We start from the raw sequence: 115,343 nt of genomic DNA, 5'->3' as shown, positions 1-115,343 counted from the left end.
GAAGGCGTCCTGTGCCTCGTCGAGCGCATCATGGGCGGTATCCAGTGGCCCTGCGGCATTCTCCTGCTGCTCGCTGAGAGCCGATTGGGCGGAGGTGTACTCAGATTGCGCGGCGGCGCGGAAGGCCTGCACGGTGACCGACCCGACGATCAGGACCGCGGCGAGTGCGGCGAGGGAGACGAGAACGCGACGCTGACGCAGCGGACGGCGACCGGCGGGGCGACGTTCGGCGCGCGTCGACCGCGCGGGATCCGTCGTGGGCTCTGGCATCGTCTCTCCGTGTGCCGGTCAGCGGGGTTCTCGGCTGTGACCAGTGTGCAGCACCGGTGGAGCGAATTGAAGCGGGCATCCGTTTGCCGGCATCAACGGTGCTGACCGCGCAATCAGGGCAGGGGATTGCCGCGACCGCGAATCCACAACAGATGGGCGCGCACCGACATGAAGCCGCCGACGAGCAGCGCGACGATCGCGATCGGGAGCAGGACCGCAAGGTAACGGTTCTGTGTGAGCGCATTGACGACGAGCAGCAGAACGGCCAGTGAACTGCCGGCGAAGCCGGAGAGGGCGAACGTGTTGAAAGACCAGTGCTTCACGGAGCGTGTTCCAATCGGTGTCAGTTCAGGGTAGCCGCTGGCGCAGTGGCTTTCACCCGCTGGCATTAGTCGGTGGCATTAGTCGCTGGCACTATCGCTGGCGCTCGTTCGGTGGTCGACGGGCACGATCGTCTTCACAACTGCTGCATTTTTCGCTTGAGGGGCACCATTCGGCCCCGATTCAGGGCCGAATGGTGAAAATCGCAGCGGTTGTGTACCGCCCGAGTTGGCGAAGCTGCGGCACGCAGAGGTCGAAACGCTAGTCTCAGTTGGACGAGGCTCGACCGAGAATGGAGCACCGCTGTGACGGATTCGAACGCGACTGAACTGAATGGCGCTGTGACGGTGGCCGAGAGCCAGGCCTCGTTCGACGGCTGGTTCTCAGACGCGAACACGATGGCGATCCTCCGCGGCTACACCCCTGAGCGCACTGTCGAGTTGGCGGAGCGTGCGTGGGAGATGGGCTTTGCGTTGGTGGAGGTTCCGGTTCAGGATGACCGATCGCTGGCCTCGTTGCGCGCGACTGTCGAGGCCGGTGCGGCCCAGGGTCGCCCCGTCGGCGCAGGCACGGTCATCTCGGCGGAGCTGGCCGCGACGGTGGCGGATGCCGGCGCGGCGTTCACCGTCGCACCGGGCTGGGACCCACTGGTTGCGACAGCCAGTCTCGAGCGGGGGATGCCGCACCTGCCCGGAGTGATGACGGCATCCGATGTGCAGCAGGCGAGTGCGTTCGGGCTGAACTGGCTGAAGCTCTTTCCGGCGTCGATCGTTGGCTCGGACATGTTCCCTGCGCTGCACGGGCCGTTCCCGAAGGCTCGGTTCGTGGCCACGGGAGGCATCGACGAGACCAACGCTGAGGAGTTCCTCGCCAAAGGTGCTGCCGTCGTTTCGCTCGGCTCTGCGATCGAGCGCGTGACCGACGAGCACGTGCGCATGTGGGGTCGTCACCTCTCCGCGTAGCCGGCCGTGTGCCGCCTGATTGCGCGTCGGTTCGAAGTACGGTGGGACAGACGTACAGCACGCCGCCACCGACCGAAAGCAGAGCCTCATGAACGACGAGAACGACGAGAAGATGGCCCTTGCGGCGCTGCTCGAGCAGGAACGCGAGATCCAGTTCGATTCGTTCGCCCACGGTGACGCCTGGGTGGTCGGCACCCATCTGGTGCAACTGGCCAGCGAGCGCGCGCTTCCGGTTGCGATCGCGATCATGCTCGGCGACCAGCGGGCGTTCCACGCTGGCTTGCCCGGCGCATCCGCTGACAACGACGACTGGCTGGAGCGCAAGTTCCGCGTCGTCAGGCGGTTCGGGCATTCATCGCTGGCGATCGGCACGAGGTTCCGGTCCACCGGTGGTGACTTCGACACCGATTCCCGACTCAGCGTCAGCGACTACGCGGCGCACGGGGGAGCGTTTCCCATCCTGGTGCGCGACTCGATCGTGGGCATCGCCGGCGTCTCCGGACTGCCGCAGCGCGACGACCATGCCTTGGTCGTCGAGGCGCTGGCCGCGCACCGCGACCGACGCGCGGCATCCGTCACCGCCTGAGTTATGCGCGGTTCGCGCCGGTGACAGGGAACAAGCTGGCGCGGACCGTCGTCATACGGCGAAAACGGACGCTGCGGAACAGCAACGGGCGGAGAATGGTTATAGCCGTGGGCAGCGGTGATCCCGCGAGGCCCAGGCAGCAACGAAAGGCAGTTCGTGTCACCAGTCGCCACCGATATCTCAGCCCGTACCACAGCCCGTACCTCCGCCGAGACCCTCTCCGAAGAAGACGTCGCACTCCTCCGGCAGGATTTCCCCGCGCTCGCAGAGATCGTCAACGGCGAACCGCTCGCCTATCTCGACTCCGGCGCCACAGCGCAGCGCCCGCGCCAGGTGCTGGGCGCCGAACGCGACTTCCTCATCCACAGCAATGCGGCCGTGCACCGCGGCGCCCACACCCTCGCTGGCCTCGCCACCGAGGCCTACGAAGACGCCCGCGCCACCGTCGCGGACTTCGTCGGAGCGCAAGCGGACGAGATCGTCTGGACCTCCAACGCCACCGACGCTCTGAATCTCGTGGCCTACGGCATCGCCAACGCCAGCCACGGCCGCGGCGGCGAACCCGCCCGCCGGTTCGCCCTCGTTGCAGGCGACGAGATCGTCGTCACCGAGGCCGAGCACCACGCGAATCTCGTCCCCTGGCAGGAGCTTGCTGCCGTCACCGGCGCAACCCTTCGCTACATTCCGGTCGACGACAATGGCGTGTGGGATGCCGCTGCCGCAGCATCCGTCATCACCTCGCGCACGCGCGTCGTCGCGTTCGCGCACGTCTCCAACGTCACCGGATTCGTTGCACCCGTCGCCGAGGTTGTCGCGGTGGCGCACGCCAACGGCGCGCTCGTGGTGCTCGACGCCTGCCAGTCCGCCCCGCATCGCAGCCTGAACCTCGCGGAACTCGACGTTGATTTCGCCGCCTTCTCCGGTCACAAGATGCTCGGTCCGACCGGCATCGGCGTGCTGTACGGCCGCGCAGAACTCCTGAACGCGCTGCCGCCGTTCCGCACCGGCGGCTCGATGATCACGACCGTCACCATGGAGGGCGCAGACTACCTGCCCGCCCCTCAGCGCTTCGAGGCAGGAACCCAGCCGGTGTCGCAGGCGGTCGCGCTCGCCGAAGCGGTGCGCTACCTGCAACGCGTCGGCCTGGATCGCATCGAGGCGAGAGAAGAAGAACTCGCCGAACGGATGCTGATGGGCCTGGCCGGGATCGACGGCATCCGGGTGGTGGGCCAGCCGCTCGGTTCTCCGCGAGCCGGCCTCGTGAGTTTCGACGTTGCCGGGGTGCACGCCCACGACGTGGGCCAGTTCCTCGACGCGCAGGGCATTGCCGTGCGGGTCGGCCACCACTGTGCCCAGCCGCTGCACCGCCGGCTCGGTCTGACCGCGACCACCAGGGCAAGCGCCTACCTATACACAACAACGGGCGAAGTCGACCGGTTCATCGCCGCGGTCGCCGGCGTGCGCCCGTACTTCGGGGTGGCCTGATGAGCGATGCCCTTGCCGGCCTGTACCAGCAGGTCATTCTCGACCATTCGAAGCAGCGCACCGGGTTCGGTGAACTGGAGCACGCGGATGCCCAGCGATTCGAGCGCAACCCGACCTGCGGCGACGAGATCACCCTGCAGATCGATATGGAGCCCGGCACCGACCGCATCGCGTCGCTCGCCTGGCACGGGTCTGGCTGCAGTATCTCGCAGGCGTCAGCATCCGTTTTGGCAGGTCTCGCACCCGGCCTGACGACGGTGGAGCTGCACACGACGATCGACGAATTTCGCACAATGATGCGCTCGCGCGGTGTCGGCGAACCAGACGAAGACCTGCTCGGCGACGCGGTCGTCTTCCAGGGCGTCTCGAAGTACGTGATGCGCGTCAAGTGCGCGATGCTCTCGTGGGTCGCGCTGGAGGGCTGCCTGGCCGACGTGGCCTGAGCCGTCTCGATAAACGGGTGGGAGTTCGATCGGCGAGCCGGCGGATGGGACGAGCGTACGCGTGCGCCCCAAGTGTCGCCTCAAGCGCTCCGGAGGCGACACTATGGGCGCACGCGCGGCGCGGCCACGCGGGCGCCGCTACGCGGGCGTCACCGAGGCGATCACGCTGCCCTGCGGTACCTCCGCCTCCTCGGCGACCAAGAGTGTGATGGTGCCAGCGATCTCCGGATACACCTCCGCGTCGACCTTGTCGACCGCCACCTCCGCGATCAGCGTGCTCGGTGTCACCTCGTCGCCGGAGTCAACGAACCAGGAGACCACGATGCCGGTGGCATCGTCTGCCTCCGACATCCGCGGAAAGACGACGTCACTCACTTCGCCACCGCCTCCCGAACCGCCGCCTCGATGCGCGTTGCCGTCGGCAGGACCGCATACTCGAGCTGACTCGCATACGGCACCGGCACATCCGGCATGCACACCCGCGACACGTGGCTGAGCAGTTGCGGCTGACGCTCGGCGACCGAGGCGATCACCTCTCCTGAGAGCCCGAACGACTGGTAGTCCTCGTCGACGACGATCAGTCGACCGGTCTTCGAAACGGATGCGACGATCGCGTCGCGGTCAAGCGGCACGAGACTGCGCAGGTCGAGCACTTCCACGCTGATGCCCTCCGGTTCGAGTTTCTCGGCCACGTCCAGCGCGTGGTGCACAGAAAGCGACAGCGTCACGACCGTGACATCCGTGCCCTCTCGAACCACCCGTGCCTTGCCGATCGGAACCTCATACGATTCCTCGGGAACCGCGCCGATCGAGCGCTTGTTCTTCTTCATCCAGCCGAGGCCCATGACGCCCTTGTGGAACATGAACACGACCGGGTCGTTCGACCTGATGGCCGCCGTCATCAGCCCCTTCGCGTCGTAGGGGTTCGACGGCACGACGACCTTCATCCCTGGCAGGTGCGCGAAGGTGCCCCACAACGCCTGCGAGTGCTGTGCGCCGTCGGAGTAGCCGCCGCCGACCGCCGTCATCAGCACCATCGGAACCTGCACATTGCCGCCGGATTCGAAGTGGATCTTCGCCATGTGGTTGTAAATCTGGTCCATGCAGACCCCGAAGAAGTCCACGAACATCAGCTCGACGATGGGGCGCATGCCCTCAACAGCTGCACCGATGCCGGCTCCGATGAATGCCGACTCCGAGATCGGCGTATCGAGGATGCGGTCGGCGCCGAACTCGTCGATCAGCCCCGTCGTCGAGGAGAAGATGCCGCCGTACGGGCCAACATCCTCGCCCATCACGAACACCGAATCGTCGGCGCGCATCTCCTGGGCGATGGCCTCCTGGATGGCTTTCGCCGTCGACAGTTTGCGCTTGCCCGGCTCGGGCTCGATTACCGTGGCCGAGCTGCCGGGGGCGCGACCGGTGCCGGTGTCGATGGCGTCGCCGCCAGCGGTGGTTTCCGCATCCGTTGCCGTGCTGACACCCGCGCCGGTGACGGGCGCACCGGTGGATGCCGCGCTGGCCGGTGCGTTGCCTGCGGACTCCTGACGGGCCGGATCGATGTTGGTGCTCATGAGCGTGCTCCTTCCGAGAAGACGTAGTCGAGGGCATCGGCTGGGTCCGGCGTCGGTGATGCCTTCGCGAAGTCGATGGCGTCTTCGACCCGTTCGGAGGCGGACGCCGTCATCACGTTATAGTCCTCCTCCGTAATGGCGCCACTGTCCACGAGCGCCTGCTTGTAGGTCGGCAGCGGATCCCTTCCAGGCACCCCCTCGAGGTCGGTGCGGTACCCCTGCGCATCGCCCTCGAAATGCCCCCAGAGCCGCAACGTGTGCACTTCGACGAGGGAAGGTCCGTTGCCCGCTCGCGCGCGGGCAACGGCCTCGCCGCATGCTTCGTAGACTCCTTCGACGGAGTTCTCCTCGACCCGCACGCCCGGGATTCCATAGGCCGCTCCTCGATCGGCATTGGATGTGACCGATGTCGACTGCGCGCGGGGTACCGAGATTCCCCAGTCGTTGTCTTCGATGACGAAAACGACGGGAAGCTTCCACAGCGCGGCCAGGTTCAGCGATTCGTGGAAAGCGCCCGCGTTGGCGGCGCCTTCTCCGGCGACCGCCACGGCGATGCGATCCCCGCCGCCACGCCGGAAGGCCATGGCCTGCCCGAGGGCCGGGGGCAGCCCCTCGGCCACGATGCCCGAGCACGAGAAGTGGGTCTCCGGGTCGAAGAGGTGCATGTGCCCGCCGCGGCCGCGGCCGAGACCCGTCTCGCGGCCGAAGATCTCCGCCGTCATCTCGCGAAGGCGAACGCCCTTGGCGATGGCGACGTGATGCGGCCGGTGGGTGGCCGTCATCGCATCGTCCTTGGTGAGGTGGGCGCCGAGCCCGGCGGCAACGGGTTCCTGTCCGGCCGCCAGGTGCATCTCGCCCGGGATCAGGCCCGCGCCGATGTCGAAGCCCGGGCTCTTGTCTGCGTGGTACTCGCGAAGGATGGCTTCTTCGTAGGTGCGGATCAGCACCATTGAGTTCAACAACTCCCGGCGTTTCTCGTCGGTGAGTTCGGGGTAGAGCGTCATTGCATCTCCTCGGATCGTACGGATCGACGCGTGGCGATGTCCGCCACGTGTGACTTCACCGTACGGGTGCCACGCGAGGGCCGGGAGGGGCAAAGTTTCAGATGGTGAACTGCCCGTACCGGTCGGCTCCGAGCTGGAGCGACAGCTTGCCGGCGGCGGTCTGCATGCGCCGCACGATCGCATCCGTTTCGACGGCTTTGCGGTCTGACGGCAACGACACGGCGAGCGAAGCGATGACGCCGGGCGCCCGCACCGGCACGGCGATGCAGGTGAAGCCGATGGCGTACTCCTGCTCGTCGATGGCGGCGTCTGGGAACCGATCGAGCTGCTCAAGAAGCGTGCGGCGGTCGCTGATTGTGTGCTGCGTGAGCTGGGCGAGCGGATGCCGGGAGAGGTAGTCGAGGCGGCCCTCCGAATCCAGCTCGGTGAGAATCTGTTTGCCGAGTGCGGTGGCATGGGCGCTGTTGTCGATGCCAACCCACAGCTCGACACGCGGGCTCGGTGCCGCATCGACGATGTCGACGATGTGCACCTCACCGTCGCTGAACCGGGAGAGGTAGGCGGTGGCGCCCAGCTCATCCGTCACCCTGCGGAGCGTGCTTCGCACCCTGGCGAGGAAGACGCCCTCCTCACCCTCGACGCGGAGGCTGGGGAAGCGGCTCCCCAGCACGAGACCGTCGGGCTCGCTGCGGAGGTAGCCCTCGTGCATGAGGGTGCGAATGAGGTTGTAGGTCGTTCCGAGGCTGAGACCGGCCGCCTGCGCGAGAGCCTTAGCGGGCAGCGGACGAGGCGCATTGGCCACCATGTCGACCAGTTGAACGGCTCGCTGAACGGAGGCAATGAGGGTTTGATCGCGTCGTGTTGTCATCATTGACTCCGCCATCAGGATAGTCGTTTATCCGGCGCGGTGGCCGGGTGGGGCAAGCCCTTGCGCAATCCGCAGACCCGCAGCACCATGGGAGCAGTTTCAACTACCAGGTGACCCTGCGGAAAGGCGACGATGACCGCTTTCGGATTCCACGCCTCACACGAGCAGCTTCACCCCAGCGCACTGATCGCGGCCGTGCAGCACGCAGAGCAGGCCGGCTTCGACGTGGCGATGTGCTCAGATCACCTGGTTCCGTGGAGCGAGCGGCAGGGCCAGTCGTCGTACACCTGGTCGTGGCTCGGTGCCGCGCTGCAGGCCACAAATCTCGGGTTCGGCACCGTCAGCGCCCCCGGCCAGCGTTACCACCCGGTCATCCTCGCGCAGGCGATCGCTACCATTTCGGCCATGTTCCCCGGCCGTCTGTGGGTGGCGCTCGGCACCGGTGAGGCGGCGAACGAACACGTGACAGGGCAGGCCTGGCCGCGGAAAGACGTGCGCACCGCCAGGCTCAGGGAGTGCGTCGAGATCATCCGTGCGCTCCTGGCCGGCGACGAGGTCAGCCACGACGGCCTCGTCACCGTCGATCGGGCACGGCTCTGGACGCTGCCAGACAAACTGCCGCCGCTGTTCTCCCCGGCCGTCAGCGTGGAGACCGCGGCCTCAGCCGCCGAGTGGGCAGACGGGCTGGTCACGATCGGCCAGCCGGTCGAGGTGCTGCAGCGGATGATCGACGCGTACCGGGGCAACGGCGGCCGTGGCGAGCTCGCCCTGCAGGTGCACGTGAGTCACGCCGAAACGGATGCCGAGGCGCTGGCCATCGCTCACGACCAGTGGCGAACGAACGTGTTCTCACCGCCGCTCTGCTGGGATCTCGACTCCGTCGACGCGTTCGATGAGGCAGCCAAGCATGTGACGCCGGAGGATATGCGAACCTCGGTGTTCGTCTCGGCAGACCCCGATGCCTACGCCCGGATGTTGCGCGGCTACAGCGAGCTCGGATTCGACCGCATCTACCTGCACCACGTTGGAAAGGAGCAGTCCCGGTTCATCGACATGGTCGGCGAACGGGTGCTCCCGCAGCTCAGGAAGGGCTGATCCATGCGGAAGCACGCGCAGAATCACACGCAGAAATGCGCGGAGAACATCCCGGAGCGCATCATCTCGCAGCACATCAGGGAGAACACCGCATGAGCATCGTCGACACTGGAGACCTGTGGTGGAAGTCCGCCGTCGTCTATTGCCTCGATGTGGAGACGTTCCTCGACTGGAACGGCGACGGTGTCGGCGATTTCGCCGGCCTTGCGCACCGGATCGACTACCTGGCGGAGCTCGGCGTGACCTGCCTCTGGCTGATGCCGTTCTATGCAACGGCCGGCCGCGACGACGGCTACGACATCGTCGACTTCTACGCGGTCGATTCCCGCTTCGGGCATTTCGGCGACCTCGTCGAGCTGATGCGCCTCGCCCGCTCGAGGGGACTACGGGTGATTGTCGACCTGGTGATCAATCACACGTCTGACAAGCATCCGTGGTTCACAGCGTCTCGCTCCAGTCGCGAATCGCCCTACCGCGACTACTACGTCTGGCGAGACACGCCACCGAAGAAGCAGCCGAAGCCGGTGTTTCCAGACCAAGAGAAGAGCAACTGGGAGCTCGACAAGAAGACCGGGCAGTACTACCAGCACATGTTCTACAAGGCCCAGCCCGACCTGAACGTTGCCAACCCAGCGGTTCGCGACGAGATCGCGAAGATCATGGGCTTCTGGGCGGAGCTCGGTGTGAACGGCTTTCGGGTGGATGCTGTTCCGTTCCTTCTTGAGACGGCCGCCATCATCGGCGGTGATGGTGCCCTGCCAGACCCGCACGAATACCTGCAGGCGCTCCGATCGTTCCTCAGCCGCAGGGTGGGTGACGCGGTGCTGCTCGGCGAAGTGAACCTGCCGCGCGAAGACCAGCTGCTCTTCTTCGGCGGTCCGGACGGCGACGAACTCAACATGCAGTTCGACTTCATCACGATGCAGAAGATGTACCTGTCGTTGGCCAGGAGCGACGCAGGGCCGCTCGTAGAAGCGTTGCAGTCTCGGCCGGTGTGCTCGCACGACGTGCAGTGGGCGAACTTCGCCCGCAACCACGACGAGCTGACGCTCGACAAGCTCACTGACGAGGAACGGGCAGAAGTGTTCGCCGCCTTCGGCCCTGAGAAGCGCATGCAGGTGTACGGCCGGGGGATCGTGCGCCGGCTGCCGCCGATGCTGCATGGTGACCAGCGTCGCATCCGCATGGTCTACAGCCTGCTGTTCTCGATGCCGGGCACGCCGGTGCTGTTCTACGGCGAGGAGATCGGGATGGGGGAGAACCTTGCCAGGGAGGGGCGGATGGCTGTGCGCACCCCGATGCAGTGGAACGCCGGGCGCAACGGCGGTTTTTCGAATGCGAAGAAGTCGCCGCTCATCGATGCCATCGTCGACGGCGTCTTCGGCCCAGACCGGGTCAACGTCGAAGACCAGCTGCGCGACCCAGACTCGCAACTCGGCTTCATCAAGAGACTGATCGAGCATTACCGGGCCTCTCCCGAGCTCGGCTGGGGCACCTTTGAAGTGTTGAAACAGAAGCATCCGGCGGTGCTCGCGCACACGCTGACCTGGGACGGAGGCCGCGTCGTGCTGCTGCACAACTTCGCCGACGAGCCGGTCGACGTGCACCTCAGGGTGCCGGACGGCGACGAGAGCACCACTCTCAGCGACCTCTTCACGGACGAGACCGTCCAGCTCACGGGCGCGGGCGCGGTGGACATTTCGCTGGAGGGCTACGGGTTTCGGTGGCTGCGACTGGTCAGCGAGACGGATGTTCGCCGGTACTGAAAGGCTCGCCACGACGGAGAATTCGCACGAGCGAGAAAGTTCCAGCGGTTCGGATCCGGTATCCGTTTGGGCATTCTGGCCCACAGAGGTGCCCCGGAACCGGCTCGACATCGCGACGCTTGCTGGCCGCACCGGGGTATATCTGAGCGAAAGTCAGTATTGGGCTAGACGTGACGAGACCACCGGAGCACAATAGGCGCAGGCCGTCGCTCGCCTCCCGACGGTGCGCCAGCCGAAGGCTGAGGCGTATTCTGCACCCCGGGTTCCGTGGAGCACGTCATGACCAGGATTCTCACATTCGTCGCTGTCCGTAAATTGCCGGTCGAGCTCTCGCCCCCACCGACGTTGGCCGACTCGAGCGACTTCCAGGCGAAATTGAGCAATACCGCCGAGGGGCTCAATCCCGCTGAGAAGATGATCGCCGCGGCGCGGGACTTCGTCGGCGCCGGAGACGTCGTCGACACCGCTGTCCGGGTGCATCGGGGCCCGGAGTTCATCGACCTCTTTGACCTCCTCAGCACTGAACGGCGCCACACGCTCGACGACATCGACTCCGCGGCGCGCCGCGCCGCAGGCGATCTCCAACCAGCCGATTGGGCGGAAGATCTGAGGCGGGCAAAAGACACAGTGCTCGCGGCGTACATCATCGGCACCGGCGGCCCGAACCCGACGACGGCCATGAAACTCGTGCGCGCGCAGACCCTCGCCGAGGCGGTCCTGGCCGGCGGAGTGAGTCTCGGTCAGGTCGATGCTCTGCTTCGGGCGCCGCTCGTGCTGCCCGAGTTCCTGCTCGGTCGGGGTAACGCGGCACCCGCTGCACCCGGCCACAGCCAGGAACACGGCCATGATGACGAGCCGCAGCCGCCGGATGCCGCAGTCGACGCTCTGCTTCACGAATTCACGGCAGCGCGCGACCAGCACGCCCGCCTCAGCCAGGCCCTCATCGAGGTGGCCAGCCACGATGAAGATGAACTTGTGCTCAGCGAACTCGACGAACAGCGGCCCCTCGCCGAGCTGTACCGCACCCGACCGGCGCGAATCCGGGAACCCGCCGGTCAGAAGGAGCATAAACCTGCAGCGGATGAAACACCGGCCAGCAGCTCCCCGCTGCGGCGCGCGGCGCTGCGTTCCAACGTGATCCTCTCGGACACCGCCGTGCGGCTGCTTTCTGAACCCGCGACCGGGGCGATGCGCGACGCGGGCCTTGATCCGGCCGCGTCGTCGGTGCGTGACATCCAGACAAAACTGGCGGCCGACCACGAACAGGCCGGACAGACCCTCCGCACCTTGTCGATCAAACTCGGCGGTTACGTCGGCCAGGTGAACAATGACAAGCGCGAGATCATCAGCGACGCGATCGGAAAGTGGGCCGTCGATCCGGTCGACGACCCGACTGCCTCCGAACCCGTCGCATCCGCTCCTCCCGGCACGTCCACGGCGGTGAAGCCGCTTGGCGTGGCCGACCTCTGCCTGGTCAGGACGCACATCAGTCGTTATGAGCGCGGCGAAGTGGCCAGCCTGGAAAATGTGCTGCCGGGCGAGAAGCTCACCCACACCATGCGACAGCTCGACGAGTCGGAGTCCACCGGCACCACCGAGACGGAACAGACCAGCCTGCAGTCGCTCGCCCAGACCGTTGCGGAGCAGGATTCGGGCAAGACGACCGCCCAGGCGATCGGCAGCGGCCGTGGCCCGCTCACCAGCGACGGCCCGGAGACATTTTCGAAGTCTGTGACGGATGCCGTTTCGTCGACGTCCACGAACCGCTCACGGACGGCCTCGGTGCTGCGGCAGTTGCGCCGGACCGAAGACGCGCTGGAGCATGTCTTCGACAACAGCTCCGAGGCCGGACCGCGCTTCGGCGTCTACCAGTGGCTCGACCGGATCTACCAGGCGCAGGTCTTCAACTACGGCTCACGGCTGCTCTACGATCTCATCGTCCCCGAGCCGGCCGCGCTGTTCCGGGAGGCGCTGGCCCGCCCCCGCGGCCAGGGTGCGCTTCCGCCCAAACCCGCCAAGTTCACGGTGCCGGTCGACAAGCTCAGCCTGGAGAACTGGTCCTACTACGCCACCGGTCATCAGGCCACCGCCGTCGAGGCGCCACCGCAGGCGCATGTCATCGTCACCGAGAACTTCGGCGGCAAGGCCACGGACCCGTTCGGCGATACGATGACTGCCAACACCCTTGAGCTCGGCGAAAGCCGCAGCACCCGGGTGCCGAAGGGGTTCAAGGCCACCCAGTACCGGGTCGTCGCACTCGCCAGCGGATGGACGGCGACCACGTTAAGCGTCGTGGTCGGATCCAAGCGGATCGCCATCGGTGGCGACTGGAGCGGGAAGGTGTTCACCGGCAAGCTCGATGGCGAGGTCGAGAGCCTGCCGGTCGGGCTCATCGTCGACGGGGACGGGATCAACCCGGGAATTGCCACGCTGGCTGTTGCCATCGAAATCATCTGCGAGCCCACAGCCGAGGCGATTTCGGCGTGGCAGACCAAGACGCACGGGCTGATCGTGGCCGGCAACCAGAAGCGGTTCGCTGACTACGAGGAACGCGTGGCCAACCGGGACGCCACAGCCCGCCTCCAGTTGCAAGCACTGGCGTCGGATCGCAAGCGCGCCATTATCCGGGACGAGTTGAAGCGCACCACCCTGGCTGTGCTGACCAACCAGAACTTCAGCACCTTCAACGCCACCAGGGCCGACGCGCTCGGCTTCCCCTACCCGGATGCCGCGGCCAGCGAGGCGCTCTCGGCATACATCCGCTTCTTCGAGCTGGCGGTGGAATGGGAACACGTCGAGTGCGCGTTCTTCCCCTATTTCTGGGGATCACGTGCGTCCTGGGTAAGCAAGCTGCTCGGAGCAGAACCCGACCCGCAGTTCGCGGCGTTCCTCGCCGCCGGGGCAGCGCGGGTGGTGCTGCCGATCCGGCCGGGATACGAGGTGGCCTTCGAGAAGTTCCTGAACAGCGGCGCCACGCCCACGACCGCGAAACTCCTCGACGTGGGCGGCCCGCTGTGGGCACCGCTGGTGGCCGAACTCCGGGCCCAGGGTGCCCAAGACGATTCCGAAACGGCAGTCGGCGATTCGTGGGAGTTTCGCCTGGCCTCCGACCTGGTGCGCGCGCGTCGCGACGACAAACTGCCGCGTTGGAGCCTGACGGCGGGCGAGTGGGTCGAAAATCCCGACACCGATTCCTGAAGCCCGGCACGGCGAACCCATGCAACCCTTCGACGGTCCCGTGAACGGGGCCAGCGGCGCGCAGGTCGAATTCGATACGCGTCGGCTGCGCTATCTCGAGTGCCTGCCGAAGCGGGCATTCCTGAACTCGGTCCGGTACGCGAGTTGGAAGGAAGGCAAGGACGAGGTCACCCTGTGTGACGCCATAGCGGCACTGGGGTTGGAGAAGCTCGATCCCGGCCTCGAAGCAATCACCGACGCACTCGAGCGGATGCCAGACGACCAGCGGAACGACAAGCAACGAGAGTGGCTGCTGAGCGACAAGCGGGAGACCGCCCTGGCCAGGGCGCTGCTGGTGCGCGCCCAGCCGGAGCGCCAGGACGAACTGTTCGGATGGGAACGCAGCGGCGTGTCTCCCGAGGAGTACTGGGCGAAACTGCAGGTGCCCACGGTGCACATGCGCTACCTCCTCGAAACGGCGGACTTCGGCGCCCATGAGGTGCTTCGACTGGTCTACCTGCTCGACGAAACCCCGGAGCATCTGCGGGACGCCGCGCTGCTCTGGCGCGACGCGGGCGCACTCGCGCGCGACCCGAACCTGCCGGAGAGCGTCTCCACCGCCATCCGCTCGTCGTACACGAATTTCAAGTACTGGTTCGATGACCCGTTCCGCTGCACCGAGTTCACCGGGGAGGCCTTGAAAACCAGGTCGTCGAAGGCGCTCAATGGGCACGAAGACATGACGCCCGGCCAGGACATGACCTACTGGTCTGAGAACCACCGGATTCTGTTCGCTGCCGCGGAGTACCTCGCTGGCCAGTTCTGGCCGGCCGAGCAGTTCGTCTCCCAGCGCGCCAACCGCAAGGAAGGCCCGAACGGCCCGCTCCGCCCCGGTGATCTCACGGGCGCTCAGCATCTCGCCCACGCCCGGCGGCGCGTGCTGCGCTGGCTGAACGAGCGCCTCCGCCTCGGCTTCGCCGAATGGAACGCCCCCGGCTATTACGTGGAAGACCTGCTCGCCCTGCTGAACCTGGCCGATTTGGCCGTTGACCCGGAGGTCCGCACCCGGTCTGCCATGGTCCTCGACCTGATGGTGTTCGACCTCGCCGTGAACTCGCCGACCGGCGCATTCGCCGGCTCGGCCGGACGGGTCTACTTCGAGCACAAGAACTGCGTCTGGGAGCAGACGATTCGCGACTCCAGCGAACTGTTGTTCGGCCTGCTCGGGCACTTCTCCGGGTCCAGCAACGCCGCAGGGTTCTTCGCCACCTCGCCGGGTTACCGTCCGCCCGACGCGCTCATCATCCTGGCGCGGCACGGGCCGGTGCAGCTGACCACGAAGGGCCGGGTGTCGATCGACTTCGACGAGGCTGCCGACTACGGCGTCGGCACCAGCACCGACGATGACATGGAGTTCTGGTGGAGCCGGGCGGCCTACGCGACCAAGGAGACGATCATCGGTTCCCGCGAGGTCGCCACCAGGAACGGCCTGCTTGAGACCGAGCCGTTCAAGGGCATCCTGCCGATGATCAAGAAGGTGGCAGACGCGATCGACACCACGGAGGATGTCGGCGCCGGCATTCTCGGTGGCATCGGCGGCGCGGTCGCCGGGTTCGCGATTGCCGGTCCGGTTGGGGCGGTCGCCGGGGGGATCGCGGGCGCGGCCGTCGGGGCATCCGCTCCTGACTTCAACGAGGTTGACGCGGCCGACATGTTCTCGGTGCTCACCGAGGGGTCGGTGCTCAGCCGCGCCAACCTCTACAGCCATCGATCCGGCGGGGCAACCCTCGCCAGCGTGCAGAATTTCCGGCGCGGGCAACTGAATTTCCAGGGGATGCCGTGCGTCGCAGCCCTCGAGAACGGCGCCATGGTGTGGACGAGCTATCCGTCTGCTGGCACCCGCGTCACCGGCAGCTTCCTCTTCGGCGTGATCAAGGTCGACGAGGAACTGTTCCCGGCCGGGCACGACGGCCCGAACTGGTGGACCGGCAGTGCCGTGCAGCCGAGGGTCGTGCAGCAGGGCGGTGCGGCTATCACCGCCTACAAGGCGCAATCCATTCAGGAGATGCTCTTCGGCGAACGAACCCACGCCTGGTTCCCGAAGAACCAGTTCGACGAAGTGCGGGGGCCGGACAGTGCCAGGTGCAACCATGACTCGGCGCGCTGGTTCTTCGGACGGAGCGGGGACAGTTACGTGGCGTTGTTCTGCGCACTCGAAACGACATGGACGGACGATGGGCCGTGGAAGGACAAGGAGATCCGCGTCGGCGGAGACACGAACATCTTCATCACCCAAATCGGCTGCGCTGCCGAGTTCGGCAGCTTCGAGCGATTCATGGCAAAAGTGAGCACCGCGCGGGTGCATGTCTCCGGACTACACACCGGTGCCGAACTCCAATGCAGTTATGACGTTCCGTTCGGAGAGCGCCTCGAACTGCATTACGACCACGGCTCGCGCTACGGCGGCGAACTGCTGGCGGAGGATGACTATCCCCGCCATCGCAGCCAGGTGGCGCGCATTGCGTGGCAGCAGGCCCGATACGCCATTGAGCAGGGCAAGCGATCCCTGGTGCACGACGTCGTGAAGGGAACCCGCACAGTCGGTGGTGCGTTGCGCCGGCTCGAGCACGACACCCCTCTCACTTTCTACGCTCAGAACATGGGTCTGCTGCCGTGGCCGCTGTACAAGGGAATCGACCGGGACGCCGCCCTCGGCGCGGTGATTTCCCGCCTCAGGGAACGGATGCCGGACGTCGTGGGCCTCAGCGAGATGTGGACGGCGGGCGATCGGAACCGGGTGAAGAACGAACTCCGGGATCTCTACCCGTACGTGATCGACGGCCCCCACGAGCCGATCGAACTTGTCGTCACCGACGTCGAGCTGATGGGCGGCGGCCTGCTCCTGCTCAGCCGGCACCGTATCGTCGAAGGCGCTGGCACGGTCTACCGGCACTGCTCGGGCGACGACTGCCTCAGCAACAAGGGTGCATTGCACGCGCGCATCCAGCGCACGGGGAGCCCGTGCGCGGTCGATGTCTTTCTCACCCACACCCAGGCAGCGGCCCCGACCGTCGCCGGCACGGTCGCCGGGGCACGCACAGCCGTGCGCGCTCAGGTCCGCCACCTGGCCGCGTTCATTCGGGCCAGACGCGACGTCGTGGCACCGGCGATCCTGTTCGGCGACTTCAACATCGATTCATTCGTGCACGCCGACCTGTACGACTATCTGGTGCAATCGCTCGGGTATCCGGCGGACCTGGTCCCGGTGACGGATGCGCGCGGCGCACAGCATCCGTCTGGCACGAGTGAGAGCGACGACGGCACCATCTCGTCCTTCCATCCCGCTCACCCCGGCCGCCCCGTCGACGACCCCGCCCGGTTCGGTGACACCGTGGAGCGGCTGGACTATCTGTTCGACTTCCCCGGTGCTCTTTTCACCCAGCATGTGGAGCGGGCGGATGTCGTGATTGAGCAATGGTCGCCTGGGCGGGACATGTCAGACCACTACGGAATCCAGGCCTCGATCGACACCACCACGCAGCTGTTCCCAGGCGACAGCGACCTGTCTGGGATTCGCGTGACGCTGCGCCGGTTCACCTGCCTGCAGACGACGAGCGGGCCGGGGGATGACGAGGTGACGTTCACGGTGACAGCGAAGTTGGCCCGCGGCGCGGTGTTCAGCATCGCGGCGCCGGAGGTGGAGGACGTCTCAGCCGGTACCCGGCACGAATACGACCTCGCGCCGATGCGGCTGCCCGAGGCGGGCGACGAACTCTCCCTCAGCGTGAGCGGCAACGAAATCGACGACCTCTCGGCGGAAGACTCGCTCGGCCGCACCAGGTTGGTCTTCGACCGCCAGGAACTGCAGGCGCTGCGGGACGCCGGCAGCGCGGGCTTGGCGTTTCCGGTGCTACGCGGCGACGGCGCGGAGTACGTCGTCGAGATCGATCTCGAGTTTGCGCCTTGACAGGCATGCCCGGGGGAGGGGGCAAAGTCAGTCATGCTTTCATCTTGTGCGGTGACGGCGGAGGATGCGAGCAGCTCAGGCGGCGACGGCGGAGGCGGCCGGCCAGCCATTGACCACCGAGCCACGCCCCGCAACCTGGAAGGCGAGGATGGCGGCGCCGATGCGCCCGGCGTCGGTTCCGACCGTCGACAGAAGCACCTCAGGCGCATCTCGCCAGGCGAGACCCTCTGCCAGGGCCGCCCTGACCGGACTGAGCAGCACATCGCCGGCCTGCGCGAACCCCCCACCGATGACGATCACTGCGGGGTCAAGCAGCAGCGTCATGATGGCCAGCCCCTGCGCGAGCACCCGCACCGCGTCTGCCCAGACCTCATCGGCGACAGGGTCGCTGCCCACGAGCTCCACGATCTCGCTCGACGACAGTGCAGGCCCACCGAGCCCAGCGTCACCGAGGGCAGCGTACCGCCTGGCCAGGCCGGCCCCTGAGACGTAGACCTCCAGACATCCGAGCTGTCCGCAGGTGCACAGCTCTCCACCGGGAACGACCGGAATGTGGCCGAATTCGCCCGCAGCACCGGATGCCCCGGTGACGGTGTCGCCGCGTGTCACCAGGGCAGCGGCGACGCCGGTTCCGATCGGCACCAGCACAAATTCGTCTGAACCCCGTGCCGCACCGAGCAACCGCTCAGCCAGCCCGGCGGCACGCACATCATGCCCGACAGTGATCGGAAACTCGAACCGAACTCCGAGCAGCTCGAGCAGCGGCACGTCGCGCCAGTTGAGGTTGGACGCGTAACGCACGATCCCAGACGACTCCTCCACGATCCCCGGCGTCACCACCGCGGCCGCGATCACGGTGTGCCCGAGCTCCAACGCCGTGGCCTCCAGCTCGAGAAGCAGCTCGATGAGCGCCGCGACGATTCCGGTGGCCGGCGTCGGCCGCCGCTCCGCCGCAACGGTCTCGCCGTGCTCGGTGACCACCGCGCCCTTCATGCTCGAACCGCCGAGATCGACCGCCAGCACGACGGATTCCCCGCTCACGAGCGCTCGCCGCGCGAGACCGCAGGAACCTCAGACAATGCGGCCAGCATCTCGTCGATGCGGTCGCCGGAGGTCACCATTCGCGTCCCAGGGTCGTAGGCGCTTGCGCGCAGGCTCGCGCTCGGCACCGGCGCGCCCGCCCGAAAATGCACCTCGCTCACCCCGGTGCCGACAACGGTCGACGCCGCATTGTGCGCCCGCAGGCCTCCGCCGGCCAGAATGCCGATCCGCCCGTCCGCCTGGGCGACGAGTGCGGAGAGCGCGTCGACATTGTCGACGACGCTGCCCGGACCGCCCGATGTGAGTACGCGCGCGACGTCGAGATCGACCAGGGTCTCCAGTGACTCGGCGGGCGACGGCGTCTGGTCGAAGGCCTTGTGAAAGGTGACGGATGCTGTGCCACAGGCCCGCAGCATCCGTGACGTTGTGTCTGTGTCGATTCGGCCGTCCGGTAGCAGTGCACCGATGACAAACCCGACCTCGACTCCCGCTGGCGCAGTCAAGGCCCGGACGGCTTCGATGTCGGCGCACATGGCCTGCACCTCGACTTCGGAGTAGACGAAGTCGCCGCCCCGCTGTCTGATGAGCACGTTCACGCCGATGCGGCTGACGCTGCCGAGCACGGCCCGGACGGTTCCGATGCTCGGGGTCGTGCCGCCGTCGGCCAGGTCGGCGCATAATTCAATGCGGTCTGCGCCGCGTTGCTCGGCCGTTGCTGCGCCGCCGATGTCGTCGAGGCAGACTTCCAGGAGCGTCACGCGATGCCGCCGTTCGTGTCAGAAGCGGCCACACCGAAAGAGGCCGCGCTGAAAGCACTGAGCGCTTCCTCGAGGTCGCGACCGGCGACGATTTCGCCGACCCTCACCCCACCGCCGAGCACGGGCAGAACGGTGAGCGAATCGGCGCCGCTGACGTCGGTGCCGAGCGCTTCGAGCACCCGCAGGGCGATGAGCGTCGTGGCGCGCGGGCTGCCGTCGATAATCTTCATCGAGACCGCCGAACCGTCCGGGCCGGCCACCCCGATGACCCCCTCCGCGCCGCCCTTCGACAGCGCGCCGGGCACCGTCTCCATCAGCAGGCTATTGGCGTGCCCGCTGCCACCGACATAGAACGGGTGTGCCCGCATCGCTGCAGCGACCAGCCCGGCCGGTTCGTCTGCGGGTGCAAGCACGAGACCCCGAAACGCCGTCGCGACGCCGCGAACGGTGGTTCCGAACAGGGGCGCGCCGCATCCGTCGATCGCCGTGATGGTGACCGGCACGCCGGTGGCCTCGGCGCAGACGTTCAGAATGTGCTGCTGCAACGGATGCGCTGGGCCCAGGTAGTCAGCCGTCGACCAGCCGTTCACGGCGCAGGCCAGGAGCATCGCCGCGTGCTTCCCAGAGCAGTTCATCCGGATCGGGGAGCGGGCCTCGCCAGACCGCAGCATGGCCTCGAAGGTCGCTTCGTCTTCAGGGCGATCGGCCGGGCAGCCGAGGGCGGACTCATCGAGTCCGGCGCGGGAAAGGATGCTGCGCACAACACGCACATGCTCGTCTTCCCCGGTGTGGCTGCCGGCGGCGATGGCGAGCTCCGGCCCGGCCAGGGGTGCACCGGCGGTCAGGCAGGCGAGCGCCTGCAGAGGCTTCACCGTCGAACGAGGCAGGATCACAGCATCCGTCTCACCCAGTTCGATCACCGGAGTTCCGGCGGCGTCCAGGGCAACCAGCGAGCCGAAGTGACGGCTCTCGACCAGGCCGGAGCGCACCACCACCGCCAGCTCGGCGAGGCCGGGAACAGTGGGGGAAGAGGCTGCGGGGAAATCAGGCACGAGGTGGTTCTTTCTTGACTGGCTGTTCATTGACTGAGCGTTCTGTGACGGATTTTTCGGTCGTCGTGAGGGCGGCAGCCAGCGAGGGCACGGCGGCAGCAAGAGTCTGATTGGCAACCGGCGTTCGACGGCGCCCAGGCCTCTGCAACCGGGAGGCCAGGGCAGAGAGGCTTCCGTTGAAGACCAGGTAGATCAGGGTGACAACCAGGAAGGTCTGGATCAGCAGGTGGTTGAACGCCGAGAGCACCTGGCCGCGGTAGAGCAGTTCCGTGTACGCCACGATGTAGCCGAGCGAGGTGTCTTTGAGCAGGCTGACCAGCTGGCTGACGAGCGACGGGGTGACGTTTCGCAGCGCCTGCGGCAGCACGACAAGGCGCATGGCCTGGCCTTGGCGCATGCCGAGGCTGAGTGCCGCCTCTGACTGCCCACGCGGCAGGCTCAGGATCCCGGCGCGCACGATCTCGGCGAACACGGCGGCATTGGCGATCGCCAGGGGAATGACGAGCTTCCAGAGCGTCGGGAAGTTGATGCCGAGCTGCGGGAGGCCGAACAGCATCAGGTAGATCAGCAGCAGCACCGGGATGGTGCGGGCGACCTCGATGTACCCGGTGGAGAGCCAGCGGATGAGGCGGACCTTGCTCAGGCGTCCGAGGGCAAGCACAATCCCGAACACGGCGCCGAGGACGGCAACGATCGCTGCAGCGGCCAGGGTGCCTCCGAGGCCGACAAAGAGATACTGCCAGATCGCCCACTCGGTGAACGGCGTCCATTTGTCGACGTCGAGCTGCCCGTGGGAGCCGAACTGCCAGAGCCCAAGGCCGAGGATGCCGGCGAGGACAACCGCGCTGATGACCGAGCCGATCATGATCCGGCGACGGCCGCGCGGGCCCGGCTGCTCATAGAGGAAGCTGGCGGCGTAGTGCTGTGACCGGCTCATCGTACGATCGCCACATTTCGTTCGACCCAGCCGGTGGCGAGTCCGATCGCGAGGGCGATGGCCATGTAGACCAGGCCGGCCGCCGTGAAGATTTCGATGGGCTGTGCGTACACCAGGTTCACCTTGTTGACCCTGGAGGTCAGCTCGACCACGCCGACCACTGCTGCCAGCGCGGTGTTCATTGCCAGAGCGATCATCACGTTGCCGAGCGGCTGCACGACTGCACGGAGCGACTGGGGGATGACCACCAGGCGCAGGGACTGTCCGAGGGAGAGACCGAGGGCACGCGCGGCCTCGATCTGCCCCACTCCGACGGTGTTGACGCCGCTGCGCACCGCTTCGGCGACGTACGCCGCCTCGTAGAAGGTGAGGACGATGATCGCGGTCGGCAGCAACGGCAGGATGAGGCCGGCATCCGGCAGCGCGAAGACGGCCAGAAGCAGCAGCGCCAGGAGCGGAACGTTGATGAAGAACTGCACATAGCCGAAGGCGGCCGCCCGGAGGATCGGAATCGGGCTCACTCGCGCGACCGTCACCAGCACCCCGAGGATCAGAGAGCCGATTCCGGCCACGACGGCCATCAGGAGCGTCGTGCCGAGTGCCTCGAGGAGAAGCCCGAAGTTCTCCATCAGAATATTCATCGTTTACCGTTCGCTGGCGCTGCTGCGCCCATTGGAGACTGACGGATCAGGAACCGGGGACGGAACCAATGGCAGGCGGAGTCGGGATCTCGGAGTCTACGACCGTGCCGAGGGTGGTCTTCCAGGCCTCGCCCCACTGGCCGCCTTCCTGGATCTCGAGCAGCCAGTTGTTGATGAACTCCTTGAAGTCGGCGTCGTCGTGCTTCAGGCCGATTCCGTATGGCTCGCTTGTGAACGGCTGCCCGACGACCTTCAGCTTGTCGTTGGCGGCTGCATCGCTGGCGAGCAGCGTGTAGTCCTGCACGTAGGCGTCGCCGCGGCCCTGGAGCAGTGCCTGCACGGCCTGCGGGTCCGTGGCGAAGTCGACGAGTTCTGCGGTGGGCTGTTCCTCCGGAACGGCGATCACCGCAGGGGTGTTCGCACCGACGATGACCGTCTTGCCGCCGAGGTCTTCGATGCCCTTGATGTCGGTGTTGTCCGACTTCACGGCGACAGCCAGGCCCGAGCTGAAGTACGGGCCGGCGAAGGAGATCTGCGTGGCCCGCTCCTCGGTGATCGTGTAGGTGTTGAAGACCACGTCGACAGTGCCGTTGGCGAGCAGCGCCTCGCGGGTCTCGGATGCCGGTGGCACGATCTCGACGTTCGGCTCGCCGAGGATGTAGATGGCGAGCAGCTTCGCCAGGTCGGCGTCGAAGCCGGAGACGTCGTCGGGGTTCGCCGGGTCCTGCTGGGAGAGCAGGGGTGCGTCGAGGGCCTCGCCGACGATGAGCTTTCCGCGCTCCTTGATCTTCGCCATGGTCGAGTCGGGGATGATGAGTTCGTCGGCGGCGACCGGTGCGTTCTCGAAAACGGATGACGTTGCATCCGTCTGCTCTGAGCCGGACGTCTCGCCTGGGACGCTACCTGAGCCGCTGGAACAGGCCGTGAGGGTCAGGGCGAATGCGGCCAGGATGGCGCCCGCGACGGGCAGCTTCCTGCGCAGGGGGGAGGTGACTGACATGGATCTTCCTATCTTCTCTGATCGAACTTCTGGTGTGGGGAGTGCTGGGCGGTGCGATGGGGTCAGTGCGACAGCACGGATTCCAGGAAGGAGCGCGCGCGATCGGTCTGCGCGTTGTCGAAGAATGCGGCCGGGGTGTTCTGCTCGACGATCTGACCGGCGTCCATGAAGACGACACGATCGGCCGCTCGCCTGGCGAAGCCCATTTCATGGGTGACGACGATCATCGTCATGCCTTCGCGGGCGAGGGACACCATGACCTCGAGCACCTCGCCGACCATCTCAGGGTCGAGTGCGGAGGTCGGCTCGTCGAACAGCATGACCTTCGGGTGCATGGCGAGGGCGCGGGCGATGGCGGCGCGTTGCTGCTGGCCGCCAGAGAGCTGCGCGGGAAGGTGGTGCGCCTTCTCCGCGATGCCGACGCGTTCGAGCAGTTCCATCGCTTCGGCTTCAGCAACGGCGCGTTTGGTCTTCCGAACCTTGATCGGGGCGAGCGCGACGTTGTCGAGCACGGTGCGGTGAGCGAAGAGGTTGAACGACTGGAAGACCATCCCGACGTCCGCGCGAAGCTTCGCCAGCTCGGCGCCCTCGGTCGGAAGCGAGTGCCCGTCGATGCGGATGTCGCCAGAGTCGATCGGCTCCAGTCGGTTGATCGCCCGGCACAGGGTCGACTTGCCTGAGCCGGACGGGCCGACCACCACAACAACCTCGCGCGGCTGCACGCTCAGGGTGATGTCCTTGAGCACGTGCAGGTCACCGAAGTGCTTGTTCACGGACTCCAGGCTCACCATCGCCGCGGCGCGATTGGTGTTGCTCTCAGCGGCCATTCTTCCCTCGCATCGTCGTCGATTCCACAATGAACGCCATAGTACTAAGTTGCGGAGCTTATGTGCAATAGTTGAATGATTTAGTCCGATATCGGACTAAGTTGATGCAGTACAGTCAGACAACCGCTTCTCGTGGATGGGCTCAACGACGATGACTTCACTCTCCGCCTCTGCGCACATCGACCCGTCGCCCGGGGGCATCCTGAACCTGGTTCGAAGCGGTGCCTCGGCTTCTCGTGCCGACATCGCGAGGGCTGCCGGACTCGCCCCGTCTACCGTCACGGCGCGGGTGGAAGCGCTGATCAGCAACGGATATCTCCGTGAGGCGGGTCCCGGAACGTCCAGCGGTGGCCGGCGACCGAAGCACCTCGAGGTGGATCCGGATGCCGGCGTTGCGCTCGGCGTGGACCTCGGCGCCCACCACGCCTCCTTCGGACTGTTCGACATGGGCGGAACCCTGCTGGCCGAGCGCCACCTCGACATGGACATCGCAGACGGCCCGCAGAAGATCCTCGCCTGGATAGCCGCGGAGGCCGATGCCATGGTGCGGGAGTCGGCCGGGAACGGCCAGCAGCTGCGTGGCATCGGTCTCGGCCTCCCTGGTCCAGTCGAATCGCCCGGCGGGCGACTCGTCTCTCCATCACGGATGCCCGGCTGGAACGGGGTCGACGCCGCGGCAATGCTCAGCGTGTTGGCCGGAGTGCCCGCGCTCGCCGAGAACGATGCGAACTTGATGGCTCTCGGCGAGCAGGTGAGCCTGGCGGAAGACGTTGATCACCTGGTGTTCGTCAAGGCGGGGTCGAGCATCGGCTGCGGCATCATCGCCTCCGGCAGGCTGTTCCACGGGCATCGCGGCATGGCGGGAGACATCAGCCACGTCTCGGTGCCGAATGCGCCGCAAACGCTGTGTTCCTGCGGACGGATCGGTTGCCTGGATGCGGTTGCAGGGGGAGCGGCCATCGTCGCCAGCCTTCGCCGCGCCGGCGTCGACGTCGCAGACACCGGTGAGGTGCTGCGCCTGGCAGAAGACGGTCATCCGCTTGCCACCCAGACGCTGCGGGACGCCGGCACCCGCACCGGGGGAGTGCTCGCGACGATCGTCAACTTCTTCAATCCGCAGCGACTGGTGCTCGGCGGCAACCTGAGCGAAGCCGACGCCTTCGTCGCCGGAGTCCGCTCGGCGATCTACACGGAGTGCCTGCCTCTGGCCACCGACCATCTCGAGATCGCCGTTACCCGTGCCAAGGCACTCGGTGGCACGATCGGGGCAGCGCAGCTGATGCTCGACCACCTGTTCGATACCAGGGTGATCAACGAGAGCCTGGCCTGAGATGCACTCGATCGCCATCATCGGCCAGGGGCGCATGGGCCGCACCCACGCAGAGGCCTGGTCGGATCTCGGCCTGGCCGACAACATCCGTTACGTCTGCACTCCAAGGCCGGGAGCGCCGCTTGACCACGCGCCGAGTGCCCGATTTGTGACGGAGCTCGATGACGTGCTCGCCGACGATGAGGTCGACATCCTCTCGGTGTGCACGCCGACGCCGACGCATGCCTCGATCGCCATCCGTGCGCTGGAGGCGGGGAAGAACGTGCTGCTTGAGAAGCCCATCGCACTGGGGGTTGACGAGGCTCACGCCATCGCTGAAGCGGCGGCGAACAGCACGGCGACGCTCATGGTGGCGCACGTCGTGCGGTTCTTCCGCGGCTATCAGGAGCTGCGCGAGACGGCGGATGCAGGTGGGCTGGGCCCTGTGAGGTCGGTCGATGCCAGTCGGTTGTCTGCGCTCTCGCGGGGGCAGTCATGGCTCGACGACGAGTCGCTTTCAGGTGGGGTGCTGGTGGACTTCGCCATCCACGATTTCGATCAGCTGAATCTCTTCCTCGGTACGCCGGCTCAGATCACGGCGGTGCAGCGAGGGGATCACGGGCGGACCCTGACCACAGTCGAATACGTCGGAGGCGGCGTCGGACGCGTGGAGACCTGTTCCCGGATGCCGCCCGGTCACGCATTCGAGAGCTCGCTCCGTATCGAGGGAGCGAACGGCTCCGAGTCGTTCCGCTACGTTGACGAAGCCAGTGACGACCGGCCATACCGGCGGCAGGCCGCCTACTTCCTGCACTGCATCGAGCACGGCGTACCCCCTGTTCTTTGTCCAACCGATGCGGCCGTACTGGCCTTGCGTGTTTCGTTGGCGGCACACGAATCCTTGCGACGCAACAGAACGGTGATGCTCCCATGAATGCGCTCGACAAATTCTCCCTGGCCGGCAAGATCGCGCTGGTGACGGGCGGCAACCAGGGCTTGGGCCGCGCGATGGCCGAGGCACTCGGCGACGCAGGGGCGGCTGTTGCGGTCACGTCGAGAACGCTGGAGTCTGCGCAGCGCACGGCGGCGGAGCTGGAGGAGCGGGGCATCCGTTCGTATGGGCTGCGCCTCGAGGTGACGGATGTCGACGACGTCGAGCACGCTGTCGACGAGGTGAGCCGGGAGTTCGGTGACATCGACATTCTGCTCAACAACGCGGGGATCGGCATCGGCGGAGCGGCATTCGAGGCTCCAGACGAAGACTGGCACGAGGTGTTCGCCACCAACGTCGATGGGGTCTGGTACTGCAGCAGGGCGGTTGGCCGGCGTATGAAGGAGCGCGGTGGCGGCACGATCGTGAACGTCGGGTCGATGTCGGCCGAGATCGTGAACCGGCCCCGCTGGCAGGCGTCGTACCTGGCGTCGAAGGCAGCTGTGCACCAACTCACGAAGGCGCTGGCAGCGGAGTGGGCGCCGTACGGGATTCGGGTGAACGCGATGGCCCCAGGGTACTTTCTCACCGAGATGGCGCCGGTCGACCAGCCGGAGTACCAGGAGTGGTGCGTTGAGCCGGCCGCGATGAAGCGTTACGGGATGCCGGCTGAGCTCGGCCCGGCGGCGATCTTCCTCGCCAGCGACGCGTCGAGCTTCATGACCGGGTCGATCGTCACCATCGACGGCGGTTTCACCCTGTTCTGAGCCGTTCGCGCCCGTTGCGCGCGCACGCTTGTCTTTCGCCAGCGCGCGCCAGTTGCGCGCGGATGCACCACGCGCGCATGGCGCATCCGCGCGTATCTGGAGCGCAGCGGCCTCGATGCCTGGACGGCCGGCCGCAGCGCGGTCAGGCGCTCGCCGCTGGGGAAGTCCCCGCAGCGACACTCCCCGTGCCAGGTGCCGCCGAGATCCCGGCCGTCGTGACCGCGGTTCCGCTCATCCACAGCGCCACCGGGCTCCGCCACACCGCGACCGCCAGCGCGACGAACGACGCGAGGTACAACAGCCCGGAGACCAGGGTTGCCCACTCCGTGAAGTTCGTGCCGACGAACTCGACCAGGAGGAACGCCCACAGGGTGTACGGCACCCACCGCGGTCCTGCTTTGGCGCGCAGCAGTCCGATGCCGAGCAGCAACAGCCCCAGCACGGTGCCGATCGTGCCGGCCATCATCAGGATCATCAGCGGCCAGGGCAACCCACCGCCCAGCAGACCGGCGTAGACGGCGTGGTTGGCTTCATCCGCTGCCATGCCCAGCTGAACAAGCTGCGCCCCGCCGAACACCGCGTGACCGAAGCCGCCGATCACGGCGATCGTGCCACCGATGTTCGCGAGGATCGGCGACCGGTCGGCTATAAGGTGCGCAATTCCGAGAACCGCGATGATGAAGGCCAGCTGCGACACCACAAACGCGAAAGCCGAGATCGTCGCCCTGGCACCGGCATCCGCCATCGCACCCAGCTGATCGGTCGGCGACTCGGCCATCACCGGCTCGAGTGCAATCCACACGACGCTGAGGGATGCAGCCAACACGAGGCTGATCGCCACTCCCATGCGCCGGAACTTCGCTGTCTGAACCATGATTCTCCCTTTCACCACCTGTGTCGGCTTCACCGCCTGTATCGGCACTGTGGCCTGCTTGCGAAGGTATGGGTCGCCGCCGTCGCTCGTCATCGGCCGGGGGTTGACAGAACTGTCAACTTCAGGAGACTTCGCAAATGCGCAGCGCTGGCTAGGCTGGGGCCGTGAACCGACGGATGCTTCACCGCGTGCTCGACGCAGCATTCGCAGCCCTTTTGGCCGCGATCGCCATCGTCGAGATCTGGCTGCCGCTGGACTCGGCCGAGGGCGACGGCTCCCCGGTGCTCAGCACGGTCGTCGCGGTGATCCTCTGTGCAGCTCTGGCGTTCAGGCGGGTGTGGCCGCTGCCGGTGGCCCTCATCGTGCTCCTCACCTGGCCGATAGTGTTTGCAATCCACCCGATCCTGATCCTGTTCTGGGGCCAGTTGGTTCCGATCGTGGTCGCCACTTATTCGGTCGCGCGTTATGCCAGGCCCCTCGGCTCGTACGTCGGCGGTCTGGCTGCTGTCGCCTGCCTGCTGTTCTTCGACTTCAACGTCGAGGAGCTGCAGGATCCGGGCGAGATCTTCTTCCACTGGCTTGTGGTGCCCCTGTCGTGGGTCATCGGCAAGGTCGTGCACACCTCGGAGCGGCGGGCGACTGAATCCCGGCAGCTGGCCATCGAGATTGAGACGGAGAGTCGAACACGCGTGCTGTCGGCCATCTCCGACGAGCGCGCGCGCATCGCTCGTGAGCTGCACGATGTCGTGGCCCATGCGGTCAGCGTCATGGTGGTGCAGGCCGGCGCGGCAGAGCAGGTCGTCACCGACGATCCGGAATATGCGCGCAAGGCGCTCGCCACGATTCGCACGACGGGGGCGGATGCCCTCACTGAGATGCGCAGGCTGGTCGCCATGGTGCGAGACGACGATGACCCGGGCGACCTGCGCCCGCAGCCGGGAATGGGCGGGCTCGAAGCACTGGTCGACGATGCCAGGTCAGGCGGACTGGACGTGAGTTTCAGCGCCGAAGGCGACGTGCGCGCTCTGCCCACTGGCCTTGACCTCGCTGCCTACCGAATTGTTCAGGAGGCGCTCTCGAACGTGCGCAGGCACGCATCCGCTTCCCGTGTCGAGGTGATCGTGCGGTATGCGCCCGATTCTGTGGTGCTCGAAGTGCGTGACGATGGCACCGGCGGCCACGGTGATGTCACGCATGGGCACGGGCTGATCGGGATGCGTGAGCGGGCCGCCCTGTATGGCGGCAGCCTTGAGGCGGTGGCGTCAGACGGACGCGGGTTCACCGTGCGCGCGGTTCTGCCGATGGTGGCGCAGTGAACGACGGCGTAGTGAACGACGATGTGACCAGTGGCGACGCCGTGAACAGGGGCGCCGAGAAGGGGGATGCTGTGAGTGCGGATGCCGTGAGTGCGGATGCCCGAGGTGGGATCGCTGCGATCCGGGTTGTGGTGGTCGATGACCAGGAGCTGGTGCGCGGCGGGTTCCGGCTGATCCTGGAGCGGGCGGGAATGGAGGTCGTCGGCGAGGCGGGGGACGGTGTCGAAGCAGTGCGACTGGTTCGTGAGCTTGACCCAGACGTGGTGCTGATGGACATCCGGATGCCGTTGATGGACGGCGTGGAAGCAACCGGAATGATCATGGCTGGCCCTGAACCGCGGCCGCGCGTGCTCGCGCTGACCACATTCGACCTGGACGAGTATGTGTACCGGGCGGTCAAGGCCGGGGCCAGTGGTTTTCTGCTCAAGGACGTGTCGCCAGACGATCTGGTGCACGCCGTGAAGATGATCGCCCGCGGCGACACCCTGCTGGCGTCGGCGGTGACGCGGCGCCTGCTCGAGCAGTTCTCGCGCCGTCCGCTAGAGGGTGAGTTGCCTGCCCGGGTTGCGGCTTTGGGCGAGCGAGAGGTCGAAGTGGTGCGGCTGGTGGCACGCGGGCTCGGCAACGCCGAGATCGGACGGGAATTGTTCCTCAGTGAGGCGACAGTGAAGACGTATGTCTCCCGGTTGCTGGCGAAGCTTGAGTTGCGCGACCGGGTGCAGATCGCCGTGCTCGCGTACGAGTCCGGATTGGTGCAGGCTGGCGGAGCAGTGCACTCCGAGCGGTCCGATTCCCTCGGTTGAGGTATGCGCCACGCGCGCATGGCGCATTGGCGCGCAGATGGCGCATGGCGACCGCGGCGGCGACGCGCCGATCAGGGCGCAGGGCACAAAAAAGGGAAGGAGTGCACGCACTTCCTTCCACTCCTAATTTATAGCGCACAGGGGGGCTTGCGGCAAGGCCCCCTCCGTGCCGCAGACTGTTCCACCGAGGCCGGAGCCTCGCGGAAATGGGAGTTGTGAAACGCGTGTGTTGTTCTCGAGAAAGACCGCCGACCAGTGTGATCCGAAGGAGTGCCGGGACCCGAAAGTGTGCCCCGACCCGAAAATGTGCCCGACCCGAAAGAGTGCGAAAGCCACGAATCCCGGATCGGAGCCGCCGAAGTGGAGGCCTCTGACGTGCAACCGCTGACCACGAGCGCATTCAACCTGCCAGACCGCCTCGCCGCGAAGGCAGACCCTGCGCTGATCATCGGCGACGAGCGGCACTTTGCGGCCATCGCCGAAAGCCTTGAGCAGTCGATCGCCGAACTGTCTGACCGGCTCGATGTCGTGCGGATGGCACCCGGTGGAATCGGCCAGGAGGCGATGGACCGCGACCTGGAGATTCACCGGCTGACCGCGCGCCTGCGCACTCTGCGGCGCTTCGGGCTGGACCTCTGCCTCGGACACATCGTGAGCGAAGACCAGCAAGAGCCCGTGTACATCGGACGACTCGGCCTCGTGGACAACGAGGGACGTCGGTTGTTGCTCGACTGGCGTTCCCCCGCGGCTGAGCCGTTCTTCGGAGCGACCCACGCGAACCCGATGGGGCTGAGAAGTCGACGCCGGTATCGCTGGACCCGTGGACGGATCAGCGACTACTGGGATGAAGTGTTCGCCTCCGACGGTCTGGAAGGGCGTGCAGCGCTCGACGACCAGTCCGCCTTCATTGCCAGTCTCGGCAGCAGCCGTTCGCCGCGGATGCGGGACGTACTCAGCACCATCCAGGGCGACCAGGACGCGATCATCCGGGCGGGTTCGCGCAGCGCGCTTGTGGTCGACGGTGGCCCTGGCACCGGCAAGACGGTCGTCGCTCTACACCGCGCGGCCTACCTCCTCTATTCAGACCCTCGGCTCGCGCCCGGCGGCGGTGGCGTGCTGTTTGTCGGCCCCAGCCCGGAATATCTCGCCTATGTCGACGACGTCCTCCCTAGCCTCGGAGAGGAGAGCGTGCAGATCTGCACGCTGCGTGACCTCGTCGCTGAGGGGTCCACTGCGGCAATCGAGGCCGACCCGGCTGTTGCTCGCCTGAAATCGTCGGCAGGCCTGGTGGCGGCGGTCGAGACGGCTGTCCGTTTCTATGAGCAGCCCCCGTCGCGGGCCCTGCTGGTCGAGACCCCGTGGGCCGACATCTCGCTCAGCGCCACAGAATGGGCGGATGCATTTGATGCAGCGGATGCGGGCACACCGCATAACGAGGCGCGTGACCAGGTCTGGGAGGCGCTCCTCGACCTCCTGATCGATCAGTTCGACGGCGCTCAGTTCGACGGCCCTGGGTTCGACGGCGCTGCGGAGGTTCCCCCGCACCTGCTGCGCCGAGCTCTGGTGCAAAACGAGGATCTGACCCGCACGTTCAACCGGGCGTGGCCGCTGCTCGACCCGGTCGGCGTCGTCGGGGACCTGTGGTCTGTGCCGGCCTATCTTCAGAAGTGTGCGCCCTCGCTCACGGCAGAGGAGGCGCGGGTGCTGCGGCGTACTGATGCCGGGGCCTGGACGGTCTCCGATCTGCCCTTCCTCGACGCTGCGCGGCAGCGGATCGGTGACCCGGACGCCTCGCGTCGCCGGCGTCGCCGAGAGGCGGCCGTCGCCGCAGAGCGCGAGCGCATGGACGTCGTCGTCACCGACCTGATCGCGGCCGACGACTCCGAGATGCGCGTGATGACGATGCTGGGCGGGCAGGACTTTCAGAACACCCTGGTCGACGAGGCCGGTCTTCCCAGCACAGATCCTGACCGGCTCGCAGGCCCGTTCGCGCACATCATCGTCGACGAGGCCCAGGAGCTCACGGATGCCCAGTGGCAGATGCTGCTGCGCCGCTGCCCGTCTAGGAGTTTCACCATCGTCGGAGACCGCGCTCAGGCCAGGCACGGGTTCACCCAGTCGTGGCAGGAACGACTCGAGCGGGCCGGGCTGGTGAACGTCACCGTGTCGTCGCTGAGTATCAACTACCGCACGCCGGAAGAGGTCATGGCCGAAGCGGAACCGGTGATCAGGGCCGTGCTGCCTGACGCCAACGTGCCGACGTCCATCCGCAGCAGCGGCGTCCCCGTGGTGCACGCATCCGTTTCGGATCTTGGCTCGATCCTCGACACCTGGCTCGCCGCGCACGTGGAAGGAACCGCCTGCGTCCTCGGCACCAGCGTCCTCGGCACCGGCGACGTCGAAGCGGGCGTCATCGAAACCGACACGACCAGGGCGTCGCCGCGCGTTCGGTCGCTGACCCCTGAGCAGTCGAAGGGCCTCGAGTTCGACCTGGTCGTCCTGATCGATCCAGAGTCGTTCGGCACGGGCATCGAAGGCGGGGTCGACCGCTACGTCGCGATGACGCGCGCGACGCAGCAACTCGTGATCCTGACGAGCAGCTGAGTTCGGCCGGGCTCACGCGCCACACACGCGCCACTTACGCGCGCATGCGCCACGCGCGCATGGCGCATACGCGCGCAGGTGGCGCGCGGTCGCGGGCCCGGCGTTACGGGCAGCCGCAGGACTGCCGCACGATGAGCGTGCCCGCCAGCAACTGTTCATCTTCCGGCGGCTGCTCACGATGGAGCAGCTGAGCCACCGCCTTCGCCGCAAGGTCTTGTACCGGCTGTCGCACGGTGGTGAGCGCCGGCCACGAGTACTCCGACTCCGGCGACCCGTCGAACGACGCGATCGCGATCTCGCCTGGCACCGCCAGGTCAGCCTCGTGCAACGCACGCAGCACGGCGCTGGCGAGCATGTCCGAACTCACAAAGACGGCGTCCACCGAGTCATGAGAAGCGGCAAGCGCCTGGCCAGCTGCGTACCCGCCCTCGCGGGTGAACTTCGCGTCGAAAAGCGGCCCAGGTGCCAGCCCCGCTTCGGTGAGCGTCGATAGCCAGCCGCCATAGCGGGCATCCGCCATCTCACCGATGAACGCAATGCGGGTGTATCCATGCCAAATCAGGTGAGCAGTCGCATCCCGTGCACCGGCCGCTAGATCGACACCCACTCCGAGCGCGCCGTCGATCGTCGTCGACTGGTTGAGCATCGCCCAGCGCACACCCGTCGCGTTGAAGCGGTCGACATCCAGTGCATCGATCTCGCCGGTCAGCAGCACCCCGTCCACCTGCCGCGACGCCAGGGTCTGCAGATACTCGAGACGTATTGCCTTGCTGTCATTCGCGTTCAGCACGAGAACCGCGAACCCTTTGCTGCGCGCCACCGTCTCCACCCAGCGGCACAGCTCAGCCCAGAACGGGTTCGTGCTGTCTGGCACGATGACCCCGATCATGTGCGACGACCCGAGCTTGAGCGCCCTGGCAGAGGCGTTCGGCGTGTAGCCGAGCAGCCGCACGGCCTCGCGCACCCGTTCGGCGGTGGCCGGAGCTACCGGGGCACCGCCGTTGAGCGTGTAGCTGACGACGGCATCGCTGACCCCGGCGTAGCGCGCCACATCCTTGCGCGTCACCTTGCGGTTGCCGGGGATCGCCGTCATGGTCCTGTTCCGTCGGGTGAAAGTGGGCACAAACGTCGGTCATCGCCACCAATGATCGCCGCTTTCCAGAATGATAGCCGTCAGTTTCTGCCCGGCGTCTACACCGTGCCGGTCGTCGACATGCTGTCGCCGGTTGAAACGGATGCCGCTTCCGGCGCGTCCCCGAAGTCGGGTACCGTCAGGCGTTCCCCGCCCTGCAACGCTGACCGGTGCGCGATGATGCCAGGCAAAGTGAATCGTGCCGCGACCCAGGCGTTGACCGGCGGCAGAGTGCGGCCGTTCACGGCTGTGACAAAGTCATCGACGAGGAAGTGGTGGCTCCCCTCGTGGCCGTTGTGTGCTCCGACGAACTCCTCTGGGAGTCGCTCGACGTCGTGCACCCTTGAGTGCCCAGACACGAACGAATCCCTCAGGGCTGGGTCGACGTGAGCGAGGAGCGGATCGTCGGCATCCGTCGTCGCATCTGTTGCCAGCAGCTCAGAGACGTCTTCGACACCCTTCTTGTCTTGCCAGAACGAGACCGTGGCGAGCTGCTCGAAGCTGCCCTCTGTGCCGAAGTAGCGGAAGCGGCTTTCGCGCAGATGTGACGGGTATCCGACACGGCGCATCTCGTTGATGCGCATCGACCCGCCGCCGGAGAGCTCGAACAGGGCAGTGGCGTTGGAGAAGTCGTTGTCGAACATGCTGATGTCGCGGTCGAACACTCCGTCATCGCGTTCGTCGCGCACGCCGATGCAGCTGACGCTGATGGCGTGGCCCGGGATGGCGCCGAGCACGCCGCCGATCGAGTGTGTGGGGTAGAGCATCGGCGGGTAGCTGGCGGTGCGTTTCCACTCGGCGCCCCCGCTGTACTTGTATGCCTCGTAGAAGCCGAGGTCCATGTCGTGCACGTAGTCGCCCTCTGCATAGAAGATGCGCCCGAACTTGCCGGCCGCCAGCTGTTTGCGGGCGAAGATCGTCGCCGGGTTGTAGTAGCTGGTCTCGCCCATCATGTAGGTGAGGCCGGTCTCCCGCACGGCTTCGATGATGGCCGCGATCTCCTCTTCGGCGATGGCCATCGGCACGGCGGAGTAGACGTGCTTTCCGGCACGAAGCGCCTTCACGACGAGCGGCCCGTGCGTCCAGCGCTGGGTGAAGATCGCGACGGCGTCGATGCTGTCGTCTGCCAGCAGGGCATCGAAGTCCGCTGCAGTGCCATCGAGGTCGAGGCTGGCGTCCAGTGCGGTGGCGCGCTCGGGCAGAACGTCGGTGACGACGACGCGCGAGACGCCCGGATGCAGCTGAAACAGTGCGGCGAACTGGCCGGAGAACTGGCCGGCGCCGACGATTCCCAAGGAAAACGGCATGGGTGAGACCTTTCTGAAAACGGTGTGCGTTGAGTGTGACATCGAATATTACTCGAGTCAATAGAACTGAAGAATTTCGCTCGTACTGGTTGCGCTGCAGAGTTTACTCGCGTAAATTGCTCCGCAGGCACCTCCCGAATGGGCGTCAGCCTGACTCCCGTGCACCGCAGCAACCATCCAACGAAGGAAAATGACAATGAAGTCTCGCGTGCTTCTTCTCGCCGCCGCCTCTGTCGCCGCCGCCGCACTGCTCGTCTCGGCATCCGGCTGTAGCGCCGGGTCCGGTTCCGACTCCGGATCCATCGAATTCCAGACGTTCGCCTCCGTCGATTCCAAGCTGATGTCGACGATCGAGGAGGTGACCGCCCGCTTCGAGGAGGAGAACCCCGACATCGATTTGAAGCTGGTCGCCTCGAGCAACAACTACGAGGCCGACATCAAGGTACGGCTGGCCTCTGGCAACATTCCAGACATCTTCGGAACGCACGGCTGGTCGCTGCAGCGTTACAGCGAGTTCCTCGAGCCGCTGCAAGACGAACCGTGGGCGAAGAACTTCAACCCGGTTCTCGACTCCGCAATGAAGAACGACACGGGCGAGTTCTTCGCGTTTCCGGTCGACACCGACGTGGCGGGCATCATCTACAACGGCGATGTGCTCGACGCTGCCGGGGTGGATCCGGCCGAGATCACCACCTGGGAGGCGTTCGAGAAGGCAGCGGATGCCGTGAAGGCGAACGGAATCACCCCCATTTCGGTCTCTGGCAAGGCCGGTGGCCCGTCTGGCAACATTGCAGACTGGCTGGCTGCCGGTGCCTATGACGAATCCCAGCTGGCCGAGCTCGAGGCTGGCACCTTCGTCGACGAGCCGTACAGCGAGGTGCTCACCAAGATCGCCGACTGGCGCGAAGCCGAGTACTTCAACCCCGACTACTCCTCGGCGACCAGCGACGACATGACACGCGCTCTCTCCGACGGCCAGGCGGCATTTGAGTTCAGCCAGAATTCGCGGGTCAATGACGCACTGCAGTACAACCCCGATGCGAACATCGGCTTCATGCCGGTTCCATCGATGACCACGGATGCCCCATACCTCATCGGCGGGGAGATGAACGCTTACGGCATCTCGAAGACCAGCAAGCACCTCGAAGACGCGAAGACCTTCATCGCCTTCCTCGCTGAGCCGGAGAACGCCACAGCGCTCGCCGAAGCCGCCGGCAACCTGCCGGGGATGACCAACGCCACGGCAGACCTCGGCCCGCTGCAGGAGAGCTTCGACACCTACGTCGGCTCAGGCGAATACCCGCTGATGCCGTACTTCGACAGGGTCTATCTGCCGAACGGCATGTGGAACACCATGGTCACCACCGCCGACTCGGTGATCACCGGGCAGTCGGATGTCGACCAGGCCGTCGGCCAGATGGCCAGCGACTTCAAGAGCCTCGCTGCCCAGGACAAGTAGCCGGCCGATGGCAACGCTCATCGCCCCGACCCTGCCGAAACGGAACCGGCCAAAACGGAACCGGCCAAACGGCGCGCTGAAACCTGCCCGCGGCATCCGTTCACCGCTTGGTGGCCCGGGGATCAACCTGCTCTACGTGCCGGCGCTGCTGCTGTTCGCCGTGTTCACGATCTACCCGCTGCTCAACGGCATCGCGCTCTCGTTCACGAACTGGAACGGGTACAGCCTCGAACGGGCAGGGGTGGGTTTCGACAACTACGTTCGGCTGTTCCAGGACGACACGTTCCGCCTGGTGCTGGTGAACACGTTCATCTACGGCATCGGCAGCACGATCATCCAGCAGATTCTGGGGCTCGGACTGGCGCTGGCCCTCGATCGCAGGATGCGCGGCCTGAACGCGGCGCGCGCCATCATCTACCTGCCGGTGCTGGTGTCGCCGGTGGTGATGGGCACCATGTATTACCTGCTGTTCCAGTACAACAACGGGGCGTTCAACGACATCGTGACCGGGCTCGGTGGTGAGAAGGTGGCGTGGCTGGCCAACGCGGATGCCTCGATCGCCATCATCGTGGCCGTGAACTCCCTGCAGTTCGTCGGCATCTCGATGATCATCTACCTGGCCGGGCTGCAGTCGATTCCGCAGATGTACTACGAGGCATCCACGGTTGACGGCGCCAGTCCGGTGCAGCAGTTCCGGTACATCTCGCTGCCGCTTTTGCAGCCCGCGTTCGCCACCAGCATCGTGCTGAACCTGATCGGCGGGCTCAAGCTGTTCGACGTGATCCAGGTGCTCACCGGGGGAGGGCCGGGCTATGCCACGAACTCGGTGTCGACGCTGATCGGTGTCGCCTACTTCGACAACCAGAGCGCCGGATATGCGTCCGGCATGGGGGTCGTGCTGTTTCTCATCATCGTGGTGTTCACGCTGGCGTTGAACACCCTTCTGAACCGTCGTCGTTTGGAGCAACAATGACTGTCATCGCGCCGCGTCCGCCTGTCGTCGCCGGGTCAGAGGGTGATAATTCGAGGCATGGTGAAACGGATGCGCCGGGCCGCGCCGGCCGTGGGCCGTCGCGTTGGCTGATCGGAGCCGGCCTCCTCGTCATCGTGTTCCTGCAGCTGTTGCCGTTCTACGTGGCGCTGACGACCGCGCTCAAGGAGCGAACCGACCTGTCGTCGCAGTGGGTGTTCCCGATTGCCGACATCTTCTTCGGCAACTTCGCCACGGCGATCGAGAGCGGCAACATCCTGCGCGCGATCGGCAACAGCGTGATCGTGACGGTGGTGTCTACGGTGCTGGTGTGTGTGCTGGGGGCGCTCGCCGGGTATCCGTTGGCCCGTCGTCGGTCGGTGCTGAACACCGGTGTCAGCCTGCTCAACATCGGGCTGATCATGATTCCGCCGCTCAGCATCCTGGTGCCGCTGTACACGCTGCTGAACCAGATGGGGGCGGTGAACACGTATTGGGGAGTGATCCTGGTCATGGTGACGGCGCAGTTGCCACTCGCGATCTTCCTTTACACGGCGTTCATGCGGTCGCTGCCGATCTCGGTGGAGGAGGCGGCGACGATGGACGGGGCGAGTCGGCTGCAGATTCTGTTCCGGGTGGTGTTTCCGATGTTGAAGCCGGTGACGGCGACGGTCGTGATTCTCACCGGTGTGGCGGTGTGGAACGAGTTCGCGCTGTCTGGTTACATCCTCACGGCGCCGGAGATGCAGACGATTGCGCCGGCGATCGCGTCGTTCTTCTCGGTGCAGAGCAACAACCTTCCAGCGGCCGCCGCAGCGTCGTTGATGGCGGTGCTGCCGGTGCTGGTGGCGTACCTGTTCCTGCAGAAGTTCTTCATCAAGGGACTGGTGACCGGGGCGGAGAAGTAGCGCACTGTTCCCCGCGCGAGTTCCCCACCCTGTCCCCGGATTCGGATACATGAGGCGTGGGGCGGCGTGTCGTGCCTCTTGCGACGGTGTGTCGCCCGATTAACCGGATCGGGGGACAGAGGTACAGGGTGAGGGGACGCAAAACGCTCTGAATCGGACCCCCGCTACGCCGCCAGCCGGGGATCGACGATGCGCAGGTAGTCGAAGCGTCGAAAGTCGCGGTCCAGGGTGACGACGGGGCAGGAATGCGCCCGCGCAACGGCGGCGATGTATGCGTCAGGGATGAGGTTGTCGCGGGCCTGGCCTGCAGTGGCGGTCTCTTTGAAGATGTCGAGTCCATCCGTCAGCCCGGGCACTGACCTATATGAGGGCGAGGTGACGACCGCCTCCGTGAAGGCAAAGGCTTCTTCCACGGTGGACGGTACCTCGAAGATGTGGGTGCTGGTGACGAGCCTCAGGAACCCGACCCAGACGAAGTCCGGAACTGCGATTCCGTCACCAGTGGTGAACACCTGATCGGACCAGGGCCGCACCTGTGGATGATGAGGATGGTCGGCGCGGAATGCCGCCAGGAGCACGTTGACATCGAGAACGATCACGAGAGGTCGCCGCTCGTGCGAATCAGCCGGATTACATCGAGAGCAGCCGAGCGCCGTTCTCCACCAATATGCGAGTGCAATCGGACGCACCGATTCGGGTGACGAGTCTTGGGACAAAACGCAGGGGAAGGTAGCTGAGGCCTGGCATACCGCCGTATGAAAGGTACCTCGACGCCCTCGCGACATCTCCGCCAAGTACGATCCGGGAGCCGGCGCCGCCGTCGACGCACGCAACGAGGCAGTCGATGATCGCGGAATCGGGTGCCTCGCGGTGCCTGGCCATACCGTCGTAGCCGAGATAGGCGCCTCGTTCTGCGAGCGAGATGTGTAGACCGGCATCCAGGTTTCGATCGACGTGCGCCAGCACTACGCGGGTCGAATCGACACCGAATCCAGCAAGAATGTCGAGCACTTCGTGGCTGGCTGACCCGTAGTCGAGGTGCACCATTATGGGTGCACCGGTCGACAGGTGTGCGCTGGCGGCCGCCTCGAGAACGCGCTGCTCGAACGGACCGATGTGCCAATAGCGGATGCCCGCCTTGAGAATGCCCGCTCGGATCGGATCACCATCCGGGGTCCGTGCCGGGCTGCCGTCGGTCAGACGTAATCCTCGTTCGACATCCGACGTGAACAATTGAACCAGCCTGTCGACCGAGGATCCGCGCAGCGGATCATCATCCGAATAGTGACCGCTGTGATGCGCGCCGGTGGCGTGGACAACTGCGAGGCCAGTGGATGCGCTGATGCGAGCGACTGCTTCGACATTGCGTCCCAACGACGTGGGTGTCGCCTCGATCATCGCCGTGACTCCGTCGCGAAACAGGAGCTCTGCTTCTTGGCCGGATGCGGCCTCGTTATCCAATTCGTCGCCTGGAAGAAGCGGAGAGACCTGAAAGAGATGCTCGTGGTAGTCGAGCACACCCAGCTGAGAAGGCTCGATGTCCCCGAGTACGGTGCGGACGATGGTCATCGGTCAGTACTCCGGACCCTCACTATGCGCGTCTTGCGGCCACAGACTCGAACCAGCCCTCGAGCCGCTGATACGCATCGATGAATTCCTCATACTCTCGTCCATAGCGCGTGTGCCTGGCGACATCCGGCTCACGTCGTTCTGTGCGAGTAGAGAGGGTGGCGGCAATGTCAAAGCTGTCGAAGATTCCGACTCCGATTCCACCGACGACTGCCGCTCCGATCGCGTTCGCCTCGTCGACCAGGTTTCGGGCGGTGACGGGAACACCCCACACGTCGGCAAAGATATCGAGGAGGGTCCCCGCGTGTGCTGCTCCGCCGATTGCATCGATCGATGACACCGAGATCCCATTGTCGCTGAACGCCTTCAGTCCTGTATAGAGATTGAAGGCAACGCCTTCGAGGACGGCCCGCGTGAGATTGCCGCGATTATGGTGCATCAGCAGCCCGCCGAAGGCGGCGCGAGCCTTGGGGTTCCAATATGGCGACCGTTCGCCGAGGAGGTGCGGCAGGAAGAACAGGCCGTCCTCCGAAGCGGCCGTATCTCTGGCACCACCGAGAAGGTCCGCATACCGGTCTTCCTGTCCTGGGGAGAGCACCTCAGTGATCCATTGGAGCGAGGCGCCGCCTGTTTGCATGGTGGCAGTCGGGACGAAGCGATCCGGAATCACATGGTTGAAAGTCATTGACCTCATGAGCGGATCGTGCAACGGCCGCGTCGCGCTTACCGACACCCAGGACGAAGAGCCCAGATAGGCGTACGCACCCGACGACGCGTCAACGATCCCGGCGCCCAGTGCCGCCATTGGACCGTCGCCCCCGCCGATGACAACCGGAGTGCCCTCGGCGAGACCGGTCGCGGAAGCAGCCTCCCTGGTCACAGCGCCGATGACCGTCGTCGAATCCACGATCTCAGGGAAGAGTCCAGGGTCCAGCTGAGCCGCTTCGATCAGTTCGGCAGACCAGGATTTCGCCGACTGGTCGTATGCGTTGGTGCTGGATGCATCGGACGGGTCAGTTGCCCTCACTCCGGTCAATCGGTAGGCAACGTAGTCTTTGGCTTGAAGCATCGTGTCGACGCGTGCAAAGACCTCGGGTTCCGTGTCGCGTATCCACATCATTTTCGACAGCGAGTACGTGGGGTTCAGCCGATGTCCGGTGATCTGATATCCGCGTTCCATTCCGACACGTTCGACCAGTTGCTGGCATTGCACGGTTGAGCGGGTGTCTGCCCAGATGATGGCCGGTCGCACCGGTTCCCCTGCACCGTCGATCGCAACAACCCCCATCATCTGCCCCGAAAATGACACCGCATCAATTTGGGACGAGTCAACGTCCCCCTTTTCAAGCAGCATGCGGCTCGCCCGTGCCAGTGCGTTCCACCAATCCTCGGGGCTCTGTTCCGCGCGGCCGCCCGAGCCGAAATCGGCACCGTATGACACCGAGACTGCGGCGACCATGGTTCCGTCATTGTCTACGAGAGTTGCCTTGTTCCCGGTTGTGCCGAGATCGTGGGAGATGATCACGTCTGTTCCTTCTGTTCGAGGTTCTGCTATTCGCTCCTGCCTCAGCGCAGCGAATAGCCGCCGTCCATGAGGAGCTCAGAGCCGGTGAAGTACGAGGCGTCGTCGCTCAGAAGAAAGGAGACTGCGCCCGCGACTTCCGCCGGAGCGGCGAAGCGCGCGAGCACGATGTCTCGTTTCCAGACATCGTGCATGTCGGCCTTGAGATGGTTCAGCGGAGTGTCGACGTACCCGGGAGACAGCGAGTTGAGTCGAACTCCGCGGGGACCCCATTCCACGGCAAGCGATCTTGTCAGCGCGGTGACCGCGGCCTTCGAGGTGTTGTATGCGCTCTGGCGCTGCGGGAAGTTCACAACCGCGTTCCCGGACATCGACGCAATATTGACGATTGCGCCGCCCTCGCGCGCCAGCAGTTCCCGGCCGAACGCCTGACAGGTAAGAAACACGCCGCGGAGGTTCACTCCGAGGACCGCGTCGAACTGGGCGATTGGCATATCTTCCGCCGCGACATTGTCTTCGACGATGCCAGCACTGTTGACGAGGTCGATCGGCCGGTCATCTGTGGCATAGAGGTCCGCTACCACTCGGGCGACGGATTCGGGCGAGGCGAGATCCATCTCGATCCCTTGAACGGTCGAGGGAAGGGTCTCAAGGCCTCGAAGGTCTAGACCGTAGACTTCTGCGCCGTCCTCAAGCAACCGTGCGACGATTGCCTGTCCGATACCGCCGGCCGCGCCGGTGACGGCAATGCGTCGTCCATTCAGTCGTGATTCTGTGTTTACCATGAGGGATCTCTTTCTCGATCGAGTTATTAGAGTTGGGGAACCATGACGGATTTGATTTGGGCGGAGTCCTTCAGATTGTCCAGCGCCTGGCCGAAATCGGCGAGACCGAGTTCACTGGTGATCATGCCCTGCGTCGAGACGACACCAGACTGCAGCGCAAAAAGTGCCCGGCCGATGCAGTTGGCCTGCGCAAACGAACCCTTGATTGTGAGTTCTCGGCTGAAAACCTCGTATGGCCTGATCGCCGCCGTCGCGTTCTCGCCTGCGAGCCCGTAGACGAGGAGAGTCCCGCCTGTACGCGTCAGCGATACCGCGGATTCGAGTACGGCCGTCGATCCGGTCGCTTCGACGACAGCATCGAAGCCCTCGGGAGCGATGGTTCGGAGCCGGTCGAGGGCGGCCCGCGGATTGCTCCGGTCCATCTGCACCGTATGAGCTGCGCCGTGTTGAGCAGCGAGGGCGAGCTTCGACGCGGTAGGGGCGGCGACGGTCACTCGTGCTGCTCCGGCCATTCTGAGAAGCTGAGCAAGGATGAGTCCGGTTGGCCCTGCACCAAAGATGAGAACATCGGATGCCGGGGACAGCCCGAGCACGTCGACTCCATGCATTGCGCAGGCCGTGGGCTCGGTGAAGACAGCGATATCGGGATCGAGGTCGCCGATCGGATAGAGCTTGCTTGCGCGTACGACCACTTGTTCTGCAAAACCGCCTGGGGCATTGCAGCCGAGCGAGATGAATTTCTCGCAGTACAGCTGTGTGCCGCGTCGGCAGGCGGAGCACTCTCCGCAGAAAACGGTGTTGTCGACGACGACCCGGGTGCCGATTGCGGGCCACGTCACGCCATCACCGTGTGCGGCGACTTCAGCGACCATTTCATGGCCGGGAACCAGTGGGAACGTGGCAATGAACCCGCCGTGAAGGAGGTGTTCGTCCGTGCCGCACACCCCGGTCTTGACGATGGTCAGCAACGCCTCACCCGGTCCGGGTGTCGGTGTTTGCACATCCTCGACCTTCCATTGCGAACCCTCGCGGAAGACAACTGCCCTCATGCGGAGAACCCGCGGAAGCTTCCGATGCAGCGGGCGCTCCACGCCAGTGTGCCTGATCTCATCTGAATCTCCTTCGACTCGGGTTGCTTACCACCAACAATTAGTAAAACTACAACCAACCCGAAAGTTTAGCCCAAGTGTACCCAAATTGTGGCAAATATTGGCAACTTATGGGCCACCGCCGTGTGCGCGTTGTAGTATGACTACATTCACCTCGCTCAAGGAGGAGTGCATGACGCATCCTGATCAGTCCATCGACCAACCGACCCTGCTGGAGATCTTCGCCAACGGAGAACTCAGCGGTCATTCCCGTCACTACGAGAAGTACGCGGGTGACATGGCCGGCGTCTATCTGGATTCCGCCGACTGGGAACGCCAGGTCGCCCATGGAGGCGCTGACCGGCTGGTGTATTCAGTGAACGAGCAGAAGTACCAGGAAGGGCCTGGCGCCCTCACCATTGGCACCAGCACCGTGCATCCCGGCATCTACGGCGACGAATACGCTGTCACTCGCGGACACCTGCACGCCGTCTCCGACCGGGCGGAGCTCTACTACTGCTTGAGTGGCAACGGCGTCATGCTGCTCGACACCGTTGACGGACAAACGAACGCCATCGAACTGGCGCCTGGCAAAGCGGTCAATGTTCCTGGGCAATGGGTGCACCGCAGCGTCAATGTCGGCACGGAACCGTTTGTCACGTTGTTCTGCTACGCAGCCGACGCTGGCCAAGACTACGGCCTCATCGCGGCAGCAGGGGGCATGAAGACGATGATCGTGCGCGACGGAGACGGCTGGACGACGATTCCGAATCCCCGCCACATCGGATATGCCAGGAGCAGCGCCGCATGAGTGATTCCGTGATTGAACGGCTCGCTTCGGCGCGCATCGTTCCCGTGGTCGAGATTCTTGACGCCAATCGCGGTGTCGAGCTGGCCAGGACTCTCGCCGATGCGGGACTTCCGCTGATGGAAGTGACCCTCCGAACCCCAGCCGCGTTGAACGCAATCCGCGCAATTGCCAGTGAGGTGCCCGGGTTCCTGGTCGGGGCCGGCACTCTCTTGGATCCAGGGAGCGTGGCTGCGGCGATAACTGCCGGAGCGCATTTCGGTGTGTCTCCCGGGTTCACGCCGTCGCTCTCTCGTGCCGCCGGGGACGGCGGACTTCCATTCATTCCCGGCGCCGTGACCGCTTCGGAGATCCTCTCGGCGACCGAGAGTGGCCACAGGCACGTCAAGTTCTTTCCCGCGGAACAGTCGGGTGGTGCTTCAGCAATTGCATCGTTGAGCGCGCCGTTCGCCGCACTCGGCATCCGTTTTATGCCGACCGGTGGCATCCGCCCGGCCAACCTGAATGCATATCTCGCCTTGTCGAGCGTATTCGCTGTCGGCGGCACCTGGATTGCGACGCGCGATCAAATCGACCAAGGCCGGTTCGACGATATTGGTGCCGCTGCACGACTGGCCGTCGCCACCGTCGCGGCCGGCCGGGATGCGTAACAGCGAACCAGATAGGGGAAACACAGGCATGTCACGCACGTTCCAGTACAACAACCTCGAGTCGGCGACAAGGCCGACCTTCTATTTCATCGGGGTCACAACAGGTAGTTCTTCGATCCGATCCGTTTTCCCCCGGTGGGCGACCGCGCTCGGAATGGATGACGTGGAGCTGGTCGGGATCGATCTCAGCCTCCATGCACCCGCTGAGCACTATCGAGCTGTCGTCGAGTTCATCAAAGGGGACTCGCTGAGCCTCGGTGCACTGGTGACCACGCACAAACTCGATCTCTATCGAGCGGCACGAGACCTGTTTGACGAGATTGATCACCTTGCGTTATTGATGGACGAGGTCAGTTGCCTGTCGAAACGAGACGGCCGACTCCGAGCGCACGCCAAAGACCCCATCTCTTCCGGCCACGCACTCGACGCATTTCTGCCCGCGGGCTACTTCTCGTCTGAACCAACCGACCTCGTCATCTTCGGAGCCGGTGGTTCAGCCATCGCGATCGACTGGTACCTAAGTCGGCCAGAACGCGGCACGGACCGGCCGAAACAGGTGATGGTGACCAATCGCAGTGCCAGTCGACTTGAAACTCTTCGTGCGGTTCATGACGCAACGGGAACCGGCATTTCGCTTGGCACCCACGTCGCCCCGTCTCGGGAAGACAATGATCGCGTGTTGACCACGGCTCGACCGCGTTCAGTCGTGATCAATGCAACGGGCCTGGGGAAGGACGCGCCTGGATCACCTCTCTCGGATCTCGCCGTATTTCCCGAGAGTGCGGTGGTCTGGGACCTCAACTACCGGGGTGACCTGCTCTTTCTCGACCAGGCGAATGCCCAGGCCGATGAGCGGTCCCTCCGGGTCGAAGACGGCTGGATCTACTTCATTCACGGATGGACGCAGGTCATCGCCGAGGTGTTCGACATCACCATCCCGACCAGCGGTGCCCGATTCGACGAACTGGCAGCCATCGCGGCCGCCACGAGGTCGTGAGCTCCAGTGTCCAGGGAGACAAGCCCCATCCGAATCCTGGTGACGCCGCGGTCAATGACCGCAGCCGGACTGGATACCGTTCGTGAACTCGACCCGCTGCGCGAGCGCGGTTATGAGCTGATTTCAGGCCCTGCTGGGCGGATGCCGACCGAAGACGAGCTGGCTGAACTGTGCCAGGGCGTGGCTGGCTGGCTGGCTGGCGTTGAGCGCATCTCAGGCCGGGTGCTCGATCAGGCGCATGATCTGCGCGTGATCAGCCGGAATGGTGTCGGGGCGGATGCCGTGGATCTCGACGCTGCCAGTGCGCTTGGGATTGAAGTCGCGCTTGCTCGCGGGGCGAATTCACGTGGCGTCGCCGAACTCGCGCTGACTCTTATTCTTGCCGCGTTGCGCGACGTCCCGCGGTCGAACTCCACTTTGCACGCCGGTGGGTGGCAGCGAACTCTCGGGCGCGAGATGCCAGACGTGACGGTCGGGGTTGTTGGGTTTGGGGCAATCGGCAGGTTGGTTGGCCACTTTGCGTACAATCTCGGGTCACGGGTTCTCGCTTATGACCCGTTCTCCCCCGTCGATGCGGCATCCGGAGCGCAGGCAGCGAGCCTCGACGAACTATTCTCCGACGCAGACGTGATCACGCTGCATAGCCCACCGCCCGCGGACGGGCGGCCATTGATCAACGGTGCATTGCTCTCTCGAATACGCCCTGGAACGATTCTCGTCAACACGGCCAGGTCATCCCTCGTTGAGGACGACGCGGTGCTGGCAGCGCTGCTGTCCGGGCGCTTGGGCGCGTACGCGGTGGATGCATTCGATACGGAGCCGCCTCAGCTGAATGAGCTACTGCGGCACGAGCGGACCATACTGACTCCGCATCTGGGCGGATACACCGCAGCAAGTACCCGGCGAGCGACGGAACTCTCTGTGGCGAATCTTCTCGCTACGCTGGAGCCTCAGGCCTAGGTGTCTGGCTACCTATCGAGAGAAGACAGCATGCCGCACTCCACTAACGCCCCGCTTCTCGAACACCTCAATGAAGTGATGGGCTCGATGCGCAATTCTGAGCGCAAGGTCGCCCAGCTGGTCGCCAATAACCCGACCTTTGTGATGAATTCCACGATGGCCGCAGTCGCCGATGCGGCAGGCGTGAGCGAGCCGACAGTGATGCGGTTTTGCACGAGTCTCGGCTTCGGCGGTTTCCAACAGTTCAAGATGTCGCTGGCCCAGACGCTCGCCCTGGGGATTCCGGCAACCCTCTCGACGATCGGTCGGGATGACTCTCTCGAAGTACTGACCACCAAGATCTTCGACCACACGATCAGCAGCCTCGACCGGGCGCGCCGGTTTCTCGATGTGGAGCAAATCGAGCGTGCTGTGCAGGCGATCCTGGACGGGACCTCGCTCACACTCGCCGGACTTGGTGCCTCTGCAATCATCGCGCTGGATGCCGAGCAGAAGACCGCACTATTCGGCATCCCCTGCTCTGCACCCATCGACCCTCACCAACAGTTTATGGCCGCCTCGATGGCTGGTCCTGGCTCTGTCGTCATCGCAATCTCAAACACGGGGCGCACGCAGTCGATCGTACAGATCGCGCAGGTTTCACAAACGAACGGTGCGACCGTGATCGGCGTCTCTGGAGAGGCGGGCCCGCTGCTGGATCACTGCAATATTCCCCTTATCGTGAAAACGATCGAAGACACGGATATCTATACGCCGACGGTGAGCCGGTTGGCTGGACTTGTGATCGTCGACATCCTGGCAACCGCGGTGGCGCTGCGACGGGGTCCGAAGCACATGGAACGACTCATGGACATGAAAGAGGGACTGGCACTTTTCCGTCAGCACGACGCGTAGCTAGATCACCGGCCCTATCTGAATGAGCGGCGAAGCACACTACAGTGCTGCCCGAAGCCGTCCCGCCGAGCGATGAAATGTAGCCAGACTACGAATTTCTGGAACTTTAGGCCTTTTGAGTTGTGACGATTCCCGACTTGACCTACTATGACGTAGTACTACTACATACTTCCTGAATCTGTACGCGAAGGAGCGACCATGCAGAACGCGCATAATGAGGCGGTCGGTCAGCAGGAACCTGGCCACCCTCAGGAGTCATACGCGTCGGCACGGCACGCATGATGCCCGACTTCCCAAGCGCTACACAGGCCATGGCCGCCGGCCAGGTGGCCTTCGAGGTGCGTGACGTTTCGCGGGAATACCCAGGCGTCCGCGCACTCGACGGCGTCACGCTGACTGGATACGCCGGAGAAGTCCTGGCGATCTGCGGGGCCAACGGTGCCGGCAAGTCGACGCTCGCCAGGTTACTGGCCGGCCAGGAAGCGCCTACGAGCGGCGTGATCGAAATCAGTGGGTATTCCGGTCACGTTGATGGTCCTGCGGATGCAGCGGATGCCGGCATCCTGCTCATGCACCAGGAGCCGGTGATCATCGACAGTTTCACGGTGGCAGAGAACGTCTGGCTGAAGAACCTCAGTTCCGCTGGCTCCGTCAGGCCGTGGGGAATCGTCGACCGCAAGCGGTCAGAAACGACCGTGGCAGCGCTGAAGGCAGTCGGGCTCGAAGGAGTTTCACCGGATCGCCTCGGGCGTGAACTCGGCCCTGGACTGCGGCAGATGCTGGCGCTCAGTCGCACACAGGTCAATCCGCACCGGGTGCTACTGCTCGACGAGACGACGGCATCAACGACGGAGGAGCACTTCAAAGACGTCGAAGCGTTGGTGGAACGCGAACGTGCAGATGGAGTGTCCGTTGTCTTCGTGTCTCACCGGATGCCCGAGGTGTTCGCAATGGCGGATCGCATCGCCGTACTTCGAAACGGCAAGCTCGTCGGTGTTGTGCGCACTTCGGAAACCACACCGGCCGAAGTGATGACCATGATGATCGGAGAGGCCGTCAGCGCTCTCAAATCACCAACGCCCCTCGAGGGGCAGGAAGCGCCGATCCTCGAAGTCAGCAACCTCACCTCCGGATCTGCAACCGATGTCAGCTTTTCCGTTCGGCCTGGCGAAGTTGTCGGCATCTATGGTCTGGTCGGCAGCGGGCGCAGTTCAATCGCCCGTTCGATTTCCGGGAACCAGAAACGCAGTTCTGGGGAAGTGAAGCTACACGGAAAGCCTGTTCTGGCCAAAAGCCCGCGGGACGCTATTCGCCAGGGCATCGCATACCTCACAGAGGACAGGCGAAAGGAGGGGTTCGTCAAAGACTTCACAAACGGCGAGAACCTCACCCTCGCCACCCCGCAGAACTACTCGAGATTCGGCGTGATCAATCGCGGCCGGGAGAGAAAGCGCGTTCGCGAGCTGATCGCGGAGTATCAGGTCAAGGGCGGCGCAACGACGCTCACCCGCACGCTGTCCGGTGGAAACCAACAGAAGGTGTGTATCGCGAAGTGGCTGGAGGCGCGACCGGAGGTCGTGATTCTTGACGAGCCGACAAAGGGAATCGATGTCGGCGCGCGTCTCAATATCTACCAAATCATCAGGGAGCTGGCGGCCGACTCCAAGGGAGTTGTCGTGGTCACGAGCGAAGCCGAAGAGGCGCTCATGCTCTGCAACCGCATCCTGATTCTCAGAGAAGGCCGACTCGTCGGCGAGTACTCACCAACTGACAGCACGACCGACGACCTCATCAGGGCGTCGCTCGGAGGAGAGCCAGCATGACAAACACAACGACGACCGACACCGCACCCGGCAGACAACGGCCCGCGATCGACTGGTCTCGGGTTGGGCATTGGGCCAAAGAGCAGTACCCGCTCTATATCCTGATTGTTCTCCTGATCGTGGCCGGATTCGCGACAGAGGCCTTCTTCACGCCGCGCAACCTGACAAACCTGATTCTGCAGGTTTCGGTGATCGGCATCGTGTCCCTCGCACAGTTCCTGATCGTCCTGACCGGCGGAATCGACATCAGTGTTGGCTCAGTCGTGGGGCTGGCCGGCGTTCTCGCCGCGGGGCTGTTCTCTGGTGCAAGTGTTCCCCTCGCCATCCTGGTCGCCATCCTGGTCGGAGCGATGGTCGGAGCACTGAACGGATATCTGATCGCGTTCCGCGGCCTTGAGGCCTTCATCGTGACTCTCGGTATGCTCGCGCTCGCCAGAGGGCTCGTCTACGCCTATACCGAAGGCGTACCGGTTATTCCGAGCGCCGAGGGTTTCCGCGCGATGGCGACGGCGACCGTTCTCGGGTTCCCGGTGATCGGGCTGATCTGGCTCGGGCTGGCCGTTGTCATCGCCTTCGTCGTGCGACGCACGGTGTTCGGCCGTCGCATCTACGCAGTGGGAAGCAATAAGGAAGCGGCACACGCGTCCGGAGTTCCCGTGAAGTCCACTCTCCTCGGCGTGTACATCCTCGCTGGTGTTCTCACCGGCTTCGCAGGCTTCCTGCTTGCTGCCCGAGTGGGAGCGGGAACGCCCACAGCGGGAAACCTCTATGAACTTGACGCGATCGCCGCCGTTGTGATCGGCGGGGCAAGCCTCGTTGGCGGAAAAGGCCGGGTTCTCGGCGCGGTCGTCGGAACGCTCATCTTCGGCGTCATTACAAATCTCCTGGTGCTGCTGAACGTTTCTACGTACCTGCAGGACGCGTTCCGCGGCGCGCTGATTCTGGTGGCCGTGGTGCTCACCACCGTTCAGTTCTCCAGGAGAAAGAGGAACAAACGACTCTCGTGAAGCCCTCGCGACCAATCACCATTCCATCCAGCAATTCAAGCAACTCACTTCAACAATCTAGAAAGAGGTCAACGATGACAATCAAACGGATCACCGGCGTAATTGCCGCTGCCGCCACGATCTTTGCGCTTACCGCGTGCGGGTCGGTCGGTGCTAGCACAGATGCCGGAGCCGGAGACAGCGGCGAGAAGGTGGCCGTGGAAGACATCACCATCGGCTTCCTCCAGCGCCAGCTGGATGCACCCTTCTATTCGGCGATGCAGGCCATGGCGGAGGATATCGCAGGCGACCAGGGGTTCAAGCTGCTGTTCCAGAACGCGGCTGGCGACCCCGTCACCCAGCTTGACCAGGCTCAGACCATGCTCTCGCAGGGCGCGGACGTACTCGTCATCAACGCGATCAGCCCCGAGACGCAGCGCGCGCAGATCGAACAGCTCGCCGACGAGGTTCCGGTGCTGTTCATCGACACGGGTATCCCGGATGTCGGTGTCACGTCGGTCTCTTCCGACAACTATGAGGTCGGCAAGCTCTCCGGCGGCCTAACTGCGGAACGGTTCGAACAGGGGTCGACGATCTCGGTGGCCGTGCTGAACGGTGGGCCGAACGACGAGGTCGTCGGGCCGGCACGCCAGTCCGGTTTCCTGGACGGTCTCGAAGCGGCCGGAGTGAACTACGAGGTCGTTGCGGAGGCGTCCGCGGTGTACGCCCAGGACAAGGCGGTTCCGGCCACGGAATCGATGCTCGCCGCTCACCCTGACGTCGACCTGATCCTCGGCCTCAACGACTCGATGGCGCTGGGAGCGTTGACGGTGCTGAACGATCAGGGGAACACCACGACGCTGGTCGCGGCATCCGCGGACGGCCAGAAGGAAGCCCTCGTCGCGATTGCAGAAGGCTGCGACGCTCGCTATGTATCCACGGGTCTGAACTCACCCGCATTGGCCACGGAGCGCGCGTTCGAAATCGCCATCGGTCTCGCAACCGGCGAGAAGACGGCGGATGACTTCAAGCCGGAGGAGTACACCGAGGCAGCCGGAATCAACTGTGACAATGTCGCGGACTACTACGACCCCGAGAGCGTCTTCTAGGACCTCACGACATCACGCAGCACAGCGAGTCAATCCGGTGGAGGACCGTAGGGGTGCTCCACCGGATTGACCTCTTAACAACCCGCGCACAGTTAAGCGCACGGATGAAGGATGCCAGCAATGACACATGAACAAGACACAGCGCCCGCGGTCAGACGGAGGGTTCTCATCTCAGCGAATAACGTGATCGACCTCGTCGAGGAGCCGCGTCCTGTTCTGGCGCCCGATGAGGCTTTGGTCTCCCTCGAGGTGACAGGAGTGTGCGGGTCAGACATGCATGGTCTTCATGGTTCACACCCCACCATGAAGCCGCCGTACTATCCCGGACACGAAGTCGTCGGAATCGTGCGCGAGATCGGCGCGGACGTCACTGGCATCGACGTCGGGCAGCGTGTTACGCCTGAACCGCCGCTGCCATGCGGGGCCTGCAAGATGTGCCGTACTGACCGCTCGAATATTTGTGAGAAACTCGAGTTCTTCGGCTGCGGTTTTCGCGAGGGAGGCATGGCGGACGTCTTCAGCGTCCGTGCCAGCCGACTCCATCGGGTTCCGTCGGAGTTCAGCCTGAAACAGGCTGCCCTCATCGAACCGTTGTCGACGCCGGTGCATGCTGTGCGTCTGGCCGGCGACCTCACCGACAAGGCCATTGTCATCATCGGATGCGGAACGATCGGGCTTCTGGTCCTTGCCGCGGCGAGAGCTCACGGCGCGCGAACTATCGTCATGACAGACGTTCTCGAGTCAAAGCGTGAAGGCGCCAAACGTCGCGGAGCGGATGCGGTTGTCGATGCGGCGGATCCCGAGCTCGCGTCGGCGGTGCGGCGGCAGTTGGGGGAGTCCGCAGACGTCGTCTTCGACTGTGTATCGATCCAGCCAACAGTCACCGCTGCCATCGATATGGTGCAGCGGGGTGGCACGGTGGTCATCGTCGGAGTTCCATCCGGGCCGGTCGAAGTTCCGGCGTTCATCCTGCAGGATCGTCAGATCAGGCTTCAAGGGGCGGCGACCTACCTCAGCGAGGACTATCTGGAGTCGACTCGCATCATTGCATCGGGCGGTGTCGACGCCGAGACGATGATCACGGCCTCCTTCCCTCTTGAGCGGGTGACCGACGCATTCAAAGCCGCGGCAAGCGGTGAGCACATCAAGGTATTGATCACGGGCAAGGATGTGGTCCTCGCCTGAGATTGGAGTACCTCCCTCATGCGTTCGCTGTCGATTGAGTCCGCGGCGGGAGGTCGTGCGGCCGTGAGGGGGACGCAAAGTGCTCTGAATCGCGAGAGATTCGAGCACTTTGCGTCCCCTCACAGCCGGGCGCGAATCAGTACGACACGCTTGGCGCGATCAGTTTGAAGACCAGCGCGAACCAGGCCACGCCGCCGAGGGCGAGCACCACCAGGATTCGGCCGACCAGGATCTTCCACCCGGTGTGGTGACGGATGCCGTTGATCACGTTGAGCACCGCTGGCACGATCGCCAGCACACCGATGAGCTGCAGACCCTGAAGGGCTCGCAGGGCGAGTTCCGGGAGGCTCTGGTCGCCGAGGAGCAGCATAATGCTTACCAGCCAGCCCACGAGGGCCAGAACAGCGCTGCCGCTTCCGACGCGGGTCAGAATCCGAACGACGCTCCCCTTCCGACCGACCCGAGCGGGCAGGTTCAGGCGACGGCGAACGAATGCACCGATCGGCCAGAGCAGCAGGCTGCCGAGGAGAACAGCCGCCGAGACACCGAGCACCGGGAAGGCAATCGCACTGTTATGCACGGTGTCGACGCGGAGGAAAGCGAACGCCGAGCTGAAGCCAATGGCGTCTACGGCCCCGTCGCTCTCGCGCAGGGTGATGATCCGCTGCCCGTCGACCTCCTGCCAGACCCACGGCTCAATCTCTTCGAAGAGCGCCGGATGCAGGCTCTCCGGACCAGGTGTGATGAGGAGGCGCCCTTCAGCCTCTGTTGTGACCTGCACCTGGGAGGGCAGCCCGATTGCGCTGATGAACGTGCTCTGGAATGACCGGGAGGTCTCATAGGTTCCAGCCGCCAGGGCAGCGTGCTCTGCGCCCGTATCCGTTACCGTCGTTTCGGTCGCGCCGCTTGTTGCAGGGAAGTAGCGGTCGGCGAATCCCTGAACCACTGCCTCTCGCAGCTCAAGAGTGTCGATGGGGCTCGCGCCGCTGCTGTTCAGCGTGACGTAGATTCCGGTTCTCTCGTCTGGAAAGAGCTGCAGATGAGAGTGGAAGAACTGGGTGTCTCCGCCATGTCCGATGATGCGGTGGCCGTTTCGACTGTCGTCGAAGAAACCGAGGGTCATGCGCGGTCCGCTGGCAAATGCGCCGAGCGAATCTGCATCCAGTGCGGGTTGCTGCATGAGTTCGCGCGTTGCGTCGGAGAAAAGGGATTGCTCATCGGGCAGTTCGCCCAGTTGAGCCAGCATGAACTGGCTGATATCCGCTGTCGAGGCCGACAGCGCGCCTGCTGGCACCGGGCCGACGAACTCAAACGGCGCGGCAGGCCCCGAGGCGTTGGCGTAGGCATTCGAAAGGCGAGAAGCAAGTGGAGCAGGCAATGGCTGCTCGAACGACGAAGAATCCATGCCAATCCGGTCGAATATCTGACGATCGACGTACTCCTCGAACGGCATTCCGCTGACGCGCTCCACGATGTAACCGGCAAGGGCATTGCTGTAGTTGGAGTATGCGGGCACTGTCCCGGGCTCGAACACCCGCTCAGGGGGGTTGATCGAGACGAAATCGTGAAGGCTGAGGTTTCCGTCGGACCGCACGTTGCCGTCGAGGCGCTCTTCAAACCCTGCCGTGTGGGTAAGCAGGTGTCGCAGCGTGATCGGCTCGTCGAAGGTCGCCGGCAGGGTGAAATCGAGGTAGTCGTTCACATCGGTGTCGAGATCGAGGTCACCACTCTCGACCAACTGCAGCACCGAGGTAGCGGTGAAGAGCTTCGACACCGACCCGACGCGAAAGAGCGTCGACTCTGGGTCGACAGCCTTCGCCGGTGTCTCGCCGTTGCCCGTGTCGGAACGGCCGAAACCGCGCTCAGTGAGAACGGCCCCATCGTGAACCACCGACACCGCGGCACCGGCGATCCCTGAGCGATCCAGGGCAGCCGGCAGCAGCCCGTCGAGCCACGCGTCGACATCCGCCTGGTTCAGTTCTGCGGTCGTGACCGGCGTGGGAATCGGTGGCGCCACGAGTGCCTGGGCAGACTGGGCCGTGGCCCCCGTCAGCACGGCGGCGAGTAGCGCTGCGGCGGTCGCAACGAGTAATTTTCGAACTCTGGGCGCACCCATGTGCAGGCTCCGGTTTCCGAGCGGATCGCGGTGTTCAGGCGGATGCCCGGTTGTGCGTCACCCGATTTCGCTCAGTTCCCAGCCTTCCGAAACCGCGGCAGGAGGACATCGAGCGGAGGTCTACATCCTGGTTGCGACCAAAGTGGCAGACGCCCGGTCGTCAGGTCGACAATCGACCACGCAACCGCTCACGCAACCGCTCAGGCGTCGGGCTCTGCCAGGCCGTTCTGATAAGCCCACACCACTGTCTGCACCCGGTCGCGCACGCCGATCTTCGTCATCGCCCGACCGAGGTGTGACTTGACGGTACTGGTTTCAACGAAGAGCCGACCGGCGATCTCCGCGTTCGAGTGACCCTGGGCCAGCAACCGTACGATGTCGATCTCGCGGCTGGTGAGAACCTCAACGGCAGCAGATTCAGGCTGATGTGGTGCCTTCCGCCTGGCGAACTCAGCGATCACTCTACGGGTGACCGACTGGTCGACGAGCCCCTCCCCGCGGGCCAGCTTTCGCACCGCGTCGATGAGGTCATCAGGTTCCGCATCCTTGAGGATGAATCCGCTCGCCCCGGCCTCGAGCGCGCCGAAAACGTATTCGTCGAGGTCGAACGTCGTGACGACCAGGACGGCGGGCCCCTGGCCGGGATCCGCGTCCGCGGTGATCTGCCGAGTCGCGGCAATGCCGTCGCCTCCCGGCATCCGTACGTCCATGCACACCACGTCAGGTGTCAGGCGCCGCGCCAGGTCGGCCGCGGCCGGACCGTTGGATGCCTCGCCGACGATCTCGATGTCACCCGCGTCTTCGAGGATGACGCGGAAGCCCGCCCGCACGACGGACTGGTCGTCAACCAGTAGCACCCTGATCATGCGGAGTCGCTCCATTCTGATTGGGGAGGTTCTGATTGGGGAGATTCTGATCGGGTTGATTCCGTCCCGAACGCATCCTTGTCTCGGGGAAGGGTGAAGGCCACCCGCCATCCGCCGGATGCGGTCGGCCCGGTCTCCAGTGTCGCACCGACCAGTTTGGCGCGCTCATGCATGCCGATGAGTCCGAGTCCCCGGCGTTCGTCTGCCGTCCGTTCTGCGTGAGGGCTGACCGGGCCATTGGCTGCGACGAGCTGCACCTGGTCGTGTGAATACTGCAGGGTGAGTTTCACACCGGCTTCCGGCGCGTGCTCGCGCGCGTTGGACAGAGCCTCCTGCATGACCCGGTAGACCGTGACATCGGCGAGGGGAGGGAGAGGATAGGGCTCGCCGGTGACGTCGTAGTCCACGGTGGTTCCGAGTGAGCGCGCCATCTCCACCAGGTGCTCGGCCACGGCCAGGCCGGGCACCGGGGCATCCGTCTCATTCAATTCATGGTCTGCGCCTCGTTCTCGAAGGATGCCCACCACGAGCCGGAGGTTCGCGAGAGTCTCTTTGCCCTGGCTGCGAATCCAGCTCGTCGCGGCCTTCGCCGCTTGCGGGTCACGATCGATGAGTCGCTCCACGGCAGCGGCCTGAATGACCATGCCAGACAGGTGATGGGCCGCAATATCGTGCAGCTCGCGCGCCATTCTGGAGCGTTCGGCGTCGATCGCGGCATCCGTTCGCGCCTGCTGTTCGCGCAGGACGTCGCGCGCTCTCGCCCGAAGCAGCTCAATATACTCGCGACGGTTGGCAACGAACTTTCCGAGGAAGACCGACACCAGGTAGAGCAGCCCGGTGGCGAGGAGGTAGTTCAGAGCCAGCAGCGCAGGGTCAGAGACGGTGACCGGTTGCACAAGTGGGTTCAGCGTGCTGCCGGCGATATAGCCGAAGACCACCTCGAAGAGTGCCACCCCGGTCACGACCCGAAGCATGGTTCTGGTCGGCAGGTAGGCGCCGACCGTGTACGCGGCGATGACGGATGCTGCGCCGCGCGCCGAGATATCCTGCGGCATGATGGTGATCAGCACCACCTGGAACACGGCCACGATCGCGAGACACAGCGCCGGGTTCACCCGCCTGATGCAGAGCGTGAGCGCCTGGACGCCAACGACGACGGCGACCAGGCCGACCTGGGCGGGGCTGAACGAGTAGCCTTCTGACGCGACGAGGGCAGCCAGGACCAGCACGAACACGGGCACCGAGATCAAGGCTGTGACCGCCGCGAGCAGGCAATCCCTGGCGAAGCGCCCTCGAAGACCGATCTTCGAGAGCGCTTCATCGAACCAGACGGCCAGGTGGTTACGCCCGGGTTCGCCGGCCACCCTGGTGTTGCTGGTGCCGGTGTCGTTCATCACTTGAGTATCTCGTGTTCGTTGTGCATTCGGTTGCCCGGATGCGCTGATCAACTAGACGAGGTCTTTCTGAACCAGGCGCCGTGCGGCGATGGACAGGAGAACGGCGCCCCAGACGAGCAGGCCGATCAGTGCGGCCAACGGGGTCAATGCTCCTGAGCCGGTGAACAACTCGAGGGTCAGGGGAGTCTCCCCGCTCGAGGCGACAGGGCCCAGGGTGAGAGGGAGGACCGCAGTGGCGATGGGCGTGGTGCCGGTTGCGAGGAGAGCGATCCCTGAGATCAGCGGTTCGACCAGCACGAGGGCGAAGACCGCGATGACGGCTGCCACCTGGTGCCGGATGAGCAGCCCCGCTGCCAGTCCGATGAGGCCGTAGATGATCAGCACGATCGTGCCGCGGCCCCAGATCGACAGGACTTCGCCGGTCTGAACCTGGATCGGTACCTGCGCCACGGCCGTTCCGGCAAGAAGGGCGAGCCCGGTGATCAGGGCCATCGCGATCGCTCCGAGCGCGGTCACGATCGCGACCGCCGCCGCTTTCGCCCCGACCACGCGGAGGCGGCTGGGCGTCGCCAGTGCCGTCGTGATGATGCCGCCGAAGCGAAAGTCTGAGGTGGCAACGATGACGCCGAGGAACAGCGCAATCATGACGCCGATTCCGGGGAATCCTGTGCCCCACAACGGGCCGTTTCCGAGCACGTCGAGCATGCTGCGCTGATATTCGGGTAGGGCGAGTTGGGCGACGGAGTTGACCGATTCGGAGAACTCCTGAACGTCACCGCCGTCTCCGGTGGGGAGTGCGGCGACGAGGGTCGGCGCGAGCACGTTGACCAGCTGCATGATCGCGGTCACCCCGAGGGCCACCCAGGCGAGCACCCAGCCTGTAGACAGGGTGCGAATCTTCAAGATCTCTGCCTTGATCATCAGCGCATCGCCTCCGCTCCGGCTGTGACGTTCAGGTAGGTGTCTTCCAGCGAAGCGCTGTCGACCAGCGCGTCGAGTTCCTGGGTGAGCACAAGTTTGCCCTGGGCGATGATCAGGATGTCGTCGGCGACCTGGGTCACCTCGGCCAGTACATGACTGGAGAGCAGCACCGTGCCACCGTCATCCGCGAACTCGCGAAGAAGTTTTCGCAGCCACAGCATTCCGGCCGGGTCGAGGCCGTTGGCCGGCTCGTCGAGGATCAGGATGCGGGGGCTCCCAAGCAGTGCGGCGGCGATTCCGATCCGCTGCCGCATTCCCATTGAGTAGGTCCTGGCCTTGCGGCGTGCGGCCTGCTCCATGCCGACGGCCTTCACCACCGCGTCGACTCGTGAGTCAGGAATCTTCGCAGAGGCTGCCAGCACACGCAGGTGATCGCGGCCGCTGCGGGCGGGGTGGATGCCGCTGGGCTCCAGCAGCGCTCCAACGGTGCCGGTCGGGTCTTCGAGGTCCCCGTAGTTCTGACCGAACACCGTCGCTGTTCCCGACGTTGCCTTCGCAAGGCCGAGAAGAACCTGGATGGTCGACGTCTTGCCGGCGCCGTTGGGGCCGAGGAAGCCGGTGACCGAGCCGGCTCGAACCGCGAAGGTGAGGTCGTCGACGGCATTGAGATGGTCGTACGACTTGACCAGATGGTCGATTTCTATGGCGTGCACGATTGAGCTTCGCTTTCTGAACCCATCGTGGTGTCCGGTCGACGACCGAGATTGTGCACCCGATGTGGTTCGTATCCAGCTTGGAGAAAGCGACGGGAAACGACATCGCGCAAAGGTGCACACTTCGCTTGCGACAAAGGTCGCAACCTACTCGACGATGGGCGGCGCGTGAGGGGTCACAAATCGCTCTGAAACGCGCGAAAGGAGAGCACTTTTTGTCCCCTCACGAGGGAGGAGCGAGCGGAATCGCCTCTGGCTAGGAGATACGGCCCAACGCGGTGAGCTTCGCACGCAGTTCGGGGTCGGTCGGCTCGACGACGTGCGTCTCGTCTGGGAAGACGATGACCGGGATGCTGGTGCGTCCGCTGATCGCGAAGGCCCGGTCTGCCCCGTCTTCGACGGACTCAAGGTCGACGTAGTCGTACTCGACCTCGAGTCGGTCGAGCAGCGACTTCGAGCGGCGGCAGTCGCTGCACCACTGGGCACCGAACATGGTGATGCGCTGGGCGGAATCGGCGGAGGTATCGAGATCAGTCATCATTCGATGTTATGTGCGATCTCCGTCGGTCGAGCGATGAGCCAACCCAGTGCAGCTCCCTCGCGGCCAACGCCACCGAACGCTGGTGGGCAATTCCAACGGCGCATTGACACTCGGGCGATGGTTCGGCCATGATTGAAACGATCCAATGCCAAAGAGCAGTCGCTCTTGCGGTCATTGCCGGACCAGCGAACGCCTCAGAAGGATACGAAGACGGATCGCCTGTGGATAACATGCAGCAGTTCAGTGATGGCGAGTGGTCGACTGAGTCGGGGTCGTGGTCGGTTCAGGAGGGGCAGCTGATCGGTTCGGGGACTTCCCGGTTCGTGTTCTGCAACGAATGTTCACCGGAGCGTCCGCTTACGAATGCGCGCCTGAGTTTCCAGGTGCTCATGCCGGCGGCTGATGTTGCTGGAACCGCGCCGACGCTCAAGCTCGGCTTCCGCAACGACACTGGACGAGGGAAGATGGGGCTGAGGCTGAGCGGCCTCGGAACGGAAAGCGTTTCATCGTTATTGGTTCGCACGGCCGGCGGTGAAGACATGGCCCTCGATTCCGGTGCTTCAAATACGAAACGTGAGTGGACGTTGCCGGTCGGGAGCATTCAGAACGTTGAGCTCGAGTGGCGTGAGGGAAACGTGTTCTACCGCCTGTGGCCCCAAGGCCAGCCGCGCCCGGGCGCTCCGGCAGGTGGTTACACCATTGATTCGTTAGACATCTGGCCGAACTCCGCTGAAATCCAGACTTCCGATGGTCTCAGGGCGACGATAACGGGGTACGCGATCGAAGATGTGGAGGCTGGCTACCCGAAGCAGTTGGACCCGCCGGAACAGCCAGCAGACCCGAACGGCTGGAAAACGCAGAGCGGCACGTGGTCCGAAAACTCTGACGGCTCACTCACTTCGTCAAGCGATGGTTCAGATGCCGCCGTGATTCGAACGATATGCGCGACGTGTGAAGCCGGGGCGTCGGTGGAAGCGGCGACAGTAACAGCAGACATAGTTGTCCCTGTTTCGGAAGACTTGGCGGATCAGACGTGGGCGTCGGTCGGACTCGCTCTTGCCGGTGCCGACACCGACCAGCGACTCTACAGGCTCGGTCTGGTTGGGCAACAGTCGAAGCTGTCGATCATCCGAAGTAACAGCGGCTCGGAGAGCCGCATCGTCGAGACATCCTTCACCTGGACACCCGGCGAACGCTACACTTTCGAGCTTTCATGGGCGTCGGGCGAGTATGGCCTGCGAGTCTGGCCGTCGACCCAATCGCGGCCGGAAGACGCACAGTCAACGTTCTCAATCGAGTCTTTCACTCCTGTCTCCGGCGGTTTCAGGCAGTGGGGCGTGCAAACGGCGACCTACAGAGACTTCACGGTCACGAACCTCGCCGAGACGCGTGGTGATGCGCCCGCGTGGGTGACGACTTCCTCCCACGGGTTGTATTACCCCACGGAAAAGAACATCCTTCCTGCTCGGAGCTACGACGAAATGCGCCCAGAATTGCCGACGCCGGTGGCCGATGCGGACCCAAAATACGTTGAGATGTACAACCAGACGTGGCGCATCATGCTCTCGAAGAACCTGCTGGAGCCGAGCGAATCCTCACCGCTGGTACGCACCTATGTTGATTCGGGCTTCGATCCGGCGATCATGTTCCAATGGGACACGCTGTTCTCATTGCAGTATGCCCTCTACGGAGAGCGCGGTTTCGACATGATCGCGACCTTGGACAATTGGTACGTCTTACAACGGCCGACCGGCGAGATCCGACGCGCAGTCGACACCAGAACTGGCGAGACCCACCCCTGGGCCGCCGGTGCAAACGGCGTGAACCCCCCACTTTTCGCTTGGGTTGAACTTTCAAGCTTCAAGAAGTCCGGCGACCTCGACCGCGTTCGGCGCGTGCTCCCTGCCCTCCGCGCCTACGCCGACTGGGTCTCGATCCAGCAGTGGTCCCAGGCTGCGCCGCATCAGCTGTTCTGGAACAACGGCAACGGTAACGGTATGGATAACCTGCCCACGCAGCTCGACCAAGGCGGAAACGGGGCCGGCAGCGGTGTGGCCAGCGTCGATATCAGTAGCCAGATGGTCATGATGCGAAACAGCCTCGCGGCACTGGAGGAAGCGGCCGGAAACACCCAGCGAGCCGCAGCCGATCGCGCCTGGGCCGAAGACATCGCCTCGCGGATCCAGGACTTCATGTGGGACGGTCAAGACGCACGCTTCTATGAGGTCGACGCCAAGGGAGAACACTGGAAAGTTGACAGCCTCGCAGGCTTCTGGCCGATGTTGGCTGCAGTCACCAGCCCCGAACAAGCCACCCGGTTAGTAGACGCGCTGAAGGACCCGGCAAAGTACTGGACAGACATGGTCTTCCCGGCACTCGCCAAGACTGACTCTCGATACGATCCGAAGGGCCACTATTGGCGAGGCGGCGTATGGGCGCCGGCAACTTTCGCCACTATCAAGGGGATCGAAGCCAGTGGCGATCGCGCGTTCGCGGAGACAGCAGCCAAACGCTACCTTGACGGCATTGTCGAGGTGTACAACTACTCCGGCACGATCTTCGAACTCTACGCACCTGAACGGCAGCCAGCCGATTGGATCCTCAATTCAGCCACCGGCCACAAGTCCGGCCAGCACATCCCCATTGTGCTCCCGGATGCCGCGGTGGCGGCCGATCAAGACTACATTTCCCCTGGCACCGATGACGCCGGCTCCGCACCCAACGTGCAAGGAGGCTCCGACTACATGGGTAAACCTGACTTTGCAGGGTGGACAGGTCTCGCCCCCATTGCGCTTCTCATCGAAGACGTTATCGGGATTCAGACAGACATGCCCGCGGGCGTCATCGATTGGAATCTGCACCGCACGGACCGCAACGGCATCGAGAATCTGTCTTTGGGGCAAGCAGGCGTACTGTCCATGATCGCCGAGCCTCGCGCTTCCGGATCTGCGGACGCCAAGATCTGCTTCGACGGCGAACTCGAGCGGCCGATGACTGTGCGAGTACATCTGGCGGGCAGCTCGAGTGATATCCCGCTCACTGCCGGCCCGATCAACACGTGCAAAACCGTGAGTCAATCCGATCCGCAGCTGGAGATCATCGGAACGGCCGTCCACGATGGAATGCCGTCGGTCGTCGCCGGTGATCAACTGACGGTCAAGGTATCTTCGCTGCCACCCTCAGCGGATGTCATCGCGGTGACGATCGACAGCGACGCCGCCGTCGTCGCGACCGGAACCGTCGACTCGACTGGAAGCATATAGCAGGCCCAATCAGCGGCCCACAAATGAACTGACCGCAAACACCACGCACCCGCCGATCACCCCGGCGAAGAGCAGAAGCCACACCGGAGACGGTACGCCGGTTCTGCGGAATAGAAGGTAGGCATCCGACGTCGCCAGCTGGCTCCGGCGACGCGTGTGCACCCCGATCACGGTGGCCAGCCCGCGCACCGATCCGACCAGCAGGGCGATGCCGAGCACGAGCAGTGCGTAGCTCTGCACGGTCGGCGATGCGAAGAACCACAGGAGCGCGCTCGCCGCGGCTGACGCCAGTACCACCAGGACGCCGAACAGATTGCGAATGACCAGGATTGTCAGCAGCAGCACGACTCCACCCGCGAACAGGGCGATCGCGGTGTATCCGTTGAAGACGCTCCACAGTTGGGCGGCGCCCACGATGGCCGGCGCCGGGTAGCCCAGCATTCCGCTGACCACACTGCCGAGCACGCCGCGCCCACTGCTGAGCGCGTCACCGGAATGATTGCGACGGATGCGGATGCCGTGCACCACACGCCCGGTCAGCACCGCTGCGACGGCGTGGCCGAGCTCGTGCACGAGTGTGGTGAACAGGCCGAAGTACTGCCACGTCGCTCGGGGGATGCAGAGGGCGGCAGCGACCGCGAGGATGCCAAGCAGCACCGGCGTCGACACGTCGACCGGCTCGGCGCGGGTGAACAGCGCAGGCCAATCGACCGGAGACGGCTCGGGCAGGGGAGTGGTCAACGGCTTCGCCGGGCCGGAATCTATGCCGGGCGCTTCTCGGGCGACGAGGTCTTCGCCGGGTTGCGTTCAGCGACCGCGCCAATGGCACCGTCGATGCGGGAGAGCACATCCGCGTCTAGCTTGACGCCGCTGGCCTTCACGTTGTCGGCCACCTGCTCCGGCCGCGACGCACCCATAATGGCCGACGCCACGTTCTCGTTCTGCAGCACCCAGGCGATCGCCAGCTGCGCCATCGTGAGACCGAGGTCATCGGCGATCGGCGCCAGACCCTGAACGGCCGTGAGCACCTCGTCGGTCATGAACCCCTTGACCGTGTCTGCGCCGCCCTTGTCGTCGCGCGCGCGCGAACCCGCCGGAGCTTCGGCGCCCGGCGTGTACTTGCCGGTCAGGATGCCCTGCGCCACCGGCGACCAGACGATCTGTGAGATGCCGAGTTCGGCGGATGCCGGCACGACATCCTGCTCGATGACTCGCCACAGCATCGAATACTGCGGCTGGTTCGAGATCAGTTGGAAACCGAGCTCCTTTGCCAGCGCCGAACCGGCCCGCAACTGGTCAGCATTCCACTCCGAGACACCGATGTAGAGGGCCTTGCCGGCGCGTACGACATCCGCGAATGCCTGCATGGTCTCTTCGAGCGGCGTTTCGACGTCGTAGCGGTGCGCCTGGTAGAGGTCGACATAGTCGGTCTGCAGGCGCTTCAGTGAACCGTCGATCGACTCGAAAATGTGCTTGCGGGAGAGGCCAACGTCGTTGTGCTGCTTGCGACCGGTCGGCCAGTAGACCTTGGTGAAGATTTCAACGGATGCCCGGGGCTCGTGCCTGAGCGCGTCGCCGAGTACGACCTCAGCGGCGGTGTTGGCGTAGGCGTCAGCGGTGTCGAAGGTCGTGATGCCCGCTTCGAGGGCGGCTCGCACGCACTTCGCTGCCACGTCGTTCTCCACCTGCGAGCCGTGGGTGAGCCAGTTGCCGTAGGTGATCTCCGAGATCTTGAAGCCGCTGTTGCCGAGGTATCGAAATTCCATGGTCGTAACGTTACGCGACTCGCACGGCGACGCGGATCGTCGCCGGGCTCACGGCTCGAGGTTCTCCTGCAGAAAGCGCGGCGATGCGTGAATGCACATCACCCGGAGCGTGCCATCGCCGACCGCGGTGAACCGGTGCGCCGTGCCGGCTTCGACGACGAGAATGTCGCCGACTTGCGCGGAGAAGTCTTCGCCATCTGCGGTGACGACCGCCTCGCCTTCGAGAACGACCCAGGTTTCGCTGTACGGATGGCGGTGCAGGCCCGGACCCTGGCCCGGCTGGTTGTCGACGAGGAAGAACGAGACCCCCGATCCGTATGACTCGCCCTCGAACTTGATCGTGCGCCCGGCGCCGATCACCAGTTCAGAACCCTTGACCCTGGTCAACATCCTTATTCCTTCTTGTCGGGGGAGTAGGCCCTGTCTGGTGCATAGGCCCTGACGAAGGCTCGCGCTCCCTGGTTGATGTAGTGCGTCAGTTCTTTCCGCGATGGGGTGCCGGCCTCGCCGGTGAACATGATGCGGTTGCTTGGGATCCACAGCAGCATGCCGGTGAGATGTTGCGCAGCGAGGAGCGGATCCGGAGTCGAGAGCAGCCCGCGACCGGAGAGGATCAGCAGGCACGCGGCCATGGAATCGAGCATCCGCTCGAATCCGCTCTGCCAGTAGAGGCGCCCCAACTCGGGGAAGCGCGTGGCTTCGGCGATGACCAGTCGACGGATCTCCTGCACCCTCGGGCTCAGGATCGAGCGAGTGAACTGCTCGGCAAGCAGGGTCACAGCGGATTGGGCATCCGGGCTTTTGGTCATGTCAGGGATGAGTTGTTCGAATGGGTTGTGGATGCCATCGGCCAGGTCGGTGATCAGGGCGGTGAAGAGGCCCTGCTTGTCGCTGAAGTACTTATAGATCGTCTGCTTCGAGATCGAGGATGCCGCGGCAATCTGATCGGTGCTCGTGCCGACGTAGCCGTTGGCGAGGAATACATCCAGGGTCGCACTGAGTATCTGCTGGCGTTTCTCGTCGCTTCGTGCAGTCATGGGACTCCCTCCGGCGGTGTCGGTTTGCATGTTCAGAACGGTACTAGACAGTACTCCTTATGTCTATTACAGTACTGGTTAGTACCGATCAGGGGATCGGACGGAAGGGACTTATGCACGCGATAGTGCCAGAACCGGCCCACGAGGCAGACCTTGCCGTCTGGGGCTGCGCCGCCGCCTACTTCTTCCGCAGCTGAGCTCAGCATGGGCAAAATTGTCGCTCAACTGTTCACTTCACTGGACGGCGTCGTTGAGGCTCCGGAGAAATGGCATTTCCCGTTTCTGAACGATGAGATGGCCGGGGAGGTGTCGGCCTTCTATGACCGCGCCGACGTCCTTCTTCTCGGGCGCGCGACCTACGACGTCTTCGCCGGCTCCTGGCCGCGTCGACCCCACAACGACCCGCTCGCGCACCGGATCAATTCGATGCCCAAGGTCGTCGTGACCTCGGGAACCGAATCGCTCGAGTGGGCCAACTCTTCGGCCATCCGTTCCGGCCTGCGCGCCGAATTGACCCGCATGGCTTTGGAAACGGAAAATACGCTCGCCGTCGTCGGTAGCATTTCTCTCATCCGCTGGCTCCTTGGCGAGCACCTGCTCGACGAACTGCAGCTGATGATCCACCCGATCGTTCTGGGTCGCGGCCAGATGTTGTTTGCTTCCGGCGCCGTGACGGGGCCAATTGAGTTCGAGCTCACACAGTCCACGGTCTACACCACCGGTGTGATCGATGTCACCTATTCAGCACTCACCACAGCAACACCCACAACATCCACAACATCCAGGAGCTAGACCATGTCATTCCAGGCGTACCTCGACACGATTGAGAACAAGACCGGCCTCACCCCGCGGCAGATCCTCGACCTCGCCCACGAACGCGGCCTCGACACGCCGCCCGTCAAGGCCGGACCCATCATCGAGTGGCTGAAAGACGAGTACGGGCTCGGCCGCGGGCACGCGATGGCCCTCGTCCACGTGGTCAAGAACGGTACGACCATAAGCGAGAAGCACGTCGGCACCGACGGGGTTCACCGCGACGAGTCGACGGAACTCTGGCTCGACGGCCAGGCCACCCGGCCCGCTTGAGTCGGTGAGGAGCCAGCTTCTCCTAGTCGCGGCGGCGTCTCACTAGGAGAAGTTGACCCCTCACAAAGTGGCTCACTCCGGGCGCACGTCGGCTGGCGACTTGTCGATGCGCAGACCACGCCATGACGGATGCCGGAGCGACCCGCTCGCCGTCCACTCCATGAATGTGACCTCGCCGACGAGCTCCGGGCGCACCCACTGCATCTTCGCGGCGTCCTCCGGCGGGTCACCGGTCAGCGGTGACTCCGTTATCGCCAACTCGTCGAGACGGGCGCGCAACATCTTTCGCTCCCGGTCGGTGAAGCCGGTACCCACCCGCCCGGCGTAACGAAAGCCGCTTCCATCCGGCATTGCCATCACCAGCGAGCCCAGCGTTCCCGGCCGGTTCGTCGAACTCCGGATCCACCCGGCGATGACCACGTCCTGGGTGCGCTGCTGTTTGATCTTGATCCACGACCGCGACCGGCTCCCGGCCGAGTACGTGCTGCCCCGCACCTTCGCCATCACCCCCTCGAGCTTCAACAGCCGGCTGCTCTCAAGGGCCGCGTCGAAGTCGTCGCCGAAGTGCGGCGGCACGTGCACCAGCGCGGTGTCGGTCGCGATCTCTTCCAGCGCGCCGCGACGCTCGTCCCAGGTGTCGTCCGTGATGCGCTCGCCGTTCAGCGCGAGCAGGTCGAACAGCATCAACTGCACCGGCGTGCGCGAACCGGAGCCTCCGGCATCCGTCGTCTTGTCGAAGCCGACGCGCGTCTGCAGAAGCCCGAAATCCGGTCGCCCCTGCTTGTTCAGGGCCACGACCTCGCCGTCGAGCACGGCAGTCTCGGCGGCGATCGCCTCGCGGAGCGGCGCCGCCAGCTCTGGGAACGTCTTGGTGAAGTCGTTGCCATTGCGGCTGACCAGTCGCACGTCGTCGCCGTCGAGGTAGAGGATGCAGCGGTAGCCGTCCCACTTCATCTCGTAGGCCCAGTCGTGGTCATCGATCAGGTCGGCCTTCGACCCGTTCGTCGCGAGCATGGGCGAGATCGTCGGCAGCGAGCCGCGTTCGGTGCGACGGATGCCGTGGGCCGGCTTGGCAGCGCCGTGCTGGCGCTTGGCAGTTCCGTCCATCAGGTGAATCAGCCAGTTCTTCTCGTCGCCGCCACGACCGGTGTGGATCAGCGCGTACTTGCGTGGCACTCCGCCGAGCCCGCCGTCTGCGCGGCCGGTCAGCGTGGCGATGACCTCCTTGCCGTCGCGCCACTTCTCGAGTTCGTACCAGCCGGAGTCCCAGATGCTGACCGCGCCCGCGCCATATTCCCCTTTCGGAATACTGCCTTCAAATGTGCCGTACTCCAGCGGGTGGTCTTCGGTCTGCACGGCGAGGTGGTTCTCGGTTCCCTCAAGCGGCGGCCCCTTCGGCACTGCCCACGACACCAGAACGCCGTCGTGCTCGAGCCGGAAGTCGTAGTGCAGCCGCCTGGCGTGATGCTCCTGGATGACAAACGAGGTTCCGGATGTGGGCGCTGCCGCGGCATCCGGAACCGGCTCTGGAGTCTTGGCCTGGTCGCGCATGCTGCGGTACTTCGCCAGCCGATCGCGTGCTTCCGGCGTGCTGTCGAACGTCGCCATGTGCTCCTGGGTGGGTTCGAGCCCGGCGTCGCGGGCGGCCAGCAGCGGGCGCAGCGGGTCGCCGTGTTCCTGCACGCGTTCGAGTATCCCTTCGTAGTCGAGGTGTCGCAGGTCTGGATCGTCGAGTTCCTTCCAATTGCGTGGCGCCGCGACCATGGGATGCGCCCGGCCACGCAGCGAATAGGGGGCGATCGTGGTCTTCGACGCGTTGTTCTGGCTCCAGTCGACCAGCACTTTTCCCTCGCGGAGGGTCTTCTTCATATCGCTGACGACGAGGTCGGCGTGGTCGGACTCCAGCGCGCGGGCGAGCTCGTGTGCGACATCCGACACCTGGTCTGAGGTCCAGTTGCCGTTCAGCGCGGCGTACAGATGGATGCCCTTGCTGCCGCTCGTCACCGGGAACGGCTCGAGCCCCATGTCACTGAGGATGTCACGCGCAAGCCGCGCCACCTCTGCGCACTCCGGCAGGCCGGCGCCAGGGCCTGGGTCAAGGTCGAGTACGAGCCGGTCTGGGTTGCGGGGTTCGCCATTCCGGGCGAACTGCCACTGCGGCACATGAATCTCAAGTGCAGCGATCTGCGCCAGCCAGGCGAGGGTGGCACGATCATTGACCAGCGGGTAGTCGCTGGTACGGCTCTTGTGACGGATGCTGCGCCTCGCCACCCACTCGGGCGTGCCATCGTCGAGGTCCTTCTGGTAGAACACCTCGCCGGGGTGTTCGATGGTGCCGATTCCGTTCACCCAGCGTTTGCGGGTGGCCGGCCGGTTCGCCGTGTGCGGCACCATGTACGGCGCGATCTCGGCGTAATAGCGCAGCACGTCGGCCTTGGTGGTGCCGGTCTCTGGGTAAAGCACCTTGTCGAGGTTGGTGAGCTTGATGCGCCGCCCGTCGACCGAGACGGTCTGGTTGTTCCCGCGCGCGGCCATGCTCCATTTTGCCGCGGGGAAGCGCCCGGCGCTATGCGACGAGCGTGACAATCTCGACCGAACCCCCAATCACGTCCGCAGAGCGCTCGGGGAAACGCTATGCCACTGAGCAGGCCCTACGCGCCGACAGCTGCAGAGACGCGAAGCCGCCAGCTGACGAGTGCGAGGTCGAGAGCCGTTCGTTGCTCACGATTGTCAAGGTCGAGTCCGCCGAGTAGCCGGCTGATGCGTTCGAGCCGGCTATAAAGCGTCTGCCGGCGAATGCCGAGGGCGTCGGCGGTTCTCGTCTTCGACAGTCCGGCGGCCAGGTAGGCGTCGAGTGTCATCACCAGTCCTGCGCCTGTCCGGGCATCATGCGTGAGCAGCGGGCCGAGCTGATCGTTGACGAACCGCTCAAGTGACTCGTCGTCGACGAGCGAAGTGAGCAGCTGATAAAGAGCGAAGTCGACGGCGAGCACCACGCGTGCCGCCGGGGTCAGGCGCATGGCGAGCCTCGCGGTTTCCCTGGCACTCGGAAAAGCGCTCACCAGCGCCGGCACATCATCGACCGGGTGACCCGCACTCACCATCACTCCACCCCCGGAGGTCGAACGCAGCTCGCGCTCGACGGCATCGGCGAAGCGTGCAACCACGGCACGCAGGTCGCTTGGTCGCACCACCGCCGCGACGAGCACGTCACCGTCGACCTCGGCGACCAGTGAAGCGCCGAGCACCTGCCTCGCCGCCTCACGCGCGGCGATCATCACCGTGTTCGCCACTGTGCGTGCGGAACGCGGCGGCAGGCAGAGCGCAATAATCTTGTGGCCATGATGCACGGTCAGCCCGGCCCCGAGCGCTCTCGTCGTGAGCTCGGCGGCTCCAGCGTAACGACCTGTCACGATGTCGCGCAGTAGCTCCGCACCCGCCTGATCGCGGCTCATCGGCGTTACATTCGACCTTGCTGCCTCGGCGCGGAGCACCTGCACAGCGCTTTCCGCGATCGTGCGCAGCCTCGGTGACTCCGGTGCGTCAAGCACGAGCTCACCCCAGACCACCCCGCCGGTGACGACAGCTACCCGCACTGATTGCGCGCGGTGGGTGGCCTCGGGCTGAGCTTCCTCGGCCTGGAACCCGTTGGCCTCGAACCCGTCGGCCTCGAACCCGTCGGCCTGGGGGGCTCCGGCAATGAGTCCGGCGTCAACCGCGTACAGCGAGGCGGGACATCCGGCGATCTCGCTCACCAGGCCGGTCAGCCCGACAAGCCCCGCGCCCTCGCCGAGTGAGTGCAGCAACCGATCCGTGACCGCTGTCGATAGCCGCAGGTCGTTGAGTTCGCCGACGAGCAACAGGGCGTGTGCGACTTCAGTGACCTCGATGAACGGCACAACGCCGTGCAGCAGGATCAGGGGCAGTCCGAACCGCTTGGCCTCATCGATGAGATCTGACGGAGCCTCAGGAAAGGTTCGGCCGAGCTCAAGCAGCACGGCGGCGACACCGACCTTCGCGAGATCGGCGATGTAGTTGCGGCGTGCCTCCGGACTAAGCGCGACAAGACCGAGACCTGTGGTGAGCAGCGCTTCTCCGCCCTGAAGCAGCGACGAGATCTCATAGATTTCGCTCGTGTGAACCCATCGCACGTCGCGGTTCTCGAGATTCTCGCCAGACACCACCTCTGGCCTGGCCCGAGCGAGCACGGGCAGATTGATCAGCTGGGCAACGGTCAATCTCACTCCGTCACCGTGGCAGCGTATGGATACTCTGTCAAGTGTTTACGGCTGAGAAATGACATATTGTCTCTATCGGTTGGCCGTCGCCCGCCCCTAGTCTCAGTTAGACGCACCGTCGCGCCGCAACTGCCACAGCACGCACCGAGAGAAGGCACTCATGACCACTCGCTCGTCACGCACCCCCCGATATCTCAAGCGCGCTTTCACGGCCATCGGCTTCGCATCCGCCGCTGCCCTCGTGCTGGCCGGCTGCGGCGGTGCCACGGGTGCGGAAGCTCCGGATGCCGGTGCATCCGGCAGTGATCTTCCCTCCGTCTTTGGCGCATTCGCGACCCCGCTCGAAGAACCGTGGGACGGCGCAATTCACGCAGCGCTCGAGTCCGCTGCAGAAGACGGACTCATCGAGTACGAATACACGGACAACCTGCACACCGCAGATGAAATGGAGCGTGCCCTCCGCGACATCGCGTCGAATCAGGCACCAGACATCATCATTGGCGACGCATTCGCCGCAGAAGATGCCGTACGCGCTGTCGCGAGCGAGTTCCCCGAAATCGCCTTTGCCTTCGGGTCTGGCGGCGAGGAGCAGGCACCGAACTTCAGTGTGTTCGACAACTGGATGCAGGACCCCGCCTACCTCGCGGGCATGCTCGCCGGGGGCCTCACTCAGTCGAACACGATCGGTGTCGTCGGGGCCATGCCCATTCCGGAGGTGAACCGCATCGTCAACGGCTTCATCGCCGGTGTCGCCGAGACCAACCCAGAGGCAACAGTCACCGTCTCGTTCATCAACTCGTTCTTCGACCCGGCAACCGCCAAGCAGGCAGCAGAAGCGGCAATCGCCGGCGGAGCCGATGTGCTGTTCGCTGAACGCGACGGCGTGATCGCCGCAGCGGCAGAGCACGGCCTTCCGGCGTTCGGCATGATGGTCGACCAGCAGGAGCAAGCCCCTGAGTACGTCGTCTCGTCGTTGCTCTGGAACATGCGCCCCACAGTCGAGGCCATCGTCGAGGCCGTTGTCGCCGGTGAGTTCGAGGCATCAAACCTGGCAGAGTACTCGTTCATGGTCAACGGCGGAAGCTCGCTCGCACCGATCAACACCGAAACGGCATTCGAGATTCCGGCCGAGCTCATCGATCAGGTCGACGCGCGCCAGGCCGAGATCCACGACGGAACCTTCGAAACGCCGATCAACGAAGAAGCCCCCGCCGGTTCGACCACCGTAGGCGAGTAACGTGACGGCACCACCATCCGCTGCGGGCGCGGCGAGTTCCGTCTCCGCGGCGTCACCCGATTCGTCTCGCTCGTCCCCGGGCTCTGCTCTCGCCGAACTCGTCGACATCACCAAGACATTCGGTGCTCTCGTTGCCAACGACGCGATCTCGTTGTCCGTGCTTCCAGGCGAGGTTCATGCCCTGCTCGGCGAAAACGGTGCGGGAAAATCAACTCTCACGCGCATCCTCTACGGGCTCAGCCAACCAGACAGCGGTGAGATCCGCGTGGATGGCCGGGTAAAACGCATCTCCTCACCGGCGGATGCCATGGAGGCCGGCATCGGCATGGTCACCCAGGAGTTCTCACTAGTCGACACGATGACGGTGACGGAGAACCTGATGCTCGCCGGTGTCGGGCTCGGTCGCATCAATCGTGCTGCCGCGCGCGCGAAAGTGCTCGCGGCAGCCGAACGCATAGGCGTCTCGATCGATCCGGATGCCATCGTCGAAGACCTCTCAGTCGGACAGCGTCAGCGGGTCGAGATCGTTAAGGCACTCTTTCACGATTGTCGCGTGCTCATCCTCGACGAACCGACGGCCGTGCTTGTGCCGCAAGACGTCGAGCAGCTCTTCGATTCGATCGGTAGGCTCACCTCGGCGGGCATGGGTGTGATCTTCATCTCTCACAAGCTGCACGAGGTGACCCGCATCGCCGACCGCATCAGCATTCTGCGCCGCGGGCGCATCGTCGCGTCACGCCCCGCAGCGGGGCTCGAGCCGCGCGACATCGCCGCGCTCATGGTCGGAGCGGAATCCGTTGCCGCACCGGTGGCATCCGCTGAGAACGAGACGCTCGCCGATGCGCTCGCCACAAGCATCGGTCTCGACCCCGCCGACCTCGACGGCCCATCAGTTTCTGTGGGCGGCTCGGCACTGCCTTCAGCGGCCATTCGGGACCGGTCGCGCGCCACACGGGCCACGTCACCGATCTCGGAGGCCACGGCGCTGCAGATCACCGACGTCACCCTCGGGAATGACGGATCGCGCGTGCTCGACGCGGTGACCCTCTCAGTCAGGCGCGGTGAGATCCTCGGCATTGCCGGGGTCTCAGGCAACGGTCAGACCGAGCTGGTGAATGTGCTCTGCGGAACCCTCACTGCCGATCGCGGATCGGTGATGGTCGATCAGACTGAGATCAGCGGACTCGACCCGGCCGCACGCATCCGCGCCGGCTTCGGCCGGCTCACAGAGGACCGCAAGGGAAGCGTGATTCCCGGCCTCAGCGTGGGGCAGAATCTCGTGCTCGAAGACCTCGATCGATTCAGGATCGGGCCGTTCCTCAACCGGGGCGCTGTGCGTGAGCACGTGCAGAAGCTCATCGAGCGATTCGACATCCGTGCGCAGCCTGGGGACCCGATCCGCTCTCTCTCGGGCGGCAACATGCAGAAGGTGCTGCTCGCGCGGGCTATCTCGCGGGGGCCGAAGGCACTCGTCGCCTCGCAGCCGACGCGCGGGCTCGACATCGGCGCGTGCGAGTACGTCTATTCGCAGCTGCGTGCTCTCCGTGACGAGGGTGCCGGCGTTCTGCTGATCTCAGAAGACCTCGACGAGCTGCTCGGCATCTGCGATCGCATTGCCGTGATCTTCTCGGGCCGCATCATCGGCGAACTGCCTGCGGCCGACGCGACGCCAGAGGCCCTCGGCCTGTTGATGACGGGGCACGACACCGGTGCGGCTGATGACAGCGATGCGGCGGTGAACGCATGAGAATCATGCTGCGTGCCCGAGAATCACGCTGGCTTGCTCCGGCTGCTGTGCTCGTGGCTGTTGTCATCACCCTGCTGCTCACGGCGGGGCCGATCCGCCTCGCCGGTGCGAACCCGGTGGCGGCCTATCAGCGCTATTTGGTGACTCCGCTCACCACCGTCAACGGTCTTTCGGAGGTGCTGCTGGCATCCACCCCGCTGATCTTCACGGGCCTCGCCGTCGCGATCGCCTTCAGGGTGGGTTACTTCAATATCGGTGCAGAGGGGCAGTACCTCGCCGGTGCCGTTGCGGCAACAATTCCGGGGCTCTATCTTCCGAGTCTGCCGGCGGTGCTGGCGCTTCCGCTGGCGATCGGCGCCGGCCTCGTCGGCGGTGCCGTGTGGGCGTTCATCCCCGCGTGGCTCAAGCGGCACGCTCGCATCGACGAGGTCGTGACGACCCTGCTGCTGAACCCGGTGGCGCTGCTGCTCGTGCAGGGACTACTCAACGGGCCGTGGCGCAACTCCGAGAGCGGGTTCCCCGACTCCGACGCCTATGGCGCCGGGTACACATTGCCGGCGATCGCGGAGGGCGGTCGCGCGCACTGGGGGCTCATCATCGCTCTGCTCCTTGTCGCGATCACCTGGATTGTGATGTCGTTCACGCCGCTCGGGCTCAAGTTGCGGGCGGCCGGGCAGGCACCTGCCGCCGCGAAGTTCTCCGGTATTCCCGTCGCTCGCCTGCAGTGGAGGTGCGCGCTCATCTCGGGCGGTATCGCTGGCATAGGTGGCGCGAGCCAGGTGCTCGGCGTCCAGCATCAGCTCACTGCGGGTATATCGAACGGCTATGGCTACACCGGGATTGTGGTCGCCACTCTTGGTGCGCTCACCGCAGGCGGTGTGCTGCTCGTCGCGCTGCTGCTCGGCACCATAGCCGTCGGCGCGCAGAACGCCTCGATCGCACTGCAGCTGCCCACTCAGATGGGCGCGATCGTCAGCTCGACGCTGCTGCTCGCGGTGGTCTCGCTGGTTGCGCTGCGTCGCTACCGTGTGGTGTTCAGACGCAGGCGCGGTACCCCAGAGCACGATGGCCAAGCGACGGCGACGGATGCGCAGGCGACTGTGGGTGATCGCTGATGGACTTTCCCGTCTTTGCGGTGCTCGCTGCAATGTTGACCATCGCGACACCCCTGGTCTGGGCGGCGCTCGGTGCCGTGATCAACGAGCGTGCGGGCATCATGAATCTCGGCATCGAGGGCACGATGTACGCGGGAGCGTTCTGCGGGTTCTTCGCCGCGGCGACGAGCGGGTCGGCGTGGTTCGGCCTCGGCGCCGCTGTTGTGGCTGGCGTCGTCGCCGGTGCCCTGATGGCGTTGCTCACAGTGACGCTCGGGGTGAACCAGCACGTCGCCGGTATCGGCATAACCCTGCTGCTGGTCGCGGCATGTGATTTCGCCAACCGGCTGCTGTTCAGCAGCGGTTCCCAGACGATCACGGCGAAATTCGACAGGCTGTTCGCCGGCGGGGGCATATTCTCGCAATACCCGCTCACCTATGTGGCCTTCCTCGTGCTCGCCCCCGCGCTGTGGTGGGTGCTGCGCTCGAGCGGATTCGGACTGCGGCTTCGGGCCGTCGGCGAGAACCCCGAGGCAGCAGACGCCGCCGGCATCCCTGTCGCCCGCACCCGCTATGCGGCGTTGATCCTGGGCGGGGCGATGATGGCGATCGGCGGGTCGTTTCTCACGCTGTCGCTGCTCGGCACCTTTACGATCGACATCGTCAGCGGGCGCGGCTGGATCTGCATAGCTCTCGTGATCTTCGGGCGCTGGAAGGTGTGGCCGGTGGTCGGCGGTGCACTGCTGTTCGCCGTGACAGATGCGCTGCAGCTTCAGCTGGCGATCACTTCGCTCTTCAGTGGCGTACCGAACGAACTCATGATCGCGTTCCCCTACCTCGTCGTGATCGCTGCGCTCGCCATCTGGGGCCGTGGCGTGCGGTATCCAGGGTCATACCTCAAGCCCTATCGCAGAGCCTGATCACCACTCACCTTTACCACTCACTTCTCACCATCCACGAACGGAGCCACGATGAGCGGCAGTGACACCAACCGAGCCGAGATCACACACCTCACCGATGCGGAACAGGTGAGTATTGCACTGGGCGAGGCACGCATCGGGCGTAGCGAGGGAGGCATCCCGATCGGCGCCGCGTTGATCGTCGACGGCAAGGTCGTCGCCACTGGTCGCAACCGAAGAATTCAGGAAGGCAGCGCGATTCACCACGGTGAGACGAACTGCCTCGAGAACGCGGGGCGGCTGCCCGCAAGCGTCTATGCGCGGGCGACGATGGTCACAACATTGTCGCCGTGCGACATGTGCACCGGGGCCATCCTGCTCTATAAGATCCCGCGTGTGGTGATCGGCGAGAACGCCAACTTCTATGGCGGCGAAGACTACCTTCGCCAGCGCGGAGTCGAGGTCGTTGTGGTCGATGACGCAGAGTGCAGACAGTTGATGGCGGAATTCATCACGGCAGAACCCGCACTCTGGAACGAAGACATCGGGGTGTAGCCGACGCCCGCGCCCTGCGTGAGAGGACGACTTCTCCTAGTGCAGGGCGTCGCGGACTAGGGAATCTTGACCCCTCACCTGTTGGCGATCGCCGATTCGCTGGGAGAATGGGCGCATGACTGGGACACTGCACATCACCGATGACGCCGCAGCCGATGCGCTGCTCTCCGAGGATCCGCTGGCTCTGCTGATCGGCATGCTCCTCGACCAGCAGGTGCCCATGGAGACTGCCTTCGCTGGGCCGCTGAAGATCAAGGAGCGGCTCGGATCCCTCGACCCCAAGACAATCGCCGGCCAGGACACCGACAGTTTCGCGGACCTCTTCCGCACGCCGCCGGCTGTGCACCGGTATCCGGGCAGCATGGCAGGCAGGGTGCAGTCGCTCTGCCAGGCGGTCGTCGACGACTGGGACGGCGACGCCTCCGCGATCTGGACCAAGGACCAACCAGACGGGGCCGCACCAGACGGGGCAGAGGTCGTCAAGCGACTCAAAGCGCTGCCGGGTTACGGTGAGCAGAAGGCGAAGATCTTCGTGGCGCTGCTGGGCAAGCAGTACGGGTTCACGGGCGACGGATGGCGTGAGTCCGCTGGTGCATACGGCGAGCAGGGCAGCCATCGGTCGGTCGCCGACATCGTAGATCCAGACTCCCTCACGCGCGTGCGCGAGACCAAGCGCGCGGCCAAAGCCGCCGCGAAGACGAAGAACTAGCTGCGCTACAGAGGACGGATCGCGCCCGAGTGCGCGAAACGAGGACGAACCAGCGCGCTGAAACACGCTTCTCCTACGTAGGCGCGCAGCATCCGTTCACCGGGAACCCGACAACGGATGCCGTCGGCGTCGTTTACACATCCAGCCGCCACTTCCGAGAGTAGGAAGAATTGGCTGCAGCGCGCTGTACGTAGGACAGATTGAGGCTCGAGAGCACGGTCTTCCTACTTTGGTGCAGAGCCAGTGCCGCGCCGGCTATACCCGCAACCGAACCTGCAGCTGGTTCGATGGGCTCTCCTGGTCGAGCTCGATGACCTTGTCGCGTGACGTCAGAAAGTCGGAGAACTGACTGTAGCCGAGAGTGCGTTCCTGGAACGACGGATCCATGCGCCGCATCTGCGACTTCACGACCGAGGCGTGCTGCCATTCGAGGTCATTCTTGGCGAGCAACTCCATGGCGCGGGTGAGCAGCGATGTCGCCGCCTTCTGCGCACGCGGCCCGACCCTCGGTGCCGCGGAGGCTTCGGTGGCGGGCTCGGCGGCGACCTGTTCTGATTCCTGCGCCGGCGCATCCGTTTTCTTGGTCGCTCGGCGCCTGGTGGATCGGGCAGTCGGCTCGTCGTCATCGGGGGGCGTGCTGACCGCGGCGCTGGCGATGCCCGGGAGGCTGTCGTAGTCGGCGAACTCGTCGCAGGCGGCGGCGAGGGAGCTGCTGGTTGCGCCGGAGACGCCGATGCCCACCACGTAACGGCCGAGGCGTTTGCAGCGCTGGGCGAGCGGAATGTAGTCGGAGTCGCCGGCGACGATCACGATGTGGGTGAGGTCGTCGAGGCGGAAGACGTCTTCGACGACGTCGACGGCGAGACGGATGTCTGCGCCATTTTTCAGGGACAGAACCGTCGGAAACAGCTGGGTCAGGTCGACTGCACGGTCATTGAGCTGCTTCTGGTAGCGGGCGTTGACGGCGGCGGACCAGTCGGCGTAGGCGCGGCTGATGACGATGGATCCGAATGAGGATGCATAGTCGAGGATTGCGCTGACGTCGATGGTGGCCTGATTGATGCGGGCGGTGACGCCCTGATCGGCCTGGGGGTTCGATGAATCGTGGCCGCGTACGCGGTCCTTCGCCCATGCCCCCTTGCCGTGCAGCTGGTTGTAGCGGGAGATGACGATGTTGTCGAAGTCGATGTAGACGCCGACTCGTTCGCGGGACTGCTCGGCCATGCGGTGCTCCTTGCTGTCGGTCGGGGCCGTGTGCACGCCTGCCCCTTCGCCAGTCTCACGGCATCGCCGCCGCTGCGCAATGGGTCAGGGGCGGATGCCGGCGAGCATGATCTGCAGGAACGGTTCGCTATCGGCGGGAGAACCCAGCCGCACCGCGTGCTCGATGCCGCAGATGAGGTGTTCCAGTTGCTCGACGGTGAGATCTGCGCGCACGGCCCCGTCGGAACGGGCACGTTCGAGCACGGCGGTGAAGGTGGCGAAGATCTCACGCTTAGTCTCGCGCACGTCGTCGGTTTCGTCGTCGGGGGAGAGGAGCACCGCCTGCAGGCCTCCATCTGCCAACTGAAGGTCAAGCGCCGATCGGAGAAACGACGCGAGGGCGACCTCCGCGTCGGGTTCGGCCGCTGCCTCGCGACTCAGGTCGCGCATCCGGATGAGGGTGTCGTACGCGAGCGCCTCGACGAGGGCGTGCACGGTGGGGAAGTGGCGGTAGACAGTGCCGACGCCGAGGCCCGTTTCACGAGCGAGGTCGTTGAGTCGCAGCGTGCTGGAGTCTTGTTCGCGCGCGGCGGTGAGGATGCGTTCCCTGCTGCGTGCAGCGTCGGAGCGGATGGCCATCATGCTTCGAGTATAGCCACAAAGCGGATGAAGTATCCGTTTAATGCTACGCTCAAACGGATAACTAATCCGCTTAACGAAGGAGCTCGCGTGACCTGGGATCCAGACCAACTTCCTGACCAGACCGGCCGCACAGTCGCGGTGACCGGTGCAACCGCCGGCATCGGTTATTTTGCTGCAGAACAGCTGGCTGGTGCTGGTGCGCACGTCGTGCTGGCCTCTCGCAACGCGGCCAAGCTCGAGGTCGCGAAGGAGGCTATTCGGGAGCAGGTTCCTGGTGCTTCCCTCAGCGCGGTAGTGATTGATCTCACTTCTCTGACCTCGGTTGCTCGCGCCGCGGAGGAGCTCGCCGCGCTGCCGCGGCTCGACGGCATCCTGCTCAATGGAGGTATGGTGACGATGCGTCGGGGCGAGACCACCGCTGACGGTCTGCCGCTGATGATGGGCAGCCACGTCGCCTCGAACTTCGCTCTTGTCGCCGGCATCCTGCCCACGCTCGGGGAGACTGGTCGAGAACACGGCACGAGTGCGCGGATCGTGCACACCTCGACCGGCTTCGTGCGTCGCTTCGCCTTCGAGGTTGACGACCTCATGCGCACCCCTCGGATGTCGATTGCCGCCTACACGCACGCCAAGACCGCGAACGAGATCTACGCGTTCGAACTCGACCGGCGGCTGAGAGCGGCGGAACTGCCGGTCGCATCGATCGTGACCATTCCCGGCGTCGGTGTGGATGCGAAGACGCCGTCGCGGGCCGGCATCCGCGATGCGGCTACGCCGTACCAGCGCAATCCGTACACACCGTGGGCGCAGGGTAAGGACACCGCGGCCTGGTCGGCTGTGCGAGGGCTGACCGACCCAGACGCGCAGGGCGGCGAGTACTACGGGCCGACGGGTGCCTTGCGCGGGCAGCCGACGCGGCGCGATGCGCTCGTCAGAACGGCCGCCCCTGAAGGAGATCTCGCCACACGAGTCTGGAACCAGCTGGAGGAACTCGCGGCCATTCGCGTACCGGTCGGGTGAGCACCGACAGTTATTCCTACACCCATATGGAATACCCTTAACACCGCAATGGTTCGACACAGTGCGGCACGTCGCCCGAGATCAACGAGCGAGCACCAGCCGCATGGGAAATGACGGGCGCCACGACTGATGCGCCCGCCCAACGGCTGGGAGGCTGGCATGACCGCACACTTCGACCTCGTCATTCTGGGAGCCGGCCCTGGCGGTTACGTCGCCGCGGTGCGTGCCGCACAGCTCGGCCTGAGCGTCGCGATCGTCGAGGAGAAGTACTGGGGTGGTGTCTGCCTCAACGTGGGCTGCGTGCCCGCGAAGACACTCATCCGCAACGCGGAGCTTGCCAATATCTTCACCAACGAGGCAGCCACATTCGGCATCGTCGGTGACGTCACATTCGACTACGGCGTCGCGTTCGACCGCAGCCGTAAGGTCGCCGACGGCCGCGCCAAGGGTGTGCACTACCTGATGCGCAAGAACAAGGTCACCGAATATGAGGGACGCGGAACCCTCACCGGCTCCAAGAACATGAGCATCGCGCTCGGCAACGGTGAAACGGATGCCATCAGCTTCGACAATCTGATTATCGCGACCGGCTCCACCGTGAAGCTGCTCCCCGGCGTGACGCTCAGCGACAACATCGTCACCTACGAGACCCTCATTCTCGAGCGCACATTGCCCGAGTCGCTGGTCGTCGTCGGAGCCGGCGCCATCGGCATCGAGTTCGCCTACGTGATGAAGAACTACGGGGTCGACGTGACAATCCTCGAGTACTTCGATCGGGCGTTGCCGAACGAAGACGTCGACGTCTCAAAGGAGGTCGCGAAGAACCTGAAGAAGCTCGGCGTGAACCTGCTCACCTCGGTAAAGGTAGGCGCTGTTGTCGACAATGGTTCAGACGTGGCCGTCACCTACGCGGATGCCGCCGGCACCGAGACCACGATCCGCGCCGACAAGGTGCTGATGGCTGTCGGATTCGGGGCGAATGTCACCGGGTTCGGCCTGGAGACCACGGAAGTCGAACTGACCGAGCGCGGGGGGATCGCGATCGATGACTTCATGCGCACGAACGTGGAGGGCGTGTATGCGATCGGCGATGTGACATTGAAACTGCAGCTCGCACACGTCGCGGAGGCGCAGGGAATCGTCGCCGCTGAGACGATCGCCGGCGCAGAGACGATGGAGCTGGGCGACTACCGGATGATGCCGAGGGCCACCTATTTGCAGCCGCAGGTGGCGAGCTTCGGGCTGACAGAGCAGCAGGCTCGAGACGGTGGTCACGATGTGACGGTGGCGACGTTCCCGTTCGTGGCCAATGCCAAGGCGCACACGATGGGCGACCCGAGTGGGTTCGTGAAGCTCGTCGCTGACGCGAAGTACGGCGAGCTGCTCGGCGGACACCTGGTCGGGCACGACGTTTCAGAGCTGCTCCCCGAGCTCACGCTCGCTCAGAAGTGGGACCTCACCGCCACCGAGTTGGCCCGCAACGTGCACGCTCACCCGTCGATGAGCGAGGCGCTGCAGGATGCCTTCCACGGCCTCACCGGCCACATGATCAATATCTAGAGAACGGATGCCGCGGGCCGGCATCCGTCTGCAAGCCCAGAGCGCAGTGTCACCGCATACATCACGAATCGACCATCTGTCCTTCGAGAACATCAAGAATTTCAGCGTCCCGGCGTGTTCTTGCTGTATCCGCGACGGGCCTGACAACTATCGTCCGCGGTGGGAGATGCGCCTACGCTGGACGGATGACGCCGCCGAACCCCGACCACGACAACGTCACCGACTTCGAAGGATTCAAGAAGCGTGCACGCGCCGACACTGAACCGACCAGCGCTGCCCGTGCGGGAGACTGGGACGACCTCGACCGCCCGCGGAAGCCAATGACGCTGCACCAACCCGCCGGTACGCCGACCCGGTTCCGCGTCAGAGTTGTCCTCGTCGATTCCGAACCGCCGATCTGGCGACAGCTGAGCCTGTCGTCGAGCATCACCCTCGATGTGCTGCACGACGTGCTGCAGACGGCATTCGGCTGGACCAACAGCCACCTGCACCGGTTCTCTCCGTCGAGTGACCCGTACCAGAACGACACAGAGGGCATCCTCACTCCATTCGATGTCGAAGAGGGTGACGAGGGAGTTCTCGAGAGCGAGCTGCGCCTCGACCAGCTGTTGTCGACCGTCGGCGACACTCTCCACTACACCTACGATTTCGGCGACGACTGGCAGCACAGCATCACGCTCGAGGCGGCTGAACCGATCGAGGCGACGGATGCCGCCGGCCGCGATGCGACGGGTGCCGATAGCGCGGCGGCAGCCGTGCGCTGCCTTGACGGTGGTCGTCGGGGGCCGGCGGAAGACTCTGGCGGAGTGCACGGCTGGGAAACTCTTCTTGCGATCGCCACGGGCAAGCGCAGCCCTGACTATCCGGAGCAACGAGACGCCGTGAGTTACTTCGGACTCTGGAATTTCACGGATGAGTTCGATATCGACGGCACGAACCGTGGGTTGGAGAGGCTGCTCGGTGCCGACGCGGCCCTCGCCCGTTTGCGTGCCGGGAGCGCAGGCGAGGGGCCATCCTCACCTCTTGCCGCACTCTTTGCAGGAGCTGGCGAAGAAGTGCAGAGACACCTCGCTGGCTATCTGTCGGCGGCGAGAATGGACGAGCCCGTCGAGATCAGTGAAAACGAGGCCACGAAGGCGACCGCGGTGTTCCGCACCTATCTGCGGCACGTGAGCGTCGGCATCCGTCTGACCGGTGCCGGCTTTCTCGTGCCTGCTGCGGTTGTCGAGCTGCTGGCTGAGCTCGACCCGGAGAAGAGGGTCTATGGTCAGGGCAACCGCGAGAACAACACCAGAGAGTTACTCGATCTGCGGGAGGCGGCAACGCAACTGGGCCTCGTGCGCAAGTATCGCGGCGAGCTGCTCCTGACCAAGCGTGGCACCGAACTGCAGGATGCGCCGATAAAGCTCTGGCGCTACGTTGCCGCGCGGCTTCCCCTTGGGAGCGGTGAGTTCGCCCAGGACAGCGGGCTGTTGCTGCTCCTTCTGGTGGCATCCGGTGAAGCCGGCTCGCCGTTGACGCTCTCGGAATCGCTCGACTCGATGGCTGCGATGCTTGGTTGGGAGTCAGAGGGAGGCAGGCTCGGAGCCTTTCAGGCATCCTCTGAAAGCAGAAATTCTCTCGAATGGGCGGGAACGGGAAGCCTGTTGCCGTCGAACGGCTTGGGGTGGGACTCGCTCGGCCTCGATGGGGCCCGCACCCTCGCGCGCGCGGCGCTGGCAACCTCTGTCTAACGAAGCGCGAGAGCCTGCCAACGACCAGTCTGCGTCTTGCGATGGCGTCAGAACACCGTGACGGCGCACTTCAGGGCAGGCGCTCCGGCGATCCGTTTGTCGCGCGTCAGCAACGTTGCGTTGGTCAACTCGGCCAGCGCAATGTATGACGCGTCGTAGCTGCTGAGGTTGTCGCCGAGCTGCCAGGCGCGGGCAGCCATGACCTCCCACGGCCAGAGATCGACGGGCAGTTCGATGAATGCATCATGGGCGACGGCGGCCTCGCCAGGTGAGAGCAGCCCGGCGTTCCGTCGTCGGCGAAGCACGTTGGCCACCTCGAACGGCAGCACCGCTGGGGCGATGAGTGTGGCATCACCGAGCCGTGTGGCGATCGCGGTTGCCGTAGGCCCGGGGTCGATCAACAGCGAAACGATGACGGATGCGTCGACCACGACAAGTTCGCGACCGCCCGACCGCCTACCTTCGGTCGGCATCGATGTCGGCCAGCAGTTCGGAGGTGTCGACGGGTGGATAGTGTGCGGCGCGGCTGCGGATGCGCAGGAGTGCCTCAGCGGCACTCGGGCGTGATGCCAGGGCGACAAGCTCTGCACTCAGGTACTCCTGCAACGAACGCCCAGAGCGTGCCGCGCGCCCAGCAAGCTCGTCTCGAACGTCATCGGGGACCGATCGAATCGTGATTGTTACTGTCATGCAGACAGTTTAGCGCATATGCATGCAGAATGCAGGCATTGCGGCTCACGTGCAGAGCGGAACGCGTGACTCATTTGTGAAATGCTCGCGAAACGGCTCGCGACGACTCGGATTCCTTCTCAGTGCTTCGGCGGTGACACCGTGCGCCATGCGGCCAGCGACGTCGGAGGGTCGAGAACTTGAAGTCCGGATGCGATGCACGCTTCCCTGGCCGTTTCGGTGGAGTGCGCGCCGAGGTCGAAGCCACCTGCCTGACCGAACCATGCCCAGGCGTTCGGCCCCCAGGACTGAACCGTGCCGTGTAGAAGACGCCGTCATATCCTTCAGCGGCAAAGCGCACGGCCCATTGCCTCGGAATGTCGCAGTCGTCTGTGGACGTAAGTTCCGTGGTCACTCTCCATGGCTTGGCGGCTGGGTCGGAGACGTTCGCAAAACAGAGCGCTTCCGGCAGCATGACAGCAGTAATGACGACGCCCTCTACTGCGCTGGCGGGCACATACCCGGCGTCGATGTAGACGGGCGAGATCAGCTCACCGACCGCGACGCCAGGGGTGGCCGCAAGGTAACAGGCTCCCAGGGGGTCAGGCACACTGAATCGACCGGTCGAAGGTGGGCGAGGGGCGAAATACCCGGGTTGGCGCGTCGCTTTGTGAGCCTTGAATGCAAGCGCGCCGGCAGATGGCCTGTTCTCAGGGAAACCAACCAAAGGACAACTCCGCGGCGGGAGGCCTGAGGAAGCTCTGGTTCCTCGATGTCAAACGAGAACTCCCGCGCGGGCATTGGCATCGGATCGGGCTGCGGAAAGCACGGCTTCTACGCCACTTGCACCGGCACGGAGCGTCTCGGCAGCGGTTCGACCCTCGAATCGTTCGGCCGGGGTGTTCAGCCAGAGGGCGAAGGCCCAGGGATCTCCCACTTCACCACCGGCCGCACCGGCCGGTCCACCGTGCGCTGGTCCTTCGCCGTGCTGCTTCGCGAGCAGCTCGGGCCGCGCAATCCCACGCCGCAGCAAGAAGCCACCGGCCACACGCGACTTCACCAACTACGACCTAACACCCGACGGCGAGCAAGCTCTAACCAAGTGGATGCACGACCATCTCACGTTCTCCGTCTGGCCAATGCCCACCGGTTGGCAACCAGACGACATGATCCCAGTCGAAGCGAGCATCCTTCGCGCCTGGGGCCCACCCGTGAACCTCCGCGGAGTCCCGAACCCCTCAACCAGAATCGACAGCGGACAAAAAACCCTCGCTGCCGAAGCACGCGCCCACGGCGAAGACGAGCTTTTCTGAGGCGGTCCTCAGCCCATGCAGCGAGCGTCCGTGGCACGGAACTGAGCCTGACGACGTGAGGACCATCGTGGGGTGCGCCGCCGCCCGACTCCCATCGTCTCGCAAGTGGTGATCAGAGAGACATTCGTACGAACTCGCGCACTGTCGCGGTGATGGCGAGCTCGGCGGGGAGACGCTCCATGGAAGAGGCGCCATAGAAGCCGTCCAGTCCTTCGGCGTTGGTTAGCAGATATTGAGCGTCGGTGGGTGTCGAGACCGGTCCACCGTGCACGAGCACGATGACGTCGTCGCGCACCGAGCGTGCGGCAGCGGCCCATTCCGTCGAGAGCTGCACGCAGTCGTCGAGGGTGCGCGCTGATTCCGCGCCGACGCTTCCCCCGGTGGTAAGTCCCATGTGGCACACGACGATGTCGGCACCTGCGATGGTCATGTCGATCGCGTCCTCTGCGCAAAACACGTACGGGGTGGTTAGCAGATCCGCGTCATGCGCCCGCTGGATGAGATCGACCTCAAGCCGATAGCTCATCCCGGTCTCCTCGAGGTTCGCCCGGAACTGCCCGTCAATTAGGCCAACGGTTGGAAAATTCTGCACCCCGGAGAAGCCCTGATTTCGCAACTCCGCCACGAAGCGTGACGGTTCGTAAAAAGGATCAGTGCCATTGACACCGGCGAGCACGGGGACGTGGGTCGTGATCGGCAGCACCTCCTTGCCCATCTCGACGACCAGCTCGTTTGCGTTCCCGTAAGCTAGCAGTCCGCTCAGCGAGCCACGTCCTGCCATGCGGTACCGGCCCGAGTTGTAGATGACGATGAGGTCGGCGCCGCCCTCCTCTTCGCACTTCGCCGAGATTCCGGTTCCGGCTCCAGCTCCGATGATGGGATTTCCTGCGGCGATCTTCGCCCTCAGGCGGTCGAGGATCTCAGCTCGTGCAACGAATGGCATGGCGTTTCTACTTTCCGTTCGGTCTGGTCGAGAAGTGTGCCGAATGCTCGGAGATCATCTCGTGGAGGCGGTCGGCCGACTCGATGGCGAGGTGAGGATCGTTGATGTCCATGGAGGACTCCACGATGGTCAGCGCGCTGCCCTCAAGTCCGTTCCGAATGGCAGAGAACAGCGCATCGTCGGCGGCCTCGTCGTGGAACGGACCGCCGGGCACGGAGATCGCAGAGACGCCGCCCAGGGGGAGGATGACCGTCGTTGGTCCGATTGCGGCGGCAACCTTGCGCGCCAGTTCCGCACCGAGCTGCGCAGCTTCCTCCGGTGTCGTCCGCATCAACGTCACGCTCGAGTTGTGTACATAGAGGTTGCGATCGCGGAAGCACTCGGGAACGGTCCCGATCGACCCGAAGTTGACCATGTCGAGCGCACCCGGCGACACAATCTGGGGCGTCCCCGTCTCGCCGGCGGCGGTCAGTCGCGCAGGGCCCGCCGAAAATACCCCGCCGACCAGATCATCGGCGAGCTCGGTGGTCGTGAGATCCAGTACACCGTCGATGTATCCCTGGCGAATCAGCGCTTCCATAGCGCGGCCGCCAGAGCCAGTCATGTGGAAAATGAGCACCTCGTAGCCGAGCTCTTCCAAGCGCTCCCGAGCACGCGTGACCGCTGGTGTGGTCACACCGAACATGCTGGCGGCCACGAGCGGTTTGGTGGGGGTCTGGGTGAGCGGCGCGGCATTAACCATGCCTGCGATCGCGGCGGCAGCGTTGGCCAGCATCCTCAGAGAGATGCGGTTCAGTCCCGCGATGTCGACAATGCTCGGGATTAGTATGAGGTCTGTCTCGCCGATGTACTGCTCTGTATTGCCGGACGCTGCGGTCGAGAGGATTATACGGGGAAAGCCGAGTGGCAGGCCGCGGAACGCGGTGGCGGCTACGGATGTACCCCCCGTGCCTCCGAGCGCGAGCGCACCCGTTGCCCGTCCCGACTCGACGAGCTCACGCACGACCTCGGTCGCCCCGCTGGCCATGACGGCCATCGCCGCGCCACGGTCGCCGGCGGACGCCAGATCGCCGACCTCGGCGCCGCCGGCGCGGGCGACTTGTGCCCGGTCGATGTCGACGGTGATCTGGGGCTCTCCGAGCACGCCGAAGTCGATTGTGATCGTGTCGATGCCGGCTCCAGCGAGTCGATCTCGGACGAAGCTATATTCCGCGCCTTTCGTGTCTAGGGCACCGAGGAGCAGGACCGTGGGGGAAGTCATGACATCTCCGATTCTCGAGTTGACTGCGGCTTTGCAGCCACAGCCATAATGGACACATGTTGACCAGCTATTCGAGTGCCAATTCCTTTCGATTGGCGACAGTGGGTGCCAATCGGCTCGCTCGCATGCTCGGGGAGTGGAATAGCGGCGAAGCCGCGCTGCATACTCAGCTGACCGGTGGCGTGCGTGAGCTCATCGCCAGCGGAGCCCTGGCTTCGGGTACCCGGTTACCTTCCGAGCGAAGCCTTGGGAGCGCGCTCGGTGTGAGTCGCAACACCGTCACGAAGTCCTTCGACATCCTCCGCGGTGAGGGCGCTCTCTCGAGCCGCCAGGGAGACGGGACATACGTGTCAACTACGCAGCGGTCGCCCGCAGTTCAAGCGGATGACCGACTGCGCTCCTTCACTGAAGGCGTCGACCTCGACATCATCGATCTGCGCAGCGCTGCATTGCCGGGCCTAGCCCTGGTCGCGGATCACTTCGACATGCTGGAGAGCTCGCGCGCGCGACAACTCGTGGCGCAGCACGGCTACATACCGAGCGGCTTGGACGAGCTCCGCGACGCCGTGGCTCGCTACTACTCGGCGCTGGGCCTACCCACCACGTATGAGCACATTCTGATTACGTCCGGGGCACAGCAGGCGCTGCGCCTGGCGGCATCGAGCGTCACAGAGGCTGGTTCCACCGTGATCATCGAGGAACCCTCGTTCCGCGGCGCGATTGAGTCGCTCCGGGCCCTCGATGTTCGCCTTGTAAGCATTCGCAGCGGACGAGAAGGGATCGACGTGGACGAGCTGGCCGCAGCTGTGGCGCGGGAACGGCCGGCTCTGATTGTGCTCCAGTCCACCGTGCACAATCCCACGGGCTCCGTGCTCGACACCTTCCGACGCAGCCGGGTGGCCACCATCGCCAATCGCTACGGCACGCCGGTGATCGACGATGCGACGCTCGCAGACACGATCATCGACGGGGACCGCCGCCCCGTCCCACTGGCCGCCGGCAGCGACCTCGTGATGACCGTCGGATCGATGAGCAAGTCGTTCTGGGGAGGACTTCGGGTGGGCTGGTTGCGGGCACAGCCGGAGGCGATCGTCGAGCTCGCCGCGATAAAGGGCGGCCAGGATCTCGGCACCTCACTCATCGCACAGCTGCTGGCCAGCCACCTGCTACCGCAGATCGAGCGCGCGCGCGATGAACGCTTCCGCTCACTCTCGGAGGCACGCCGTCTCGCGCTCGAGGACCTCGCTGAGATGCTGCCGGAGTGGTGCCCAGAGACCCCGGCAGGCGGTGGTTCGCTTTGGATCAAACTGCCCGCGCAATGCGCGACATCCTTCGCGCGCCGCGCCGAGCGACTCGGCGTGCGGGTGCTCCCTGGCGCGACATTCAGCGCGCGCGACGGTCTAGACAATCACCTGCGAATCTCCTACGCCGCCGCGCCTGCATACACCCACCGTGGCATCGAGCTGCTCGCCGAATGCTGGGAATCACACTTCTCCAGATCGACGAATGGCTTGTGAGACCAGAGGCCACCCGTGCCAAATTGGCACTCGCTATCCCTGTCGCACGCGGCAATAGTGGCCTCGAAGGACCTACCAGAGTCGATGCCGCTGTAGGGACGCAGCGACGCATACCCGAGGAGTGAGAGCACATGTCAGAACCGACCGAGCAGGCCGCACGGGGAGGCCTGAGCGCAGCCAAAGACGTTCGGATCGATTCTCAGTCATGGGGTCATCTCGAATGGATGGTCTCCGGTGCACTCGAGAACTCCGACACGCTCACGATGGGGAAGTGCTTCATCCAGCCAGGTCAGAACAATCCGGTGCACCACCACCCGAACTGCGACGAGGTACTGCACGTCATCTCGGGCCGCATCCGACACCGCGTCGGAGACGAGTATGTCGAAATGGCGGCGGGCGACACGATCTCGATCCCTAAGGGAGCGATCCACAATGCCGCCAACATCGGCGACGAGCCGTGTGAGCTGTTGATCTGCTTTGATACCGCGTACCGAGAGGTCGTTGGCGAGTGAGCATCCCACCAAAGCACCGAATCGCCGTCATCGGATGCGGAGTTGTAAGCGAAATGCACTTCCGCGGCTATCTCGCGCATAGGGACCGGGTCGAGGTCGTCGCGGCCGTCGACCCGTCGGCTGACCGACGCAGGTGGGTGACGACGACCTTCGGAATTTCGGAGACGTTTGACTCGATAGGCACCGCGCTCGAAGGGGTCGACTTCGACACGGCGGTGGTTTCAACGCCCAGTCATGTGCGGCTGGAAGCGGTCACCGAACTCGCTGCAAGTGGCAAGCACCTCTTCGTGGAGAAACCGCTCGCAGACAGCGTCGAGAGCGCCACCGAGATCGTCGGGATTGCTGCAGGCGCTAACGTGGAACTGGCTGTCAACCAGAACTTCCGGTATCACTACGCCTTCACCCAGGCTAGGGAGGCAATTCGCAGTGGCCGCATCGGGCGGCCTGTCTCGATCGACCATCGCGAACTGATGTGGCGCGAGGTGGTCGGCTGGCGAGCGGAGCAGCAGCACCATGCACTGTCAGTGATGGGCGTGCACTGGTTCGACGGCTTCCGCTACATGCTGGATCGGGAGGCCGACTGGCTCACTGCGACGACGCATCGCTCGCCCCTCCAGGCCGTCATGGGTGAGACGGATGCTTCTGTGCACCTTCGGTTCGGCGATGTCGGTGTCAACTACACCCATAGCTTCGCGAGCCGAATCGAGAGCGTCGAGACCATTGTTGTGGGCGAGCAGGGCGCCCTGCGTCTCGACTACGACCAGGTCGAGATCCACACGTCAGACGGTCTTGAGAAGGTAATCAACCCGTGGAGCGGCTTGGCCAAGCCCGAGTCCGCCTACCTCGGGCTGAACGACCTCCTCACGGCAGTCGACCGCGGTACAAAACCGACCAACTCCGGGCGCGATAACCTCCAAACACTCTCGCTGCTCGAGGGCGCCTACCGCTCCGCTGTGTCCGGCGAGACGGTCACATTCTCGGAAGGCCTACTGTAATGCGTGCCGCAATTTCCAAACCCACCGCGCGCGACGAGACGCCAGCGCTGTTCGCCGGCTTCCGAACCGCCGGTTTTGAGGGTCTGCAGCTTAAAACGGGTCAGTTCATGCCATGGATCGACTCCCCGGAGCGGTTATTGGAGGCGACCGGGGGCGACCCCGGGGCCGTCGCCACGCTTGTCTATTACGACGAGCTGGACGACGGGCGCCTGTCAAGCGTCATCGGGTTCGCCGGGAAAGTCGGCTCCGAAATGGTAGTGTTCTGCCACAACCGCTCCCGTGAGGGTGTCACGAGCGAGGAACGCATCCGACTGGCAGAACAGCTGGCGGAGCACGGTCGTCGCGCCGCACAACTCGGCATCCGGTTGTCTCTACACCATCACTACGGTCAGCCGGTGATGCTGCCAGAGGATGTGCGTGAGTTCTGGGGGGCGATCGAACCCGGGGTGATCGGGCTGACTGTCGACACCGGCCACCTGGTACGCAGTGGCGTGGAAGACATTCCCGGATTCCTCCGAGAGTTCGCGCCGATCATCGACAACATCCACCTTAAGGATGTGCAGGGGGACGACTGGTGTCTGCCAGGAGAGGGCGAGCTCGATCTCGACCTGATCCTCGACACCATGGCTGAGATCGGATACGGAGGCTGGCTCTGCATCGACGAGGAGTCGACTGCTCCGCTGGACGAGAGCCTCCGTGTCGCCGGCCGCTGGCTCGCCGAGCGGTCAAAACGCGTCCGGCAAGAGTAACACCAACCGAAAACCAAGCGGAAGTTCTTCACTGATGAAGGGAAACTCCACCATGTCCACCATCCGAACACGCCGTGTTTCGCGGCGTTCGATCGCCATTCTCGCGGCAGCGGTAACTATTCTCGGCGCGGCGACGGCCTGTGCACCCGGCGGATCAGACAATTCCTCGGACGAGAGCCAAGACGGGGCGGTCACACTCAAGCTGTGGGACTACTTCGGAGCCGACGGCACAGCCGAGAAACAACTCCTAGATAATCTGGGTGCATATATGGACGAGCACCCGGATGTGCAGATCGAGCGCAAATTCATTGCCTACGCCGATCTTAAGCAGTCCTTGCTGCAATCCGCCGGCGCGGGGTCGCTCCCTGACATCGTAATCATAAACGGACCCGATCACCAGCAGTTCGCCGAGCTCGGCATCGCCGCGAATCTCGACGAAAAGGTCGCAGAGTGGGGCGAGCTCGACAACTACGCCGAAGGTGTTATCGCATCGGCAAAGTACAACGGCAGTATCTACGGCCTTCCATCGTCGACGAACTGCCTCGCGCTCTTCTACAACAAGACCATGCTGAGGGAGGCGGGGATCGAGCCACCGACTACGTGGAAGGAGATGGAGGCAGCCGCCGCCAAACTGACAACGCCCGAGCACTTCGGATTTGCCTACTCCGCCGTCAACAACCAGCAAGCCGTGTTCCAGTGGCTCCCCGCCCTTTGGCAGGGCGGGGGAGATCTGTACGATCTGACGGCGCCGGAGGCCGTGGTCTCCCTGGACTATTGGGCTGGGATGATGGACGACGGCAGCGTGTCGAAGGAGGCGCTAAATTGGGACCAGGCGGCTGTCGCGGCTGAGTTCGGCCAGGGACGCGCGGCGATGATGATTAACGGCCCATGGCAATTACCGTTCCTCGCGAATGAGGCATCCGATCTCGACTACGGCGTCGCACTGCTTCCTGCGGGCGAGGAAGCAGCCTCGGTCACCGGTGGCGAAAACTTCATGATCATGGCCGGCCCGAACGAGGACGCCGCGTGGGATCTATTGAAGTTCCTTCAGACCCCAGAGATAGCGACGAAATCGAACGTCGCGGAAGGCAGCCTGCCGATCCGCAACGATATCGACCCGTTCCCTGGAAACGATAAGATTGCCTTGTTCACTGAGCAGCTGCAAGTCGCAAATCCGCGCGCCTACGGAGCGTCGTACGCGGAGATCGCCGACCAGATTGTTGTCGCGCTCCAGTCGCGTATGACCGGATCAGCGAACTCCGAGCAGGCGCTTAAGACCGCTGCTGATGCCATCGTGGATCTGCTGCCGAAGCAATGACTATCTCATCCAGCACGACTTCTCGGGGAGCCGGCTTCTCGTCGGCCCCCCGACAGGGCCAGCGGACAGCGAACTGGCGAGGCGCGCTGAGCAGATACGGCTTCGTGCTGCCGGCGATGGTTTTCCTCGCTATCTTCATGCTGTACCCCCTGCTCTACACAGTCAATCTGAGCCTCTTCGACGTGAACGCAGGCAACTTCCTCGCCGGCGGAGCGCCCTTCGTCGGCCTCGACAACTATAAGGAATTCATCGCCTCCCCGGGGTTCATCCCATCCCTGGTCGTCACGCTGGTCTTCACAGTTGGCTCGTTGATGTTCCAACACGCAATCGGGTTCATGTTCGCCCTGTTCTTCAACAGGGGATTCCCACTGTCGGCGCTGCTGCGCGCGCTGATGCTCGTCGTCTGGGTACTGCCGGCGGTAGTGTCCGCGAGCCTGTGGCGTTGGATCTTCAGCGGAAGCTACGGTCTCCTCAATTCCTCCCTCGGCCTATTCGGGATCTCGTCTTCTGAGCCCTGGCTAGTGAACCCGAACACCGCGCTGATCGCGGTAATCATCGCGAACATATGGATCGGCATCCCGTTCCATATGATGCTGATCTATGCGGGTCTGCAGGGCGTCCCGGAGCAGCTGTACGAGGCTGCGAGCCTCGATGGCGCCTCGGCATGGAAGCGTTTCCGGCATATCACCGTGCCCATGATGCAACCCGTGATCATCATCGCTCTTCTGCTCGGCTTCGTGCATACGTTCAAGGTCTTCGATCTGATCTACGTGATGACTGCCGGCGGCCCCGCGGGCGCGACGAACGTGCTGTCAATCGAGGTGTACAAGCTCTCTTTCGAATACTTCCGCTTCGGTGACGGCGCGGCCGCGGCGAACGTCCTCCTCCTGATCCCGCTGCTGCTGTCGGCGCTCTACCTTTGGCTGCGCAAGCGAGAGGAATCGACACAATGAGCGCCCATTTGCAAAATATCAATGAGACCCGGGCCCTCGTCGTGCCGGCCCACAAGCGCCGACGCGCTGCATCGGAGCGGCCGAATTGGCACCTCACTGCGATCGCGATTGTAATTGTCGGCGCATACCTCTTCCCGCTATATTGGCTTGTCTCGACGTCGCTGAAGTCGCCCGACCAGATCTTCACGAGCCCTCCGACTTGGGTGCCGACGCCGCTAGACTTCAGCAACTACACGACAGCGGTGTTCGACAATCCTGTCATGCTGAGGGCGTTAGGAAACAGCCTGATCATCAGCATAGGTGCCACTCTGCTGACCCTGCTGCTGTCTGCCCCCGCCGCCTACGGGCTCGCGCGACTCAAGCTGCGTTGGACTGGTGTGCTTCTACTACCGTTCCTCATCGCGCAACTGTTGCCGGCGATCAACGTCGCACTTCCCATGTTCACTCTGTTCTCGCAGTGGGGGCTTGTCAACACCTACTCGGGCCTGATTCTCGCGAACACAGTCGGCACGCTTCCGTTCGCGGTGATCGTGCTGCGGCCGTTCTACCTGACGATCCCGAAGGAGTTGGAGGAAGCCGCAGCAGTGGACGGCGCGACGCGCTTCCAGGCGTTCTTCCGCATCGTATTACCGCTCGTACGTCCGGGCCTGGTTACGGTCGCGGTGTTCGCCTTCGTGATGGCATGGGGCGAGTTCGTCTTCGGCCTCACGTTGTCGACGCAACGCGAGATGCAACCGGTGACAGTGACACTCAACTCGTTCATCGGGCAGTACGGAACGCAGTACGGCCCGTTGATGGCTGCGTCTACCATCGTGGCCATCCCGCTGATCATTGTGTTCATAGTCTTCCAGAAGCACATCACCAGCGGTCTCGCCTCAGGATCGGTCAAGGACTGACACCGTTCCCTTAGCCTCCGGAACCATCGCGCAGCTTCGGCATCCCGGGCCCTTCTGTTCGTCTGCACCTACGTCGCCGCAGCGACGATCGAGGCAGTGTGGCGCGGGGACCCTATGCTCGCGCGCCGGACGCCGCTTGCCCGCCCGAACGCCGCAGCGGCAACGAGTACTACGCGACGGAAGGAAGGGAAGTTCATATGGGCGTGAACCGACGTGCTGCGCGATGAGTACTTGGTGATCACGGATGTCGGCCTGATCGTGTACGCGGTGACCTACCGCGACAGGCCGGTGGAGTCTCGCCGGGCCGCGACGACCGGCCGCAGAATGACCACGCCGAGCGCAATGAACACCACGAGGCTCACCGCGATGACCGGGTCGGAGTGCGGCTGACCCGTCAGCACCGTCGTGAAGTCAGCGCCGGCGTGCAGCAGGATGAGCGGCCACAGCCACCGGAACCGAAACTGGAACGCGGCGAGAGCGAACCCATAGCAGGCAGAAACCAGCACGTTCAGGAGCACGTCGTCGATGGTGCGACTCGTGGTGGCAAAAGCCGAAAGGTGCTGCAGACCGAACAGTGCCGCCGTGATCGCGACGGCGGCCGTCGGACCGAACGCGCCGCGCATCCGTTCGAGTACAACGACGCGACTCGTCAGTTCCTCGTTGATCCCGACCAGCAGGAGGGTGAGCGCCCACATGCCGAAACCCGGCTCCTGCTCCACGAGGCCTGCCGGCACCGTCCACATGAGCACCTCGGCGACGAGCGGCAATAGCAAGAGCATGGCCAGCGGCCCGCGCCAGGCGACCAGGATGCCCGAGGTGCGCCACAGCCCGCGAACGGTGACCAGCACTGCTGCGAACACCACGCAGGCCACATTCGCGACCAAGCCGAGATACCAGCCAGACACGCCGAAGAGCGGCGCGACCGCGAGGGTGAGCATGATCACGCCGAAGCGTGCGACGTGCACCGTCACTCCGAAGCCGACGGCTCGCCACTGTTGATTTGCCACGAGCAGACGCTAGACCGGCTAGGTGGCGCGCAGGTGAACGGATGCCGGTGGGCGCGTCAGGGTTTCGCCGCGCTGCGAAGGGGGATTATGTCCAGCTGTGGGCGGCGGCATCCGTATATAGCGGGTGCTTGGCCTCACAGCTGGATCTCATCACCTGCCTGGCCGGCCAGCGACAATGAGTGTCGATGAGAACAAGCTGTGGGTGCACGCATCTCCCCGGAGCATGGAGCGCACCACAGCTATGTTTAATCGACATCCGTGCGATTGCCCGCAGACTTGGCCGGGTCAGTTGGCGACGAGCTCCACGGTCACCGGCGTCTCGCTCGAGAACAGGTCGAGCACCGGGCAGTGCGCGTCGACGGCGGCGTGCAATTCTTCGTAGCGGGCGTCGGACTCCGGACCGGTTACGCGCACGGTGAGGCGCACGGCCGAGAATCCGGGGCGCACCGTGTCGTCGACGCCGAACAGGCCGCGCACGTCGAGGTCTCCTTCAGCGGATGCCGAGATCGAGTCGACGCGGATCCCCAAGGTCTGTGCATACAGGCGGTAGACCACGATCTGGCAGGAGATCAGCGCACCGAGCGCAAACTCGACCGGGCTGGCAGCGATGTCGTCACCGGCGAGTGCGGCCGGCTCGTCCACGAAGAAGACCTGCTTGCCGGCGGTGATGCGGCTGGCGACGGAGCCTTCGCCCTCACCGGTGACCGTGTACTTGAGCTGGGCGTTCGCAACGTCGGCGCCGATGCGCTCGCCCCAGGCCGCGCCCGCATCCTGCAGGCGGGTGGCGCGTTCTTCGGCGGTGACGGCGGGCACAGAAACGGTGGCGGGCGAATCGACGAGCAGCGACATGGCATTCCTTACGGGATCGATGGGCAGTGCGCTCAGGCTACGGGCGGCGCTGGTGCGCCCGCGAACGCGCGCTTCACACGACGTAACAGCCCAGCTCGCGTTGCGAAGGGGGTTACGTCCAGCTGTGGGCGGCAGCATCCGTATATAGCGGGTGCTTGGCCCCACAGCTGGATCTCATCACCGCCTGACCTGGCAGTGACAACGCTGGCGACGGATGCCGTGGGCCCGGTTTCTGAAACCGGTGCGGATGCCACGGGCGCGGGTCAGAAGCCGGCGCGGTCGAACCGCTGGAGGAGGGTGGGGCGGCGACGGTGCTGCTCGCGCAGCTCGGAGACGATGAGCGGGAATCGTGCCGCGGCATCCGTCGCCTTCAATGCCGTGCGCAATTGCTTCAAACGCTTGACGGCTGAACTGTAGTTCTGGGGTTTGGAGACTTCAAGGTCGGAGTCGATGAGCTGGATGAGCACGGGAACAACGGATGCCGGGTGCGTCTTCGCGCGCGCGGCGACGAGCATGGTCCACAGACCGGGATCCGTGGTGAGGCGTTCAGCGGACTCCCACGCGCGATCGGCGAGCCCGAGGGCGAGCAGGGTGTTGATCAGCTCGCGCGGGTGCTGTGTCTCGAGCGTGGAGTAGACCTGCTCGGCGAGCGATTCCCACTGATCGCCGGCCGCCTGTGCGAGCGTCAGGGCATTCACCGACGTCGGCCACCGGGTGAAGACGAGTTGGCACGCGGCAAGTTCGTCGTGCGGACGGTGCTCGTGAAGGAGGTCCGTCCAGTACTGTGCGGCACGTTCGGCCTGCCAGCCGTCTTCGAGCAGGGTGGCGCGTTCGGCGTAGTCGATGGCCTGGACGACAGCACCGACTTCGATCAGAGCTTTGGCCAGGTCGTGCATGCGATACGAGCGGGTCAGCTCGCCGAAGCTGGCGACAACGGCGGCCGGGTCGCCGCCGGCCACTTGCGTGCGCTCGCGGAAGCGACCGAGCTTGACGCGGCCGGAGTCCCAGTCCTTGGTCTGCGGGGGCAGGGCAGCTTCGATCGCGTCGAGCCGTTCGCCCAGCAGTTGGAGACCGCTGGTGCCGAGGGCATCGGCGTAGTCGGCGACGTCGGGCTCGAACACGTGTGAGTCGCTCTCGAGGTAGTCGGCCAGCCAGTCGATGAGTGCAGCCGGTTTCGGCGGGGCGGTGGTGCACAGCTCGGCGTGCAGTTCGAGGAGGCCGAACAGCACGTCGCCGATCTCACCGTTGGAGTCGTCGGCGTGCACGATGAGCTTCTCGATGATGGCGATGGCCTTCTGCGCCGTGGGGATCAGGGCTGCGGCGCCGTAGGTTGTCGCGGCGTCGTGCAGTTCGCCGATGCCGGCGCCGGCGAGGGAGGCATATTCCGAGACGGCGTTCCAGTCCCACAGGCCCCGCCGGGTGCGGAACATGGCCAGAATGCGGGTGCGCGCCTGGGCGAGGGTTGGGCCGGATGCTGCGGTGCGAGACGCGACGGAGGCTGCGTGCTGCGGGCCCGCCGCATCCGTCAGCTGTGTCTGTGCACTCTGCGATTGTGCACTCTGTGTCTGGGCGAGCTGGTCGCGCGCGGCGAACCCGACGGCGACGCAGTGTTTGCAGAAGGCGCCCTGCGCGGCGACCGGGCAGGTGCAGCTCCAGGTTCGCTTGGAGATCTTCACCCGGTACGCGCGTTCGCCCTGGACGACGCCGTCGATGGTGCCGTCATCCCGCACGGTGACGCTCACCACGTGCCCGCGCTCGAAGTAGGAGCGGCCACGCGAGAGCGAGCCGGCGTCGGCGAGGCGTTCGATCTGGGGGAGCAGCATGGTGACAAGTCTTGCAGCCGTCACGTCGGCAACCGAAAGGGTGCCCAGGTGTCGCCGAAACACGGCTGTGACGCTCATCGTGCTCAGGGCTGTTTGCGATGAACGGGAGCGACGGTTCAGTCAGACGGGTCAGCGCGACGGGTCAGCCGACGGGTCTGTCAGAGTTGCCTGTCGAGAGCTCAGAGAGTTGTGCGCACCGGCACCGGGCCGGTGGACTGCCCCTGCTCGAAGCCGCACCTCACCAGCGTTTGCGGCAGCTTCCCCGTTCGGCCTTCAAGCTGGTCGATGATCGCCACAACGCCGCGCCGCCCGACCTCCACACCGGGCGAACTCATCAAGGTGAGCTCTGGATCGGACATCGCGGCCATGTCGGGGGAGGTGCCGATGGAGATGATCGACATGTCGCGAGGAACATGCACGCCGCGCCTGGTCAGCCCACTCACCAGCCCGAATGCCGCGTGCTCGTTCATGACGATGACGGCTGTTGCGTCCGGGGCTCTTTCCAGCAACTCTCCTGCAGCAGCACGGCCGGCGGCCGGGGTTTCATCGCAGGAGAGGGTAATGGCGGTTAGTCCCAGACTGGCCATATGCGCCGCATAGGTGGCGCGCGCCCGCACGACAGGACCGTAATTCTCCAGGGAGTTGCCGACGCTGCCGTCGAGGTAGCAGATCGCACGGTGCCCGAGCGAGACGAGATGGTCGATGGAGTCGATCACGGCGTTCTCAAAGTCGACGTCAACGTAGGGGAGAGCCCCCGGTTCACGGGTGCGCCCGATCAGGGCGAACGGCGTCCCTGACTCCAGCAGGCGGTCGACCCGAGGGTCGTCCATCTGCACCTCCATCAGCAGCACGCCGTCGACCAGGCCGCCTGCTGTGAGGTCGGTGACCTGCTCGGCGTCGTTGCTGACCGGCCAGAGCACCAGGTTGTAGCCGAGCTCACTCGCCGTCTCGGCCGCGCTGGTGAAGAAGCTCACGGCCGTTTCGCTGAATCGGTGCTGGAGAGCTGGAAACAGGAGGGCAATGATGTGCGTGCGTCTGCTCGCCAACGCCCGGCCGACCGCGTTGCGACGGTATCCGAGCTCCTGCATCGCCGATTCGACCCGCTCTCGGGTCGCCGGCGAGACTGGTTTGGTGCTGTTGACAACGAACGAGACCGTGGCGATGGAAACATTGGCCCGGCGCGCGACATCCTGCATCGTTGCCATGGAGATCCCTTCACTGGTTCGGGCTGAAGTCTCTCATGCCGCTCGACTCTCTTGCGACGATACCGCTAATCGGTAAAGCGCTTAACTTTTCTGTTGACATCGGCTCAGAGACCATGCAGAATCGGTCGCGACGGTAAAGCGCTTAACCGGCACAGCCGAGCATCACTTCTCGCAGCACCATCGATTCGCACCACCATCGATTCGCACCACACCGAGGCAAAGGAGCCCTGACATGAGCCGAACGACAATGACCAAGAAGAAGTTGACCAAGAAGAAGTTGACCACCCTGCTGGCGATGGCCGCCATCGCACCTCTCGCGTTCAGCGCTTGCAGCGCCGGGGGAGCCGGGGGATCCGAAACATCGGGCGAGGGTGCAGATACCCTGACGATCCTCGACTACTACAACAACGAACCAGACAAGACGCTGGTGCAGGCAGCGCTCGACAAGTGCGCCACCGACCTCGGCGTCACGATCGAGCGAGAGAGCGTGCCTGGCAAGGACCTCATTCAGAAGGTGTTGCAGCGGGCATCGTCCAAGACGCTTCCGGATGTGCTCATGCTCGACAACCCCGACGTACAGGAGATCGCCGCAACCGGCGGGCTTTCGCCCATGAGCGATTACGACGTCGACACCTCTGGATTCGCCCCCGGCATTCTCGAAGCAGCCACCTATGAGGGCGAGGTCTACGGCCTTGCGCCCGCGGTCAACACCCTCGGCCTGTTCTACAACACGGAGCTGTTGGCCGCAGCGGGCATCGAGCCGCCAACGACGTGGGATGAACTGAAGGCGGCGGCGGCAGCACTGACCGTCGGCGACCAGTACGGGATGGCGTTCTCGGCCATTGCGACCTATGAGGGTGCCTGGCAGTTCCTCCCGTTCATGTGGACCAATGGCGGCGATGAGACCGACCTCGGTTCCCCTGAGGTGACGGAGGCGCTGCAACTGATCGTCGATCTGGTCGAGAGTGGTTCAGCCTCGTCGAGTGTCATCAACTGGTCGCAGGCCGATGTCAAGGACCAGTTCGTGGCCGGCAAAGCGGCGATGATGATCAACGGGCCGTGGCAGATCCCCGCGCTCATGGAGACCCCAGACGTGACGTGGGACTCGGTTCAGATTCCGGTGAACAAGGCGGGCCAGACCCCGGTCGCACCGCTCGGCGGTGAAGTCTGGACCGTGCCGGTGACCGGTGACGACGAGAAGCAGGCCACCGCAGCGAAGTTCGTTGAGTGCATCAGCGACGATGAGAACCAGCTTGCCCTCTCTGAAGCTCGCTATCTGGTGCCGACCAAGGAGGCGCTGGCCGAGGAATATGTGGAGAAGGTTCCCACGATGAAGTCCTTCACCGAACAGGTCGCCAATGCCAGGTCACGCACCGGCCAGCTCGGCGAGGAATGGCCGGAGGCAGCGACCGTGATCTACACGGCGATGCAGCTTGCCCTGACCGGTCAGGTGCCCGTTGAGGATGCCTTCGAACAGGCCATGGCCGGCTGACGACAGCCACTCCAGCACAGGACGCCTTCACCGATTCAGCGTGGTATCGAAGGGATCACCGATGAAGTCGACGACGAAGCACCAGGAGACGGCTCCGGCCGTCTCGGCGGGTGCAGCGGGCACGGCGGCAGAAAAGGGCTGGGGGGAACCGGCCGGGGGTGAACCGCGGAGGGGCCGGTTCACCCGGGAAAACGTGGCCAAGGTGCTCTTCATCGTGCCGGCCGCGCTGTACCTGGCGTTGTTCTTCGGGTATCCTGTCGTGAAGAACATCACGATGAGCCTGCAGGCGTACACGACGAAGACGTTCTTCACAGGGGAAGCTCCCTGGGTCGGTTTCGACAACTACGCCACCATGTTCGGCAGCCAGCTCTTCGGTCCTGCGCTGCTGAACACGGGGTTGTTCACGATCGGATCGATCGCCGGACAGTTCGTCATCGGTCTCGCGCTGGCCAGCTTTTTCAAGCGACGCTTCCCGCTGAACAACTTCCTGCGCTCCATGTTGCTGCTGCCCTGGCTGTTGCCGTTGATCGTGGCCAGCGCCACTTGGCGTTCCATCCTCGACCAGGACAGCGGCATCCTGAACCGTTTTATCGGTGCGTTCGGCCTCGAACCGGTGCCGTGGCTGACCAGCCCGTCTGTGGCGCTGATCGCGGTGATCCTCGTGAACATCTGGGTCGGCATCCCCTTCAACGTCACCATCCTGTACGGCGGCCTGCAGGATATTCCCGAAGAGCTGTACGAGGCTGGCGCTCTGGACGGAGCCACCGGATGGGCGGCGTTCCGGTACATCACCTGGCCGAACCTGCGACCGGTCGTCAGCGTAGTGCTCGTGCTCGGCATGGTCTACACGATCAAAGTGCTCGACATCATTCTCGGGCTCACCAACGGTGGTCCGGCCAATGCGACGCAGACACTGTCGATCCGCTCCTACCAGGAATCGTTCGTCAACTTCGAGTTCGGTGTCGGCGCGGCCTTCAGTAACATCCTCATCGTCATCTCGCTTCTGTTCGCCATCATCTACCTTCGTGCCAACCGGCGCGCGGTAGACGAGTAAAGGGGGTTGCAATGACTTCGGCATCCGCAGTTCTGAAAACCCGCCCGTCTGCTCATCCCCGCCCAGGCCGCCCGCGCCCCTGGGCGCGACCGACCGGCTCTGGCAGAGGAGCGATCAACACGACCCTTGGCGTGATCTTCCTTGGGATCATGCTCTTCCCGATCTACTGGATGATCAACGCGTCGCTCCAGCCCTCCGGCAATACCCTCAACGCCGACTTCTTCCCGTGGAATCCGAGCTTTGCCGGGTATGAGAAGGCCATCGCAGACCAGGGCGGCAACCTGGTCACCAGCCTCATCGTCTCGCTCGGCACGGTGCTCTTCAGCCTGGTGATCGCCGCGCCGGCGGCCTACGCGCTGGCCCAGTTTCGGTTTCGCTGGATCAATATCGCGCTACTGGCCATTCTCATCTCCCAGATGATCCCCGGCATCGTCATTGCCAACGCCCTCTATGCCGCCTACAACGACGTGGGGTTGCTCAACTCGATCCCTGGGCTGATCCTGGCCGACGCGACCCACGCCATCCCGTTCGCGATCCTGATTCTGCGCGCATTCATGATCGGCATCCCGCCATCGATCGTCGAAGCGGCCAGGGTCGACGGGGCCGGCCTGGTGCGGGCGTTCATGTCGATCGTCGTGCCGATCAGTCGCAATTCGTTGATCACTGCCGGCCTGTTCGCGTTCCTGTTCTCGTGGAGCGACTTCCTTTTCGCCCTGACCCTCACGACAACGGATGAGGTGCGCCCGGTCACGCTCGGCATCTACCAGTACCTCGGAACCCAGGTCTCCAACTGGAGCGCCGTCATGGCCACGGCCGTGTTGTCGTCGGTGCCGGCCATCGTGTTGCTGTTGATCGCGCAGAAGTACATCGCTGCCGGGGCCATCGGCGGCGCCGTCAAATAGGCAACGTCAAATAGCCGACATCCACATCCGTTTCACTAGCTTTCGCTTCACCGATTCGCCTTCATAGTTAGGAAAAACATGTCTGACCCCACCATCGCCGACGCACCGCTGAAGGTTCTCGTTTGGGGGGAAAACCGCCACGAGCAGCTGCAGCCAGAGATCGCCGAGATCTACCCGCAGGGCATGCACAACACCATCCGTGAGGGCATCGAGGAGAATCTCGGCGCCCGCGCGCAGGTGAGCACGGCCACCCTCGACGATCCAGAGCACGGGCTCACCGAAGAAGTGCTGGTCAACACGGATGTGCTGGTGTGGTGGGGTCACGCTGCCCACGCCGAAGTCTCCGATGAGGTCGTCGACAGGGTGCACCGCCACGTTCTGGCCGGAATGGGCCTGCTGGTGCTGCACTCCGCCCACTGGTCGAAGATTTTCGGCAAGCTGATGGGGACCAGCTGCACCCTGCGCTGGCGCTCAAAAGACGACCGGGAGATCGTGTGGACGGTCGACCCGACACATCCGATCGCCCAGGGAGTGCCGCATCCGTTCATTATTCCGCAGCAGGAGATGTACGGCGAGTTCTTCGATATCCCCGCGCCAGACGAACTGGTCTTCCTCAGCACCTTCACCGGCGGTGAGGTGTTTCGCAGCGGCTGCACCTTCCGGCGCGGCTTCGGCAAGATCTTCTTCTTCAGCCCCGGCGACCAGGACTACCCCGTCTACCATCACAAAGACGTTCGCCGAGTGATCGCCAACGGCGTCGAATGGGCGCGCACACTGCGGCCCGAACGCACCTCGCCCGTTCTCCTCCGCTATGAAATGGAAGACTTCTACGCCGGCGTCGGCTACCAAGGGGCGATGGAGAGTTGAGCAGTTTTCAGACGCTGACGGATGCGCAGAGCCCGGTTCGGGTCGTCCTGGTCGGGGCGGGCGGCATGGGCAAGAACTGGATTCGCGTGCTTTCGGCGTCGCCGGATGTTGAGCTGGTGGGCCTGGTCGACCTCAATCTGGCGGCGGCAGAGTCGGCCCTCACCGATGCGGGGCTCTCTGGAGTGTCAACCGGAACCAGTCTGAGCACCGTCGCCGCGGCATCCGGCGCGCAGGCCGTCGTCAACGTGACGGTTCCGGCCGCCCACCACCCGGTCAATGTCGAGGCGCTCATCGCCGGGCTGCCGGTGCTGTGCGAGAAGCCGGTCGCCCCTACTGTTGCGCTCGGGCTCTCGCTCGCCGCCACCGCGGAGGTGAGCGGCCAGTTGCTGATGATCAGCCAGTCGCGGCGGTACTACCGCACGCTGGCCGAACTGAAGCGCCAGGTCGCGTCCCTCGGAGAGGTGGGCATCGTCACCACTGACTTCTTCAAGGCACCGCATTTCGGCGGATTCCGCGAGGAGATGGAGCACGTGCTCCTGGTCGACATGGCGATCCACGCCTTCGACGTCGTGCGTTACCTGCTCGACGACGACCCGGTGTCGGTCTACTGCGAAGAGTTCAACCCGAGCTGGAGTTGGTATGCGGCGGATGCCGCGGCAACGGCCATCTTCGAGTTCAGCGGGGGAACCCGCTACGTGTACACCGGCAATTGGTGCGCCGATGGGCTCGAGACCTCCTGGAACGGTAGCTGGCGAGTGAACGGTGCGGGGGGCAGCGCGACCTGGGACGGCACGAACTCGCCGGTGGTCGAACGGACGGCGACCGCCGGCGCCGCCGCTGACCGGAGTGCGGTTGCGGCCAACGCGGAGGCCGAAGAGATCGCTGGGGCGCTGGCGGAGTTCGTGCAGGCGCTGCGAACCGGTCGCACTCCTTCTGGTGAGGTGCACTCGAATGTGCAGAGTCTCGCGATGGTCGAGGCGGCCGTAAGGTCGGCCGAAACAGGGCAGCGCGTGCGGATCGACGAGGTGCTCGAGAGCGCCTATCGCGCGGCTCTGGCTGGCGAACGTCGGCCCGACGTGAAGGCGGCGCTCGCCGGGTGGGACTCACCGCTTGGTCAGTTGGCCTGACCGTCGTGCGGCCGTACGGCCACTGCTGACCCGAGACGCTGTCGACGAGATCCAGCTGTGGGGCACAGCATCCGTATATAGAGGGTGCGTGGTGCCACAGCTGGTTAATCGACACCGATTGCTGCGAGCGACCAAGTTGCAGGACGCCCTCATCCGTAGCAGCCTGTGATGACGGATGCCGGGGTGCGCACACCGCTTCCCGGCAGCTGTTGCGTCTGACCCGAGCTTCCCATCCGTTCCCGATTTGCAGGAGAGACCATGAAGACCATCGTTCTCGATGACGACCCCACCGGCACTCAGTCCGCCAGCGATGTCGTCGTCCTCCTGGAGAGCAGCGCCGACCTGATCGCCGACGCGCTCGGCGACGCCGACAGCGTGTACGTGCTGACCAACAGCAGGGCGATCCCCGAAGTTGAGGCCGTTGCCCTCATGCGTCAGATCAAGGGCGACGCGTCGACTGCGGCCGAGCGACTGGGGGAGGAGATCCAGTTCGTGCTGCGTGGCGATTCGACCCTGCGCGGCCATGTCTTCCCCGAATCGGAGGTGTTCGTCGATCCGGCCTCGGTGATTCTGTTCGTGCCGGCCTTCCCAGACGGCGGGCGCACCACAGAGGGCGGCGTGCACTTTGTGCGGCTCGGCGATAAGCGGGTGGCGGCGCATGAGACCGAGTTCGCCGACGACCCGGTGTTCCCGTTCTCGACGGCGGTGCTCGTCGACTATGTGCGGGAGAAATCTGGCCGCGCTGGTGTGCCGGTGCCGCTGGTTGACGTGCGCGCCGGTGGCATCGAGGCAGTGCTCCTCAAAGCCGCGGCCGGGTCCGTAGTGGTTCCGGATGCCGTGGCGAACGACGACATCCGTCTGATTGCTCGCGGAGTGGAGGCCGCGCGCGCTCATGGCGCGAACATCGTTGTACGAAGTGCGTCGCCCCTGGCGGCGGCACTGGCCGGTGTGGAGAGCGCCGGGCTGCTGCCGGTGCCGCTGGTGCCGAAGCCGGTCGCGACGCTGGTGGTGTGCGGCTCGCACACGGCTGGGGCGACGGCGCAGCTCGACGCGGTCACGGCTATCTGGGGCGAGCCGACGATCATCCCGACAACGGATGCGCTTGCCAACCCCGCTGAGACCGGTGCGGCAGTTGCCGCCGCCGCGTCGCGTGTTCTGGCCAATCGCGGCCTCGCCGTGGTGACAACGGAGCGGGAACGCTCGAGCAGTCACAACACGCTCGAGCACGGGCGGCTAGTCATGGAGGCGCTCACGTCGACGGTGCGAGCCCTGTTGCCGCGCGCCGAGGTGGTCGTCTCCAAGGGCGGCATCACCTCGGCCGACGTTGCCCGAATCGGCCTCGGCGCCACCCGTGCGGTCGTGCTCGGACAGGTGCTCCCCGGTGTTTCGGTGTGGCGGCTGACGGCGGTCGACGGACGGGAGCGGCTCTACGTCGTGGTCCCAGGCAACGTCGGCGAGCCGGATGCCCTAGTGCGAGTGCTGGGCGCCCTCGGGCACAACCCCGGCCGAGCGGTTGCCGGTTGACGTCGAATACTCGCGATGTCGCAAGTAGACAAAGTGTGGTGCAATCGGAGTGATGCCGAACCTCAATCCACAAAGCCGAAATCAGCCGGAAGACACGGACGCGCGACTGGGCCGCAACGACTCTGAATTCCGAATCGACCTCGACCGTATCCGTTTCTCCCGCTACTTCTCCCGACTCTCCGCGGTGACCCAGGTGATTCCGCAGGCGGGTTCGGGAACCGTGGTGCACAACCGGCTCACACACTCCCTCAAGGTCACGGCCGTCGCGCGAGCCATCGCAATCGACCTCATCCACGGACCGGAGGCTTCCACAATCGCCGAACTCGGCGGATGCGATCCGGTTGTCGTGCAGGCCGCGGCTGCAGCTCACGACCTGGGGCATCCGCCGTTCGGACACCTCGGTGAGCAGGTGCTCGACCGAATGGCCAGGGAGCGGCTTGGCCTCCCCGACGGTTTCGAGGGAAACGCGCAGACGTTCCGCATCCTGACGACGCTCGACACCTGCGACGCGGCCGAGCGCGGCCTGAACCTCACCGCAGCGGTGCGCGCCGCAGTGCTCAAGTACCCGTGGGCACGCGACGAGTGGCTCGGAGTGTTCCCTCCCGCCGACCAGCTCCCTCGCGGGGTCGGGATGGACCGCAGCGACGGCGCCCAGAAGTTTTCGGCCTACTCGGTCAATGCCGCAGAGATGAGGGAGGTCAAGTCCGCCTACCCGGAGATCGCGCTGCACCAGCAGACCATCGAGTGCTCCGTGATGGATGTCGCAGACGACATCGCCTACTCCGTGCATGACCTCGACGACTTCTACCGGGCGGGCGTGCTGCAGCACACCATCGTGTCGGCCGAGCTCAATGGCTGGCTCACGAACCGGCTGGCCCTCTCCAAGCTTCCGCGGGAGACGCTCGTGAAGCAGCTCCGGGCACCGGGATACTCGCTTGAGCTGGCGTGGCGCCATGTGCAGGCGAAAGACTCTTGGATCGCCGATGCGGAGGCATTCGCCGAATCGGTGCTCCGGGTGCAGGTGGATCTGGTCGATGGCCTACTCGCCGTGCCATACGACGGCGGTCTTGCGGCCGAGCGGGCTGTTGCCGCGTTCACTCGGCACTGGATCGACCGCCTGAAGAGTTCGATCAGCGTCGATAGTCGGCCACACGTGCGCAGTGGCCACGTGCGACTGGCGAAGGACACCTGGCACGATGTCGTCGTGCTCAAGTTCGTGCACTCCCGGTTCGTACTCGACCGGCCGGACCTCGCCATTTACCAGCGTGGTCAGGCGCGAGTGATCGAGACGTTGGTCGAGGGATTCCACGCCTGGCTGAATGATCCGGATGACGCGTTTCGCGCGCCGAGACGGCTCACGGATTCCGTGGAGTCGTCGACACAGGCCTACCTGGAGTCGCCGGGGCGTGACGTTGGGCCCGCAGAGCTCGAGCGGCTCGGGAGGGCGCGCGCGATCATCGACTATGTGGCGTCGTTCACGGATGCGCAGGCGACATCCGCTGCGGCCCTGATCAGCGGCACGTCCGACAGCCTGTGGGAAGACGGCCGGAGCCTGTAGCGCGGCGCGGGGGCGATTAAATCCAGCTGTGGGGCACAGCACCCGTGTATGGAGGGTGCGTAGTGCCACAGCTGGTTCTTATCAACACCCAGAACGGATGCGCGAGGGCGAGATCATGCGCTCCGAGCGAAAGCGCGCGCGGGCGCAAGGCGGATCGTGCGGGTCTACCTGGCGATCGGGTTCCCATTGCCGGGGTCGAGGGTGCCGTGCGTCCCAGCAATGAGCGCATCGATCTCGGCCGAAGTTGGCGCGGTGGCCGGGCCGGAGCGGGTCACTGCCAGCGCCGCGGCGGCGTTCGCGCGAGTTGCCGCGCGCCGAGGCTCGTCACCGCGGGCCAGAGCTGCGGCGAATACGCCGCCGTGCGCGTCGCCGGCGCCGTTGCTGTCGACGGCCTCGACGGCGAACGCGGGCACAAGTAGCGGATGCGCGCCGGCGCCGGGACCGGCAACCCAGCATCCGTTCTTGCCGTCGCGCACGAGTACCGTCCCGCCCGGCCGGACGCGGGCCAGGTACCATGTCGCGGCGTCGCTGAGGTTGTCCAGGCGAGAACCCAGGCGGGCCTCGCGGGCATTGGCGGTGAACACATCGGTGCGGGCGAGCACGCGTGCGAGCGTATCCGCGTCGAGGTCGGAAATGAGCGGCGAGGGATCGGTGATCACTCGAACCGTGTCCGGCAGCGCATCCAGCCACCCCGGCAGCGAGGCTGCATTGACCGGGTGTGCGAGGCTGTATCCGCTGACATACACAAGGTCATCGTTGCCGACATCGACCCGGTCGAGGTCGGCTCGGGTGAGCTGGCCTTCCGCTCCGACATGCGTCACGAATGTGCGCTCGGTGGAGGCATCGACGAGGGCGACGCAGTACCCGCTGTCGAGGTCCTCACGCCCGGGTTGTGCGATGTCGAAACCGCTCCCGGCCAGAGCCGCGCGCACGACGGTGCCGAACGGTCCGGTGCCATACTGCCCGACGAATGTGACGGGGAGACCGTCCCTGGCAGCGGCGGTCATCACGTTGTAGCCGCCGCCTGCGGCGACCAGAGACGAGGAAGCGAGCGTGTCACCGCCGGGCTCTGGCAGGCCGTCGATCGTCATCACGATATCGACGATCACGTTGCCCGTATAGATCAGGCGCGGCGTCCGCGTAACGGGGGAGCTCGGGGTGCCTACGGCACCGGATGTCGGAGAGACTGGCGAATTAGACACGGGATGCCTCGGTGTCGTGAGCGGTATCGCTCTCGGTCGTTGGCGCGGTGACCTGGCCGCGTGCGCCGCCGAGCAGGAGATAGAGGCCGGCGCCGACGATGAAGGTGACGATCCAGGCGAGACCGTTCGCGCCGATCCACGTTCCGGAGAGCCAGCCGGAGAACAACGCGTCTCCGCCCGTGTTCACCGTGATGAAGGAGAAGCCAACGATGATCGCGATCGCCCAGCTGGCGGTTGCGCGCCATTCGATTCCGCCGCGGTACCAGTACGCGCCGCCCTTGCCGAGGTTCATCAAACCGGCCGGGTCGTAGTAGTGGCGTTTGATCATGTCGACCATGAAGACGCCGAGCCAGGCGGTGATCGGGATGGCGAGCAGGGCGATGAAGGTGATGAATGGCCCGTAGAAGCTGTCGGCGATGAGCATGAAGTAGATCGCGCCGATGAAGGTCACCACCACGTCGAGGGTGACGGCGTACACCCGCTTGACCTTGATGCCGAGGGTGATGGTGGTCAGCCCCGCGGAATATACCGACAGGTGGTTGGAGAGAAGCAGGCCGCCGAAGGCCGCGATCAGGTAGGGAACAGCCATCCAGGTCGGGAGGAGTTCACGGATGGCCGCGACCGGGTCGGATGCCGAAGCGAGGCTGCTGTCGCCGGCGCTGAGCAGGGCGCCCAGGCCGATCAGCACGATCAGTGGAATGCCGGCGCCGGCCGCGCTCGAGGCGATGAGGTGACTCGCCTTGACGCTGGTGCGCTGGTAGCGGGCCATATCCGCTCCCGCGTTGGCCCAGCCGATTCCGGTTCCGGCGGCAATGACGCCGATGCCGATCATGATGGCGCTGAACGGTCCGGCCGGGGCGCTGGCGACGGCACTCCAGTCGATGGTCGCGACCAGAAAGATGACGACGATCACGTTCAGTGCGCCGAAGATCCAGGTCGCCCACTTCTGAATCACCAGGATGGCCGCGTGGCCGAGTCCGGAGACCAGCAATGTGCAGGCCTCAAAGATAGCGATGGCGACGATCGCGAGAATCGGAACACTCTTCGCGTCACCGCTCGTGCCCAACGCGATGGTGAACAGCGAAAGCAGCACGAAGGCCGCCGTCGTCGTATTGACGGTTTCCCAGCCGAGGCGGGAAAGTAGGGAGACGAGGGTTGGTCCTGCGTTGCCGCGGGTACCGAACGTGGCACGGGAGAGGGTCATGCTGGGCGCGCCGCCGCGGCGGCCGGCCACGGAGACGACGCCGACAAGGGCGAAGGCTCCGGCGGCGCCGATGGTGGCTACGATCAGCGATTGCCAGAAGTTCAGCAACTGGAACGCAACCAGGGAGGCGCCGAGGGGCAGGCCAAGGATGGAGATGTTGGCGGCGAACCACACCCAGAACAGCTGGAGTGGATTGCCGTTGCGTTCGGCATCGGGGACCGGCTCAATGCCGCGTTGCTCAATGCGGGTAAGGGGTGCGCTGGCCAGGTCGGCCGAACTCTGGTGGCTCATCTACTTCTCCGTGACGTCGTTGTGTTGGGCGGTCGGTGCAAACCCGGGGGATTCAGTGATTCATGGGGATCGCGTGCGTTCAGCGGCGCAGGGCCAGCAGTTGGTCCACGAGCGGGTCGAGGTCTAGCGCGTTGACCGACACCAGGGTGCGCAGGGCGGGGGAGGGCCACGCGCCGATACCGTGCACCGCACCCAGCACGGCGCCGGCCATGGCTGCGATGGTGTCGGTGTCGCCGCCGACGCCGGCCACGAGGCAGAGCGTTTCCCACGGGTCGGCCGAGACCGACACCAGGGCGAGCGCCGCTACGACGGATTCCTGAGAGGCGACGGATGTTCCGATGACGGTCTCGACGGCATCCGTGTGCTGGTCGCGGGGGAGCCCGGCGAGGTAGCCGGTTGCCCAGCGTGTGCGCGCTGCGATCGAACCGCCGGCGATCCAGTGCCCGCGCCGTTCCCCTTCTGCAGCTGCAGCGCAGGCGACCTCGAGCGTCTCGGTGAGTGAGGCGCCGCGAATACCGGCACTGACGGCGGCGCCGATGGCAGCCGCGCTGCCGATGCCGAGGGTCGTGTTATGGGTGACCTCGCTGGCGCGGGTGACGGCGTCGACGAAGCTGGTCAGATCTGAGGCGTCGAAGGCGATTCCGACCGGGGTGATGCGCATCGCGGCGCCGTTGGTGGAGCCAAAGCGGCCGGATTCACTCGCCGAGGCACCGTCGGTGAGGCGCTGCACGGCGGCCTTCGTCGACGGGCCGAGCAGGTCAAGCGACCCGCGGGCCTCCATGTCTCGTTCCCATTCGATGAGCCGCGTCGCGAAGTCAAGCGCGTCGAAGGCGCCGTCGCCGTCGATTAGAAGGCGGGCCAGCAGGATCGCCTGCTCGGTGTCATCCGTGATCGAACCGGCGGGCATGCCGGCGGCGATGCGCTGCCGCGGTCCGGCATCGAGGAAGCCGGTGATGCGGCCGTAGTCCTCGGCGATTTCGGTGCGGGACATTGATTGGGTCGGCATACCGAGTGCGTCGCCAAGCGCCAGGCCGTAGAACGCTCCCTGGGCGTGGGATTGCGCGGCGGTATTCGGCACGGATGTCGCGGGCGAAGGTGAGGTGATCGGCATATCAGGCCCCAAAGTTCATGTGTAGGCGGAAGCGATCGGGGTCAAGCCAGCTGACGACTTTTTCGACGAAGTTTCCGTCGAGGTCGCGGGCTATCCGGATGCTGTGCAGGAACAGGTCACCGGGCACGCGGCCCAGTGTGCGCGCGTCGGCGTCGCCCAGGGGGGCAACCGAGATCCATTGCTCCCCGCTGTGAGTGATCAGGCCGGCTTCGGCCATCGTGGCTGAGAGGGAGCCATCGATCAGGCCCTTTTCGGGGGCGGCGCCGACCGCGCCGATCGCCGGCACCCGGCTGCGCTCTATGGAGACCGCCCTACCGTCGACGACGTGGCGCACGCGGTCGAGGGCGAGGAATTCGATGGAGCTGCTGCCGACGCCGGCCGCGAGTTCGGGGTCGACGATGCGCTCCATGCGGAGGATCTCGGTCTGCACCCGAACGCCGCTGACGGCCAGTGCACTGCCCCAGCTGGATGAGGCGCTGAGCTGGTGACCGTCGAAGGTGACGAAGGAGCCCACGCCGCTTTGGGTGTGGATCAGGCGGTCCTGGGCGAGACCCTGGAGTGCGCGTCGGATGGTTCCGCGGCTGACCGCGAACTTGTGGGCGAGTTCGTTCTCGCCTGGCAGGAGTGCGCCGTTGCCGTATGACCCGGCGATGATCGCCTCGCGCAATTGGCTGGCAATCTCTTTGCCCTTCAGGCTTGTCCGGCCCGGCGCTGTCTCAATGTCGGTCGCTTCGTTCACGCTCCGAATGTACCTGTTCTGTTCCTGTACCGCAAGCTGTGGGCGGACAGTACAGCTCACGCCGACAATTCAGGCGACCGGGGAAGCTCACGCGAGCTGGCGCTGGGGCGATTAAATCCAACTGTGGGGCACAGCACCCGTATATCGAGGGTGCGTAGTGCCACAGCTGGTTCTTATCGACCGGGCATCTGCCCCCGCAACCTTGTCGATGAAGCACAGCGCTGAGTACACGTATTGCTCCCCGGAGCATGGAGGGCCCCACAGCTATGTTTAATCGACGCCAATTGCTGCGAGCGGATGCGTCAGGTCAGCGCGGATCAGGCAGGAGCGACTCAACCTGCAGCACTGGCGCCGACGGAGACGGCTGACGCGCGTGAGATGACCAGAGGCGGGGATCCGTGATCGTCTCCGTTGACGCATCAGTGCCTGTGGGAAGACGGCCGGAGCCTGTAGCGCGAGCGCGGGAGAGTGCGCGGGGGAGAGCCAGCGTTAGCCGTTCAATGTGCTACGCGTGCTACACTCGACGCATGAAAACGATCGCTCATCGTGAACTGCGAAACAATAGCGCAGATGTTCTGCGCTCGGTTCAAGCAGGCGAGTCCTTCGAAGTGACGAATAACGGCGAGGTAGTTGCTCTGTTGACCCCGCCAAATACGACAGCCTTGCAGGGAGTGAGATCGCGTCCGCCGCGGGTGCGCGGGGGATTCTCAACACTGCCGAGATCCGCGACCGTCATCACGGTCGAGGATGCGCTTGATGACCTGCGCGCCGAGCGCTGAACAGCAGTAGCCTCGTGATCATCTACCTCGACACCTCCGCGGTGGGGAAACTCATTGTCGAAGAAGCCGAGTCGACTGCATTGGCCGGTTACCTGGATGAACGCGCTGCCGACGACGAGACGATCATCGCATCGTCATCGCTACTCGAGACCGAGCTGCGCCGTTTGGCGGACCGCGTGCGGATTTCTCAGGTAGTGGTCACCGAAGTTCTCAGGCGTTTTACGCTCGTCGACATGGAGCGCGGAGTGTTTCGCGAAGCTGGTTTGATTCTGCCGGGCTCCTCGCTTCGGAGCCTCGATGCTCTGCACATTGCCGTGGCCGTGCGCACGGCAGCCGACGAGTTTGTCACTTATGACCTGCGCCAGGCCGAAGCGGCGCGTTCCGTCGGCCTGACCGTCGTGAATCCGTAAGGCTGTTGTCTCAGAGTCGTGATCGGGCAGTCGACATTGAGCTCACGAGTCCCCTCCCTCGGCGAGAGCGGCAGCCTCGTGACGCTCCCGATTTCGGGCAAGTTTTGCCTCGTATTGCCTGCAGGCCATGCACGAGCACGTGATGAACTCGTGCGGACCGGGGAAGGTGGCGGTGCGAGGAAGGTGCTCGTAGCCGATGTAGTCCCGAAATCTGTAGCGCGGTGCGCTTGAGTAGACGTATTCACCATCGAATACGAAGCGGCCCAGGAACTCATACTCCACCAGCGCTGGTGAATCATTGATGAGCTCGTCTTGGGCCTGTACCTCGTCCGCGATGCCGTGTTCGGTGTGGGGGACCATATGCGCGAGTACGAAGTAGCGCACCTGTAGAGGTTCGCAGTCGAGGCTCGTGACGAGATCGGGGATCACCGCATCGAGCGAACTGGGCACGTCATCACGCACCTTCCGGATGAAGGACAGTCGTAGGTCTTCGTCCATCGCAAGCACCCACAGCCCGCGGCGGCTTGCTTCATCTTTGAAGACCTCCGGATGGAGTAGTTCCATGAGGTCGTATCCAGCTTCAATGATCATGCGCCGAGGCTAATTGCGTGCGGGCCGAGCAAACCGGAGAACGGTCAGTTCTGTGGACAACGTCCGATGTGCTCAACTGTTGAGGGCGAGGCATCGACTGGCCGCGCCGCGCCAGGCCTCCGGGCCGACGCCCGGCCGGCGCGGCGCGTGCGACCAGCAGCGACGCGCTCAGATCACTGTGGTGCCGCCGTCGACAACGAGTTCCATGCCATTGACGTAGCTTGAGTCGTCCGAGGCGAGGAACAAAGCGACGGACGCGATCTCCTCAGGGCGGCCCATCTCTCGCCGCGGGATCACGGACTCGAACATCGTCTTCATCTCCGCGCTCAGCGCCTCGCTCATCATCGGCGTGGCGACCGAGCCGGGGGTCAGCACGTTCACCCGGATCCTCCGGTCTCTCAGCTCGGCCACCCACACCCGTGCGTAGGCGGGCAGCACGGCCTTGCTCGCTGCGTACACACTCCAATCGGGGTAGCCCCGGAGCGAAGCGTTCGACCCGGTCATGAAGATCGAACCACCTTCGTTGAACAGCGGCAGCGCCTTCTGGACCGTGAACAGCGTGCCGCGTGCGTTCAGCGAGAAGGCGGCATCGAACTGCTCCTCGGTGATCTCGCCGAGCCTGCCCTGCTCGCCCCCGCCAGCACTCGTCCACAACACGTCGATCGTGCCCTTTTCCTGCTTGACCGTCTCGAACAGACGGTCCAGGTCGTCGAGGTTGGACGAATCGGCCTGCACGCCGGTCACGTTCCGGCCGATCAGCTTGACGGCTTCGTCCACCGCGTCCTTCCGCCGGCCCGAGATGAAGACGTGCGCTCCTTCGTCAACGAACAACTTCGCCCCGGCCAATGCCATACCACTTGTCGCGCCTGTGATCACCGCAACCTTGCCATCGAGCTTTCCCATGAGATTCCATTCAATCGCCGCGCCGATGTTAAGTACACCGATCTGCGTACTTAACGTAGCGGACGGTGCGTGGGGTGTCAAGCTATGTACACCGATTGGTACCCAAGTGGGCTACACTGAGCCTATGACGGAGACGGAGTTGGAGAAGGGGCCGCGAGGCCTGCGCCGCGGCAGGGGGGCACGAGAGCGCATCCTCAGTGCGTCACAACAACTGTTCCGCGATCAAGGCATCAACGGCACCGGCATGGACCAGCTCAGCGCGGTGGCTGGAGTGTCCAAGCGCACGCTGTACCAGCACTTCACCGGCAAAGACGAGCTGATCGCTGAATGCCTACGCCGGTTTGATCCCGAGATCTTGCCTGAAGTGTTCGAGAGCACCGACCTCACGCCTCGCGAACGCCTCCTCGCCGTCTTCGACATTCACGCGCCCCTGTGTCCATTCATCGCGGCGGCCGTCGAGATCCCCGACCCGGGCCATGAGGCGCGCGTATACGCCCGCAACTACAAAGAAGGCTTTGCCGCCCGGTTCGCCGATACCGCCCGCGAGGCCGGCGCCACCAACCCCGAACAGCTCGGCGAGCAGTTGGCGCTGCTCCTGGATGGCGCCTCGGCCCGCAGCCGAGTCCTCAACGCCGACATCTTCGCTACCGCCGCCGCCATCGCAGTCGTCCTCATCGACAACGCCATCCCCACGGCAGCGGCACCG

Annotated in this window: 107 protein-coding genes (1 of these 107 running past the window's edge); 56 read left to right on the top strand and 51 right to left on the bottom strand. The window is 64.7% G+C overall.

Annotation, left to right across the window (positions count from 1 at the left end; all coding sequences use genetic code 11):
• Positions 1-270: the beginning of a hypothetical protein gene (locus K323_RS0112450; RefSeq protein ID WP_022885611.1), read on the bottom strand. It extends 645 nt beyond the left edge of the window; only the first 270 of its 915 coding nucleotides appear in the window; the start codon lies at positions 268-270; its stop codon lies beyond the left edge, outside the window.
• A 113-nt stretch (positions 271-383) separates the two neighbouring features.
• Positions 384-593: a hypothetical protein gene (locus tag K323_RS0112445; RefSeq protein WP_157509427.1), complete on the bottom strand. Its 210-nt coding sequence runs from the start codon at positions 591-593 to the stop codon at positions 384-386.
• Between the two features lie 303 nt (positions 594-896).
• On the opposite strand from K323_RS0112445, the gene K323_RS0112440 reads away from it, so the two are divergent.
• The 4 genes from K323_RS0112440 (at position 897) to sufU (ending at position 4,067) form a co-directional block, all read left to right on the top strand.
• A complete protein-coding gene (locus K323_RS0112440) occupies positions 897-1,553 on the top strand; it encodes a bifunctional 4-hydroxy-2-oxoglutarate aldolase/2-dehydro-3-deoxy-phosphogluconate aldolase (RefSeq protein WP_022885609.1) in 657 nt (218 codons plus the stop codon).
• 88 nt (positions 1,554-1,641) lie between these two features.
• A complete protein-coding gene (locus K323_RS0112435; RefSeq protein WP_022885608.1) occupies positions 1,642-2,139 on the top strand; it encodes a heme-degrading domain-containing protein in 498 nt (165 codons plus the stop codon).
• 156 nt (positions 2,140-2,295) lie between these two features.
• Positions 2,296-3,624 (top strand): SufS family cysteine desulfurase, encoded by a 1,329-nt coding sequence (locus K323_RS0112430; RefSeq protein WP_425402277.1) that lies wholly within the window; start codon positions 2,296-2,298, stop codon positions 3,622-3,624.
• Complete coding sequence (gene sufU / locus K323_RS0112425) at positions 3,624-4,067, top strand: Fe-S cluster assembly sulfur transfer protein SufU (RefSeq protein ID WP_022885606.1); 444 nt, start codon at positions 3,624-3,626, stop codon at positions 4,065-4,067. The genes K323_RS0112430 and sufU overlap by 1 nt, the downstream gene beginning before the upstream one ends.
• 138 nt (positions 4,068-4,205) lie before the next feature.
• On the opposite strand, the gene K323_RS0112420 is transcribed toward sufU, so the two are convergent.
• The 4 genes from K323_RS0112420 to K323_RS0112405 form a co-directional block, all read right to left on the bottom strand.
• Complete coding sequence (locus K323_RS0112420) at positions 4,206-4,442, bottom strand: lipoyl domain-containing protein (RefSeq protein ID WP_022885605.1); 237 nt, start codon at positions 4,440-4,442, stop codon at positions 4,206-4,208.
• The gene (locus tag K323_RS0112415; protein WP_022885604.1) at positions 4,439-5,641 is read right to left on the bottom strand and encodes an alpha-ketoacid dehydrogenase subunit beta; all 1,203 of its coding nucleotides are present in this window, start codon (positions 5,639-5,641) and stop codon (positions 4,439-4,441) included. The genes K323_RS0112420 and K323_RS0112415 overlap by 4 nt, the downstream gene beginning before the upstream one ends.
• Positions 5,638-6,645 (bottom strand): thiamine pyrophosphate-dependent dehydrogenase E1 component subunit alpha, encoded by a 1,008-nt coding sequence (locus K323_RS0112410; protein ID WP_022885603.1) that lies wholly within the window; start codon positions 6,643-6,645, stop codon positions 5,638-5,640. The genes K323_RS0112415 and K323_RS0112410 overlap by 4 nt, the downstream gene beginning before the upstream one ends.
• A gap of 97 nt (positions 6,646-6,742) precedes the next feature.
• Positions 6,743-7,513, bottom strand: a complete 771-nt coding sequence (locus K323_RS0112405) for an IclR family transcriptional regulator (RefSeq protein ID WP_026851598.1) — start codon at positions 7,511-7,513, stop codon at positions 6,743-6,745.
• Between the two features lie 132 nt (positions 7,514-7,645).
• Between K323_RS0112405 and K323_RS0112400 the strand changes: the two genes are divergently transcribed.
• The 4 genes from K323_RS0112400 to K323_RS0112380 all read left to right on the top strand — a co-directional run bounded on the left by K323_RS0112400 (position 7,646) and on the right by K323_RS0112380 (position 17,518).
• Positions 7,646-8,608, top strand: coding sequence for a TIGR03885 family FMN-dependent LLM class oxidoreductase (locus K323_RS0112400; RefSeq protein ID WP_022885601.1), 963 nt, complete (start codon positions 7,646-7,648; stop codon positions 8,606-8,608).
• A 92-nt stretch (positions 8,609-8,700) separates the two neighbouring features.
• A complete protein-coding gene (locus tag K323_RS0112390; protein ID WP_022885599.1) occupies positions 8,701-10,374 on the top strand; it encodes an alpha-amylase family protein in 1,674 nt (557 codons plus the stop codon).
• 279 nt (positions 10,375-10,653) lie between these two features.
• Positions 10,654-13,572: a hypothetical protein gene (locus tag K323_RS0112385; protein WP_157509426.1), complete on the top strand. Its 2,919-nt coding sequence runs from the start codon at positions 10,654-10,656 to the stop codon at positions 13,570-13,572.
• A gap of 19 nt (positions 13,573-13,591) precedes the next feature.
• Complete coding sequence (locus K323_RS0112380; RefSeq protein WP_022885597.1) at positions 13,592-17,518, top strand: endonuclease/exonuclease/phosphatase family protein; 3,927 nt, start codon at positions 13,592-13,594, stop codon at positions 17,516-17,518.
• Positions 17,519-17,593: 75 nt separating this feature from the next.
• Here the strand turns inward: K323_RS0112380 and K323_RS0112375 are convergent, their stop codons facing one another.
• The 7 genes from K323_RS0112375 to K323_RS0112345 all read right to left on the bottom strand — a co-directional run bounded on the left by K323_RS0112375 (position 17,594) and on the right by K323_RS0112345 (position 23,774).
• Positions 17,594-18,559, bottom strand: coding sequence for an ROK family protein (locus K323_RS0112375; RefSeq protein WP_022885596.1), 966 nt, complete (start codon positions 18,557-18,559; stop codon positions 17,594-17,596).
• A complete protein-coding gene (locus K323_RS0112370) occupies positions 18,556-19,317 on the bottom strand; it encodes a copper homeostasis protein CutC (RefSeq protein ID WP_022885595.1) in 762 nt (253 codons plus the stop codon). The genes K323_RS0112375 and K323_RS0112370 overlap by 4 nt, the downstream gene beginning before the upstream one ends.
• Positions 19,314-20,369 carry an asparaginase gene (locus K323_RS25800; RefSeq protein ID WP_022885594.1) on the bottom strand — a complete coding sequence of 352 codons (1,056 nt, stop codon included), beginning with the start codon at positions 20,367-20,369 and terminating at the stop codon, positions 19,314-19,316. Before K323_RS25800 ends, K323_RS0112370 begins: the two co-directional genes overlap by 4 nt.
• Complete coding sequence (locus K323_RS25795; protein ID WP_022885593.1) at positions 20,362-21,306, bottom strand: amino acid ABC transporter permease; 945 nt, start codon at positions 21,304-21,306, stop codon at positions 20,362-20,364. Before K323_RS25795 ends, K323_RS25800 begins: the two co-directional genes overlap by 8 nt.
• Positions 21,303-21,947 (bottom strand): amino acid ABC transporter permease, encoded by a 645-nt coding sequence (locus tag K323_RS0112355; RefSeq protein WP_022885592.1) that lies wholly within the window; start codon positions 21,945-21,947, stop codon positions 21,303-21,305. The genes K323_RS25795 and K323_RS0112355 overlap by 4 nt, the downstream gene beginning before the upstream one ends.
• A gap of 46 nt (positions 21,948-21,993) precedes the next feature.
• Positions 21,994-22,947 (bottom strand): glutamate ABC transporter substrate-binding protein, encoded by a 954-nt coding sequence (locus tag K323_RS0112350; protein WP_022885591.1) that lies wholly within the window; start codon positions 22,945-22,947, stop codon positions 21,994-21,996.
• A 62-nt stretch (positions 22,948-23,009) separates the two neighbouring features.
• A complete protein-coding gene (locus tag K323_RS0112345; protein ID WP_022885590.1) occupies positions 23,010-23,774 on the bottom strand; it encodes an amino acid ABC transporter ATP-binding protein in 765 nt (254 codons plus the stop codon).
• Positions 23,775-23,925: 151 nt separating this feature from the next.
• Between K323_RS0112345 and K323_RS0112340 the strand changes: the two genes are divergently transcribed.
• Genes K323_RS0112340 through K323_RS0112330 form a run of 3 tightly spaced genes read left to right on the top strand, consistent with a single transcriptional unit; the run spans position 23,926 to position 26,781 of the window.
• The gene (locus K323_RS0112340; RefSeq protein WP_022885589.1) at positions 23,926-25,104 is read left to right on the top strand and encodes an ROK family transcriptional regulator; all 1,179 of its coding nucleotides are present in this window, start codon (positions 23,926-23,928) and stop codon (positions 25,102-25,104) included.
• Between the two features lies 1 nt (position 25,105).
• A complete protein-coding gene (locus tag K323_RS0112335) occupies positions 25,106-26,017 on the top strand; it encodes a Gfo/Idh/MocA family protein (RefSeq protein ID WP_022885588.1) in 912 nt (303 codons plus the stop codon).
• Positions 26,014-26,781: an SDR family NAD(P)-dependent oxidoreductase gene (locus K323_RS0112330; protein ID WP_022885587.1), complete on the top strand. Its 768-nt coding sequence runs from the start codon at positions 26,014-26,016 to the stop codon at positions 26,779-26,781. Before K323_RS0112335 ends, K323_RS0112330 begins: the two co-directional genes overlap by 4 nt.
• A gap of 142 nt (positions 26,782-26,923) precedes the next feature.
• Here K323_RS0112330 and K323_RS0112325 read toward each other — a convergent pair whose 3' ends face one another.
• Complete coding sequence (locus tag K323_RS0112325; protein ID WP_157509425.1) at positions 26,924-27,655, bottom strand: hypothetical protein; 732 nt, start codon at positions 27,653-27,655, stop codon at positions 26,924-26,926.
• Between the two features lie 164 nt (positions 27,656-27,819).
• Between K323_RS0112325 and K323_RS25790 the strand changes: the two genes are divergently transcribed.
• From K323_RS25790 to helR, 3 genes are all read left to right on the top strand, one after another.
• Entirely contained in the window at positions 27,820-28,971 is a 1,152-nt protein-coding gene (locus tag K323_RS25790) for a sensor histidine kinase (RefSeq protein WP_157509424.1), read from the top strand.
• 86 nt (positions 28,972-29,057) lie between these two features.
• Positions 29,058-29,774 carry a response regulator transcription factor gene (locus tag K323_RS0112315; RefSeq protein WP_425402278.1) on the top strand — a complete coding sequence of 239 codons (717 nt, stop codon included), beginning with the start codon at positions 29,058-29,060 and terminating at the stop codon, positions 29,772-29,774.
• Positions 29,775-30,149: 375 nt separating this feature from the next.
• Positions 30,150-32,378: an RNA polymerase recycling motor ATPase HelR gene (gene helR, locus K323_RS0112310; protein WP_026851594.1), complete on the top strand. Its 2,229-nt coding sequence runs from the start codon at positions 30,150-30,152 to the stop codon at positions 32,376-32,378.
• A gap of 103 nt (positions 32,379-32,481) precedes the next feature.
• On the opposite strand, the gene K323_RS0112305 is transcribed toward helR, so the two are convergent.
• Entirely contained in the window at positions 32,482-33,471 is a 990-nt protein-coding gene (locus tag K323_RS0112305; RefSeq protein ID WP_022885582.1) for a LacI family DNA-binding transcriptional regulator, read from the bottom strand.
• A 98-nt stretch (positions 33,472-33,569) separates the two neighbouring features.
• The gene (locus tag K323_RS25785; protein WP_022885581.1) at positions 33,570-34,817 is read right to left on the bottom strand and encodes a Gfo/Idh/MocA family protein; all 1,248 of its coding nucleotides are present in this window, start codon (positions 34,815-34,817) and stop codon (positions 33,570-33,572) included.
• A gap of 196 nt (positions 34,818-35,013) precedes the next feature.
• Here K323_RS25785 and K323_RS25780 point away from each other — a divergent pair, with 196 nt between their 5' ends.
• From K323_RS25780 to K323_RS0112285, 3 genes are read left to right on the top strand one after another with little or no spacing between them, the layout of a single operon-like run.
• Positions 35,014-36,276: an ABC transporter substrate-binding protein gene (locus tag K323_RS25780; protein ID WP_022885580.1), complete on the top strand. Its 1,263-nt coding sequence runs from the start codon at positions 35,014-35,016 to the stop codon at positions 36,274-36,276.
• Between the two features lie 7 nt (positions 36,277-36,283).
• Positions 36,284-37,249, top strand: a complete 966-nt coding sequence (locus K323_RS0112290) for a carbohydrate ABC transporter permease (protein WP_022885579.1) — start codon at positions 36,284-36,286, stop codon at positions 37,247-37,249.
• Positions 37,246-38,154 (top strand): carbohydrate ABC transporter permease, encoded by a 909-nt coding sequence (locus K323_RS0112285; RefSeq protein WP_022885578.1) that lies wholly within the window; start codon positions 37,246-37,248, stop codon positions 38,152-38,154. Before K323_RS0112290 ends, K323_RS0112285 begins: the two co-directional genes overlap by 4 nt.
• A gap of 164 nt (positions 38,155-38,318) precedes the next feature.
• Here the strand turns inward: K323_RS0112285 and K323_RS0112280 are convergent, their stop codons facing one another.
• Genes K323_RS0112280 through K323_RS0112260 form a run of 5 tightly spaced genes read right to left on the bottom strand, consistent with a single transcriptional unit; the run spans position 38,319 to position 43,031 of the window.
• Positions 38,319-38,753, bottom strand: coding sequence for a TA system VapC family ribonuclease toxin (locus K323_RS0112280; protein WP_022885577.1), 435 nt, complete (start codon positions 38,751-38,753; stop codon positions 38,319-38,321).
• Positions 38,754-38,784: 31 nt separating this feature from the next.
• Positions 38,785-39,723: a phosphotriesterase family protein gene (locus K323_RS0112275; protein WP_022885576.1), complete on the bottom strand. Its 939-nt coding sequence runs from the start codon at positions 39,721-39,723 to the stop codon at positions 38,785-38,787.
• A gap of 22 nt (positions 39,724-39,745) precedes the next feature.
• The gene (gene xylB, locus K323_RS0112270; protein WP_022885575.1) at positions 39,746-41,248 is read right to left on the bottom strand and encodes a xylulokinase; all 1,503 of its coding nucleotides are present in this window, start codon (positions 41,246-41,248) and stop codon (positions 39,746-39,748) included.
• A 41-nt stretch (positions 41,249-41,289) separates the two neighbouring features.
• Positions 41,290-42,030, bottom strand: a complete 741-nt coding sequence (locus K323_RS0112265; protein WP_022885574.1) for an SDR family NAD(P)-dependent oxidoreductase — start codon at positions 42,028-42,030, stop codon at positions 41,290-41,292.
• Between the two features lie 26 nt (positions 42,031-42,056).
• Positions 42,057-43,031: a zinc-dependent alcohol dehydrogenase family protein gene (locus K323_RS0112260; protein WP_211219850.1), complete on the bottom strand. Its 975-nt coding sequence runs from the start codon at positions 43,029-43,031 to the stop codon at positions 42,057-42,059.
• Positions 43,032-43,311: 280 nt separating this feature from the next.
• Here K323_RS0112260 and K323_RS0112255 point away from each other — a divergent pair, with 280 nt between their 5' ends.
• From K323_RS0112255 to K323_RS0112215, 9 genes are all read left to right on the top strand, one after another.
• Positions 43,312-43,929: a glucose-6-phosphate isomerase family protein gene (locus tag K323_RS0112255; protein ID WP_022885572.1), complete on the top strand. Its 618-nt coding sequence runs from the start codon at positions 43,312-43,314 to the stop codon at positions 43,927-43,929.
• The gene (eda, locus tag K323_RS0112250) at positions 43,926-44,576 is read left to right on the top strand and encodes a bifunctional 4-hydroxy-2-oxoglutarate aldolase/2-dehydro-3-deoxy-phosphogluconate aldolase (RefSeq protein ID WP_022885571.1); all 651 of its coding nucleotides are present in this window, start codon (positions 43,926-43,928) and stop codon (positions 44,574-44,576) included. The genes K323_RS0112255 and eda overlap by 4 nt, the downstream gene beginning before the upstream one ends.
• Before the next feature lie 28 nt (positions 44,577-44,604).
• Entirely contained in the window at positions 44,605-45,573 is a 969-nt protein-coding gene (locus K323_RS0112245) for a shikimate dehydrogenase family protein (protein WP_022885570.1), read from the top strand.
• A 6-nt stretch (positions 45,574-45,579) separates the two neighbouring features.
• Positions 45,580-46,533 (top strand): NAD(P)-dependent oxidoreductase, encoded by a 954-nt coding sequence (locus tag K323_RS0112240; RefSeq protein ID WP_022885569.1) that lies wholly within the window; start codon positions 45,580-45,582, stop codon positions 46,531-46,533.
• Between the two features lie 30 nt (positions 46,534-46,563).
• The gene (locus K323_RS0112235) at positions 46,564-47,427 is read left to right on the top strand and encodes an SIS domain-containing protein (protein ID WP_022885568.1); all 864 of its coding nucleotides are present in this window, start codon (positions 46,564-46,566) and stop codon (positions 47,425-47,427) included.
• Positions 47,428-47,708: 281 nt separating this feature from the next.
• Entirely contained in the window at positions 47,709-49,250 is a 1,542-nt protein-coding gene (locus K323_RS0112230) for a sugar ABC transporter ATP-binding protein (protein WP_084697276.1), read from the top strand.
• Positions 49,247-50,257, top strand: a complete 1,011-nt coding sequence (locus K323_RS25775) for an ABC transporter permease (RefSeq protein ID WP_022885566.1) — start codon at positions 49,247-49,249, stop codon at positions 50,255-50,257. Before K323_RS0112230 ends, K323_RS25775 begins: the two co-directional genes overlap by 4 nt.
• Positions 50,258-50,331: 74 nt before the next feature.
• The gene (locus K323_RS0112220) at positions 50,332-51,345 is read left to right on the top strand and encodes a sugar ABC transporter substrate-binding protein (RefSeq protein ID WP_022885565.1); all 1,014 of its coding nucleotides are present in this window, start codon (positions 50,332-50,334) and stop codon (positions 51,343-51,345) included.
• A gap of 120 nt (positions 51,346-51,465) precedes the next feature.
• Entirely contained in the window at positions 51,466-52,530 is a 1,065-nt protein-coding gene (locus K323_RS0112215; RefSeq protein ID WP_022885564.1) for a zinc-dependent alcohol dehydrogenase, read from the top strand.
• A 136-nt stretch (positions 52,531-52,666) separates the two neighbouring features.
• Here the strand turns inward: K323_RS0112215 and K323_RS0112210 are convergent, their stop codons facing one another.
• The 6 genes from K323_RS0112210 to K323_RS0112185 form a co-directional block, all read right to left on the bottom strand.
• Positions 52,667-54,646, bottom strand: coding sequence for a serine hydrolase domain-containing protein (locus K323_RS0112210; protein ID WP_022885563.1), 1,980 nt, complete (start codon positions 54,644-54,646; stop codon positions 52,667-52,669).
• A gap of 200 nt (positions 54,647-54,846) precedes the next feature.
• The gene (locus K323_RS0112205) at positions 54,847-55,512 is read right to left on the bottom strand and encodes a response regulator (RefSeq protein WP_022885562.1); all 666 of its coding nucleotides are present in this window, start codon (positions 55,510-55,512) and stop codon (positions 54,847-54,849) included.
• Entirely contained in the window at positions 55,509-56,906 is a 1,398-nt protein-coding gene (locus K323_RS25770; protein ID WP_022885561.1) for a sensor histidine kinase, read from the bottom strand. The genes K323_RS0112205 and K323_RS25770 overlap by 4 nt, the downstream gene beginning before the upstream one ends.
• Before the next feature lie 54 nt (positions 56,907-56,960).
• Positions 56,961-57,830 carry a hypothetical protein gene (locus K323_RS0112195; protein ID WP_022885560.1) on the bottom strand — a complete coding sequence of 290 codons (870 nt, stop codon included), beginning with the start codon at positions 57,828-57,830 and terminating at the stop codon, positions 56,961-56,963.
• Positions 57,830-58,543, bottom strand: coding sequence for an ABC transporter ATP-binding protein (locus tag K323_RS0112190; protein WP_022885559.1), 714 nt, complete (start codon positions 58,541-58,543; stop codon positions 57,830-57,832). The genes K323_RS0112195 and K323_RS0112190 overlap by 1 nt, the downstream gene beginning before the upstream one ends.
• A gap of 256 nt (positions 58,544-58,799) precedes the next feature.
• On the bottom strand, positions 58,800-59,081 hold the full coding sequence (locus K323_RS0112185; RefSeq protein WP_051147345.1) for a glutaredoxin family protein: 282 nt from the start codon (positions 59,079-59,081) through the stop codon (positions 58,800-58,802).
• A gap of 233 nt (positions 59,082-59,314) precedes the next feature.
• On the opposite strand from K323_RS0112185, the gene K323_RS0112180 reads away from it, so the two are divergent.
• Entirely contained in the window at positions 59,315-62,347 is a 3,033-nt protein-coding gene (locus K323_RS0112180) for an MGH1-like glycoside hydrolase domain-containing protein (protein WP_022885557.1), read from the top strand.
• A 9-nt stretch (positions 62,348-62,356) separates the two neighbouring features.
• On the opposite strand, the gene K323_RS0112175 is transcribed toward K323_RS0112180, so the two are convergent.
• Genes K323_RS0112175 through K323_RS25765 form a run of 4 tightly spaced genes read right to left on the bottom strand, consistent with a single transcriptional unit; the run spans position 62,357 to position 65,150 of the window.
• Complete coding sequence (locus tag K323_RS0112175; RefSeq protein ID WP_022885556.1) at positions 62,357-63,088, bottom strand: M50 family metallopeptidase; 732 nt, start codon at positions 63,086-63,088, stop codon at positions 62,357-62,359.
• A 20-nt stretch (positions 63,089-63,108) separates the two neighbouring features.
• Complete coding sequence (locus tag K323_RS0112170) at positions 63,109-64,113, bottom strand: aldo/keto reductase family protein (protein ID WP_022885555.1); 1,005 nt, start codon at positions 64,111-64,113, stop codon at positions 63,109-63,111.
• A 48-nt stretch (positions 64,114-64,161) separates the two neighbouring features.
• Positions 64,162-64,503 carry a cupin domain-containing protein gene (locus K323_RS0112165; RefSeq protein ID WP_022885554.1) on the bottom strand — a complete coding sequence of 114 codons (342 nt, stop codon included), beginning with the start codon at positions 64,501-64,503 and terminating at the stop codon, positions 64,162-64,164.
• Positions 64,504-64,505: 2 nt separating this feature from the next.
• Positions 64,506-65,150 carry a TetR/AcrR family transcriptional regulator gene (locus K323_RS25765; protein WP_169515650.1) on the bottom strand — a complete coding sequence of 215 codons (645 nt, stop codon included), beginning with the start codon at positions 65,148-65,150 and terminating at the stop codon, positions 64,506-64,508.
• Positions 65,151-65,209: 59 nt separating this feature from the next.
• Here K323_RS25765 and K323_RS30250 point away from each other — a divergent pair, with 59 nt between their 5' ends.
• The 3 genes from K323_RS30250 to K323_RS0112150 are packed head-to-tail and all read left to right on the top strand — an operon-like array spanning position 65,210 to position 66,236.
• Positions 65,210-65,347, top strand: coding sequence for a hypothetical protein (locus K323_RS30250; RefSeq protein WP_157509423.1), 138 nt, complete (start codon positions 65,210-65,212; stop codon positions 65,345-65,347).
• 7 nt (positions 65,348-65,354) lie between these two features.
• On the top strand, positions 65,355-65,942 hold the full coding sequence (locus K323_RS0112155) for a dihydrofolate reductase family protein (RefSeq protein WP_026851586.1): 588 nt from the start codon (positions 65,355-65,357) through the stop codon (positions 65,940-65,942).
• Between the two features lie 3 nt (positions 65,943-65,945).
• Positions 65,946-66,236 carry a DUF4287 domain-containing protein gene (locus K323_RS0112150; protein WP_022885551.1) on the top strand — a complete coding sequence of 97 codons (291 nt, stop codon included), beginning with the start codon at positions 65,946-65,948 and terminating at the stop codon, positions 66,234-66,236.
• Positions 66,237-66,308: 72 nt separating this feature from the next.
• Here K323_RS0112150 and K323_RS0112145 read toward each other — a convergent pair whose 3' ends face one another.
• Together K323_RS0112145 and K323_RS0112140 are read right to left on the bottom strand one after the other, a co-directional pair.
• Complete coding sequence (locus K323_RS0112145) at positions 66,309-68,771, bottom strand: ATP-dependent DNA ligase (protein WP_022885550.1); 2,463 nt, start codon at positions 68,769-68,771, stop codon at positions 66,309-66,311.
• A gap of 116 nt (positions 68,772-68,887) precedes the next feature.
• Entirely contained in the window at positions 68,888-70,480 is a 1,593-nt protein-coding gene (locus K323_RS0112140; protein ID WP_084697250.1) for a PucR family transcriptional regulator, read from the bottom strand.
• A gap of 154 nt (positions 70,481-70,634) precedes the next feature.
• Here K323_RS0112140 and K323_RS0112135 point away from each other — a divergent pair, with 154 nt between their 5' ends.
• The 6 genes from K323_RS0112135 (at position 70,635) to K323_RS0112110 (ending at position 76,715) form a co-directional block, all read left to right on the top strand.
• On the top strand, positions 70,635-71,711 hold the full coding sequence (locus K323_RS0112135; RefSeq protein ID WP_022885548.1) for a BMP family protein: 1,077 nt from the start codon (positions 70,635-70,637) through the stop codon (positions 71,709-71,711).
• A gap of 1 nt (position 71,712) precedes the next feature.
• Positions 71,713-73,458: an ABC transporter ATP-binding protein gene (locus tag K323_RS25760; RefSeq protein WP_022885547.1), complete on the top strand. Its 1,746-nt coding sequence runs from the start codon at positions 71,713-71,715 to the stop codon at positions 73,456-73,458.
• Positions 73,455-74,573, top strand: coding sequence for an ABC transporter permease (locus K323_RS25755; protein WP_022885546.1), 1,119 nt, complete (start codon positions 73,455-73,457; stop codon positions 74,571-74,573). The genes K323_RS25760 and K323_RS25755 overlap by 4 nt, the downstream gene beginning before the upstream one ends.
• Positions 74,573-75,472 (top strand): ABC transporter permease, encoded by a 900-nt coding sequence (locus K323_RS0112120; RefSeq protein ID WP_022885545.1) that lies wholly within the window; start codon positions 74,573-74,575, stop codon positions 75,470-75,472. Before K323_RS25755 ends, K323_RS0112120 begins: the two co-directional genes overlap by 1 nt.
• A gap of 51 nt (positions 75,473-75,523) precedes the next feature.
• The gene (locus tag K323_RS0112115; protein WP_022885544.1) at positions 75,524-76,006 is read left to right on the top strand and encodes a nucleoside deaminase; all 483 of its coding nucleotides are present in this window, start codon (positions 75,524-75,526) and stop codon (positions 76,004-76,006) included.
• 115 nt (positions 76,007-76,121) lie between these two features.
• On the top strand, positions 76,122-76,715 hold the full coding sequence (locus tag K323_RS0112110; protein ID WP_022885543.1) for an HhH-GPD-type base excision DNA repair protein: 594 nt from the start codon (positions 76,122-76,124) through the stop codon (positions 76,713-76,715).
• 255 nt (positions 76,716-76,970) lie between these two features.
• Here the strand turns inward: K323_RS0112110 and K323_RS0112105 are convergent, their stop codons facing one another.
• Together K323_RS0112105 and K323_RS0112100 are read right to left on the bottom strand one after the other, a co-directional pair.
• Positions 76,971-77,939, bottom strand: coding sequence for an NYN domain-containing protein (locus K323_RS0112105; protein ID WP_026851583.1), 969 nt, complete (start codon positions 77,937-77,939; stop codon positions 76,971-76,973).
• A gap of 84 nt (positions 77,940-78,023) precedes the next feature.
• The gene (locus tag K323_RS0112100; RefSeq protein ID WP_026851582.1) at positions 78,024-78,560 is read right to left on the bottom strand and encodes a TetR/AcrR family transcriptional regulator; all 537 of its coding nucleotides are present in this window, start codon (positions 78,558-78,560) and stop codon (positions 78,024-78,026) included.
• Positions 78,561-78,647: 87 nt separating this feature from the next.
• Here K323_RS0112100 and K323_RS0112095 point away from each other — a divergent pair, with 87 nt between their 5' ends.
• From K323_RS0112095 to K323_RS0112085, 3 genes are all read left to right on the top strand, one after another.
• Entirely contained in the window at positions 78,648-79,580 is a 933-nt protein-coding gene (locus K323_RS0112095) for an SDR family NAD(P)-dependent oxidoreductase (RefSeq protein ID WP_022885542.1), read from the top strand.
• A 159-nt stretch (positions 79,581-79,739) separates the two neighbouring features.
• Positions 79,740-81,140, top strand: a complete 1,401-nt coding sequence (gene lpdA / locus K323_RS0112090; RefSeq protein ID WP_026851581.1) for a dihydrolipoyl dehydrogenase — start codon at positions 79,740-79,742, stop codon at positions 81,138-81,140.
• 185 nt (positions 81,141-81,325) lie between these two features.
• Positions 81,326-82,873, top strand: coding sequence for a plasmid pRiA4b ORF-3 family protein (locus K323_RS0112085; protein ID WP_022885540.1), 1,548 nt, complete (start codon positions 81,326-81,328; stop codon positions 82,871-82,873).
• 47 nt (positions 82,874-82,920) lie between these two features.
• On the opposite strand, the gene K323_RS0112080 is transcribed toward K323_RS0112085, so the two are convergent.
• The 6 genes from K323_RS0112080 to K323_RS0112055 all read right to left on the bottom strand — a co-directional run bounded on the left by K323_RS0112080 (position 82,921) and on the right by K323_RS0112055 (position 87,059).
• Positions 82,921-83,346 carry a type II toxin-antitoxin system VapC family toxin gene (locus K323_RS0112080; RefSeq protein WP_022885539.1) on the bottom strand — a complete coding sequence of 142 codons (426 nt, stop codon included), beginning with the start codon at positions 83,344-83,346 and terminating at the stop codon, positions 82,921-82,923.
• Positions 83,330-83,563, bottom strand: a complete 234-nt coding sequence (locus tag K323_RS0112075) for a FitA-like ribbon-helix-helix domain-containing protein (protein ID WP_022885538.1) — start codon at positions 83,561-83,563, stop codon at positions 83,330-83,332. The genes K323_RS0112080 and K323_RS0112075 overlap by 17 nt, the downstream gene beginning before the upstream one ends.
• Before the next feature lie 70 nt (positions 83,564-83,633).
• Complete coding sequence (locus K323_RS30880) at positions 83,634-84,269, bottom strand: RES family NAD+ phosphorylase (protein ID WP_084697248.1); 636 nt, start codon at positions 84,267-84,269, stop codon at positions 83,634-83,636.
• 48 nt (positions 84,270-84,317) lie between these two features.
• Positions 84,318-84,602, bottom strand: a complete 285-nt coding sequence (locus K323_RS0112070; RefSeq protein ID WP_169515649.1) for an antitoxin Xre/MbcA/ParS toxin-binding domain-containing protein — start codon at positions 84,600-84,602, stop codon at positions 84,318-84,320.
• 365 nt (positions 84,603-84,967) lie between these two features.
• Positions 84,968-85,798, bottom strand: a complete 831-nt coding sequence (locus tag K323_RS0112060; RefSeq protein ID WP_022885535.1) for a phosphoenolpyruvate hydrolase family protein — start codon at positions 85,796-85,798, stop codon at positions 84,968-84,970.
• Positions 85,799-85,805: 7 nt separating this feature from the next.
• On the bottom strand, positions 85,806-87,059 hold the full coding sequence (locus tag K323_RS0112055; RefSeq protein WP_022885534.1) for a Tm-1-like ATP-binding domain-containing protein: 1,254 nt from the start codon (positions 87,057-87,059) through the stop codon (positions 85,806-85,808).
• 56 nt (positions 87,060-87,115) lie between these two features.
• On the opposite strand from K323_RS0112055, the gene K323_RS0112050 reads away from it, so the two are divergent.
• The 7 genes from K323_RS0112050 to K323_RS0112020 all read left to right on the top strand — a co-directional run bounded on the left by K323_RS0112050 (position 87,116) and on the right by K323_RS0112020 (position 93,999).
• Complete coding sequence (locus tag K323_RS0112050; RefSeq protein WP_084697244.1) at positions 87,116-88,576, top strand: aminotransferase-like domain-containing protein; 1,461 nt, start codon at positions 87,116-87,118, stop codon at positions 88,574-88,576.
• Positions 88,577-88,707: 131 nt separating this feature from the next.
• The gene (locus tag K323_RS0112045; protein ID WP_022885532.1) at positions 88,708-89,088 is read left to right on the top strand and encodes a cupin domain-containing protein; all 381 of its coding nucleotides are present in this window, start codon (positions 88,708-88,710) and stop codon (positions 89,086-89,088) included.
• Complete coding sequence (locus K323_RS0112040) at positions 89,085-90,083, top strand: Gfo/Idh/MocA family protein (protein WP_026851578.1); 999 nt, start codon at positions 89,085-89,087, stop codon at positions 90,081-90,083. The genes K323_RS0112045 and K323_RS0112040 overlap by 4 nt, the downstream gene beginning before the upstream one ends.
• The gene (locus K323_RS0112035) at positions 90,083-90,832 is read left to right on the top strand and encodes a sugar phosphate isomerase/epimerase family protein (protein WP_022885530.1); all 750 of its coding nucleotides are present in this window, start codon (positions 90,083-90,085) and stop codon (positions 90,830-90,832) included. The genes K323_RS0112040 and K323_RS0112035 overlap by 1 nt, the downstream gene beginning before the upstream one ends.
• The gene (locus K323_RS0112030) at positions 90,780-92,150 is read left to right on the top strand and encodes an ABC transporter substrate-binding protein (RefSeq protein ID WP_157509422.1); all 1,371 of its coding nucleotides are present in this window, start codon (positions 90,780-90,782) and stop codon (positions 92,148-92,150) included. Before K323_RS0112035 ends, K323_RS0112030 begins: the two co-directional genes overlap by 53 nt.
• The gene (locus tag K323_RS0112025) at positions 92,147-93,103 is read left to right on the top strand and encodes a carbohydrate ABC transporter permease (protein ID WP_022885528.1); all 957 of its coding nucleotides are present in this window, start codon (positions 92,147-92,149) and stop codon (positions 93,101-93,103) included. Before K323_RS0112030 ends, K323_RS0112025 begins: the two co-directional genes overlap by 4 nt.
• Positions 93,100-93,999 carry a carbohydrate ABC transporter permease gene (locus K323_RS0112020; protein ID WP_022885527.1) on the top strand — a complete coding sequence of 300 codons (900 nt, stop codon included), beginning with the start codon at positions 93,100-93,102 and terminating at the stop codon, positions 93,997-93,999. Before K323_RS0112025 ends, K323_RS0112020 begins: the two co-directional genes overlap by 4 nt.
• Positions 94,000-94,271: 272 nt before the next feature.
• Here the strand turns inward: K323_RS0112020 and K323_RS28900 are convergent, their stop codons facing one another.
• The 4 genes from K323_RS28900 to K323_RS25740 form a co-directional block, all read right to left on the bottom strand.
• Complete coding sequence (locus K323_RS28900) at positions 94,272-95,006, bottom strand: CPBP family intramembrane glutamic endopeptidase (protein ID WP_157509421.1); 735 nt, start codon at positions 95,004-95,006, stop codon at positions 94,272-94,274.
• A gap of 285 nt (positions 95,007-95,291) precedes the next feature.
• The gene (locus K323_RS0112010; RefSeq protein ID WP_022885525.1) at positions 95,292-95,855 is read right to left on the bottom strand and encodes an OsmC family protein; all 564 of its coding nucleotides are present in this window, start codon (positions 95,853-95,855) and stop codon (positions 95,292-95,294) included.
• A 263-nt stretch (positions 95,856-96,118) separates the two neighbouring features.
• Positions 96,119-97,756: an SWIM zinc finger family protein gene (locus K323_RS0112005; RefSeq protein WP_022885524.1), complete on the bottom strand. Its 1,638-nt coding sequence runs from the start codon at positions 97,754-97,756 to the stop codon at positions 96,119-96,121.
• 101 nt (positions 97,757-97,857) lie between these two features.
• Entirely contained in the window at positions 97,858-98,883 is a 1,026-nt protein-coding gene (locus K323_RS25740; protein WP_022885523.1) for a LacI family DNA-binding transcriptional regulator, read from the bottom strand.
• A gap of 232 nt (positions 98,884-99,115) precedes the next feature.
• On the opposite strand from K323_RS25740, the gene K323_RS0111995 reads away from it, so the two are divergent.
• The 7 genes from K323_RS0111995 to K323_RS25730 all read left to right on the top strand — a co-directional run bounded on the left by K323_RS0111995 (position 99,116) and on the right by K323_RS25730 (position 107,407).
• The gene (locus K323_RS0111995) at positions 99,116-100,375 is read left to right on the top strand and encodes a sugar ABC transporter substrate-binding protein (protein ID WP_245570975.1); all 1,260 of its coding nucleotides are present in this window, start codon (positions 99,116-99,118) and stop codon (positions 100,373-100,375) included.
• Between the two features lie 61 nt (positions 100,376-100,436).
• Positions 100,437-101,429 (top strand): carbohydrate ABC transporter permease, encoded by a 993-nt coding sequence (locus tag K323_RS0111990; protein ID WP_022885521.1) that lies wholly within the window; start codon positions 100,437-100,439, stop codon positions 101,427-101,429.
• 11 nt (positions 101,430-101,440) lie between these two features.
• Positions 101,441-102,331 carry a carbohydrate ABC transporter permease gene (locus K323_RS0111985; RefSeq protein WP_022885520.1) on the top strand — a complete coding sequence of 297 codons (891 nt, stop codon included), beginning with the start codon at positions 101,441-101,443 and terminating at the stop codon, positions 102,329-102,331.
• A 78-nt stretch (positions 102,332-102,409) separates the two neighbouring features.
• Positions 102,410-103,198, top strand: a complete 789-nt coding sequence (locus K323_RS0111980; RefSeq protein WP_022885519.1) for a ThuA domain-containing protein — start codon at positions 102,410-102,412, stop codon at positions 103,196-103,198.
• 65 nt (positions 103,199-103,263) lie between these two features.
• Complete coding sequence (locus tag K323_RS25735; RefSeq protein ID WP_051147342.1) at positions 103,264-104,325, top strand: Gfo/Idh/MocA family protein; 1,062 nt, start codon at positions 103,264-103,266, stop codon at positions 104,323-104,325.
• A gap of 258 nt (positions 104,326-104,583) precedes the next feature.
• Positions 104,584-105,849, top strand: coding sequence for a four-carbon acid sugar kinase family protein (locus K323_RS0111970; RefSeq protein ID WP_022885517.1), 1,266 nt, complete (start codon positions 104,584-104,586; stop codon positions 105,847-105,849).
• Positions 105,850-105,901: 52 nt separating this feature from the next.
• Positions 105,902-107,407: a deoxyguanosinetriphosphate triphosphohydrolase family protein gene (locus K323_RS25730; protein WP_022885516.1), complete on the top strand. Its 1,506-nt coding sequence runs from the start codon at positions 105,902-105,904 to the stop codon at positions 107,405-107,407.
• 164 nt (positions 107,408-107,571) lie between these two features.
• Here K323_RS25730 and K323_RS25725 read toward each other — a convergent pair whose 3' ends face one another.
• The 4 genes from K323_RS25725 to K323_RS0111945 all read right to left on the bottom strand — a co-directional run bounded on the left by K323_RS25725 (position 107,572) and on the right by K323_RS0111945 (position 111,954).
• Positions 107,572-108,609: a PfkB family carbohydrate kinase gene (locus tag K323_RS25725; protein WP_022885515.1), complete on the bottom strand. Its 1,038-nt coding sequence runs from the start codon at positions 108,607-108,609 to the stop codon at positions 107,572-107,574.
• Positions 108,602-110,104, bottom strand: coding sequence for a purine-cytosine permease family protein (locus tag K323_RS0111955; RefSeq protein WP_022885514.1), 1,503 nt, complete (start codon positions 110,102-110,104; stop codon positions 108,602-108,604). Before K323_RS0111955 ends, K323_RS25725 begins: the two co-directional genes overlap by 8 nt.
• A gap of 79 nt (positions 110,105-110,183) precedes the next feature.
• The gene (locus tag K323_RS0111950; RefSeq protein ID WP_022885513.1) at positions 110,184-111,215 is read right to left on the bottom strand and encodes an ADP-ribosylglycohydrolase family protein; all 1,032 of its coding nucleotides are present in this window, start codon (positions 111,213-111,215) and stop codon (positions 110,184-110,186) included.
• Position 111,216: 1 nt separating this feature from the next.
• Positions 111,217-111,954, bottom strand: coding sequence for a GntR family transcriptional regulator (locus K323_RS0111945; RefSeq protein WP_022885512.1), 738 nt, complete (start codon positions 111,952-111,954; stop codon positions 111,217-111,219).
• Between the two features lie 527 nt (positions 111,955-112,481).
• Here K323_RS0111945 and K323_RS29445 point away from each other — a divergent pair.
• Both K323_RS29445 and K323_RS0111940 read left to right on the top strand, forming a co-directional pair.
• Positions 112,482-112,733 (top strand): type II toxin-antitoxin system Phd/YefM family antitoxin, encoded by a 252-nt coding sequence (locus tag K323_RS29445; RefSeq protein WP_157509420.1) that lies wholly within the window; start codon positions 112,482-112,484, stop codon positions 112,731-112,733.
• A 14-nt stretch (positions 112,734-112,747) separates the two neighbouring features.
• On the top strand, positions 112,748-113,143 hold the full coding sequence (locus K323_RS0111940; RefSeq protein ID WP_022885511.1) for a type II toxin-antitoxin system VapC family toxin: 396 nt from the start codon (positions 112,748-112,750) through the stop codon (positions 113,141-113,143).
• A gap of 42 nt (positions 113,144-113,185) precedes the next feature.
• Here K323_RS0111940 and K323_RS0111935 read toward each other — a convergent pair whose 3' ends face one another.
• Positions 113,186-113,734, bottom strand: a complete 549-nt coding sequence (locus K323_RS0111935) for a hypothetical protein (protein WP_022885510.1) — start codon at positions 113,732-113,734, stop codon at positions 113,186-113,188.
• Positions 113,735-113,902: 168 nt separating this feature from the next.
• A complete protein-coding gene (locus K323_RS0111930; RefSeq protein WP_022885509.1) occupies positions 113,903-114,637 on the bottom strand; it encodes an SDR family NAD(P)-dependent oxidoreductase in 735 nt (244 codons plus the stop codon).
• 124 nt (positions 114,638-114,761) lie between these two features.
• On the opposite strand from K323_RS0111930, the gene K323_RS0111925 reads away from it, so the two are divergent.
• Positions 114,762-115,343 (top strand): TetR/AcrR family transcriptional regulator (locus K323_RS0111925; RefSeq protein ID WP_022884063.1); only part of this gene is annotated, 582 nt, incomplete at its 3' end.

Origin of the sequence: Glaciibacter superstes DSM 21135, from assembly GCF_000421145.1 — a bacterium.
Taxonomy (GTDB): domain Bacteria; phylum Actinomycetota; class Actinomycetes; order Actinomycetales; family Microbacteriaceae; genus Cryobacterium; species Cryobacterium superstes.
This window is presented reverse-complemented; position numbering and strand designations above follow the sequence as displayed.

Bases quoted from the DNA above. Each gene is read 5' to 3' on its own strand.
- K323_RS0112435 (WP_022885608.1), top strand. From the start codon at position 1,642: ATGAACGACGAGAACGACGAGAAGATGGCCCTTGCGGCGCTGCTCGAG.
- sufU (WP_022885606.1), top strand. From the start codon at position 3,624: ATGAGCGATGCCCTTGCCGGCCTGTACCAGCAGGTCATTCTCGACCAT.
- K323_RS0112415 (WP_022885604.1), bottom strand. From the start codon at position 5,641: ATGAGCACCAACATCGATCCGGCCCGTCAGGAGTCCGCAGGCAACGCA.
- K323_RS0112410 (WP_022885603.1), bottom strand. From the start codon at position 6,645: ATGACGCTCTACCCCGAACTCACCGACGAGAAACGCCGGGAGTTGTTG.
- K323_RS0112405 (WP_026851598.1), bottom strand. From the start codon at position 7,513: ATGACAACACGACGCGATCAAACCCTCATTGCCTCCGTTCAGCGAGCC.
- K323_RS0112400 (WP_022885601.1), top strand. From the start codon at position 7,646: ATGACCGCTTTCGGATTCCACGCCTCACACGAGCAGCTTCACCCCAGC.
- K323_RS0112390 (WP_022885599.1), top strand. From the start codon at position 8,701: ATGAGCATCGTCGACACTGGAGACCTGTGGTGGAAGTCCGCCGTCGTC.
- K323_RS0112385 (WP_157509426.1), top strand. From the start codon at position 10,654: ATGACCAGGATTCTCACATTCGTCGCTGTCCGTAAATTGCCGGTCGAG.
- K323_RS0112380 (WP_022885597.1), top strand. From the start codon at position 13,592: ATGCAACCCTTCGACGGTCCCGTGAACGGGGCCAGCGGCGCGCAGGTC.
- K323_RS25795 (WP_022885593.1), bottom strand. From the start codon at position 21,306: ATGAGCCGGTCACAGCACTACGCCGCCAGCTTCCTCTATGAGCAGCCG.
- K323_RS0112355 (WP_022885592.1), bottom strand. From the start codon at position 21,947: ATGAATATTCTGATGGAGAACTTCGGGCTTCTCCTCGAGGCACTCGGC.
- K323_RS0112350 (WP_022885591.1), bottom strand. From the start codon at position 22,947: ATGTCAGTCACCTCCCCCCTGCGCAGGAAGCTGCCCGTCGCGGGCGCC.
- K323_RS0112345 (WP_022885590.1), bottom strand. From the start codon at position 23,774: ATGGCCGCTGAGAGCAACACCAATCGCGCCGCGGCGATGGTGAGCCTG.
- K323_RS0112340 (WP_022885589.1), top strand. From the start codon at position 23,926: ATGACTTCACTCTCCGCCTCTGCGCACATCGACCCGTCGCCCGGGGGC.
- K323_RS0112335 (WP_022885588.1), top strand. From the start codon at position 25,106: ATGCACTCGATCGCCATCATCGGCCAGGGGCGCATGGGCCGCACCCAC.
- K323_RS0112330 (WP_022885587.1), top strand. From the start codon at position 26,014: ATGAATGCGCTCGACAAATTCTCCCTGGCCGGCAAGATCGCGCTGGTG.
- K323_RS0112325 (WP_157509425.1), bottom strand. From the start codon at position 27,655: ATGGTTCAGACAGCGAAGTTCCGGCGCATGGGAGTGGCGATCAGCCTC.
- K323_RS0112305 (WP_022885582.1), bottom strand. From the start codon at position 33,471: ATGACGGCGATCCCCGGCAACCGCAAGGTGACGCGCAAGGATGTGGCG.
- K323_RS25785 (WP_022885581.1), bottom strand. From the start codon at position 34,817: ATGCCGTTTTCCTTGGGAATCGTCGGCGCCGGCCAGTTCTCCGGCCAG.
- K323_RS25780 (WP_022885580.1), top strand. From the start codon at position 35,014: ATGAAGTCTCGCGTGCTTCTTCTCGCCGCCGCCTCTGTCGCCGCCGCC.
- K323_RS0112290 (WP_022885579.1), top strand. From the start codon at position 36,284: ATGGCAACGCTCATCGCCCCGACCCTGCCGAAACGGAACCGGCCAAAA.
- K323_RS0112285 (WP_022885578.1), top strand. From the start codon at position 37,246: ATGACTGTCATCGCGCCGCGTCCGCCTGTCGTCGCCGGGTCAGAGGGT.
- K323_RS0112275 (WP_022885576.1), bottom strand. From the start codon at position 39,723: ATGACCATCGTCCGCACCGTACTCGGGGACATCGAGCCTTCTCAGCTG.
- K323_RS0112265 (WP_022885574.1), bottom strand. From the start codon at position 42,030: ATGGTAAACACAGAATCACGACTGAATGGACGACGCATTGCCGTCACC.
- K323_RS0112255 (WP_022885572.1), top strand. From the start codon at position 43,312: ATGACGCATCCTGATCAGTCCATCGACCAACCGACCCTGCTGGAGATC.
- eda (WP_022885571.1), top strand. From the start codon at position 43,926: ATGAGTGATTCCGTGATTGAACGGCTCGCTTCGGCGCGCATCGTTCCC.
- K323_RS0112245 (WP_022885570.1), top strand. From the start codon at position 44,605: ATGTCACGCACGTTCCAGTACAACAACCTCGAGTCGGCGACAAGGCCG.
- K323_RS0112235 (WP_022885568.1), top strand. From the start codon at position 46,564: ATGCCGCACTCCACTAACGCCCCGCTTCTCGAACACCTCAATGAAGTG.
- K323_RS0112230 (WP_084697276.1), top strand. From the start codon at position 47,709: ATGCCCGACTTCCCAAGCGCTACACAGGCCATGGCCGCCGGCCAGGTG.
- K323_RS25775 (WP_022885566.1), top strand. From the start codon at position 49,247: ATGACAAACACAACGACGACCGACACCGCACCCGGCAGACAACGGCCC.
- K323_RS0112220 (WP_022885565.1), top strand. From the start codon at position 50,332: ATGACAATCAAACGGATCACCGGCGTAATTGCCGCTGCCGCCACGATC.
- K323_RS0112215 (WP_022885564.1), top strand. From the start codon at position 51,466: ATGACACATGAACAAGACACAGCGCCCGCGGTCAGACGGAGGGTTCTC.
- K323_RS0112210 (WP_022885563.1), bottom strand. From the start codon at position 54,646: ATGGGTGCGCCCAGAGTTCGAAAATTACTCGTTGCGACCGCCGCAGCG.
- K323_RS0112205 (WP_022885562.1), bottom strand. From the start codon at position 55,512: ATGATCAGGGTGCTACTGGTTGACGACCAGTCCGTCGTGCGGGCGGGC.
- K323_RS25770 (WP_022885561.1), bottom strand. From the start codon at position 56,906: ATGAACGACACCGGCACCAGCAACACCAGGGTGGCCGGCGAACCCGGG.
- K323_RS0112195 (WP_022885560.1), bottom strand. From the start codon at position 57,830: ATGATCAAGGCAGAGATCTTGAAGATTCGCACCCTGTCTACAGGCTGG.
- K323_RS0112185 (WP_051147345.1), bottom strand. From the start codon at position 59,081: ATGACTGATCTCGATACCTCCGCCGATTCCGCCCAGCGCATCACCATG.
- K323_RS0112180 (WP_022885557.1), top strand. From the start codon at position 59,315: ATGCAGCAGTTCAGTGATGGCGAGTGGTCGACTGAGTCGGGGTCGTGG.
- K323_RS0112170 (WP_022885555.1), bottom strand. From the start codon at position 64,113: ATGGAATTTCGATACCTCGGCAACAGCGGCTTCAAGATCTCGGAGATC.
- K323_RS0112165 (WP_022885554.1), bottom strand. From the start codon at position 64,503: ATGTTGACCAGGGTCAAGGGTTCTGAACTGGTGATCGGCGCCGGGCGC.
- K323_RS25765 (WP_169515650.1), bottom strand. From the start codon at position 65,150: ATGACTGCACGAAGCGACGAGAAACGCCAGCAGATACTCAGTGCGACC.
- K323_RS30250 (WP_157509423.1), top strand. From the start codon at position 65,210: ATGTCTATTACAGTACTGGTTAGTACCGATCAGGGGATCGGACGGAAG.
- K323_RS0112155 (WP_026851586.1), top strand. From the start codon at position 65,355: ATGGGCAAAATTGTCGCTCAACTGTTCACTTCACTGGACGGCGTCGTT.
- K323_RS0112150 (WP_022885551.1), top strand. From the start codon at position 65,946: ATGTCATTCCAGGCGTACCTCGACACGATTGAGAACAAGACCGGCCTC.
- K323_RS0112145 (WP_022885550.1), bottom strand. From the start codon at position 68,771: ATGGCCGCGCGCGGGAACAACCAGACCGTCTCGGTCGACGGGCGGCGC.
- K323_RS0112135 (WP_022885548.1), top strand. From the start codon at position 70,635: ATGACCACTCGCTCGTCACGCACCCCCCGATATCTCAAGCGCGCTTTC.
- K323_RS25755 (WP_022885546.1), top strand. From the start codon at position 73,455: ATGAGAATCATGCTGCGTGCCCGAGAATCACGCTGGCTTGCTCCGGCT.
- K323_RS0112120 (WP_022885545.1), top strand. From the start codon at position 74,573: ATGGACTTTCCCGTCTTTGCGGTGCTCGCTGCAATGTTGACCATCGCG.
- K323_RS0112115 (WP_022885544.1), top strand. From the start codon at position 75,524: ATGAGCGGCAGTGACACCAACCGAGCCGAGATCACACACCTCACCGAT.
- K323_RS0112110 (WP_022885543.1), top strand. From the start codon at position 76,122: ATGACTGGGACACTGCACATCACCGATGACGCCGCAGCCGATGCGCTG.
- K323_RS0112105 (WP_026851583.1), bottom strand. From the start codon at position 77,939: ATGGCCGAGCAGTCCCGCGAACGAGTCGGCGTCTACATCGACTTCGAC.
- K323_RS0112100 (WP_026851582.1), bottom strand. From the start codon at position 78,560: ATGATGGCCATCCGCTCCGACGCTGCACGCAGCAGGGAACGCATCCTC.
- lpdA (WP_026851581.1), top strand. From the start codon at position 79,740: ATGACCGCACACTTCGACCTCGTCATTCTGGGAGCCGGCCCTGGCGGT.
- K323_RS0112085 (WP_022885540.1), top strand. From the start codon at position 81,326: ATGACGCCGCCGAACCCCGACCACGACAACGTCACCGACTTCGAAGGA.
- K323_RS0112080 (WP_022885539.1), bottom strand. From the start codon at position 83,346: ATGCCGACCGAAGGTAGGCGGTCGGGCGGTCGCGAACTTGTCGTGGTC.
- K323_RS0112075 (WP_022885538.1), bottom strand. From the start codon at position 83,563: ATGACAGTAACAATCACGATTCGATCGGTCCCCGATGACGTTCGAGAC.
- K323_RS0112060 (WP_022885535.1), bottom strand. From the start codon at position 85,798: ATGCCATTCGTTGCACGAGCTGAGATCCTCGACCGCCTGAGGGCGAAG.
- K323_RS0112055 (WP_022885534.1), bottom strand. From the start codon at position 87,059: ATGACTTCCCCCACGGTCCTGCTCCTCGGTGCCCTAGACACGAAAGGC.
- K323_RS0112050 (WP_084697244.1), top strand. From the start codon at position 87,116: ATGTTGACCAGCTATTCGAGTGCCAATTCCTTTCGATTGGCGACAGTG.
- K323_RS0112045 (WP_022885532.1), top strand. From the start codon at position 88,708: ATGTCAGAACCGACCGAGCAGGCCGCACGGGGAGGCCTGAGCGCAGCC.
- K323_RS0112035 (WP_022885530.1), top strand. From the start codon at position 90,083: ATGCGTGCCGCAATTTCCAAACCCACCGCGCGCGACGAGACGCCAGCG.
- K323_RS0112025 (WP_022885528.1), top strand. From the start codon at position 92,147: ATGACTATCTCATCCAGCACGACTTCTCGGGGAGCCGGCTTCTCGTCG.
- K323_RS0112020 (WP_022885527.1), top strand. From the start codon at position 93,100: ATGAGCGCCCATTTGCAAAATATCAATGAGACCCGGGCCCTCGTCGTG.
- K323_RS0112010 (WP_022885525.1), bottom strand. From the start codon at position 95,855: ATGTCGCTGCTCGTCGATTCGCCCGCCACCGTTTCTGTGCCCGCCGTC.
- K323_RS0112005 (WP_022885524.1), bottom strand. From the start codon at position 97,756: ATGAGCGTCACAGCCGTGTTTCGGCGACACCTGGGCACCCTTTCGGTT.
- K323_RS25740 (WP_022885523.1), bottom strand. From the start codon at position 98,883: ATGGCAACGATGCAGGATGTCGCGCGCCGGGCCAATGTTTCCATCGCC.
- K323_RS0111995 (WP_245570975.1), top strand. From the start codon at position 99,116: ATGAGCCGAACGACAATGACCAAGAAGAAGTTGACCAAGAAGAAGTTG.
- K323_RS0111990 (WP_022885521.1), top strand. From the start codon at position 100,437: ATGAAGTCGACGACGAAGCACCAGGAGACGGCTCCGGCCGTCTCGGCG.
- K323_RS0111985 (WP_022885520.1), top strand. From the start codon at position 101,441: ATGACTTCGGCATCCGCAGTTCTGAAAACCCGCCCGTCTGCTCATCCC.
- K323_RS0111980 (WP_022885519.1), top strand. From the start codon at position 102,410: ATGTCTGACCCCACCATCGCCGACGCACCGCTGAAGGTTCTCGTTTGG.
- K323_RS25735 (WP_051147342.1), top strand. From the start codon at position 103,264: ATGGGCAAGAACTGGATTCGCGTGCTTTCGGCGTCGCCGGATGTTGAG.
- K323_RS0111970 (WP_022885517.1), top strand. From the start codon at position 104,584: ATGAAGACCATCGTTCTCGATGACGACCCCACCGGCACTCAGTCCGCC.
- K323_RS25730 (WP_022885516.1), top strand. From the start codon at position 105,902: ATGCCGAACCTCAATCCACAAAGCCGAAATCAGCCGGAAGACACGGAC.
- K323_RS0111955 (WP_022885514.1), bottom strand. From the start codon at position 110,104: ATGAGCCACCAGAGTTCGGCCGACCTGGCCAGCGCACCCCTTACCCGC.
- K323_RS0111950 (WP_022885513.1), bottom strand. From the start codon at position 111,215: ATGCCGATCACCTCACCTTCGCCCGCGACATCCGTGCCGAATACCGCC.
- K323_RS29445 (WP_157509420.1), top strand. From the start codon at position 112,482: ATGAAAACGATCGCTCATCGTGAACTGCGAAACAATAGCGCAGATGTT.
- K323_RS0111935 (WP_022885510.1), bottom strand. From the start codon at position 113,734: ATGATCATTGAAGCTGGATACGACCTCATGGAACTACTCCATCCGGAG.
- K323_RS0111930 (WP_022885509.1), bottom strand. From the start codon at position 114,637: ATGGGAAAGCTCGATGGCAAGGTTGCGGTGATCACAGGCGCGACAAGT.